The organism is Streptomyces sp. NPDC058195 (assembly GCF_042883525.1).
Taxonomy (GTDB): domain Bacteria; phylum Actinomycetota; class Actinomycetes; order Streptomycetales; family Streptomycetaceae; genus Streptomyces.
In genome coordinates this window covers 1-114,308 of the sequence record NZ_JBHVVM010000001.1, presented here as the reverse complement: position 1 = coordinate 114,308, position 114,308 = coordinate 1, and the positions used below count along the sequence as shown (strand labels likewise).

Sequence of the window (114,308 nt, the reverse complement as noted above, 5' to 3'; positions counted from 1 at the left end):
CTGACCGCGACGGCTTCCTGGGTGAGCAGGCGGACGAGGGGTTCGGTGCGGCCACTGGCCGCCGCGGCCAGGAACTCCTCGGCGATGCGCAGGGCGGCGGCTTCGCCGACCTCGGTGCGGGTGTTGCCGTCGGCGATGTGCTTCTTGGCCCGGTGGTAGATCTGCTGGCTCGCGGCCTCGGAGATGTCCAGGATCCTGGCGATCTCCCGGTGCGGGTGGCCGAACGCCTCCCGCAGCACGTACACCGCGCGCTCGTTGGGTGACAGGCGCTCCAGCAGGACGAGGACGGCGTACGACACGGACTCGCGCTGCTCGGCCGTTTCGGCCGGACCGAGCATCGGGTCTCCGGCGAGCAGCGGTTCGGGGAGCCACCTCCCCACGTACGTCTCGCGCCGGGCGCGTGCCGAAGTGAGCAGGTTGAGACACCAGTGGGTGAGGACCTTCGTCAGCCAGGCCTCAGGCACCTCGATCCGTCCGGCATCGGCCGCCTGCCAGCGCAGGAACGTCTCCTGCACGGCGTCCTCCGCCTCGCTCGCGGAGCCGAGCAGCCGGTAGGCGAGGGCCTCCAGGCGGGGCCTGGCCGCCTCGAACCGGTCCACGTCACTCACGGACAGCGCCATGCCCGCGAGCTTACGGGACAGCCCTTGGACGCCCCCGGAGCGGGACGGCGGGCGGGACGGGCACTCCCCGGCGAGGTGTGACGGGTACGCGGCAACGGCGCCACGGGCGGCGTGGACGACGGCGCGGGCCCGGGGACATGCGCCGTGAGCCCGGGGACATGCGCCGTGAGCCGGGGGCGCCGAATAATGCGTTGACGCTCCCGCGAGAGGTCCTGTTAGCTGAGCGGGTCGTTCTGGTTTGTTATGGGCACGTATGCCCTGGAATAGGGAGTTTGATGTCCCGGCCCGCGCCGAGTGCGCCTCGCCGCACCGCGTAACCGTCCGTCGTCTTCCGCCGCCGTTTTCTCCGGGCGGTCGCCGGGCGTTTCCTGTGGTGCCCCTGCCTGTCCGCCGCCCTACGGGGCTGTCGGGCTGCTCTCCGACGAGGCCATTCGGCCTGCTCTTGCTGTCTTGACCGACTTCCCAGCAAGGAGCACCGGGTGTCCAACCACACCACCAACCGCACCAGCACCTCCAGCCTCAGCACCTTCGCCTGCGCGTCGTGCGGGCTGACCGTGTCCGCGCAGGCCGCTGACGGGGCATCACGCAATCACTGCCCCTCCTGCCTGCACTCCCGGCACGTCCTCGACCACGTCGAGGGCGGACCGGCCGACTGCGGGGGCCGGATGTCCCCGATCGCCATCGCCGTGCTCCGCACCGGTGACTGGATGCTGATCCACCGCTGTGTCCGCTGCGACGAGCTCACCTCCAACCCGGTGTGCGTCGACGACAACCAGCTCATCCTGATGCGCATCGCGGTCCGCCCGCTGGCCCAACCGCCCTTTCCACTCGAAGCGTTCGGAACCCTCTGACCGCCCGGAAGGAAAGGAACACCGCCATGTCGCGCAACAACCGGAGCGGTCGCGGGCGGCGGCGCCCGCAGCGGTACAAGGACATCCTGCACAGCCAAGGCGGGCACCGGGCCAACGACTTCCGGTGCGTCTCCTGCCGGCTCGACGTGTCCCTGGACGCCCCTGGCACCACGCACCGCAACCACTGCCCCAACTGTCTGGCGAGCCTGCACGTCGACCGGAAGATTCCGGGCGACCGCGACGCGGACTGCCGTGGCCGGATGGAGGCCCTGGGCATGTCCGTCCGCGCCGACGGCGAGTGGACGGTCATCCACCAGTGCGTCTCCTGCGGCGAGCTCAGCGCCAACCGCATCGCAGGCGACGACAACCCGCTCACCCTGGTACGCCTCGCGCTCCGGCCCCTCGCCGCCTCCAGGACCGTCGGCCGCGCCCTGCGCGCTCTGTGACCCGCCCACGGCCCGGTGGGCGTGCGGACCCGGAACGGGCCGCGGTGCCGCCGGGAAGCGGTGCACGGGGTTGTGGGCCCGGCCGTCGAGGAGCGCGGGGGGCGGGGAAGGCGTCACCGGCGGGGCCAGGGCACAACGCGGTCTCAGGCCGCTGAACCGGGCCTGGAGCCGTTCGTTCTCGGACCGTTCGTTCTCGGACCGTTCGTTCTCGGGCCGTCGGACGGCTGGACCGTCGGACGGCCGACGCGTGGGGCGGGGCGCCGGTCGGCACCCCACCCCACGCGTCAGGTGTGGGTGAGGTGCCCGGTCGGCACCCCACCCCGTGCGTCAGGCGGGGGAACCAGCCCTGCGGCGGCGTACGAGGAACATCGCGCCCCCGCCCATCGCCATGGCCGCGCCGCTCGCGAGGGCGAGCTGCGGCATCGCGGAGGGCGAGCCCGTGGCGGCGAGACTGCCGCTCACCGCACGGGACGAGCCGCTCTGTGTCCTGACGTCCGAGCCCTTCGGCTTGGTGGCACCGGGCTTGGCGTCGTCGACCTTGCCGGGCTTGCTGCCCGCGGCGGCGATCAGGAACTCGTAGCCCTCAAGGTCCGGGTTTCCGCCGCAGGTGCCGTTGTCGTTGAAGTAGTCACCGGCGACGAAGGTGACGCCGTTGCCCGCGGGGGCCGAGGCGTCGATCGTGAGGCGCATCTTGATGTCGGCGTGGGCACCGGCCTTCAGCGGGCTGATGGCGTCCATGTAGTGCTCGTTGTCGACGGTCTTCCACTTCGAGGACGAGGGGGAGGACCACTGGAGGCGCACCAGTTTGTCGATGCTCTTGAGACCGCTCCGGTCGGTCGCGTGGACGTAGGCGAACGGAAGCACCTCGTCCATCGTCTTGTCGGTGCCGTTGGTCACCCGGAGCTTGAAGTCGACCTTCGTGCCGGCGACGACGGTGGACGGCAGGCCCGTGACGACCGTGGTGAGCTTGGCCTCCGGGACGCAGTCCTCACCGTCCTCGCCCTCCTCCTTCGCCTCGGCCAGCGCCTTGTCGGCGGCGGTCTTGTCGGCGAGGGCCGCCTTGGTGGCCTTCTGCGCCTGGTCGAGCTTCCGGGCGGCGGCGACCCGCTCGTCGTCCCGCGCGTCCAGGGCTTCCACCACCGCGGCATCGGCGGCGGCCTTGGTCTCCTTGGCGGTCTGGGCGTCGGCCTTCGCTTCGGTGAGCCCGGTCTCGGCGGCGGCCCGCTCCTCCTCGGTGGCCGTCTCGGGGAGGGCGTCGAGCACGGCCTGGGCGTCGATGACCGCCTGGTCGGCGGCCAGCTTCGCGGTGGCGGCCTCGGCCGCAGCGGTCTCGGCGGCCTTGGCGGCCACGGCCAGAGGACTGGTGTCGGACAGGAGGGCCTTCAGGGCCTCCCTGGCGGCACTCTCGGTCTTCACGGCGTCGTCGTACGTCGCCTTCGCGGCGGCGGCGGCCTTTTCCAGCTCCGCGATGGACGGCTTGTTCTGCTTTTTGTCCTGCGTCTGTGCCGCCGGCTTGCCGTCGGCGAACGCGGGGGTGACCGACAGCAGGAGCGCAGGCATGGTCACTGCGGCGGCAACGGCTGTGGCAAGGATCGGGCGAATCTTCACAAGGGCCCTTCGGCGTCCGGAAAGAAAGAAGGGGTCGCAGCGGGAGGGGGCACGCAGACGCGACTTGAGGGGATCGTATGGCCGTGCCAACGATCGGCCACTACGAGTTCTTCACCTATTCCTGCCGGTATCACAGAACCCTGACCGACAGAAAAGGCAAAAGGGCGCAGTTGTGTTCCTCGTCCGCACTTTCGCTGTGATCAATGCCATAGGTCCCTGGGTGCGGTGCTTCGTGCATCCCTGGCGCGGCCCGCCCCGCCGGAACGCCCGCCGCGGTCGCGGCAGCACCTGGCGTGCGCCGGTGGAGGAGAAGCCGACGAACGCCAGGTCCCGGGCACGCCCACGCCCAGTGGCCCTCCCCGGACGGACACGCGGCGGGCGACGGGCCCGGACGGATCACCTCGTCCGGGCCTGCGGTGCGACGACGAGGCCGGGTCAGAACAGGCCCTTGTACCCCTGCCAGCCGCTGGCGGCCTTCGTCCGGCCGCCGAAGGAGCCCTTGCCGTTGCCGTTGTTGCGCCAGACGGTGCCCGAGGTGTCGCGGGAGACGAGGTCGGCCCTGCCGTCGCCGGTGATGTCGCCGACGCCCACGACCACGTTGTACGACGAGCCCCAGTTGTCGAAGACCTTCACACGGCTCTTGAACGTGCCGGCCGCGGTCCCGTTGTAGCGCCACAGCTCGTTCGACTTGTCCTGCGCCAGCAGGTCGCCGTAGCCATCGCCGTTGAGGTCACCCGCGCCCACGATCTTCTTGTATCCCGTCCACTTGGACGCGATTTTCACCCTGGAGGAGAGCTTGCCCGTGCTCGTCGCCTTGTAGAGGTACACGTCGCCGGTCGAGGACTGGCGGGCGATCAGGTCGGCCCGGCCGTCACCGCTGATGTCCCCGGGCGAGGTCAGCACGTTGTACTGGTTCCAGCCCGTCCCCAGCGAGGTGTACGCGGTGGAGGGCGTCACCGCCGCCGTGCACGAGGGCCGGTAGGCGCGCAGCGTGCCGCTGCTGAAACGCACGAGCACGTCGTTGCACCGGTCACCGCTCAGGTCGCCGAAGGGCACCGCCTTCACCGTGGTCGGCCATGTGGAGCCGGTCCGCTTCCCGGTGAACGTCCCCTTCCCCGCCCCGTACTGGTACGTCAGCCCGCCCGAGCCGTTCAGGGTCAGCAGCTCGCCGAAGCCGTCCGATCCGACGAAGTCGCGGAGGGCCGCGGCGGCGCCGGTCACCTTGACCGTGCCCGTCCTCGTCAGCGCCGCCCCCTGGCCGTCCGCGGGGGCGGCGGTCATCTTCCAGGTGTAGGAGCCGTTGGGCACCAGCCGGCCGGAGCCGTCCTTGCCATTCCAGACCGGGGCCACCACACCGCGGGCCAGACCGCCCGAGAGCGTGCGCACCGCCGTACCGGCCCTGTTGCTGATCACGAGCTTCCAGGACGCCGCAGGCTTGTTCAGCCACCACTTCGGGCCCCACTGCGCGGCGCCGCCCTTGGCGTCGAACGAGGCGGCGACGGTGGCGTCGCGCTGGACGAGGGCGGAGACCGGGACATCGCTGGAGGTCAGACGGATGGAGTGGTCGGAGCGGAGCTGGGCGATCACGCCCGTGTACGGGTCGACGTCCCAGGCGTTCCCCTCGAACGTCCCGGCGGTGTGCGAGACGGGCGTCCCGTCGCGGACGTCGATCACCTTCAGCCGGCCGTCCTCGACCGTCGCGACGAAGCCGTCACCGAGCTGCGCCTGCTCCCAGCCGGAGCCGGAGACGAGGGTCAGATTCCGCTTGGTGACGGTGTCGTAGACGCCCTGGCCCTCCGAGTCGAGCACGCAGTTCCACAGCAGCCACCGGCCGACCGCCTGGAAGTCGTTCAGCAGGCAGCCGCGTCCGAACCACACCGGATCGCCCCGCTTGCCTGTCAGCAGGTCGACGGGGACCACGCTGTCCTTGCCCGACATCATCCACAGGGTGGTGCCCCACAGCGCCCGCACGGTGTCCGTCGTCGTGTACACCGTGCGCTTGGAGTCGAGGTCGACGATCCGGGTCTCCGCCGTGCCGGTGCTGTCGTGCGGCCCGGCCAGGGCGGCGAAGCGGCCGTTGGCGGCGCCCGCGGTCAGGTAGCTGCGGGAGCTGTCGATCCGGGTGCCGGGCAGCGACCGGGCGGAGTCCAGGAGCTGGGGCTGCTGGGCGGCGCTGGTGCCGGAACCGGAGATGACCGTCCGGCCGTCGCCGGTGTCGATGAGACGCGGGCGGCCCCCCGCGTAGTTCTCCGGCACGATACGGCCGCGGGTGGTGCGCGCTCCCGCCGTGGGGGAGTCGGCCACACCGGTCTCGCGGGTGTGGAGATACGTCCAGTCACCGACGGGATCCTGCTCCACGGTGGTCAGCCGTCCCTGGGCGAGCGTCAGCTGAGTGACCGTGCGGGCGGTCTGCCGGGGGTACGCGTCCGCGATCCGGCGCACGCCGACCCCGCCGCCCGCGGCGGCCTCGATGAGGGAGACGCCCCAGTGGTCCGGGTCGGCGCCGCCCGCGACCAGCAGCCCGCCGTCAGGAGTCGGCATGGCCTGCCGGGAGGTCCTGGCCAGCAGCGTCCGCGGCGCGGAGCCGTCGAGGGGCACGGCTTCCACCCGCGCGACCGCGCGGTCGTTGTCGTAGCGGCCCAGGGAGGAGTCGTAGCGGGACACGACGACGGTGTCCCCGACCAGGCCCAGTACCTGCGCGATGTCGCCGACCGGGACGGTCCGCACGGTGGCGGCCGGGTTCTGGCGGGACGCGACGTGCAGGGTGCCGTCGTAGAACCACACCAGGTGGGTGGCGCTGAGCGCGACCAGGTAGTACCACGACTGCACGGTGTACGGCAGAGCGGTGAAGCGTCCCCGCTCGACGTCGAGCCACCCGGTGACCTCGTCGTCGCCCTTCCGGTAGCGCACGATCTGCCCGCGGGCGTCGCCCAGCCCCGCGGCGGACCACAGGTGCACGCCGGAGGGAACGCCCTCCACCGTGCGGTCGGTGACGGAACCGTCGGCCCGGACATCCAGCAGATGCCACACGGAGTCGGTGCCCGGGGTTCCCGCCGTCGTGACGACCGTCGACCCGAGGGTGCTGAAGTACGCGTGCCCGTCGGGAAGCGCGACCGTGTCGACCTGACCGGAGGTCATGTTCCGCAACGTCACGGTCCGGGCGGAGCCGTCGTGGCGGGCGACGACGTCCGAGCCCGCACCGGCACTCGTGACGCCGTACGCGTCGGTGCCCGAGGCGTCGACGACCGTGTCGGCACCGTCGTACGTCGTCCACAGCTGGCCGCGGCCCTCCTCGTACCGGAGGAACCCCGAGGGCCCCGCGCTCAGCAGCCCCGTCCGGGGCGTCGCGGCCATGGCGGCCGGGACGACCACCTCTCCGGTGACCGTCTTCCCGTACGCGCTTCCGGCCGCGAGCGGGCCGAGCCCGAGGGCGAGCGTGACGGAGACAGTGGCGGCGGTGGCGCTTCGTACGAGCGTGCGTCTGCCCATGCAGGACCTCTCCGGGGCGGTAGGCGAAGGCGGGGGAGAGACTCGTGCGTGCGCCGCTGAACCGCAGGTCACGGACGCGCGGCAGCGATGACGGACAGCCCCCCAGGCAAGTGGGCGGACTATAGCAGTCCGCCGGTGCGCGACCCGCGGACCGGATGAGCGGCCGGTCGTGGAGCCCGCGCCCGTACCTCCCGCCCGGCAGCACTTCGCCCCGCCGGACAGATCTCCGGCGGGGCGAAATGATCAGGGCCCGAACGCGCCCGCGGCAACCCGGTCACGGTGCGGGGCCGCCATGGTCGGCGGCCCGCTCCAGAGAGTCCTGGTCACGCTGGCGGAGCGGGGAGGGTCAGGCGGGGTTGATGTTCTCCGCCTGGGGGCCCTTCTGGCCCTGCGTGACGTCGAACGTCACGGCCTGGCCCTCCTGGAGCTCGCGGAAGCCCGTCGAGTTGATCGCCGAGTAGTGGGCGAAGACGTCCGGGCCGCCACCGTCCTGAGCGATGAAGCCGAAGCCCTTCTCCGCGTTGAACCACTTCACAGTTCCCGTAGCCATGTCTCATGCCTTCCAGTCGATTGACGTCTTCCGCTCCATGCGGAAGACGGAGGTGATCCGCCCTGGTTCCTGCGGCACAGCACAGCAAAACGCCCACACCGATGGGGTGGGCGAGGGAACTTCCGAACCACGACACTTACCGGGACGCTACACGTCCGCACCCTCCGTCACCAGAGCAATCGCCTGTCTCTGTGGACGGTGCCCGCCGGTATCCGCCGTTGTCCGGTGGTGTCCGGCGGGCGCGCACCGCCTCATTTCCCGGTCGGAGGCTCTGCCGATCCGGCGGCGCGTCGGTACTCGGCGTTGATGCGTTGCGCCTCTTCGAGCTGGTCCTCCAGGACGACGATGCGGCAGGCGGCCTCGATGGGCGTGCCCTGGTCGACGAGTTCGCGGGCGCGGGCGGCGATGCGCAGCTGGTAGCGGGAGTAGCGGCGGTGGCCGCCCTCCGAGCGCAGGGGGGTGATCAGACGGGCCTCGCCGATGGCGCGGAGGAAGCCCTGGGTGGTGCCGAGCATCTCGGCGGCCCGGCCCATCGTGTAGGCGGGGTAGTCGTCGTCGTCAAGACGGCCGTACGAGTCGTCTGCTGTCACTTGCACCTCTCTTGTGGACCGCATGGAGGGGCCCTGGTGCCGTACGGCACCAGGGCCCCGAAGGAACTACTACACCACCTGCCGGTTTTGATACCGCACCGGCGTTCTGTGTCCGCGGAACCTGGCCCGACTGCTGGGAGTGCGGGGACCGAGGCTTCTGCCGGGCACCGGCGTCGCGCCCGCCCTGTGGGGGCTCGCGGGCACGTTCACCGACGACGCGCCGCGCAGCGACGCGCCACCACGCGAAAGGGCCCGGCCGGCGTGTGCCGGTCGGGCCCTCTTGGCTGTTCGGGTGTCAGCTCGCGCTTCCCATGAGCCAGACGGTCAGATGGTCAGATGGTCGGACGGCTCCGCGGCACCGAGCGTCGCGGAGGCGCGCTGGAGCGGGCTGAGCGCGCGGGTGGGCGCGGCGGCCTGGGGGAGGCCGTGGCAGGTGAACCCGAGCTTCGTCATGGCCCGGAGGACTTCGTCGGCGCTGAAGTCGCGGCGGTCCTGGCCGGTGACGACCTGGCCCACCTGCTTCACGGGGTAGACGCGGCGGCCGATGGTCACGGACTCACCGACGACCTCCTCGGGCTTGACGCCCTTCATGGAGTCCAGGACGCCGCTCTTGGTGAGCTCGAACGGGAAACGGGCGATAACACAGCGCACGATGCCTCACATGGGTCACAGGGAGTGGAGCAGGGGGATTGCTCCGCCGTGGCGGGACGGTTCAGAGGACCAGGGCGGGGACGCCCGGGGCGCTGTCCTGTTCGTTCACGGCGGACGGGGTGGCGAATCGGCGGTGGTGCGTGGCGTGCTCGGTCGGCATGACGGCGGGCGAGGTGTGCGGTCCGCGGTCGCCGGGGATGTCGCGCAGCTGGAGCCGGTCGGTGGAGGCGGGGCTGTCGCGGACGGTGGTGAGCTGGATCTGGGGGACCAGCCCGGTGTGCAGGCCGTCATTGTCGCAGATCCTCGGATGGCCGGTCCTGGGGCTGGCCATGCCGGACGGGGGCACCTCGGCGGTCATGCTGTGGCGGACCTGCGGCCCGGCCGTGTCCAGGGCGGCGGGCACCGCCCTGGACACGGCGGCGGGTTCCGCCGGGCGGGGCCGCGTCCGGACCGGCGTCACCGCGAGCCTCCCGCGCGGCCGGGACGGCTTCCGGACCACGCGGTGCTCAGGCCGCCGCGTCGTAGGCGGGCTGCCGACCGTTCATGCGCCGGGCAGCCGCGGCGGGGCTGCGCCGACCGCGGGAGGCCGTACCGCGCTTGCGTCGCTCGGGTTCCGGTGCGGTGATCGTCACGGGGATGCCGGAGGGGGTCCGGGCACCGGTGATCCGGCTGAGTGCTTCCTCGCCGGAACGGACCTGGGTCGTCCGGGGCACGATACCGGCGGCGGCCATGAGGCGCGTCATGTCGCGGCGCTGGTTGCTGGTGACCAGTGTGACGACCCTGCCGGACTCGCCGGCCCGCGCGGTACGGCCGCCGCGGTGGAGGTAGTCCTTGTGGTCGGTCGGCGGGTCCACGTTCACGACGAGATCGAGGTGGTCGACGTGAATGCCGCGCGCCGCCACGTTCGTCGCGACCAGGACGGTGACATGCCCGGACTTGAACTGGGCGAGGGTACGGGTGCGCTGCGGCTGCGACTTGCCGCCGTGCAGGGCGGCCGCACGGACACCGCTGGCGAGGAGGTCCTGGGTGAGGCGGTCCACGGCGTGCTTGGTGTCCAGGAACATGATCACCCGGCCGTCGCGCGCGGCGATCTCCGTCGTCAGCCGGTGCTTGTCGGCACCGTGCACGTGCAGGACGTGGTGCTCCATCGTGGTGACCGCACCCTTGGAGGGGTCCACGGAGTGGACGACGGGGTCGGTGAGGTAGCGACGGACCAGGAGGTCGACGTTACGGTCCAGGGTCGCGGAGAACAGCATGCGCTGGCCCTCGGGGCGGACCTGGTCCAGGAGCGCGGTGACCTGGGGCATGAAGCCCATGTCGGCCATCTGGTCGGCCTCGTCCAGGACCGTGATGGCGACCTGGTTCAGCCGGCAGTCACCGCGGTCGATGAGGTCCTTGAGACGGCCGGGGGTGGCCACGACGACTTCGGCGCCGCCCCGCAGCGCGTGCGCCTGCCGGCCGATCGACATCCCGCCGACGACGGTGGCCAGGCGCAGCCTCACGGCGCGGGCGTAAGGGGTGAGGGCATCGGTGACCTGCTGAGCGAGCTCCCGGGTGGGAACCAGGACCAGGGCCAACGGCTGACGGGGCTCGGCGCGCTGCCCGGCGGTGCGGGCCAGCAGGGCCAGGCCGAAGGCGAGCGTCTTGCCGGAGCCGGTCCGGCCGCGGCCCAGGACGTCACGGCCCGCCAGAGAGTTCGGCAGCGTCGCACCCTGGATCGGAAACGGCGTGGCCACGTCCTGCGCGGTGAGCGTGGCCAGCAGGCTCCCCGGCATGTCGAGGTCACTGAACACCTCGACCGCGGGCAGAGCCGGAGTGATCGTCTTCGGCAGGGCGAACTCTCCCTGTACCGCGACGGGCCGACGGCCGCCCGAGCGGCTCTGGCCCGTCGAGCGGCTCTGGCCCGTCGAGCGGCTGGGGGCGGACGGGCCGAAGCGAGTGCCCCGAACCGAATCGGCAGGGGAGCCGTACCCGCGGCCGCCGTCGCGGCGGGCGCGGGAGGAACGGCCGTTCGTGCGTGTGGGATTCATGCAGAACCTTCCTTGATACGGCACGTATCAAGGAATTCCGCAGCGTAAGAGCAGCGCGGGAATCACAGGCACGGACCGAATGGAATGCGAACGTGGCCACGGTGAATTCGTGTCGACGTAAGCGAAAAGGGGAGGGGTGGCGTGCGAAAGGGAATCCGGTGCTCCGCCGGGTGCGGCTCCGGGGACAGCCGCGGGTGCGGATCCGGGTGCGGATCCGGGGAGGCTGTGTTCCTCAATCTGTGTTCCAGCAGACAGAAAAGCTGCGGAAATGCGTGCAGCTGGGGCCCGCACCCCGAGGGATGCGGGCCCCAGCTACGACATGCGTGTCAGCGTCAGACGGTGACGATGTTCTCGGCCGTCGGGCCCTTCTGGCCCTGCGCGATATCGAAGCTGACCTTCTGGCCTTCCTGCAGCTCGCGGAAGCCCTGGGCGGCGATGTTCGAGAAGTGGGCGAACACGTCAGCGCCGCCACCGTCCTGCTCGATGAAGCCGAAACCCTTTTCAGCGTTGAACCACTTCACGGTGCCAGTAGCCATGTCATATCTCCTTTGGGCAGTACACCGGAATCCGTACCGTACGGAAACCGTGTCGCCGCGATGATGCCCGCCCGGAAAATGACCGGAAATACAAAACGCTTCCTACGGCATCGAGGCCGTCTGGAGGCGCTTGAAGTCTTTGGGTACCAAAACTGCAACTGGGTTCGACAGTAGCACGTCGCAGAGGCTTGTGCGTGCCACATATTTCTCCGTGAGCGCTGAGGTGAAAATTCTCCCGGCGAGGACCGTTAAATTCTGAGACGGCCAACACAGGTATTCACTCACCTCGAGTGCAGCGTTTTCGGGAGCGGGGAGGCCGATCGGCCGCGATGTCTGTCCGCGGCCCACCGGAACCTGCGGCCTGCGGCCCGGGGCGCCCTCCTCGCGGGCAGCTCGCAGGTGCCCCCTGGCCGCCAGTCCGCCGCCCCCTTCCGGGCAACCGCCCGTGCGGGAAGGCGAACGCGTGGGCCGAAGACGGCGGCGCGCCCAGGCCATCGGCGACGCACCCCCCGATCCAGGACAGACGGGAGCGAGATGGCCCCTCGCGGTCGGGCGCTGCCAGCGGGGGGAACGCCGGTTCCCGCTCCAGGGCCGCTCCCGCTCCAGGGCCGCAACGTCCTCGTCACCGCTGGGGCCGTCACCGGCGTCGGCGGCGAGACCGGGCGAGCGCCCGTCGCCGGAGCGACCGCCGCGTTCGGCCCTCTTGGCCCTCTCGGCCGTGAACGTCGCCCATGGTGCGTCGCGGGCGAGCCGCTGCGCCGGAGACCGCTGCCGACTTCCGCGATCGCGGACCTTCCACAGGGTGGTTCGCGATCGCCGGTATGTCACTGAGAGGGGAAAGCCTGCTTCATTTTGATTCGATCCGAGTTGTCACTCGGTGCTCATATTTCGACGTTTTGTCTGGATGTTGAGCGGAATGCTTCACATGTGCAATCTGCTCGTGTGGTCCGTCGAGGATTACGGGGAACCTCTCGGCTCGTTCGGCCGTCGCGTCGGATATCCGACGGACCTGGCCTCGGCGACTTGCGTCGCTGCCGCAAACGGCGCCGAAGTGAGGCGGTGCTTCTCGGGTGCCCCGCATTTCCCTATGGATGCCGCGTTCCTTCGGTGGCGCGAAGCCCTGCGTAATGGGAAGTGGGTGATCTTTTTCGTGGTAGGGTCTCAATGAATTCACAGGACGCCGCGATTAAAAGGGGAATGGCGTGAACACCGAGAAGGTTACGGCTCGACGTCTTACGGCCGAAGAGATTTCAGGCTTGGGCCCCCAGGACGGAATCTTCGTCTCGGCAGGGACGGATGGCCTTCCTCTCGACTGCTATGCCCCGGCTTTTCTCACGGAGCCGGGCAAGAATTTCGAGGGAGGGTCCTTCGCTGCGAGGACGGTTTTCGGTGAGGAGATTCACGTCCTCCCGGACAACGCTGAAGAGGCCGGGATCTGGATTGCTGACAAGAAGGGGGAGGAGATCGAGGTTCTCCGGAGCGCCGGCGTCCTCCTGAACCTTGCCCTCTTCGTGCCCAGCGGGAGCGAGGCGTCCCTGGACGCCCTCTACACCGCCGCGCGGGACGCGTTCGGTGCGGGAGTCGTCCAGCGCTGGAGCGAGGAAGTCGTCGCGGTGCCGGACGTCAAGGTCGACCTGTACGAGGAGCCGGCCCGGGCGCGGAAGAACACGAACGGCCAGAACCGTGACCGTCGCGCCCTGGACATCTACCCGACCCGAGTGCGGTTCCTGGAGCCCAGCGAGGGCTGGAAGTTCATTGTCGAACCGCACAAGGAGATCGTCGACGACACACCGACGATCTGACCTGATGACAGCCCGGAGGCCACGCCGGACGTACAGGCCCGCTCCCGGTGACGGATTCAAGAGGGCGTAGCGACCCGCTGGTCAAGCGCCCGCTGTCAGCAGCTCGATCAGACGCTCGGCCGGAATGTCCCGGCCGAGCGTTCTGCGTGGGGGCGTGAGCGGGACCAGTCCGGAAGTCATCGCCGCCCGGCGGAATCATCAGCTTTCAGCTATCAGCTATCAGCTATCGGGCCTGCGGCCTCGGACCCTCCCGTCCGCCGCCTTGGTGCGGACCCGTCCTCACCATCAGCGGCGCATGGCCGCCTCCCCGCTCGCTGGAGGAACACCGCGCCGGGTCGGCTGCGGCCTCCTCCCCGAATGGAGCGGGAACTCCGGCACGGCGCGGGCAGCCCCACGCCCAGGTCCGCCTCCAACGCCGGGAGCCGCTCCTCGCCCGTGACCGGACCGAGGCGAAAGCCGTGCCCGTGAGTGGGAAATCGAACCCGCGCCAGTGGCCTGGGCTACTGGCGGAAGACGGCCAGGGTCTGCGGATATGCGCGCCTCTCCTCATAGGCGATGACGTATCCCGGCTTAGCCGTGATCTGCCATCCGGCAAGAGGTCCTTCGGCGAGAGCCGAGAAAATTTCCCTCGCGGGAGTTCGGCTGGCGATTCGTAAATTCTCTACCGTTCCGTTCGGAGAGGTTTTCCCGTACCGGAACATGTAGGGCAGTGCATCCCGGATCGCTCGCAGGAACTGTGGGAGGGATTCCTCCACGATGTCGTACTGGATTGCCCAGTCGAGATCGATCGGGTACTGGAGATCGAAATGCCTGGATGTCAATTCAGTTCTATCGCGTTGGCGTCCGAGGTCCTTTGATCCGAAGCCGTTCTGGTTCCAGGGGTGATCATCGGCGTGGATGATCATGCGTTCGGGGGAAAGGTCGGCCAGTGACGCATCCATGGGGACGAAGCGATAAGCGACGTCGTGGACGGAGATGCCCTTTCGGCCGCTCAGTTTCCTGTGAGCCTGATGAATCCGGCTGCGCACACTACGTTCCGCCCGGCCTACGAAGACGGACCTGCCGTGGTGGAACAGTTCGTAGACGCCCGCGGAATCGGGCACTTCTGCCTCCGGGGCCAGCTCCAGAGGGCTGGTGTCTTTGAGGAGGAGGGCCTCTCTGAGCTGCTCCCTGACGGCCCGCACGACATCGACGCCGAAGGAGGGCGTTTCGGCTGTTGAGCGGGGCGCAGGTGTGAGCCATGGAGCCGAGGGCTCAGAGGCGGGAATCACCGGCACCGGCCGGGACCGGGCGGGGCGGCGAGAGTCCTGCCAAAGGCCGCGGACCAGGTTCACCTCCCTGGGAGGGGTGCTGCCTGCCAGGGGCGCCAGCACTCCGCAGAGGGCTTCCACCAGTGGCCAGGCGGGGAGATGCGGTGCGGAGAACGCCATGCGGACCCGCTCGTGGCTGGCGGTGAGGGGAAAGTCCCCGGCGCTGATCGCCTGTGCGATAGCGCGGCTGCTCGGGCAGCCGGCCCGGAGATGCAGGTCGTGCAGAGCCTCGTTCAGATCTTTATGAGGCCCTGGCGGAAGCTGAGGCTGATGGAAGACGCCCATCGTCAGAAGATGTCAAGGGCTGTCAAAAATTGTCTACCCCTCCAGGCTGCGGGCTTCCCTCCCGGATCGTGTCAAAGTTCGCCAGGCTCTGACAAGGCGTGTCTTCCTGACGGCGGGGCTGTGAAGACTGGACCAGGAGGCGCAACAACACGCCGGTGTACGGGAGGAGGAGCCATGGCATCACCACACGAGGTGCCCGCCGCGCCGCGGTGCGGCAGGACGGGCAAGGCCCGTCGCCTTTCGTGCTCGCAGCGGTCGGCGGTGTGTGCTCCGGGGCGGCCCGCGCGATCGTAGCCCGGCTCCTGCCCCGGTTCTCCTGCCGGGAACGACCGGTGGGAGCGCGAGTGACGCTCCGGGATTCAGGAGGTGAGCCGGGCCACTGCGGCGGCCTGTCACCGCTGTCTTCCCCTTGTCCGTCCTGCCTTCTTCTCGCCCGTGACCCTCGAAAGGATCGGTTCCATGCCCGAATCGGCAGCCCGTTCCGAACGTACGTGGCAGCTGTGGCTGGCGCTGTACGTCGCCTGCTCCATGGTGGTCGGCCTTGTTGTGAGCCTGTTGGTACTGCGCTCAGGCGTCGGCACCACTGATGTCGTGCTGGCAGGGGGAGGCGGCTTCGCGACTTCCTTCGCCCTGTGTCTCGCACTGCCCGCGGCCGTGCGGGAACTCAGACGACAGAGCTGAACCGGACCGGCCGTCCGCACGGCTGGGCCCGGCCGCCGGGGCACGCCCGGTCATCGGCCCAAGGGCGCCGCGTCCTGGGGAGCGACGAGAAGCCGGTGCCAGCGTACGAAGGCTCATCCGGGTACGTCCGTGGCCGTGTCCGTGGCGGCGCCGCCCCGCCGCGGCGGGGCGTCAGCTCTGTGCGGTGTCGTCGCCCGTCTGCCCTGCGCCCTCGGCCGCGTCGGCCTTCTCGCGCATCTTGCGCACCAGCTCCGCCTTGCGGTCGGCGGCACCCTGGCGGTCGAGGTTGCGGTGCGGGCCGTTGTTCTGCCGCTCGGCGCGGGACAGCCTCTTGCGCTGGCCGCCGCCCATGCCCACGGGGTTGTTGATGTTCTTGCTCACGGTCATGGGTTCTCCCGGAATGAGGTGAAGTGATCTGAGGATTCAACGGTGGGGGACGGGCGCGGCGACGCCGAAGGACGTCAGCAGGGGCCCGTCACGCTCTCACTCGTAAATCGGCGTCTGGAAGAACATGACAAGGACGTTACCCGGTTCCCTCCGCCGCGCGCCAAGTCCTTCGCCGCCCCGCGAGCGGGCGTGGCCCGCTGGAGGCCCGTGTGCCGCGCCGCCGCTCGTGGGCGGCCGGATGCGGCTTTCAGGCTGCCGCCACCGCGTCCGGCCTGCCGTCCTCCGCCTCGGTCCCGCCGCGTGACCGGGGACCGGCGTCCGGGGCCGGATCGGGTGCCAAGGGGGCGCTCGGCGCTGCGCGCGGCGGTACCGGGGCCGCCCCGGCGCGGGAGCGGCCCCGGTGCGCGTCAGGCGGCCTGCGCCAGAGCCTCCGTCTCTCCGCGCTCCAGCTGAGCGGTCAGCGCGGTGCGCGCGCGGGCCACCCGGGAGCGGACCGTGCCGACCGGGCAGTCCGCCGCACGGGCGGCCTCCGCGTAGGAGAGCCCGAGCAACTGGGTGAGGACGAACGCCTGTCGGCGGTCGTACGGGAGCGCGGCCAGGAGTTCCTGGAGGGCCACCCCGTCCTCGAAGCCGGGCAGCCCCGTCGGCTGGGCGCGCTCGACGGTCGTACGCCAGTCGTCGGTGTCCGCGAGCAGGGGCCGCGCGGCGGCCCTGCGGAAGTCATCGACGACGGCGCGGCGCGCGATGGTGAGGAGCCAGGTGCGTGCCGACGAGCGGCCCTCGAAGCGGTGCAGAGTGCGCAGCGCGCGCAGGAACGTGTCCTGCGCGAGGTCCTCGGCGGCCTGCGGGTCGGCGGACAGGTGGGCCACGTACCGCACGACATCGCGGTGCAGGGCCCGTACGAAGGCGTCGGCGGCCTCGCGGTCCCCGGCACCGGCGGCGAGCGCCCAGCCGGTCGCGGCGGCGTCCGCCTCGGTCCTGTCGCGTGGAACGGAGGCGCACTGTGACCCGCGCGGGGCGGGCGGCGTGGTGTTCATCGCCAGATGTGTCCTTCACGGATCGGTCCGGCACCCGGGCGTCCGGTGGCAGCGCGGGGCGCGTCAGGGCGACGGCGCGCGTCGTGGTGCGAGGGACGGATCCGGGTTTCCGGTGAATGGGGCACCCGGGCCCTTCGGGGCCGGGTGTGCCGGAGGACTCCCGCTGTGCGCGGGTACGGCGACGAGCCGGTCGGCGACCGGTCGTGCGCCGGAGGGTGGACGTCCTCCGGAATGCCTGCCGCGTTCTCAGAACGCGGCGAGCACCCCGGGCGGTCCGCGCCGGTCCCGTGTGCGGGCGCACCGCAGGCCCAGCGGCAGCCGGTCGCTCAGGCCCCGGCGGGGGCGCAGGCGGCGGCGCGGGGCTGGCAGCGGTGCGGTGAGGAGGGGGTGCAGCGCGGTGAGCAGCAGGCCCGCGACCGCGCGCAGGACCTGGAAGGCGGCGCGTTCGCCGCGGGCCAGCCAGATGCCGCAGACAAGGGCGGCGAGGACGTGCGCGGCGAGCATTCCCGTCGAGGACATCCCGGCCATGTCATGGCCCATGTGGCTCAGGGGAGCCATGTGACCCATCTGGGCCATCGAGTCCATGGGGCCCGCGGCGGAGGCGTGGTCCATGCCGGTCAGCGTGCCGGTCGCGGCCGTGTGGTCCATGCCGGCCATGGCGGGCATGCCGGCCATGTGATGCATGCCGGCCATGGGGTCCGTCGACGCCCCGGCCGCTCCGGCGGCGACCCCTGTGACCGGGGCCGCGACGGTTCCGAGGGCGGACTGGGCGGCGGCGAAGGCGTTGTGCAGCACGCCCTGGGTGACGACGGCGAGGCCCGTGACGAGCCAGGGGCCGCGCTCGCGGGCGGCGAACCACCAGCCGGGGACCGCGAGGGCGAGGAAACCGGTGGCGAGCACCCAGAAAGGGAGCGGGGCCTCGGACATGAGGACGTGTCCGGTCGCCGCGAGCGTGACGGAGACGGCGGCGAACATCGCCGCCCGCACCCCGCGTCCGACCGGTCCCGCTTCCATGAAGCCTCATCCTCCCATCGCGGGGGGCCGGGCGACACGGTGGGTCGTCCGGCATGCCGTCAATGCCGGAAACCTTCCCGTCGGGGCCGAGTTCCGGCATATGCGGGGGGAACAGCCGGTGGTGCGGGTCACGCCGTTAGGGCAGGCCGGGGCGGTCCGTCCGCGTACCCGGGCGGACCACCACCGCCCGGACCCTGAGCGGCTTCCCGTACGCGAAACGCAGCGTGAAGGAGATCTCGTCGCCGGGCCGCCACACGCCCTTCGGCCGTACGGTCACGTCGATCCCGTGCGGGGTCATCGTGAGTCCGTCCCCGGCCGGAACGTCGGCGGAGGCCACCGGCCGCCGGTAGGCGGCCCCGGAGGACGTCATGCGGTGTTCGCTCAGCGCGGGAGGCGCGGTCGTGCCGGACGAGGTGATCTCCACGAGCCGGTCGGCTGAGCCGCCGTCGTTGGTGAGGGTGAAGAAGGCGGCGGTCTCCTGGGCCGAGCCGAACGGCTGGAAGACGTACGCCTTCGTCACGGCCACGTGCGGCGGGCTTCCGGCACGTCCGCTCGCCGTCCAGGCGCCGAGGCCGGCGAGGGCGAGACCGCAGGCGAGGACGGGAATGCCCGCGGCGGCGAGCGGGGCGCGCAGGCGCGCGGAGGTGACGGGCATCAGAGCGCCGCCCCCGGTGAGCGGCGCCGCCGCGCGACGGCCGCCGCCGCCGTGGGCTGCCAGTGGCGCAGGCGCAGGCTGCCGAGGACGACGAGGACCGAGCTGAGGGACATCGCGGCGGCGGCGAGCATCGGGTTGAGCAGGCCCACCATGGCGAGCGGGAGGGTGACGACGTTGTAGCCGAAGGCCCACAGCAGGTTGCCGCGGATGGTGGCGAGGGTGCGGCGGGCGAGGCGTACGGCATCGGCGAGGGCTTCGATGTCGTCGCGTACGAGCGTGACATCGGCGGCGCCGATGGCGACGTCGGTGCCGGTGCCCATCGCGATGCCGAGGTCGGCCCCGGCGAGTGCCGCCGCGTCGTTGACACCGTCCCCGACGACCGCGACCCGCTTCCCCTCGGCGCGCAGCGCGCGGACGAGTTCCGCTTTGCGTTCGGGGGTGCAGCGGGAGTACGTCTCGTCGATGCCGAGCGTGGCGGCGACGGCCCGCGCCGGCTCCTCCCGGTCCCCGGTGGCGAGGACGGGGTGCACGCCGAGCCGGCGGAGCCGGTCCACGGCGTGGTAGCTGCCGGGACGTACGACGTCGCCGAGCGCGAGGACGGCTTCCGGCTGCCCGTCGATCCGTACCAGGACGGGGGTGTGGGCGGCTTCCAGGGCGGCGGCGAGTGCCATGTCCAGTTCCTCGGGCAGTTCGCCCCCGGGGGCGCCGACCTCGACGAGCTGGCCGTCCACGTGTCCGCGCACGCCGCTGCCGGGCGTGGCGGTGAACCCGCTGAGCGCGCCGGGCCGTACCGCGCCCTCGGGGAGGACGCGCTCGGCGTGACGGAGGAGCGCCCGGCCGAGCGGGTGCTCGGAGCCGCTCTCGACGGTTGCCGCGAGGCGCAGCACCTCCGGCGCGCCGGGGCCCTTCGCGCGCGCGGTGAGGGCGGTGACGGTGAGGTGTCCGGAGGTGAGCGTGCCGGTCTTGTCGAGGATGACGGTGTCGATCCGCCGGAGGGCTTCGAGGGCTTGCGGTCCTTTGACCAGCACGCCGAGCTGGGCGCCCCGGCCGGTGGCCGCCATGAGCGCGGTGGGGGTCGCGAGCCCGAGTGCGCAGGGGCAGGCGACGACGAGGACGGCGACGCACGCCGTGAAGGCGGGCTGCGGGTCCGCACCGGCGCCGAGCCAGAAGCCGAGCACGGTGACGGCAAGGGTGAGGACGACGGGCACGAAGACCCCGGCCACGGTGTCGGCGAGCCGCTGGGCCCGGGCCTTCCCGGCCTGGGCCTCGGTGACGAGGTCCGTGATGCGGGAGAGCTGGGTGTCGGCGCCGACGGCCGTCGCGCGGACGAGAAGCAGTCCGCCCGCGTTGACCGCGCCGCCCGTGACGGCGGAACCGGGCGCGACCTCCACCGGCCGCGTCTCTCCGGTCACGAGGGACATGTCCACGGCGGACGCGCCCTCCACGACCACGCCGTCCGTCGCGACCCGCTCCCCGGGCCGTACGAGGAAGTCCTGGCCCACCACGAGGCGTTCGGCCGGGATGGTGCGCTCCACGGTCCCGTCCCGCACCGTCACCTCCTTCACGCCGAGTTCGGCGAGTGCCCGCAGGGCGGCCGAGGTGCCGTGCCGGGCACGGGCCTCCAGATACCGGCCGAGGAGGACGAAGAGCGGGACGCCGACCGCCGCTTCGAGATAGACGTGCGCCATCCCGTCGGACGCGGAGGGCAGCAGGGTGAAGGGCATCCGCATGCCGGGGACACCGGCACCGCCGAGGAAGAGCGCGTACGAGGACCAGCCGAAGGAGGCGAGGACACCGAGCGAGACGAGCGTGTCCATCGTCGCCGCACCGTGCCGCAGCCCGCGCCAGGCCCGCTCGTGGAAGGGCCACGCGCTCCAGAGGGCGACGGGTGCGGTGAGCACGAAGCACAGCCACTGCCAGTTGCGGAACTGGAGTGAGGGCACCATCGACAGGACGAGGACCGGGACGGCGAGCAGCGCGGTCACCAGCAGCCGCTGCGGGACACCGGGGCCGGTCTCCTCGTCCTCGCGGTCCGTCCCGGACACGGCCGGTTCGGGGAGGCGGGCGGTGTACCCGCCCTTCTCGACGGCGGCGACGAGCGCGTCCGTACCGAGGCCCGCCGGGTGTTCGACGCGGGCCGTGCCGGTCGCGAGATTGACGGTGGCGCGTACGCCCTCCAGGGCGCCGAGCTTCTTCTCGACCCTGCGCACGCAGGCCGCGCACGTCATGCCGCCCACGACCAGATCGGTCGTGGTGAGGGAGCGCGGAACGCTCTCCCGGCGCATCAGTGGTCCATCCCGTTCATCCCGCCCGTGTCCCGGGTATCTCGCATGTCCTCCATGTCGTGCGAGCCGGGGGAGCCGTCCTGGTACGCATCCCCGCGCAGGCCGGGGGCGACCGGTCCGGCGAGGCTCCCGGCTCCGTACGACACGGCGAAGAGCGCGGCGAGCAGAAGGAGGAAACCCGCGAGCGCCGCGTACGGCACGGGGGTGGTACGCCGTCCGGCGGAAGGCGTCACCGAGTGGTCCATGAGAAGGCTCCGGCGAGAGTGAGGGTCGTACGGTCCAGGGGTCGGCCGGGCCGGGACGAGAGTTCCCTCACATGCGGGTGACCTGCCTCACATAACGGGCGCCTGTCACGCGCGCCTCAGGAACACCGTGGTCCGAGGCGCGTGCGGGTGCCGGGTCCGGGCGTGCCGTGACCGGGGCCGGTCGACGCCGACCTCACGGAGCCCGCCGTCGGTCCGCCCTGCGGAACACACCCCAGGGCGGACGACACACGATCAAGGCGGACGGCACACCGTCAGGGCGGACGTCACACGATCAAGGCGGACGGCACCGCCACGTGGAGCGCTCCATCAGGGCGGACATGACCGCCACGTGGAGCGCACGATCAAGACGGACATGACCGCCACGCGGATCACACCATCAAGGCGAACATCACCGCCATGCCCAGCGCCATCAGCCCGTGACAGCCCAGGTCCCACGCGGCGTGCACCGTGCTGGCCGAGGCAGTGCCGCTCGTCGTGCGGGGCACAGAGCGGCCGGTGTCGAAGCCCTTCGCGAGCCACCACAGCGCGAGCGCCAGCAGGATGAGGGCGAGCAGGGCGGCGCTCCAGCGGTCGCCGGTGGAGTCGAGCGTCATCGTCGCGGTCGCGCCCGGGGACGCCATGTCCATCCCGGGCATGTCGTGCGCGTGGCCCCCGCCCGTCGCCCCCACGGACATGGCCGAGGACATGGCGGCGACCATCCACGCCATCGCTCCGGTCATCACGGTGTGCGGCAGCGCGTTCGCGAGGGCGCGTCCCCGGGGCTCCGGGCCGCTTCGCGAGGCGAGCGGGACCAGCACGAACCAGGCCGCGGCGGCGGAGAAGAAGACCACCTGCGGCGTGCCGGGCAGGTCCATGCCCCAGGGCCAGGCCATCGCGAACATGGCGAGGGCCATGACCGCGTGCAGGCCGTGGGAGAGCCGCGCGGACCACCGTGGGGAGCGGGCCGCGAGGGCACGCCACAGCCCGTAGGCGGCGAGCGCGCAGAAGAGCAGTGTCAGAATCCAGCGCAGTCCGGTGGCGGCGATCATCGGGCCGTCTCCTTCGATGTCCCGGTGCGCGCTGGGGCGCACGTGTGTTCGCTTCCGCGTATCCGCGCGACCGCCAGGTCCCCGAGCAGGAAACAGACCAGGGGAAGCCCGAACAGCGGCAGGTAGTAGGCGAGGACGGCGGCCACGACGACGAGCGGCGCCATGACCCTGCCCGGCACCCGGCGCCAGGCCCCCCGCGCCGGGGGACGGCCGAGCCGCGCCCCGTCCGCCCGGGTGGGCCTGCGCAGCCACCACATGCGGTAGCCCCAGACGAGCATCCCGATGAGCGCGAGGGCGATGAGCGCGAGAACGATTTGGTTGGCGAGACCGAAGAGCAGGCCCATATGGGCGTCTACGCCCCAGCGGGTGAGCTTGGCGAGGACGGGGAAGTCGTCGAAGGCCAGCCTGTCCGTGATGGTGCCGGTGGCCGGGTCGATCGCGAGCGAGTCCTGCTGCTCCGGCCAGTGCCGGGTGTTCTCACGGACGACGTACGCGCTTGCGGTGTCCGCGGGCGGGGTGATGACGAGCTTGCCGCGCAGTCCCTCGGCACGGGCGACGCGGAGGGCTCCGTCGAGACCGATGTCCGGGGCGGCCGCCTTGGAGGAAGCACCCGGTTCCGCCTCCGCCGGGCTGCCGTCGCGCGTGCCGTGACCGAGGGCCGAGGAGACGGAGGGAGCCGAACCGCCCAGTGAGTCCTGGATCCTGCCGATGTTCGCGCCCGCGTGCGCCGACCAGGTCAGCCCGGTCGCCGAGAGCGCGAGGAAACCGGCCGACACCCACAGCCCGACCGCCCCGTGCCAGGACAGTGTGCGCCTGCGCCCCCGCGCGCCTCGGCGCGGTACGAACAGCCCGCGCAGCCGCTCACGGCCCCGCGGTGCCCCGAGCCACAGCGCGAGTCCGCCGAGCACCTCGACCCACAGCCAGCTCGCGGCGATCTCGCTGTAGTTGCGGCCGAAGTCGCCGAGGTTCAGGGTGCGGTGCAGGCCGTCGAACCAGGAACGCACGGGCAGCCACTCGCCGAACGTACGCAGCGTGCCCCGCACGTGAGCGTTGTACGGATCGACGAAGGCGGTCTGGGTGTAGCCCTCCGGCAACCCCTCGACGTCGAAGGTGACCCGGGTCGTGTCGCTGTCCCCGGCCCCCTTGGTGACGGAGACGAGCCGTCCGCCGGGTATCGCCTGGCGGGCGGCGTCCACCTGGGCGGTGAGCGGCTTCGGCGCACCGCGCGGGGTGACCTCCAGCTCGTGGCGGTAGACGACGGACTCGATCTGCGGGGTGGCCGTGTAGAGCAGCCCGGTGACGGCGGCGACGAGCAGGAACGGGCCGATGAGGATGCCCGCGTAGAAGTGCAGGCGGAGCAGAAGGGGGCGCAGCCCGTTCCACGCGCCCCCGCCGCTGCTCGACGCGGGCGTGGCGCACTCCTCGGCCGGGCGTTGCCGGGGTGGCGGGGACGCGGCAGGCGTGGTCTCGGTCATCGATTCTTCCTCGTACGTGGGCCGGTGGGGACGGTGACGTACAGGAGTCGGCGCGAGAGGCGCCCGAGTTCCCGCGGGTGAGGGGTGAGACGTGTCATGTCAGGGCCGACGCCGTCATGCGCCCGCCCGGTGCGCCTACGGCACGTCCCCCGCGACCGCCGGGACGTAAGGGGTGGGCCGAGTCGGCGTTGAGGCAGCCGCGCGCGTCCCCCGTGACCGCCGGGAACTTCCCCGCCCCCGCTGCCGACTCCTGCAACAGCGCCTCCGAGCGCCCCACTCGATCACCGAGGAGAAACCCCATGCCGACACCCAGGCCGGCGGCCTTCGCCCTCGCCGCCCTCCTGTGTCTCACCGTGGCCGGCTGCGCGGAACCGGGCAGTCGATCCGGCGCGGACGGCAGGCAGACGGACGCCGCCGGGAAGGCGCCCCCCGCCGCGCGGGGCGCGTACCCCGTCACGCTTGAGAACTGCGGGCTGAAGCAGAGGTTCGACAAGGCCCCCGACCGGGTCGTCGTGATGAACGGGGCGTCCGTCGCCGAGGTGTCCGCGCTGATCGCCCTCGGCCAGGAGGACCGGATCGTCTCCAACCAGCAGTCCTACGGCATGTCCGAGGTTCCCGGGCGGGCCGATCGGATAAGGGAACTGCCCACGGGCGGGGTGAAGCCGAACGACGTCATCGACATACCGCGCGAGGCCATGATCGGTCTGCGTCCCGACTTCGTCCTCTCCACCACGTCCTACGGTTTCGACGCGAAGAACGGCTTCGCCACCCGCGAGCAGCTCCAGGAGATCGGGGCGAACTCCTACATCTCGCCCGAGGGCTGTGGCCAGGACAACCTGAACATGACGATCGACGACAGCTACACGCTGCTGCGCGACATGGGCAAGGTCTTCGGCGTCGAGGACCGGGCCGAAAAGCTCGTCACGCGAGAACGGCAGCACATCGCCGCCGTGGCGGAGAAGGTCGGCGCCGCGAAGAGGCCCAAGGTCATGGTCGTCTTCTCCCACATGACCATGGGCAACAACGATTTCAGCGCCGTCGCCGCCCACGGCATCTACAACGACATCCTCGCGAAGGCCGGCGGCAGCAACGCCTTCGCGAGCGCGTCGAAGACCTCCTTCGCCGACCTCAGCAAGGAGGAGGTCGCCGCCACCGAAGTCGACGCCCTCGTGGTCGTCAGCTACAACGACCCGGACCCGACGGGATACGCGAAGAAGCTGCTCAAGGAGTTCCCCCAGTGGCCCGCAGCCGGGAAGAACACGTTCGTGGTGCTGTCCGACTCGATGTACCTCGGCCCCAGCAACGACCTGGCGGTCGAGAAGATCGCCAGGATGCTGCACCCCGAAGCCTTCTGAGGCGTGTGCCGCTAGGGGCCTGCGTCCTCGTCCTCGCCGTCGTGCTCCTGGTCTCGATGGTTCTCGCCGTAGGGATCGGCACGGTCAACGTGCCGGTCGCCGACGTGTGGAGGGTTCTCGTCCACCACGTCACCGGCGAGGGGCCCGTGGACGACGTAGCCCTCGACCAGATCGTCTGGCAGTTCCGTACCCCGCGTGTCGTCCTCGCCGCGGTGGCGGGGGCGGGACTCGCCGTCTCCGGCGCCGTCCTCCAGACCCTCGTCTCCAACCCGCTCGCCGACCCCACGGTCCTCGGGATCTCGCACGGGGCGTCGCTGGGCGCGGTCCTGGTGACGACGACCGGAGGGGCGGGACTCGGCGGACTCGGCGTCTCCGGGGCGGCGTTCGTGGGAGCACTCCTGGCAGGGGTGCTGGTCTTCGCCCTCGGGCAACGCCGGGGACGGCTCGCGCCCACCCGGCTCGTCCTCGCCGGGGTCGCGGTCGGCTATGTGCTGCTGTCGGCGGCGAGCTTCGTGCAGCTGAGGGCCACACCGACCGAGCTACGGGGTGTCATGTTCTGGATGCTGGGCAGTGTGTCCGGCGCCCGGTGGGGCCAACTGCCCGCCGTCACCGCCGTGGTGGCGACCGGGGTGACCCTGCTCGCCCTCTTCGGGCGGCGCCTGAACGCGCTGCTCGCCGGGGACGAGTCGGCGACCTCGCTCGGCGTGGACGTGCACCGCACCCGTGCGGTGCTGCTCGTGGTGAGCGCGCTCCTGACCGGGACCGTCATCGCCGTCGTGGGCGGAATCGGCTTCGTCGGCCTGATGATCCCGCACCTGGTACGTCTCGCCCTCGGCGCCGACCACCGCAGACTGCTCCCGCTGAGCGCCCTCCTCGGGGCGGTCCACCTCGTCCTGGTCGATCTGCTCTCCCGCACCGTCGACCGCCCCAACGAGCTGCCGCTGGGCATCCTCACCGCACTGCTCGGCGCACCGTTCTTCCTCTGGCTACTGCGCCGCGACAAGGGGCTCGACACCGTATGAGACTCACTGTGAACGGCCTCCACGTCACCCTCGACGGCGCGCCGGTCCTGCACGACGTGGGACTTGACGTGGAACCGGGCCAGATCGTGGGTCTCGTCGGCCCCAACGGCAGTGGCAAGTCCACCCTGCTGCGGTCCGTCTACCGTTCACGGCGGCCCGTGGCGGGGGTCGTCGAGGTGGGCGGCCGGGACCTGTGGCGGCTCTCCACGCGGGCCGCCGCCCGTTACGTCGCCGCCGTCCTCCAGGACGGGGCGGGCGCGGGCGGCCTCACCGTCGCCGAGACGGTGGCGCTCGGCCGCACCCCGCACCACGGAATGCTGGGACGTGACGGCGAGAGCGACCGGCACGCCGTCGCCGCGGCGATGGAGAACTGCGGCATCGCGTCGCTCGCCGGCCGCGGCCTCGCCTCCCTTTCCGGCGGCGAGCGCCAGCGGGTCCTGCTCGCCCGCGCCCTCGCTCAGACCCCGGAACTCCTTGTCCTGGACGAACTCACCAACCACCTCGACATCCGCGCCCGATTCGAACTCCTCGGCCTGATCCGCGAGACGGGCGTCACGACCCTCGCGGCGCTGCACGACCTCGACCTCGCCGCCCGGTTCTGCGACCGCCTCGTCGTCCTTCACCGCGGCCGTGCGGTCGCCGCGGGACCGGTCCTCGACGCCCTCACCCCTGGCCTGCTGCACGAGGTCTTCGGCGTCCGCGCCCGCGCCGAACGGCATCCGGACGGTGTCATCCGGGTCACGTACGCGGTGGACCCGCTGGCCTCGGCCTGACGGACGTGCCCCCGCCAGACTCCTGCTCCGGCACCGTTCGCCACCGGGCGGAGCGTCGAGGCAGGAGGCGCGGGGGCGCGTCGGCACCAGCACGTCCGTCCTGCGGCCGTACGCAGCGCACGCCCGAGCGCACGACCGAGCGCACCGGGCACGATGGTTCAGGCGGGTTCGTCTGCCAGCTCCGGGCAGTGCCTCCAGGACGGGCTTCTCACCGGGGCCGTGGCCCACGGTGAGGGTGCTGTCCTCCCCGCCTTCCCGGGGTGCGGATCACGCGCAGCGTGGCGACGGCGGCCCGGCCCGGGGCGCCGACGACCACCGTCCAGCTGGGAAGACTAATCCGCAGAATCCATGACGGCAGAGTATTCGGACGGCTCCTGTCACCCCTGGTCTCATCGCCCGATGAGCCTCTCGATTTCGAGACCACAAGAAGAGCGGCCCAGCGAACCAGTCGCCTGCTGCGGAATTCGTGGATTCCGGCTAATGGACCGTTCCAGGCCCTATGGTGACGGGCGGCGCGGAGGGATCACTCGCACCTGTCCGCCTCGCACAGCGATCCACGCCTCAAGTTCCGCGTCGGCCAGCTCTCGGGACGATTCGCCCCTGAAGACGGTGATCGGCCCGAAAACGGTGCCGGTCAGGCCGCGCACCACCGTGGTGTCGTCGACAGCGACCTTGAAGGTGTTCTGGAACAGCAAGGCGTCGGTCAGATCCGATCCCCTCATATCAACGCCGAAGAGAGAGGCGCCCATGATCCGCGTTCCTCTGAGGCTTGCTCCCGACGCATCGACTCTTTGCAACGAGGCATTGGTCATGTCGGCACCGTCGAGCCGCGCCGACCGTAGTACGGACCCGTCAAGATTCGCCCTGACAAGGTCGGCACCGGTGAGATCCGCGCCGGTGAGATCCGCTGACTGAAGGTCGGAGCGGTAGAAAGTCGCTCCCACGAGCCGTACGCCCGCCATGACCGCCTGGGTGAACCACGCCTTCGTGAAGTCGCCGCCCGAGAGATCGGCGCCCCGGAAGTCCTGCTCGACGCCGAAGAGGCTGTAGCCCTCCTCGGCAACCCATTCACGCAACTGACGTGTCGCTTCAGGGCCGGCCGGGAAAGCGGTTGGCTCCCATTCCTTACGGGTGCCAGATGGCATGATTTCCCCAACCGTGGTCTTTGAAGATGCTTTTCATGCTGTCGATTGCCACTTGATTCTCGTTCCGGAGGTCAGCAATGACTACGCGATGCTTTTCGGTAATCTGTCCCGTGAACATATTGATCCAGGTCTGGGTGTCTTTACTCGGTTTATGTGTGCTGGGGGATTGGTGGATTAGTGCATCCGGATTAAGTGCATTACCGAAAGGGGTCAGGGTGAATGGGTAGCCTTGATGCCGTGATACTTTCCGGTGGTCTCAGAATGGAACTCATCCGTATCTGCTTCCCTCGGGCGGCGGAGCCCTCTCGCCTCGTACCTCTCATTTTCCGGACGCTTGATTTTCGGTTTCTGGGTTGGGCGGTGGTGTCGGGCTGGTTCTGGGGTGTGCCGGTGGCGCTGCTGTCTGTGGGGTGTCGTGTTCTGGTGTGTTGGCGGCGTGGTTCCGGTGACTGGGTACTCGTCCTCGGTCCGGCGAGTCGGAGTGTGGTGCCAAACGTCTGAGGGCGAACCCTTGGCAACTGGTGGTGGTGCAAGGCTCGGGTCGGCCTACCCGGTAGCTTGCGCTTCTGCGGCCTCCGGCATGCCAGCCGTACGCTCTCGCCCTGATCAAAGGCCACCCCCAGGGGCGCGATGGTTCGTGCCAGCCAGTCGTCAGAGAAGGCTGCGCTGATCTACCAGCACTCAAATCTTGAACGACAGCAGGAAGCGGCGAGCGGGCTGGACGACCTCGTGCGCGCTGCCCGCGAGAAGGGCGACGAGAAGTCTTCTGGTGCGGATCTGGTGCGGGACGCTGAACTGGTCCAGACAACAAAGAAGCCCCCGGCCGCTGGCCTGGGGCCTTCTCATGAAGCGGGTGACGAGAATCGAACCCGCGCTCTGAGCGTGGGAAGCACGGGCGCTTGCGCGGTTGGAACGCCTCTGGCCTGCTATGCCTGGCTCGGAGCCATGAGGCTGGTGTGGTCTCAGTGCGCCCCGTGCCTGACCGCTGTTGTCCGCTCCGGAGGGCACGGATAGGGCACGGCAACTGAGGGTTGGCAGTCGCGAACTGCCTCCTTGCCGAGCGGTCGTCATCCGCGAGGCATCAGTCTTCGTGCGGATCCTCAAGCTCCTGAAGCCGTTCGCCGATGTCGTCGGCCCATGCCTGTGCCCACTGCCGCAACGCGATGATTGCTTGCTCGTCGAGCCCATACACGGCGAATTCCGTGTCGTCGATCCAGTCGGCTCCGCCCAGCCGTGCCTGAAGTTCGCTGAGGTCGAAAGTGTCGCGGGCGTGACGTCGTCCGAGCTCTTCGAGTTCGACGGGGCTCCAGCGGTTCGCGGCGGCCTGTACGTCGATCAGGTCCCTGGCGAGCCCACGGTCGGCCAGTGCGCGGACCTTGGTGCCGACGACATCTTCGAGGGACAGAACCAAGCCGTGCTCGGTGAGCACAGGAGGCCGCCACAGTGCCTCCTTGAGGATGTCGACCTCGCACTCTTCACGGCTGGCGGTATCAGTGACGATCAGGCGCGCGGACAGAGGGTCTGTCTCCAGGGCTCTTACGCGCCACCCGAGCTGCTCCAGTCCAGTGCGCACGGCAGTAGCGATGTCCTCCATGCGACCCGGGTTCTCGGTCGCGACATCAAGGTCCTGGCTGAGTCGGTCGACCAGGCCGTGTGCTTGTACCGCGTAGCCACCGGTGAGCGCCAGAGGGTAATCACCGCCCACAGCGAGCACGTCTGCAAGCAGGCGACGGTGCAGTTCAGTCAGGTTCACGCAGCGGCCTGAACGCTGTGAGCCAGCTCATCGAAGGAGCTCTCCCAGACCGCGCGGACATCACGGCTGACCAGTGTGCGCAGTGTGGGCCACAGGCTGACGAGAAGGTCGTGATTGAGGTACCGGACCAGGTCGTCGTGCTGCCCCTCGGCCAGGACGATGCGGTAGTAGCTCATCCGCAGCCGGGGCTGATCGAGGTCGAACGCAGTGAGCCCCGACCATGCCAGGTGGAGCGGCAGACTAACTGTGCCGTGCTCGGGGCCGACAAGGTCGGACAGCGCTGCGGGCAGACGCCGAGCAAACTTGGCACGGCGGAGATCAGAAAGACCGGGCGGTGTTGCCATAGCTCGATTATCCAGGAAGAGCCAGCGGCGGGCTCCGCGATCCGCGGACGTACGCTCCCGCGGGCAGGCAGAGGGGTCGACCGGCGCCGTTCCGCCAAGAGTGAAGCTGTCAAAGAGGAAGCCCCAGGCCGTCGGCCTGGGGCCTTTTCATGGAGCGGGTGACGAGAGTCGAACTCGCGCTCTGAGCTCGGGAATCAGCGGTGCTTGGCAGGCCAAAGTCGCTTTGACCTGCACTTTTCCCCTGGGCGGGATGGTTGGCTATGGCGCCTGGGAGTCGTACATGACCGCTGTTGTCCGCTCTGCTGGGCATGGATGGGGCACGGGTGGTGCCATTGCAGCGGAGCCTGCCAAGTTGCATGCTCCGGGTTGGTGGGTCAGAGAGGGACGATGCGGACCTGGCTACCGCAGAGCTCGGTCATGTCGTTGCTGCCGGACGTCAGCAGGGCGACCGGTCTTGATGCGCTCGCTCACGCGGCGTCCGCGTTCTTGGACCCAGTTGTATGGGCGTCAGCTTGGCGTGCCGCCGTCCACGTATCCGTTCCCAGGGCCTCGCCGGGCTGGTGGGCAGCAGAGCCGGGAAGTGGGGCGTCACTCCTGCGCGGGGCACGTCGGCACCAGCATGTCCGTCTTCCGGTCGGACACAGCGCGCGACCGAGCGCACCAGGCGTGACTGTTCAGGCGGGCGGTGCCCCTCGCAGATGGCGCAAGAGTTGCTCAAGTGCGTACCAGCTCTCGGCGGTCTCTCCGTCACCGAGTGGGTAGTAGAAGCCGGGCCGGGCGTTCGGGCCCAGTTGCACCGGGCGTTCCTTGAGCGGTGTCCTGCTCGCGGTGTCGCGTCCTGCCTCCCGGACCTCCGCAGGGCCCAGTACGAAGGCGCAGGGCAGCGGCGGGTGCTCGAAGTGGGGTGAGGTGCTCAGGTCCCGGCGTGCCGCGCGCAGTTGGCACAGCATGGTCTTCAGCCCGTGCCGGGTCACGAGTTCGTCGGCCAGCTCCGGCAGTGCCTCCAGGGTCGGCTTCTCACCGGGGCCGTAGCCGATGGTGAGGGTGATGTCCTCCTCCACGCCCTCCGGGGTACGGATCACGCGCAGGGTGGCGACGGCGGGCCGGTTTGGGGCGCCGACGACCACCGTCCAGGTGGGCCGTGGGGCACGTTCGTACGCCAGCTCGGTCAGCTGCCGCCTCGACCAGGCCAGACCGGCTGGCTCCGATGTCCCCCAGCTGGCCGGCGGGCCACCGGCCAGCGCCTGCCAGGCGGCTTCCAGCGCGCCGCCGAGAACGAGGTCCGCCCTGGGAAGGTGCAGGGTCCGGAAGGAAACGACGAGCTGACGCTCGCCGCTGGGCCGAACCTCTGCGAAGGCCTCTGCCACCGGAGTCTCGCCGCTTTCGTCCCGGGCCGGGGAGAAGGCGTCGTCCTGCCAGCGCAGTACCGCGCCGGTCAGCCCGTCGTAATAGCCGCACCGCTCGTCCTGGACCACCCAGCGCGAGGGTGTGGACTGCAGCAGCATGCGGGTGGGCAGGGAGAGACGGCAGTGCGGTGGGGTGACGATCTGCAGGCATCGGTCGCTGTCCACGGTGGCCCGCAGCGCCTCGGAAAGCCAGCTGGTCATGGGGACGACCGGTCGGTCCTGGAGAACAACGGCAGCCTTGTCGGTAAGCATGTCGACGGCCGGCTGGGCAGCAGCAGGGGTTGGTACGGCAGTGACGCCCGAAACATCGACCGGGCGGGCCGCACCGACGGTTCCGGGGGCATCCGGTGGCCAGACCCTGCCGCCCAGGAGCATGGTCAGCCGGGCTGCGAAGGCACCTGCGAGCTGTTCGGCCTGGGGGACGCCCGCGGCGGCGCGGGCCTCGACCCACCACGCCGGACCGTCGTCCAGCGGCCCGACGTCGGGCCCCAGCAACCGGGCCGCCTCACCCTGCACCTGGAGCAGCAGCGGCACCTCGATCGAGACGAGCGGACGCCCCTCGGCGTCACACAGCTGGACCACGGCACCCTCGCCTGTGGTCTCGACCTGCAGGTCTGGGCCGCCTGCGAGCAGGCCCGCCAGGACGCTCAGCGCGTCCGGCATGCGCTCGGTGAGCGCGATCACGTCCTTGGTCATGTGAGGTTTTCTCCGATCACGGGTGGTCGGCTGTCGTCTCGGAGCTGCCGTCCGCGGCGGCACGGATCACCGTCCCGTATTCCGCCGCTTGGCCCTCAGGTTGTCAGCACCACGCAAGCCGGCAACCGCTCGATCTCGGGCTCTCCGGGGGCGTTCACCAAGGCGATGAGGCCGGGGACGCGGGGCCGGTGTAACGGGGACTTCCGAGCGCGTCATGGGCCACGATGTTGATGTCGTCCGTCGGCCGACTGTCGAAATCCGTGCCGCACAATTCACGATGGCGGTGCATGGTACGGCTCGTGGCTCCTCCGAGTTCGTCGCACGACGAGCCGCCCGAAGAGCCGCTTGACTTCGAAACCAAAAGAACGAGCAATTCAGCGAAACCAGTCACCTGCTGTAGAATTCGTGGATTCCGGCTAGTGGACCGTGCCAGGCCCTATTGTGATGGGCGGCGCGGAGGAATCACTCGCACCTGTCCGCCGCGCGCACCGATCCACGCCTCGAGTTCTGCGTCGGCCAACTCTCGGGACGATTCGCCGCTGAAGACGGTGATCGGCCCGAAAACGGTGCCGGTCAGGCCGTGCACCACTGTAGCGTCGTCGACTTTGATCTCGAAGAAGTTCTCGTCAAGGACAGCATCAGTCAGGTCTGCTCCCCTCATATCGGTGTCGATCAGCGAAGCACCGAGAAACCGTGTCTTGCGGAAACTCGCTCCCGATGCGTCGACATCGCACAGCGAAGCCCGGACCATATCTGCCCCGTCGAGCCGCGCCGATCGGAGCACGGCCTCGTCCAGGTTCGCCCTGACGAGATCAGCTCCGGTCAGATCCGCTCCGGTCAGATCGGCCGACTGAAGGTCGGCCCGGTAGAAGGACGTGCCGACAAGCCGTACACCCACCAGGATTGCGTCGGTGAACCACGCATTCGAGAAGTCCCCGCCCGAGAGGTCGGCGCCCCGGAAGTCACGCTCCATGCCGTTGAGGTTGTGCTCCTCCGAGGCAAGCCATTCCTGCAGTTGCCGGGTGGCTTCCGGATCAGCGGGGAGCATGATCGGCTTCCAGTTCTTACGGGTACCAGATGACACGATCTCCCCAACCGCGGCTTTCAACAGCTGCCTTGACGCTGTCGATTGCCGCTTGATTTGCATTCCGGATGTCAATAATTACTATACGTCCACGCTTTTCGATCTGCTTCGTCAGCTGTTTGTTGACCCATGCCTCATTATTGGCCGGGTCGAACGCACCCTTGAACGGCTGGGACTTGTCGCGCACATTATTGAATGGAGGGTAGTCGGAGTGGACGCCCTTGATGTCATAGTACTCACCTGTGGTTTCGGAATAGAACTCGCCCTTATCGGCTAGCTCCGGACGGCGGATGTCCTCCGGGAGGCGTCCACTCTCCCGGAGGTCGAGACCGACCCGGGCCTCATCCATCGATTTGTCATCGATCTGATTTTTGTGATCCGGGTCGTGCTTCAGATGATCGAATTCCTCTGGAGCCCGCTTCTCCACGTCTTCTAGATGGCCCCAGTGCGCCGCCTTTTCCTCCGCCGTCAACTCCGGAATCGGCTCGTTCACACGATCGCCGGGCGTTGTGCCCGTCTCACCCGAAGTGTCTGACGTTCCTGTTCCCTTGTGCTCCTGCGTCTCCCCGCCGGGCGTGTGCTTCTCCGCCTGGCCATCGGCACCGTCACCGGATCCATGATCGGCGGAACCGGACGCAGGGTTGTCGCCGCCCGCGTCGCTGCTGTGGGCTCCGTCGCCGCCATGGGTGCTCTCCGAGTGGCCGCTCGCGCCCGTGCTCGGGGTTTCGCCATGACCACCGCCGGAAGGCGTGTACGAACCCGCGCCGCTGCCCGAACCGCCACTGGTTGGGCGGTCCGCGGCGTGGCCGCCCGTGGACGGCGTGTGGTGTGTGCCACCGCCACCCGTCAGGTGGGAACCACCGCCCGGGTGCGCCGAGCCGGTCGGGTGGCCCGCCGTGTTCTCCGCGCGGCTGGGTCCGCCCGCGCCCTCGAGCACCTTCTCCTCGCCGGGGGTGGTCTCGTGCGTGTTGGGCAGGTCGTCCTTGTGCGGCTCCCGGACGGGTTGCGTATCGGGAACGACGTTGCCGTGTTCGTCCCTGATGTACGCATCATCGCCGATGATGCGCTTGTTGCCCGCGTGGTCGACGTATTCATGGCCGGGGGGCGCGTCCACCCCACCTGTATGAGGCGGAGCCCCGGTGGGTGCGTTGCGGGCCATGTCGTCGATACCGGCCTGGCTGGCCTTCAGGCCCTCCATGAAGTCGCCGACCTTCAGCTTGGTGACACCCGCCGCCTTGCCGAGGTAACTCATCGGATCGACGAGTGCGCCCGCCTTGCCCAGCACGGTCGCGGCCTCCGCGCCTACACCCAGCTTTCCGGCCTTGCCGAGCTTGAGCAATGAGCCCGAACCGAGCGTCGCACCGTTGAAAAGCACGGCCCCGAACGCCCGCGAGGGATCCTTGTCCCACTCGTCCCACGCGACCAGCGACTTGCCGAAGTTGCGCAGAGCCGCCTTCTGCTTTTCCCGGTCACTGTGGTCGACCGGGCCGAACATCTTGTCCATCGCCCAGTCATACGGCGTGATGATGTAGGCGCTGATACCGCCGAAGACACTACCGACGCCCGACCAGGTCTTCTTGAAATTGTCCCAGTCGAACACGTTGACCATGCTGCCCAGGCCCTTGATCGTGCCCCAGACGCCGTCGACGAAGAACCCCTTCAGTCCACCGCCGACGTGGTCCTTCGTCCACTCCCACGCAGCCCGTAGGCCTGTGTACTCACGCTCGTCGGCCGTCCCCCAGGGTGTTTCCTTGGCGTCCTTGACGTCGCTTTCCTTGAAGCCGTACATGCCGGCCTTGTGTGACCCGTCATCAACAACGAAGCGCGTACCGTCCACCAATGAAGTGATCTTGTTGGCCGCATCACGCTCGACGCCCTGGAACGCCACCCATGTCGTGCCGACCTCACGGACAAGACGCGCGTTCTCGTCGATCTTGTCCTGGTCCTTCTGCCAGTCGTCGTCTTCCTTGTTCTCCGCGACGAATTTCTCCGCATCCTCGCGGAGATGCTTCATCTTGTTCACCAGCGGACGGGCGGTCGACGCGAACTCGGTCAACGCACCACTGACGGACTCCAGCTTTTTCGCGAACTCATCCGCCTTGTCCCGCACCGGGACGGTCGAATTGAGCAACTCCTCCTGCTCGGGAGCGTCATAGACCGCGTCCAGGGCTTGGAAAGCGTTGTGAGTGTCCTTGCCCGTACCGCGAATGCTGGAGGCAGTCGTCTTCAGTGAAGTCGCCTGCGTCTCCAAGGCCTCCAGATCGCCCGTGAAGGTCGGTATCTTCTCCAGGTCAATCACTTCTTGAGCCCCTTCAACTCTTCCGGAGTCGGAGCCTTGGAGTACTCCTTCTGCTTGTTCCTTGCCATCTCCAGATCGCCCTTGATGTACTCCTCAGTGGCCAGGCGTGCCCCGGTGATGGACTTCCCCGTCCGAACAGCAAGAAATTTCAATTCGCCGTTCGTATGGTCCTGGAACTCCTGCAACGCCTGAGCCACGGGGCCGAACGCGCCCCCCTTGGGAATTTCGGTCCCGCCCAGAACCATCGTTCCCGCACACGTCGCGGCGCCCAGCAAGCCCTCGCCGTACGACGTGAACTCTTCCTCGAACTCGCCGCCGACCTCGGCTGTTCTGCTGAGGACTCCACGAACGCCATCCGGCTTGATGTCCCACTTGGACACGGTTCCCCCGCTCCGTAATCGTCTCTCCAGTGCCCCGGCGCCCGCCGATGGCCTCGACGGCGGCCGTGGCCCTGACCGGCGCCTGGTGCGTCGTGCCGTCGTTGTACCCCAACGTCGAGCGCGCGATGATCAAGCAGGTCTCGGGCGCCATCTCGTGTCAGTCATCTGTCCGGCCAACACCGCTTGATCACACCGCACTTCACGAGCTGGACACCGTCGCTTCCCGGGGCCCGCCGTCGGATCACCACGGCCTGCACCGGTGTGTGTTGTCTATCAACAGCGCATTACCACTTGCAAAGCGGATAGAGGAACGTTCACATACCCTTTACCGTAGCAGTGGTATTCATCATGGAATCAGCCACCGCTGCAATGAAGTTGCGGCAAAGCCTGGCTCGGCCAGACAGATGAGCAGCCGCGCTCGGCAGGGACGATATGGCAGCTGACCTCGGCGGGAGTCGCCCCATGCACTTGGGCAGGTCCTGTTCCGCCATCTTGACAAGGCCCTGGGCTGGCGGCGGCTGATTGGCTGCTTCCGCGCCTGCGGGCCGATGCGCTCCGAAGGGAAGATGGCCTTGCGCCGGAGTCCGGCGCTCACGCCCCGCTCGCCGGACGGTTCGGCAAGGCTGCTCCGGGGCTGGTGGCGAGGGCGACACCAAGTCGACAGTGGATGTCCTCGCGATCCACTTTCCGGCCCATCCTCCGCACGGAGCTCAAAGCGGCTTTTCAGCCGATTCGTGGAGGGAGAGCCTGACGGGCTGGTGCTCGTGGTGGAGGAGGGAGCCCCGCTGCTCACAGGCCAGACCCTCTCCACTCGGTCTAGCGTCACACTGCCGATCAGTACTCGGACACGGATCGTCGACCAGCTCGTACGGGCTCGGCGCACAGCGGCGGACCACTGGGCATCTGGCACGGATATGGCACACGGGCCGTAAGAGGTCTAGACAACAAACAAGGCCCTGGTCGCTGACCAGGGCCTTCGTCATGGAGCGGGTGACGAGAATCGAACTCGCGCTCTGAGCTTGGGAATCACCGTCGCCCAGCTTGTTCAGCTGATGCCTGACCTGCGAAAACGGACCCTTATTGCGGTGCTTCTCTTGGTTCGGCGACACCGGTCCTGACCGCTGTTCGCCGACCTGAGGGGCACGACTGGGGCACGACCGGCTTCCTCGTAGGTGTGGCACTCTCTCGCCGCGTTCGGTGTTCGGTGATCAGTCGTCGGGCGGGTCTTCCGCTTCCTGGAGTCTCTCGGCGATGTCATCGGTCCACTCCTGCGCCCACTGGCGCAGCTCGATGGTCTGGTGGTTGTCGAGTCCGTACGCGGCGAATTCGGTGTCGTCGATCCAGTCCGCCCCGGCGAGCCGGGACTGTAGGTCGGAGAGCTCGAAGCTGTCACGGGCGTGACGGCGGCCGAGCTCTTCGAGCTCGATGCGGCTCCAGCGATCGGCTGCCGCGCGGACGTCGATCAAGTCACGCGCAAGCCCGCGGTCCGCCAACGCGCGGACCTTCGTGCCGACCACGTCTTCCAGCGAGAGCACCAGGCCATGCTCGGTCCTCACCGGTGGACGCCAGAGCGCCTCCTTGAGGACATCGACCTCGCACTCCTCGCTGGTGGCTTTGTCGGTGACGATCAGTCGTGCGGACAGTGGATCGGTCTCCAACTCCTCCACCTGCCAGCCGCGTTGTTCCAACCCCGCGCGCACGGCGGCGGCGATCTTCTCCATCGGCTCCGGGTTCTCGGTGGCGACGTCGAGATCCTGGCTGATCCGGTCGACCAGTCCGTGCGCTTGGACGGCATATCCACCCGTGAGTACCAGCGGGTAGTCGTCGCCCACGGCGAGGACATCCGCGAGGAGGCGCCGGTGCAGTTCCGTGAGATCCACGCAGCGGTCCGGGTCCGGGGAGCCAGCTCGGCGAAGGCGCTCTCCCAGACGTCACGGACGTCCCGGCTGATCAGTGTGCGCAGGACGGGCCACATGACGACGAGCAGTTCCCGGTTCAGGTAGTGGACCAGATCATCGTGCTGCCCCTCGGCCAGCACGATCCGATAGCAGCTCATCCGCAGTCGGGGCTGGTCGAGATCGAACCGGGACAGGCCGGACCACGCGAGGTGCAGCGGAAGGTCGACGTGACCGTGGGCGGGGCCGACGAGCTCCGAGAGCTCGGCAGGAAGCCGCCGGGCGAATCTGGTGCGGCGGAGTTCGGGGACGCTGGGCGTGGCTGCCATGCCTTGATTATCCCGCAGGAGGGGAGGCGGCCGGGCGATTCCGGTACAGGTAGCACCCGCCGTTGGCTGTCGCTTGCTGCCTCGTCTGTCATGCGTGTGGCAGGGCCGGAAGACCATCGGTTGTTGCCAGAGCGCGGTTCCCAGTGGGGGTGGCGGTGAAGTGGGAAGGCTTCAGAACGGGGCGTCGATGTCGGAGCCGCCCTCCCGTGACGTCTTTTTCTCAATACTCTTGATTTCGCGAAGTCAACCGAAACCCTGCCCGAGAATGGCATGATCTCGGCATGCTTGATCGGATGCGGTCCCGACTGGCCCAGCAGCGCAGGGAAGTTGCTCAGGGCGAGGACGTGAAGCTTGCCGAGAGCGTGGGGCTACTCTGGCCGGGGCGCTCGCTGCCGGCCGGAGTGCGTATCGCGCTTCGGGTAAACGGGCGAACAAATCGCCCAGCTTTCACAGCTAAATTGATCTACGGGTTCATTGTTGGCCTCTGGTGGCCACTGCCAATCGTCATGGCCCTGGATGACAGGCGTGGATCATTCTGGCACAGCATGACTCGGGTTCATGAAGCTGTGGTGACTGTCATAGAGGTATCGGCGGATCCAGAAACTATGGTCACCCGGCTTCTTAGAGTTCTCCTGGTATTGCCAATCCTATTGGCATACTATGCATCCGTCGCCCTTGGTCCCGTTGTGATTTCTCTTCGCGTAGCTCTGGGGTATCCGGGAATCAATTTCCCTGGCCGCAAGGTCGTCTTGCTGCAGCGCCGTTCTGCGGTCGTCTCTATTTGCTCCTCCGCAATTAATGGCCTGGCTGGGGTGCTCGGGAAGAGCGGTGAGCGGCGCGTGGTCCAGTTGCATGAGGCGGTAGAAAGGGTGGTGCGATTGCGTAAGGCCCTTCGATGGCTACCTCGCCTTGAAGCTGGTCCCAGAGCGGGGCGATGCAAGAGAAGGCGTCTCGTCAGCCAGCACGTTCAAAGGGTGTCGATCCTCCTGGAGCGACTAGAGGAGCGCGCCGGGGAGGCGAGCGACCGAGACGTCAAAGAACTGGGCGAGACGCTGCTCAAACTATCTGAGCGCTTGGCGGAGCGTCGATACAGGGTGCTCCTCGATGTCGATCAACTCGAAGGAGTGTCGCTCCCCGAGCGGGAACCGCTACGTCTGGCCCTGGGTGCCGTCCTCGCCCTGCTGATGTCGGGCGCATCCATCGCATTTCTGCAACTGCTCGGGCTCTCTGATGGTCTAGAGCCTGTGGCCATTGCGACCTCCGTGGTTGTCTCTGCGGTCATCGTTTTCCGAGGTAAGGCGATGAATAAGCTGGAGTCTCTAGGTATCCTTGGTGGAAGCTCTGAACGGTCTCGGTAATAAAAAAACAAAATTTGACGTCCCCTTTTGATCCTGGAAGTCCGGTGCGCGGCCTAGCTGAGCCCCTGGTCGTCTCAAAATGTCCGCCAGCGTCTAATCTGCTTGGAGCTCCAAAAGATTTCCTAGGCAAATGAATTGCCGAAATTTTGTAAATTATTTCGCATGGCGTAGCGGGCTCGATCCGCTGTCTCTGTAAGGCGGTGCTGGTTGCTGTAATGCGTCCGCCGGATGTGCTCACAAGGACTGTCTTCTGCATTCCCAGGAGTGATGTCTCCTCGGCGTTATCCGCGGTTCCGACTGCTCTGTAGCGGAGCTGACCGTGATGCCGAGCGCTAGCCACCGCGCCCCGGAAGCTGTGGCCACCACCCGACATTATGTTCCTGGCGAGGAAGCAGAAGGTCGTGTCGACCTGGCAGTGCTGGAACGTCCGCTCACTCCTCGCTCACGCACGGACGGTGCTGCGGCTTATCTTCGGCATCCGCCCCAGTGCGCCTCATCGGACGAACGCGGAGCTGATCCAGTTGTGGTTCGCATCGATCGGGGCCAGGGTTTCGGGTCCGGTGAACGGCGCCGATTCACGGCTCGGGTTCGTCGGGCGTATTTCGGTCGGTCCCGTCACCCAACCTCACCGATCGTCGTCGCTATAGCCGTCCCCCCAAGCGGGCACCGGGTGTAGGCGCTCCGTGCGAAGGCTTCTGGCACGGATCTGGCATGGGAGTCGTAGGGAGGTTTGGACAAGACAAATGCCCCGGGTCTTTGACCTGGGGCATTTCCGTAGAGCGGGTGACGAGAATCGAACTCGCGCTCTGAGCTTGGGAAGCTCATGTTCTACCATTAAACTACACCCGCAAAAGCAGCCCGCCCGATCGGCGGCTACCGTCCCATACTGTACCCCATGGCAGGTCCCCGGCGTTTGAGCCGTGGGGCCTTTCTGGTGAGGCGGATGGGTGGATGCGGGTGCCGGGGGCGGGAGTTGGGGCGTAGCGTGGGGGGTCGGAGTGCCGCGTGGAGCGGCGTCCCGTTCATCCCCTAATGTGGCGGTCTCGTCCACGGCTTGTTGGGGAAGGGACTTGATGGACTCCATGGAGCGCACCGTCGTCCGTTGTGCCGAAGGGCACGTTTTTGCTACCGCCACGTTCCCGATGCAGCAGCTCGGGGCCAGGCGGATCGGTCCGGGGCGGCTCATCCGCTGTCCGCGCTGTGCGCGGCTGCGGCATGCCGTGCCCGTGGTTTCCGGGCAGCGGTAGCGGGCGGCGGCAGGCGCGCGGGTGGACCTGATTGGGGTCGGCCCGCGCGTTCTGCGTATCCTCGGGACGTGCTTCTCTCAGATAAGGACATCCGGGCCGAGATCGACGCCGGACGTGTACGTATTGATCCGTTCGACGCGTCGATGGTGCAGCCCTCGAGCATTGATGTGCGGCTCGACCGCTTCTTCCGGGTGTTCGAGAACCACCGCTATCCGCATATCGACCCGGCCGTCGAGCAGGCCGATCTGACCCGCACGGTCGAGCCGGACGGGGACGAGGCCTTCATCCTGCACCCCGGTGAGTTCGTGCTGGCCTCGACGTACGAGGTCATTTCGCTGCCTGACGATCTCGCCTCGCGGCTGGAGGGGAAGAGTTCGCTGGGGCGGCTCGGGCTGGTGACGCATTCGACCGCCGGGTTCATCGACCCCGGTTTCTCCGGGCACGTGACGCTGGAGCTGTCGAATCTCGCGACGCTGCCGATAAAGCTGTGGCCGGGAATGAAGATCGGGCAGCTGTGCATGTTCCGGCTGAGTTCGCCGGCGGAGTTCCCGTACGGCTCGGAGCGGTACGGATCGCGGTACCAGGGCCAGCGTGGGCCCACCGCGTCGCGTTCTTTCATGAATTTCCATCGGACCCAGGTGTGATGCCCCATGAGCGGTGATGTGACGACTGACGTGCGCGAGAACCTGACGTACGAGGGGTTCGGCCACGCCGTGCGTGAGCTGGCGCAGGCTGTGGCGGACGACGGGTTCGAGCCCGATGTGGTGCTCAGCATCGCGCGCGGCGGGGTGTTCGTCGCCGGCGGGCTGGCTTACGCGCTGGACTGCAAGAACATTCATCTGGTGAACGTGGAGTTCTACACCGGGGTGGGCACCACCCTGGAAATGCCGGTCATGCTGGCACCCGTTCCGAACGCGATCGACTTCTCCGACAAGAAGGTCCTGATCGCCGACGACGTCGCCGACACCGGTAAGACGCTGAAGCTGGTGCATGATTTCTGCATCGATCATGTCGCCGAGGTGCGCAGCGCCGTCATCTACGAGAAGTCGCATTCGCTCGTGAAGTGCGAGTACGTGTGGAAGAAGACGGACAACTGGATCAACTTCCCGTGGAGCGTGGAGAAGCCCGTCGTGCGCCGCAGCGGGCAGGTCCTCGACGCCTGAGCGCGGCAGCGAAAACCCCCGGCACGCCGAGTGCCGGGGGTTTTCGCGTTCGTGGACGGGGCGAAGTCAGAGCGTGCCGAGCTTGATGATCGACAGCAATGCGATCAGCTGGATCGCGGAGGCGCCCAGTGCCTTCGGCCACGGCAGGTCGTGGGATTTGCTGACCATCGAGGTGAAGAGCGCGGCCGAGGCCAGCCAGGTGGCCCAGCCGAGAATCTGGACCAGGGAGTTCTCGCCGCCGAGGAAGAGCGCGAATATCAGGCGCGGCGCGTCCGTGATCGACATGATCAGCATCGACAGGCCCACGGTCGGCTGCCAGGAGCCGTCGCCGCCGAGCTGGCGGGCGAGCGTGTGGGTGACCGCGCCCAGGACCAGACCGCCGATGACGAAGCCGACGCCCGTGATGATCACGTAGGGCACCGCGGTGGAGATCGTCGCGTGGATCGCGTCGTCACGGGCCTGGTCGAAGCCGAAGAGCGCGAGCAGGCCGTACAGGAAGGTGACGATGAGCGCCGGGCCCCAGACGGGGTAGTCGCGCATCCGCCAGAAGGTCGGCCCCGGGCGGAGCACGATGCCGCTGAGCAGCTCCTTCCACGGCAGCCGGGGGCCCGTGGGCTGGGCAGGGGCCTGGCCGGCACGGTAGGTGTCGCCGGGGCCGTACGGGTCCTCGCCGATGCTGAATGCCTGGGTGTGGCCGGGGGAGTTCGCGTACGGGTCGCCCTGCTGGGGGGCGCCGTGGGGGTGCTGCGAATTCTGGGGGTGCTGGGGCTGCTGGGGCTGCTGATACGGGTCGCCGAAGTACTCCGGCTCGCCGTGCCCGCCGCCCGGCCCGTGCCCGCCGCCGCCCGGCCCGTGCCCGCCCGGCGCGTAGCCGCCCTGGCCGCCGTTGCCGTAGCCGCCGTTGTACGGCGGCGGGGCCGCGTTGCCTCCTGCCGGGGGCCATGACTGCTGACCGTACGGCGGTGGTGCCTGTGTGCCGTACGGCTGTTGCCGCGGTTGCTGTTGCGCTTGCTGCGGGGTGCGGTTGTCCCGGCCGCGTCCGATCCTGAATCCAGCCACGTCACCGAACGTACCTGGTACGGGCCGGTGCGGTCAGAGGGCCTGGGGCACCAGCCCCCCATTGCGGCCGAGCTGTGACATCCCTTAGGGGAACCCCGGGGTGTCCGCCCCCGGGTCCGTACGGCGCGCTCACGAGGGGCGGGAACGGCAGCAGCGGCCGGTCCCGCCCCCGAGGCGGATCCGGCCGCTGCTGACGCGCGGGCTGAACGGGCCGTTACTTCACCGGCTCCGGCTCCGGCGCGTCCTCCGTCTCGGCCTCCCCGGCGGGGTCGGCCGGGGTCTTGACCGAGTCCAGCAGCAGCTGCGAGACGTCGACGACCTGGATCGACTCCTTGGCCTTGCCGTCGTTCTTCTTGCCGTTCACGGAGTCCGTGAGCATGACCAGGCAGAACGGGCAGGCGGTGGAGACGATGTCCGGGTTCAGCGAGAGGGCCTCGTCGACGCGCTCGTTGTTGATGCGCTTGCCGATCCGCTCCTCCATCCACATCCGGGCTCCGCCGGCGCCGCAGCAGAAGCCGCGCTCCTTGTGGCGGTGCATCTCCTGCTGGCGCAGACCGGGGACCTTGTCCATGATCTCGCGCGGCGGGGTGTAGATCTTGTTGTGACGGCCCAGGTAGCACGGGTCGTGGTACGTGATCAGGCCCTCGACCGGGGTCACCGGGATCAGCTTGCCCTCGTCGATGAGGTGCTGGAGCAGCTGTGTGTGGTGGATGACCTCGTAATCGCCGCCGAGCTGCGGGTACTCGTTGGCGATGGTGTTGAAGCAGTGCGGGCAGGTCGCGACGATCTTCTTCGAAGCCTTCGGCTTCTTCGTCGACTCGTCCACGTTCCCGTCGTCGTCGAAGGACTCGCCGAACGCCATGTTCAGCATCGCCACGTTCTCCTGGCCGAGCTGCTGGAACAGCGGCTCGTTGCCCAGACGGCGGGCGGAGTCACCGGTGCACTTCTCGTCGCCGCCCATGATCGCGAAGTTGACGCCCGCGATGTGCAGCAGTTCCGCGAAGGCCTTGGTGGTCTTCTTCGCCCGGTCCTCCAGGGCGCCCGCGCAGCCGACCCAGTACAGGTAGTCGACCTCGGTGAGGTCCTCGACGTCCTTGCCGACGATCGGGACCTCGAAGTCGACCTCCTTGGTCCACTCGACGCGCTGCTTCTTGGCCAGACCCCAGGGGTTGCCCTTCTTCTCCAGGTTCTTGAGCATCGTGCCCGCCTCGGACGGGAACGCGGACTCGATCATCACCTGGTAGCGGCGCATGTCGACGATGTGGTCGATGTGCTCGATGTCGACCGGGCACTGCTCGACACAGGCACCGCAGGTGGTGCAGGACCACAGGACGTCCGGGTCGATGACCCCGTTCTCCTCGGCCGTGCCGATCAGCGGGCGCTCGGCCTCGGCGAGGGCCGCTGCCGGTACGTCCTTCAGCTGCTCCTCGGACGCCTTCTCCTCGCCCTCCATCGTCTTGCCGCCACCGGCCAGCAGGTACGGGGCCTTGGCGTGCGCGTGGTCGCGCAGCGACATGATGAGGAGCTTGGGGGAGAGCGGCTTGCCGGTGTTCCAGGCGGGGCACTGCGACTGGCAGCGGCCGCACTCGGTGCAGGTGGAGAAGTCGAGGATGCCCTTCCAGGAGAACTGCTCGACCTGGGAGACGCCGAAGACGGCGTCGTCGGCCGGGTCCTCCCAGTCGATCTCCTTGCCGCCCGACGTCATCGGCTGGAGCGCGCCGAGCGCGGTCGCGCCGTCCGCGTTCCGCTTGAACCAGATGTTCGGGAAGCCGAGGAAGCGGTGCCAGGCGACACCCATGTTGGTGTTGAGCGAGACGGTGATCATCCAGATCAGCGAGGTGCCGATCTTGACCATCGCGGTGAAGTAGATGAGGTTCTGCAGCGTGCCGGTCGCCAGCCCCTTGAAGGCGAGCACCAGCGGGTACGAGACGAAGTACGACGCCTCGTAGCCCTCCACGTGGTGGATCGCACCCTCCAGACCGCGCAGGGTCAGGATCGCGAGGCCGATGATGAGGATGACGTACTCGACGAAGTACGCCTGCCACGCCTTGGAGCCCGCGAAGCGGGACTTGCGGCCGGCCCGGGAGGGCAGGTTCAGCAGCCGGATGGCGATCAGCACGAGGATGCCGACCGTCGTCATCAGGCCGATGAACTCGGTGTACATCTCGAACGGGGCCCAGTCGCCGATGACCGGCAGGACCCAGTCGGCCTGGAAGAGCTGCCCGTACGCCTGGATCAGTGTCGGCGGCAGGGTCAGGAAGCCGATGGCGACGAACCAGTGCGCGAAGCCGACGATCCCCCACCGGTTCATCCGGGTGTGGCCGAGGAACTCCCTGACCAGGGTGATCGTGCGCTCTTTGGGTTGATCGGTGCGGCTGCCTGCCGGGACCGGTTGGCCGAGCGTGACGAACCGGTAGATCTGTGCGACGGCTCGGGCGATGAGCGCAACGCCGACGACAGTCAGCACCAGCGACACGATGATCGCGGCGAGTTGCATGTGAGGGCTCCTCGGGCCTGCGAGGGTGGACCCAGCGTCGATGAGCGAATACTGGGATAATCTGAGATTACTAAGCAGTAACTTAATCAGTCCGTGCTGACACTACCCACTTCTTCCGCCGCTCTGTAGCCGGACAGGCGGTGATCTGTGTCGCTCGCCCGCGCCCGGCGGCGCCGGGCGCACCCCCGGAGCGCCCCGCGCAGCCGCATGCGCGCGGCGCTCGCCAGGATGGCGAGGTCCATGCCCGCCCAGTGGTGCTCCGCGTAGTGCTGGTCCAGCAGGGCCGGCTCGTCCCACGGCATCCCGGAGTGCGAGCGGATCCGGGCCAGGCCGGTGAGGCCCGGCCGCAGTTCCTGCCGCCAGTGTCTCGCGGCGGGGAGGCCGCGGGGGTCGGCGGGGTCCGCCGGGCCGGGCGGCAGGGGCTCCGGGCCGACCAGTGAGAGGTCGCCCCGTACGACGTGCGGCAGCCGGGAGAGCACGTCCAGGCCCAGTCGGCGGGTGCGCAGCGAGCGCAGTACGAAGACCTCGCCGCCCAGGCCGACGCGGGGTCCGCGGTCCAGTACGCCGCCGGGGGGCCGCCGCGCCGCCAGGGTGAGGGCGCCGACGACGAGCAGCGGGGAGGACAGGGCCAGCAGGGCCGAGCCGAGGGTCACGTCCAGGACGCGCTTGGCGGAGGGGTGTGTCCATGGGCCCGCCCCTCCGCCGGGCGGGCGGGTCCGTGAGCCCTCCCCTCCGCCGGGCGGGCGCGTCCGTGAACCCTCCCCTCCGCCGGGCGGGCGCGTCCATGGGCCCGGTCCGGACCCGTGGGTCCGTCTCCTCGCCCCCGCGTCCGTCCTCTTCTTCTTTCTTTGCGTCTGTGTCTCCATCGGTCCGCCCGCCGGTTTTACGCGTATTGCGACATTTTGTGACAGAACAATCCCATGGGGCGATGATGGGAAGGGGCAGCGTTGCGGGGGTGAGGGGGGTGTTGCGCGCCGAGGGGGCGGATGGCGCGAGAGCTGTGCACGATAGTTGAGTCCACCCGACTCAGGTCTGTTGACAGTGGAGCGGGTGTCATGCATCCTTGAGTCAGTTCCGCTCAAGTAGGCAAGTTGGAGGAATCGAAATGGCACGTGCGGTCGGCATCGACCTGGGCACGACTAACTCCGTCGTCAGCGTTCTCGAAGGCGGCGAGCCCACCGTCATCACCAACGCAGAGGGCGCCAGGACCACGCCGTCCGTCGTCGCCTTCGCGAAGAACGGCGAGGTGCTGGTCGGCGAGGTCGCCAAGCGCCAGGCAGTGACGAACGTCGACAGGACGATCCGTTCCGTCAAGCGCCACATGGGCACTGACTGGAAGATCGACCTGGACGGCAAGAGCTTCAACCCGCAGCAGATGAGCGCCTTCATCCTGCAGAAGCTGAAGCGCGACGCCGAGGCGTACCTCGGGGAGAAGGTGACCGACGCGGTCATCACCGTCCCCGCGTACTTCAACGACTCGGAGCGTCAGGCCACGAAGGAGGCCGGCGAGATCGCGGGCCTGAACGTCCTGCGCATCGTCAACGAGCCGACCGCCGCCGCCCTGGCGTACGGACTCGACAAGGACGACCAGACGATCCTGGTCTTCGACCTCGGTGGCGGCACCTTCGACGTGTCGCTCCTGGAGATCGGTGACGGCGTCGTCGAGGTGAAGGCCACCAACGGTGACAACCACCTCGGTGGTGACGACTGGGACCAGCGCGTCGTCGACTACCTGGTGAAGCAGTTCGCCAACGGGCACGGCGTGGACCTGTCCAAGGACAAGATGGCTCTCCAGCGTCTCCGCGAGGCCGCGGAGAAGGCGAAGATCGAGCTCTCGTCCTCGACCGAGACCACGATCAACCTGCCCTACATCACGGCGTCCGCCGAGGGCCCGCTGCACCTGGACGAGAAGCTCACGCGCTCGCAGTTCCAGCAGCTGACCGCTGACCTCCTGGACCGCTGCAAGACGCCGTTCCACAACGTCATCAAGGACGCGGGCATCCAGCTCTCCGAGATCGACCACGTCGTTCTCGTCGGTGGCTCCACCCGTATGCCGGCCGTCGCCGAGCTCGTCAAGGAGATGACCGGTGGCCAGGAGGCCAACAAGGGTGTGAACCCGGACGAGGTCGTCGCCATCGGCGCCTCGCTCCAGGCCGGTGTCCTCAAGGGCGAGGTCAAGGACGTTCTGCTCCTCGACGTCACCCCGCTGTCCCTCGGTATCGAGACCAAGGGCGGCATCATGACCAAGCTCATCGAGCGCAACACCACGATCCCGACGAAGCGCTCCGAGATCTTCACGACGGCCGAGGACAACCAGCCGTCCGTGCAGATCCAGGTCTACCAGGGCGAGCGCGAGATCGCGGCGTACAACAAGAAGCTCGGCATGTTCGAGCTGACCGGTCTTCCGCCGGCCCCGCGCGGCGTCCCGCAGATCGAGGTCTCCTTCGACATCGACGCGAACGGCATCATGCACGTCGCCGCGAAGGACCTCGGCACGGGCAAGGAGCAGAAGATGACCGTCACCGGCGGCTCCTCGCTGCCGAAGGACGAGGTCAACCGGATGCGTGAGGAGGCCGAGCAGTACGCGGAGGAGGACCACCGCCGCCGCGAGGCCGCCGAGTCGCGCAACCAGGGCGAGCAGCTCGTCTACCAGACGGAGAAGTTCCTCAAGGACAACGAGGACAAGGTCCCCGGTGATGTGAAGACGGAGGTGGAGACCGCGCTCACCGAGCTGAAGGAGAAGCTCAAGGGCGAGGACAGCGCCGAGATCCGTACCGCCACCGAGAAGGTCGCGGCCGTCTCCCAGAAGCTCGGCCAGGCGATGTACGCCAACGCCCAGGGCGAGGGTGCCCCGCAGGGTGAAGGCGCCCAGCAGGCCAAGGCCGATGACGATGTCGTCGACGCCGAGATCGTGGACGACGAAAAGGACGCCAAGGGCGGTGCGGTGTGACCGAGGAGACTCCGGGCTTCGAGGAGAAGCCCGACGTCCCCTCCGGCGCCACCTCTGAAGGAGCCGAGCCGAAGGACGCCGCCCCCTCTTCGGAGGAGGGGGCGTCCCCGGCCGGGGACGGAGTGCAGACAGTCGGCCTGACGGCCCAGCTGGACCAGGTCCGCACCGCGCTCAACGAGCGCACGGGCGACCTCCAGCGGCTCCAGGCCGAGTACCAGAACTACCGCCGCCGCGTCGAGCGGGACCGGGCCACGGTCAAGGAGATCGCCGTGGCGGGCTTCCTGTCCGAGCTGCTTCCGGTGCTCGACGACGTCGGCCGCGCCCGGGACCACGGCGAGCTGGTGGGCGGGTTCAAGTCGGTGGCCGAGTCGCTGGAGACGGTCGTCGCCAAGCTGGGCCTGCAGCAGTTCGGCAAGGAGGGTGAGCCCTTCGACCCGACGATCCACGAGGCCCTGATGCACTCGTACGCGCCGGACGTCACGGAGACGACCTGCGTGGCGATCCTGCAGCCGGGGTATCGGATGGGCGAGCGCACCATCCGCCCCGCGCGGGTGGCGGTGGCCGAACCCCAGCCGGGGGCGACCCCGGCGGCCGCGAAGGAAGAGAAGGCAACCGACGAGGAGAGCGGTGGCACCGAGGAGGTCTGACACCCTGTCTGACCATCTCGCGGCCCGCCGCCCGGCCATGCGACCGGCCCACACGCCGGCCGCATGGCCGATCGTCCGGAAGGAGGGACGTCGATGAGCACGAAGGACTTCGTCGAGAAGGACTACTACAAGGTCCTCGGCGTCCCCAAGGACGCCACCGACGCCGAGATCAAGAAGGCGTACCGGAAGCTCGCCCGCGAGTTCCACCCGGACGCCAACAAGGGCGACGACAAGGCTGAGGAGCGCTTCAAGGAGATCTCCGAGGCGAACGACATTCTCGGCGACAGCAAGAAGCGCAAGGAGTACGACGAGGCGCGTGCCCTCTTCGGCAACGGCGGCTTCCGGGCCGGTCCCGGGGGCGCGGGAGGCAACTTCAACTTCGACCTGGGCGACCTCTTCGGAGGCGGTCAGGGCGGGGGCGGCCAGAGCGGTGCCGGCGGCTTCGGCGGCGGCGGCCTGGGCGATGTCTTCGGCGGCCTGTTCAACCGGGGAGGCGCGGGACCGCGGGTGCAGCCGCGCCGCGGCCAGGACATCGAGTCCGAGGTGACGCTCAGCTTCACCGAGGCGGTCGACGGGGCCACCGTCCCGTTGCGGATGTCCAGCCAGGCGCCCTGCAAGGCGTGTTCCGGCACCGGTGACAAGAACGGCACCCCCAGGGTCTGCCAGACCTGTCTCGGCACCGGCCAGGTCTCGCGCGGCTCCGGCGGCGGCTTCTCGCTCACCGATCCCTGTGTGGACTGCAAGGGCCGGGGCCTCATCGCCCAGGACCCGTGCGACGTCTGCAAGGGCTCCGGACGGGCCAAGTCCTCCCGGACCATGCAGGTCAGGATTCCGGCGGGCGTCTCGGACGGCCAGCGGATCCGGCTGCGCGGCAAGGGCGGTCCGGGCGAGCGCGGCGGTCCGGCCGGTGATCTGTACGTCGTGGTCCACGTCGACGCCCACCCGGTCTTCGGCCGCAAGGGCGACAACCTCACCGTCACCGTCCCCGTCGACTTCACGGAGGCGGCCCTCGGCGGCGAGGTGAAGGTGCCCACGCTCGGCGGTCCGCCGGTCACGCTGAAGCTGCCCGCGGGAACGCCCAACGGGCGCACGATGCGGGCCCGCGGCAAGGGCGCCGTACGCAAGGACGGCACCCGGGGCGACCTGCTGGTCACCGTGGAGGTGGCGGTACCCAAGGACCTCGGCGACGAGGCCCGGGACGCGCTGGAGGCATACCGTAAGGCGACCGCGGGTCACGACCCGCGGGCTGAACTGTTCCAGGCCGCGAAGGGAGCTTGAGGTGGACGGCCGACGACGCAATCCGTACGAACTGACCGATGAGACACCGGTGTACGTGATCTCGATCGCGGCCCAGCTCTCGGGGCTCCATCCGCAGACCCTGCGCCAGTACGACCGCCTCGGCCTGGTCTCTCCCGACCGCACGGCCGGGCGCGGCAGGCGCTACTCGGCCCGTGACATCGAACTGCTGCGCACGGTGCAGCAGCTGTCGCAGGACGAGGGGATCAACCTCGCCGGCATCAAGCGCATCATCGAGCTGGAGAACCAGGTCGCCGCACTCCAGCAGCGCGTCGCCGAGCTCTCGGCGGCCGTGGACGGCGCGGCGCAGGCGATGCAGCAGCGCGAGGCCCAGGTGCACGCCTCGTACCGGCGTGATCTGGTGCCCTATCAGGACGTGCAGCAGACCAGTGCGTTGGTGGTCTGGCGGCCCAAGCGGCCGAAGGGCTGAGACGGGGCCGCATACGGCCGAGGAGGGCCGGGAGCCGACCTGAGGGGCGGCTCCCGGCCCTTTGCCGTGTTCCGGGGCGGGGCCCTCCGGGAGCCGGTCGTGGCCAGCCCCGGGCGCCGGGCCCGCGAGCGGTGCGCGGCCAGGAGCCCTCGTCCGGCCAGGAGTCGCCGGGGGCCGGGAACCGTCGAGGGGCCAGGAGCCTTCGCGGCGTCCCGGGCCCCGCGGGGTCAGGAGTCCTCTTCGAGGATGCCGGAGCGGGCTATCAGGTAGCCGAGCTGGGCCCGGCTGCTGCTGCCGAGGGCGGCGGCGAGCTTGGCGACATGGGCGCGGCAGGTACGGACGTTCATACCGAGCCGACGGGCTATGGAGTCGTCCACATGCCCCTCCACCAGAAGCTGGGCGATGGACCGCTGGACCCCGCTGATGCCGAGCGAGGTCGGTTCGTACTTGACCTCTTCGCGCAATGGCGCCGCCCGGGTCCACAGCTGCTCGAACACGTTGGCCAGGTACTGCACGAGCCCGGGGTTGCGGAGTTCCAGGGCGATCTGGTCGTCGTCGCTGGCGGGAATGAACGCGACGGTCCGGTCGAACACGATGAGGCGGCCGATGAGTTCCTCCAGCGTGCGTATCTCCACGTTGTCGTCGGTCATGCGCTCCGCGTACGCGAGCGTGCTGGGGCTGTGGCGCACGGTGTGCTGATAGAGGGTGCGCATGCGGATGCCGCGGTGAACGACCGACAGGCCCCGTTCCAGCGACTTGCTGAGGCGATCCTCGCTCCGCCCGCCGCCGGGCTGGACGGTGAGCACTTCGGTACGGCACTCTGCGGTGGCGAGGTCCAGGGCCGCGTTGATCCGGTTCACGCCTTCCAGCACGGTGATGGCGTGGGTGGTGGGCGGCCCCACGGTACTGATGTCCATGAACGGCTCGAACGATTCCGTCAGCTCGACCGAGTGCCGTCGCCGCTCCAAGATCTCACGCTCTAGGGGATGCAGATGCTGCGCGAGGGCGGTGGACGGCGGAACGGGCCGGAGCCAGGCCGGGTCGTCCGGATCGGGATGAAGCAGCGCGAACTCCATCAGGCAAGGAGCCGGTTCCACTTCGACGCGGGCGATGCGTCCCAGCCGCAAAGCACTGGCGTAAAGGCGTGATCCCGCGTCGCACAGTTCGGTGATCCCGTGAGAATGTGTCGGCTTTGTGTCGCTTGTGGTCATATCGTCACCCCCCAGGTTCCTGAACATGCAGGAACATGATGCATCTCCGCAGTGGTGCTCGCGTGCCCAGGTGAGACATCGTCTTAGGTGCGGGGGAGAAGAATCCACAAGTGAGGACGAAGCCGACTATGTATAAGCGAATGCATCGCTCGGCGCTTGCCGTCTCGTTCGTCGCGGCCCTGGGCATCGGGCTGCTGGGCGGCAGCGACATTGGCTGGAGCGAGGACAGTGTCGCCGGTGGTGACATCGGGTGGACTGTCCAGGCCACCGACATCGGCTGGCTCTCGCCCGCCGCGTCGTCCGACATCGGCTGGGTCTCGCCCGCGACGTCGTCCGACATCGGCTGGGTCTCGCCCGCCGGCACCGGCTCCGTCACGGCCCGTACGGGCGCATGACCATCCCGCCGGACGACCGGACCTTCCGGCGGGAGATGGCCACGGCCTACCGATCAGGCTGGCACTTCATCGATCTCGTCACTGCCATCCCCCACTGTGGCGACTCGTTGATGGTCACTCTGTTCGGCGACCCGATTGTTGTCGCACGCGAAGAAGACGACGAAGTACGTGCCTACCGATGCCTCCGCAAGCCGCGTGGAGCTCCGCAGCCCGTCCGCTGCGCGATCCGGTACGACATGATCTTCGTAAACCTCGACCGGCGGGATCACCAGCTGTTCGAGCCAGAGACTATTTCCGCCACCCCCCGCAGTGCCTGAGCGATCCCCCGTCGTTCCATGTCGCTCAGTCACTCCCCCACACAACGGCGCCATCGTGACCTGAACACGGTGGCGCCGTTGTGCTTTTCCCGGACAGGTTCCGGCGCGGATTCCCGGACGCTTCTCCGGTGTGGATTCCGGGCCGGTCTCCGGGCGGCTCCCGGGCCGGTCTCCGGGCCGGTCAGGCCCTGCCGAGTGCCCGGTCCACGGCGATCTCTATGACGATCCGTTCCGGGTTCGGCCGCGGCGTACGCCCGTAGCGTTCCGTGTAGCGGCGCACCGCCTCGGCCACCGCCTCCGGCTCGGTACGCACCGTCGCCCGCCCCTCCAGCGTCGCCCAGTGGCGTCCGTCGATCTGGCAGACGGCGACCCGTGCCCCGTCGGGGCCCGCGGCCAGGACGTTGCGGGCCTTGCGGGTGTTCCTGCCGGTGATGATCCGCGCCAGTCGCGCGTCGGGGTCGTACGTCACGCCCACCGGCACCACGTGCGGAGTGCCGTCGGGGCGGGGCGTGGTCAGGGTGCACACGTGCCGCGCGCGCCAGAAGGCGAGGTACTCGGGGCCGGGGTTCGTCACGTCGACTGCCATGGTTCCAGACCCTATGGCCTCGTGCCCGGAGGGGCCGCGGGCCCCGGCTGCGGTGGCGGAGGGCCGGGGCGGCCGGTTCACTCGAAGCAGCGGATCCGCCCCGTGATCCACCCCGTACCGGCCGCGGAGCCGTCCCGGCAGAAAGTTGAGTGGAGAGGACTCAATACTTCCTTGAGTGGGATAGACTCAACTTTACGCACGTCGGTCGAGTCAGGAGGAGAGAGCGCACGTGGACGCCGAGCTGACCAACAAGAGCCGGGACGCCCTCAACGCGGCCACCAGCAGGGCCGTGAAGGACGGGCACCCCGACCTGACCCCCGGACATCTGCTGCTCGCGCTGCTCGAGGGGGAGGGGCGGCAGGCGAGCGCGAACATCATCGATCTGCTCGCCGCCGTGGACGCCGACCAGATCGCCGTACGGGCCGAGACCGAGCGGCTGCTGGGCTCGCTGCCCAGCGTCACGGGCTCGACCGTCGCCCCGCCGCAGCCCGACCGCGATCTGCTCGCCGTCGTCACGGACGCCGCGGAGCGGGCGCGGGACCTCGGCGACGACTACGTCTCCACCGAGCACCTGCTGATCGGCATCGCCGCCAAGGGTGGCCGCGCCGGTGAGGTCCTGGCAGGTCAGGGGGCTACTGCGAAGAAGCTGCTGAACGCGTTCGAGACGATCAGGGGAGGGCGACGGGTGACCACACCCGACCCGGAGGGACAGTACAAGGCACTGGAGAAGTTCGGCACGGACTTCACCGCGGCCGCGCGCGAGGGCAAGCTCGACCCGGTCATCGGGCGTGACCAGGAGATCCGCCGGGTCGTCCAGGTGCTGTCCCGCCGCACGAAGAACAACCCGGTGCTCATCGGCGAGCCCGGCGTCGGCAAGACCGCCGTCGTCGAGGGCCTCGCCCAGCGCATCGTCAAGGGCGACGTCCCCGAGTCCCTGCGCAACAAGCGGCTGGTCTCGCTCGACCTCGGCGCGATGGTCGCGGGCGCCAAGTACCGCGGCGAGTTCGAGGAGCGGCTGAAGACCGTCCTCTCCGAGATCAAGGAGAGCGACGGCCAGATCATCACCTTCATCGACGAGCTGCACACCGTCGTGGGCGCGGGCGCCGGTGGCGACTCCGCCATGGACGCGGGCAACATGCTCAAGCCGATGCTGGCCCGCGGTGAGCTGCGCATGGTCGGCGCGACGACGCTCGACGAGTACCGCGAGCGGATCGAGAAGGACCCGGCCCTCGAACGCCGCTTCCAGCAGGTGCTGGTGGCCGAGCCGAGCGTCGAGGACACCATCGCGATCCTGCGCGGGCTCAAGGGCCGCTACGAGGCCCACCACAAGGTCTCCATCGCGGACTCCGCGCTGGTGGCCGCCGCGACCCTCTCGGACCGCTACATCACCTCCCGCTTCCTCCCCGACAAGGCGATCGACCTGGTCGACGAGGCGGCGTCCCGGCTGCGGATGGAGATCGACTCCTCGCCGGTCGAGATCGATGAGCTCCAGCGTGCCGTCGACCGCCTGCACATGGAGGAGCTGGCGCTCAAGAACGAGACCGACCCCGCCTCCCGGGAGCGTCTGGACCGGCTGCGCCGCGACCTCGCCGACAAGGAGGAGGAGCTGCGCGGCCTCAACGCCCGCTGGGAGAAGGAGAAGCAGGGCCTCAACCGTGTCGGTGAGCTGAAGGAGCGCCTCGACGAACTGCGCGGCCAGGCCGAACGCGCCCAGCGCGACGGCGACTTCGACACCGCGTCCAAGTTGCTGTACGGGGAGATCCCGGGTGTGGAGCGGGAGCTGGCGGAGGCGTCCGAGGCGGAGCAGGAGGCCGCCAAGGACACGATGGTCAAGGACGAGGTCGGACCGGACGACATCGCCGACGTCGTCGGCTCCTGGACCGGCATTCCCGCCGGGCGGCTGCTGGAGGGCGAGACCCAGAAGCTGCTGCGCATGGAGGACGAGCTGGGCAAGCGCCTCATCGGCCAGGGCGAGGCCGTGCGCGCGGTGTCGGACGCGGTACGCCGCACCCGCGCGGGGATCGCCGACCCCGACCGGCCCACCGGCTCGTTCCTCTTCCTCGGACCGACCGGCGTCGGCAAGACCGAGCTGGCGAAGGCGCTCGCCGACTTTCTCTTCGACGACGAGCGGGCCATGGTCCGCATCGACATGAGTGAGTACAGCGAGAAGCACAGCGTGGCCCGGCTGGTCGGGGCCCCGCCCGGATACGTCGGCTACGAGGAGGGCGGCCAGCTCACCGAGGCGGTCCGCCGCCGCCCGTACAGCGTCGTGCTGCTGGACGAGGTGGAGAAGGCCCATCCCGAGGTCTTCGACATCCTGCTCCAGGTGCTCGACGACGGCCGTCTCACCGACGGCCAGGGGCGCACGGTCGACTTCCGCAACACCATCCTGATCCTGACGTCCAACCTCGGCAGCCAGTACCTGGTCGACCCGCTGACCAAGCCGGAGGAGAAGCGGGCCCAGGTCCTGGATGTCGTACGGGCCTCGTTCAAGCCGGAGTTCCTCAACCGGCTGGACGACCTGGTGGTCTTCTCGGCGCTCTCCGGTGACGAGCTGGCCCACATCGCGCGGCTCCAGATCGACCGGCTCGCGAAGCGGCTGGCCGACCGCCGCCTCACCCTCGACATCACGCCCGAGGCGCTGGCCTGGCTGGCCGAGGAGGGCAACGACCCGGCGTACGGCGCCCGGCCGCTGCGCCGCCTCATCCAGACGGCGATCGGTGACCGGCTGGCGAAGGAGATCCTCGCGGGCGAGGTCAGGGACGGGGACACCGTGCGCGTCGACCGCGTCGGCGACGGCCTGCTCGTCGGCCCGGCGGTCTAGGGTCTTTCGTTTGGATCAGGCTGGATCAGGGAGCGGGGGCTGGTGCGTGCAGCTGCAAGGCGGAGGAAGGAGCCGACGCGGAGCGTCGGTGACTGACGACAACGCGGCAGATGTGCGTGCCGGCCCCCGCGAGCCCGGCATGATCCAAACGAGAGGCCCTAAGGGCTGGCCCTTAGGCGCGTTCCACCCCCGGCCGCGTCCGGGGGCAGGCATCGCTGCGGAACGTGACATCCGAGGGCCGGGTGTCACGTTCCGTTCCGTGGGGGCCGGTGTGCTGCCGTGTTCGCGGACGCGGAGATTACGGTGATTTCGGGAGAACGGAAAAGGGTCCTCCGCGCCGAAGATGATCCATTCTTCAACATCGATATCGCGCCAAACGCTTCACTCCGCACCCAGGGGCGTGATCACCTTCCCCGGCTCCGCCCCGGACCGCATTCGCCACGTCTGACAAGGGACTTCAGGGCAGGAATCGAGGCCATCGGTCCCGGGGTGCACGAATAAACAGGACACCATGGCTCGCATGCCGTGACCTGCCCGCGGCAAGGATTAGAGGGCGAAATCGGCAGCCGGTAGCGTGCCCGCATGAACGAGCGGATAGGCGATGAGATAAACAAGGGGCCCAAGAAGCCCAGGTCTGACAATCTCTTTCGCCTTGGCGAATTCCGTACCCTTTGGGCTGCTTACGCTCAGTCGATCCTGGGCGACCAACTGGCCCGGGTGGCACTGTCGTTGCTCGTTTTCGAACGCACCGACTCGCCGGGGTGGACCGCGGCGACGTACGCCCTGACCACCTTGCCCGCTCTGCTGTCCGGGGTGCTGCTGTCGGGCCTGGCGGACCGGTTCCCCCGGCGTACGGTCATGGTCAGCTGCGACCTGGTGCGGATGGCGCTGGTCGGGCTGATGGCCCTGCCCGGGATGCCGCTGCCGCTGCTCGCCGGACTGCTGGTGCTGGCGCAGCTGGCCGAGGCCCCCTTCGGCGCCGCCCAGGGGGCGCTGCTGCCCACCGTGCTCGGCGTCGAGCGGTACGAGCGCGGCCAGCGGGTCATGCAGATCACCCACCAGGTCGGCCAGCTGGTCGGCTTCGCCGGGGGCGGGCTGCTGGCCGCGTGGCTGGGCAGCCACCGCTCACTGGCCGTGAACGCGGCGACCTTCCTGCTCTCGGCGGCCCTGGTCCGGTTCGGGGTGAAGGCCCGTCCGGTGGCGAGCGCCGCGGCCCGTACGGCGAAGCTCGGCGCCCAGGTCGGCGGCGCCGCCTCGCTGATCTGGTCGGACCGCAGGCTCCGCTCGCTGCTCGCGCTGGGCTGGCTCGCAGGCTTCATCGTCCTGCCGGAGGGGCTGGCCGCCCCGTTCGCGGACGAGGCCGGCGGCGGGGCCTCCTCGGTGGGGCTGCTGCTCGCCTCGCATCCGGCGGGCATGGTGCTGGGGGCGGCGCTGCTGGGGAGGTCCGGGGTCGGGGACGAGACCCGGCGCCGGCTGCTCGGCCCGCTGGCGATCGCCGCGAACCTGCCGCTGCTGGCCTACTGGCTCGATCCCAGCGTGGGCATGGCGATGTTCCTGCTGCTGGTCGCCGGAGTGTGCTCGGCGTACCAGATCACCGCCGGGGCGACCTTCGTCCTGCTGACCCCGGTCGACCGGCGCGGCCAGGCGCTGGGACTGGCCAGGTCGGGGGTGACCGCCATGCAGGGCATCGGCGTCGCCGCCGGGGGCGCGGTGACCGAGGTGACCGGCTCCTCGGCGAACACCATCGGGGCCTCCGGGCTCCTCGGGGTGGTCTGCGCGGTGCTGGCCGCCGCCGCCTGGACCCGGGCCCGGGGGGCCGGGGCGGAGATGATTCCCGGAAGGGCGTAAGGGCTGTCCCGTGATCCCTGGCGGGCGCGGGGCTCCGGGACGATTCCCCGGAGGGCGTAGACCCCCTGGCGGCGAAACGCGGCTAGGGTCGTCGGCAGGAAACCACGTGCGATCCACAGGAGTACCCAGCGATGTCTATCGACCCGTCCTCGATTCCGAGTTTCGGCGCCCAGCCCGAACCGCAGGCGGCAGGACCCGCGGGCCCTGTTTTCCCCGACCAGGACCTGGTCAAGCAGCTCCTCGAACAGATGGAGGTGAAGTACGGCGTCGACGGCGAGGGTGACCTCGCGGCGGTCTGGGAGGACTTCCGCGTGTACTTCATGTTCCGTGGCGAGGCCGAGCAGCAGGTCTTCGCGGTCCGCACGTTCTACGACCGCCCGCACGCCGCCGACCAGCGTCCGGTCCTCCTCGACGCGATCGACGACTGGAACCGCAACACCCTGTGGCCCAAGGTCTACACCCACACCCACGAGCCCGAGGAGGGCTCCGAGGAGACCGAGGTCTCGGTCCGCCTGATCGGTGAGGCGCAGATGCTCACCGGCACGGGCGTCAGCCTGGAGCACTTCGTCTCCTCGACGGCCAGCTGGATCGGCGCCTCGATCCAGTTCGACCGCTGGCTCCAGGAGCGCCTGGGCCTGACGCCCTCCGAGGCGAAGGCGGACGGCGAGGAGCAGGCGGACGGCGAGGAGAAGGCCACCGACGCCTGACCCGCCCCCCGAACGCACCCCGGCCCGGGGCGACGGTCCCCCGACCGCCGCCCCGGGCCGGTCCGCGTCATACGGGCGCCGGGAGCCGGATCACGGAACCAGCCGGCCCAGGCGGCCGACCGCCTCCCGGAGGACCTCGTCCTTCTTGCAGAAGGTGAAACGGACCTGGCCGCGGCCCGCCTCCGGGTCGTCGTAGAAGACCGAGCTGGGCACGGCGACCACCCCGCAGCGCTCGGGGAGCGTGCGGCAGAAGGCGAGGGCGTCCTTCTCGCCGAAGGGGGTGATGTCGGTGGTGACGAAGTACGTGCCCTGCGGCCGGTGGACCTCGAACCCGGCCGTGCGCAGGCCGTCGGCGAGCAGGTCGCGCTTGCGTCGCAGGTCGGCGCGGAAGCGGTCGAAGTACGAGTCCGGGAGGCGGAGCGCCTCGGCGATCGCGTACTGGAAGGGGCCCGCGCTGACGTAGGTCAGGTACTGCTTGGCGGTGCGGACGGCGGAGACGAGCGGGGCGGGTGCGGTGACCCAGCCGACCTTCCAGCCGGTGTACGAGAAGGTCTTGCCCGCGGAGGAGATCGAGACGGTGCGCTCGCGCATACCGGGCAGCGTGGCCGCCGGGATGTGCGCGCCCTCGAAGACCAGGTGCTCGTACACCTCGTCGGTGACGACCAGGAGGTCGTGTGCCACGGCCAGCTCGGCGATCGCGGTCAGCTCCGCGCGGGTGAGGACCGTGCCCGTCGGGTTGTGCGGGGTGTTCAGGAGCAGCAGACGGGTCCGCGGGGTGATCTTGGACCGCAGTTCGTCCAGGTCGGGGCGGAAGGAGGGGGCGCGCAGGGTGAGCGGTACGCGCTGCGCTCCGGCCATCGCGATGCAGGCGGCGTAGGAGTCGTAGAAGGGCTCGAAGGCGATCACCTCGTCGCCCGGCTCCAGCAGCGCGAGCATGGTCGCGGCGATCGCCTCCGTCGCGCCCGCGGTGACCAGGACCTCCGTGTCGGGGTCGACGGGCAGGCCGTAGAAACGCTGCTGGTGGCCGGCGATCGCGGTGCGCAGCTCGGGGATGCCGGGGCCGGGCGGGTACTGGTTCCCGCGCCCGTCGCGCAGGGCCCGGACCGCGGCCTCGCGGATCTCCTCGGGGCCGTCGGTGTCGGGGAAGCCCTGGCCGAGATTGATGGAACCGGTGTGTACGGCGAGCGCCGACATCTCCGCGAAGATCGTCGTGCCGAACCCGGCGAGGCGGCGGTTGAGCAACGGTCGTCCCTGTGTCATGGCTGTCATCCTGCGCGGAAGCTCTGGAGTTGCTCAAGTCTGCATTGGCCGTTCGTGGCGGGGGCATTTCCCTTCCACGCGCGAAGCGCGCGGAAGCGGGGGGAGCTCGCTTCGGGGGAACGGGAAGACGAGGGGGCCGTGACTGTGGCCATATCCGTGCTTGCAGTGGTGATCGCGACGGCGATCGTGGTGGCCGTGACCGGGCTGGTCGTGGTGCTGGTGACGAGGGCCCGGAGGCGGAGGGCGGCGCGCAACTGGAGTGTGCGCCGGGGCGCGGGCGGCGGCAGCGCTGCTGGAGCCAGCTGGTGGGCCGGGAACAACAACGCCGGGAGCAATAACGCCGGTGGCGGCGGTACGTCCTGCGGCACGGCGGGCGGTGACTACGGCGGCAGCTCCGGCGGTCACTCCGGCGGTCACTCCGGCGGGCATTCCGGCGGGCACTCGTGCGGCGGAGGGCACTCCTGTGGCGGAGGGTCCTCGTGCGGCGGCGGGGGCGGCTGCGGCGGCGGGAGCTGAGCGGGCGCACGGTGCGCGATCGGCAGGTGTCCGGCGGGTGAACTCCCGCCGGACACCTTTTTGTTGGGCGATTTCGCGGGTCGTCCGTGAACAGATGATCCGAGAGGCCCCCGAGGGGATGGAAACCCCGGCAAGTTGGGTAAAAACGCTGTGGATGCGAACTATTCGTGGTTCCCTCGGTTGAGAGAACTTTCAGCCCTAGGACCCTAGTTGGACCTGATCGGGCGCTACCCACCTCCCACGAGCGGCACGCCAGGGGGGCGTCCCCTGTCCATGCGTCCATGCTTTCTTGTGGAGCCGACCCATGCTCACGACCCTCCAGACTGCTTATTCAGACACCCGTGCTGCCGACCTCGCCTGGGCGCTGGGGCGCGAACCGCTCCCCGCGCTGGCCGTGCTCGACCTGGATCTCGCCGGTGCCGCACTGCAGATGCGCCTGCTCGGCGCCTCCCATCAGGTGCTCCTTGAGGAGGACCGCGGGACCTGCTCCGAAACCGTCGCCTGTATCCCCGGCAGCAGCACCCCGCTTCCGCTCGGTGTCTCCAAGCGGCTCGGGGGGTGGGAGTACGAGTTCGCGGCTCGTGTCGAGACGCTTTCGGCGGGCCAGTTCGCGGGGCGTGCGCAGGAGCTGCTCGCGTTGGTGGCCGACCATCCGCACGGTCTCGCCGGGACGTTTCCCGGCAGCCCGTACGCCTTCACCGCCATGCTCGCCCAGCGGACCGAGGGGCAGGTGCGGTGGCGCACCTGGCACGCGTACCCGCAGGAGGGGCAGTTGGTGGTGACGCGTACCCGGGTGGGGGTGCGGATGCCCGCGGCGGTCTCCTGACCCGCCCCCCGCGGCGACACCTGCTTGTCGGCCCGCCCTCGCGGCGACACCTGCCCGTCGGCCCGCCCCGCTCCGTCGGGCCCGCGCCGTCGGCCCGCCCCGCCCCGCTCCGCTCCTTCGCCCAACTCCGTTGTGAACACGCCATTTACATCCGTGTGGGTGACAGGCTGCCACAGATTCGTGACGTAGCGTTCGGGTCATGATCGACCAGCAGGTGTCGCTGCGAGGGGGCGCGGCGTGTCTTTCCGTACGACCGAGGACCGGTCGGTATCTCGTGCTCGCCGCGGTTTTCGTCTGTGCCGCCTGCGGGCTGGTGTACGAGCTCGAACTCGTGGCTCTCGCCTCCTACTTGATCGGTGATTCGGTCACCCAGGCGTCCGTCGTGCTCTCCGTGATGGTGTTCGCGATGGGGATCGGGTCGCTTCTCGCGAAACGTTTGCGCAGCCGGGCCGCGGAGGGGTTCGGGCTGATCGAGGCGGCCCTCGCGCTCGTCGGCGGCTCCTCGGCGCTGGTGCTGTACGCCTCGTTCGCCTGGGTCGGGGAGTCGCGCTACGCCCTGGTCGGGTTCTCGCTCACGATCGGCGTCCTGACCGGTGCGGAGATCCCGCTGCTGATGACGCTGATCCAGCGGGTGGACCGGCAGGACGCGGGCGGTACGGTGGCGGACCTCTTCGCCGCCGACTACGTGGGCGCGCTGGTCGGCGGGCTCGCGTTCCCGTTCCTGCTGCTGCCGATGCTCGGCCAGCTGACCGGCGCGCTGTTCACCGGCGCGGTCAACGCGGCGGCGGGCGGGGCGCTGGTGCTGTGCGTGTTCCGCCGCGACCTCACCCGGCGCTCCCGCCGACTGCTGATCCTGCTCAACGTGGCGGTGATCGTGGTGCTGGCCGTCGCCACCGCGCTGGTCGGCGACTTCGAGCGGGCGGCGCGGCGCGCGGTGTACGGGGACGGGGTGCGGGTCGCCGAGCAGACCGCGGTGCAGGAGGTGGTGCTGACGGGCTCGGACCGCGGCTCCCTGAATCTGTACCTGGACGGGCGGCTGCGGGTCAGCGCGAGCGACGAGTACCGCTACCACGAGTCGCTGGTGCACCCGGTGATGAACGGGCCGCACGCCCGGGTGCTGGTCCTGGGCGGCGGCGACGGCCTCGCCGCCCGCGAGGCGCTGCGGTACCGGGACGTACGCGAGGTCACCGTGGTCGAGCTGGACGCGGGCGTCACCCGGCTGGCCCGCGAGGACCGGGCGCTTTCGGAGCTGAACGGCCACGCGTACCGCGATCCGCGGGTCACGGTGGTCACCGCGGACGCCTTCACCTGGCTGCGGGCGCGGCACGGCCGCTACGACGTGATCGTCTCGGACCTGCCCGATCCGGGGATCTCCAACAGCACCAAGCTGTACTCGGCGGAGTTCTACGGCCTGGTCGCCGAGTCACTGGTGCCCGGTGGGCGGCTGGTGGTGCACGGTGGCCCGCCGCTGTCCCGGCCGCGGACGTACTGGACGGTCGAGGCGTCGATGCGGGCGGCGGGGCTGCGCACCCGTCCGTACTGGATGAGCGGCCCTCGCTCCGACTCCGTGGCCGGGCCGGACCGGGCCACGCACCGGCGTCGTGACGCGCGCGGCTGGGGCTTCGTCCTGGCCGGCCGGGGGGAACGGCCGGGGCTCGGGCTGGCGGCGGGGCCGCCGGTACCGCGGTCGATGACGGGGCGCACGCTGGTGGCAGCGGGACGGGAGGCGGACCGGGCCCGGCCGTCCGGCCTGCCGCCGTCGACGCTGGTGCACCCGCGGTACTGGGAGGAGCGCTGAGCGGTACGGGGCGGGCACCGGTACGGGCGGGGCGGGCACCGGCACGGGCGGGAGGGGCGGTCGTCCCGGGGCGGCTCGGTGAGGAACCGCTGACGTGGCGGCCGGGGCTGAGTAGGCTCGGTTTCCATGGAGCATGAGGTGTTCGTTCCGGTTCCGGTCCCGTCCCTCCGGCGGACGCTGGGTGACCCTGTCCGCGTCGCGCGCTGCGTGCCGGGGCTTCAGCAGGACGCCGACGCGTCCGCGGACCCGCTGTCCGGCCGGCTCAGGATCAGGGTGGACGGCCACACGATCACGTACCGGGGCGCGCTGCGGCTCGCCGACGGTGCGGAGGACGGGGCGGCGGACGGTGCGGCGGACGGTGCGGAAGGCGAGCCGGAGCCGGAGTCGGCGGTGGTGCTGGTGACCGGTGAGGGAACCGAGGCCCGGGGCGGCGGTTCGGCGCGGCTGCGGCTCACGGTCCGGCTGACCGGGCGGGACGGCGGCACGGCGATCGGCTTCGCGGGAACGGCGGACGGTGAGGGCCGGATCCTGGACCTGGACGCGGCGGCGGCGCTCGCGGCGGCCAGGCGGCTGCTGGACCGTTTCGCCCAGCAACTGGTGACGGAGACGCTGGCGGGCGGCGGTGATGCCGGGGCCGCGACCGGGACCGGGGCGGCCGAGCGGTCCGTGGGGGAGGCCGTGGAGCAGGCCATCGAGGAGGCGGCCGAGGAGGCCGATACGACCGGGGCGTCCCCGGCGGACGGGGCGGGGGACGACGACGCGGAACCGCTCGCGGACGGGCCCGGGAACCCGCCGGGCACCGGCTCGGTCTTCGACGCTCCCGTACCGCCGCCCTCGCTCGACCCGGTGCCCGATGTCGAGTTCACCGTTCCCGAGGAGCCACCGGCGGAGGCCGCGCACGCCCGGCGGACCATGATCGGCCGCAGCGCCGAGGAGGTCGACCACGCGCCGCCGCGCGGCCGGTACGCCCCCGTCCCCTCACCCGACTCGGCCAACGCGGGCGCCGCGCTCCGCTGGGTCGTCCCGGCCGCCGCGTTCGCGCTGGCGTCCGCGGTGGTGGTGACCAGGGCATTGAGGCGGCGGCGGTAGCGCTCGCGCCAGTAACCTCGTCGGGTGAGTAGCAGCGAGAAGCATGTCCGGCTGTCCGTCGGCGACGCAGAGTTGACCGTGAATCCCGCCAACGGCTGTCGCATCGACAGCCTGCGGATCGGTGGTACCGAACTGCTGAGGCAGGGGGAGACGTACGGCTGCTTCCCGATGGTGCCGTGGTGCGGGCGTACCGGGAACGGCCTGTTCCGCAACGGGGACGTCCCGCACCGGCTGCCGGTGAACGCCCCGCCGCACGCCATCCACGGCACCGGCCGTGACACCGCCTGGCGCACCGCCCGACTGGGCGAACGGGAGGCGTCGTTCTACTACGACCTCGCCGACCCCTGGCCGTACCCGGGCCGGGTGACCCAGACCTTCGAGCTGACCGAGGACTCGCTCACGCTCGCCTTCGGCATCGAGACGTACGGCGACTCCTTCCCGGCGCAGGCGGGCTGGCACCCGTGGTTCCTGCGCAGGCTCGGCGAGGACGGCGAGGACGTACAGCTGTCCTTCGATGCCGCCTGGCAGGAGGAGCGCGGCACGGACCATCTGCCGACCGGCCGTCGCGTCCCGCCGCTGGACGGCCCCTGGGACGACTGCTTCGGGATGCCGGACGGGGTGGACGTGACACTCACCTGGCCGGAGCGGCTGGAGCTGACCGTGAAGAGCCGGGCCGAGTGGGTCGTGATCTACGACGAGCAGGAGGCGGCGGTCTGCGTGGAGCCCCAGTCCGGCCCGCCGAACGGGCTGAACACCGCGCCCCGGTACGTGACCCCCATCGATCCGCTGGAGATCGCGACGACCTGGAGCTGGCGCCGGCTGTGACCGGCGGGGCGAGGGCCGGGAAGGCCCGGGAAGGCGGCCCGAAAGTCGAGGTCCGGTGTGCCGCTTAAGCTCGTAGCCATGACTGACGTACGTGCTGAGCTGCTCCAGCAGATCAAGGACAAGGCCGTGGTACACGGCAAGGTGACCCTCTCCTCGGGTCTTGAGGCCGACTGGTACATCGACCTGCGCCGCATCACGCTGGACGGCAAGGCCGCTCCGATGGTCGGTCAGGTGATGCTCGACGCCACCGCCGAGCTGGACTACGACTGTGTGGGCGGACTGACCCTGGGTGCCGACCCGGTCGCCACCTCCATGCTGCACGCCTCCGCCGCGCGCGGGCAGGAGCTGGACGCGTTCGTCGTCCGCAAGGCGCAGAAGGCGCACGGGATGCAGCGCCGCATCGAGGGCACGGAGGTGAAGGGCCGCCGTTGTCTGGTGGTCGAGGACACCTCGACCACCGGTGGTTCGCCGCTGACCGCCGTGGAGGCGGTCCGCGAGGCCGGTGGCGAGGTCGTGGCCGTCGCCGTGATCGTGGAACGCGGTGCGGCCCCGGCGATCACCGAGGCCGGTCTCCCGTACGTCCACGTCTACTCGGTCGCCGATCTCGACCTGGCCTGACCTGCGGTTTCTTTCGGGGGCGGGGTGTTTCACGTGAAACGCCCCGCCCCTTTCGCGTCTCCGCGTCCGGCCGTCGGAGTGCTCGGGGCATGGGCCGGGTGGAGCCCAAGCAAGAGTCTGGGAAGATGGGGACGACGATGACGTCGCCCCCAGGTCAGGGAACCAGCACGCACACCCGCATATCCCAAGGAGCGGTCAGATGCCCATCGCAACCCCCGAGGTCTACGCCGAGATGCTCGACCGGGCGAAGGCGGGGAAGTTCGCCTACCCGGCCATCAACGTGACGTCGACCCAGACCCTGCACGCGGCGCTGCGCGGCTTCGCCGAGGCGGAGAGCGACGGCATCGTCCAGATCTCCACCGGTGGGGCGGAGTTCCTGGGTGGCCAGCACAACAAGGACATGGTCACGGGCGCCGTCGCCCTGGCCGAGTTCGCGCACATCGTCGCCGCCAAGTACGACATCTCGGTCGCGCTGCACACCGACCACTGCCCCAAGGACAAGCTGGACGGCTATGTGCGTCCGCTGCTCGACATCTCCGCCGAGCGCGTCGCCCGGGGCGAGAACCCCCTGTTCCAGAGCCACATGTGGGACGGTTCGGCCGAGACCCTGACCGACAACCTGGCCATCGGCCAGGAGCTGCTGGCCAAGGCCGCCGCCGCCAGGATCATCCTTGAGGTCGAGATCACCCCGACCGGCGGCGAGGAGGACGGCGTCACGCACGAGATCAACGACGAGCTGTACACCACCGTCGACGACGCGCTGCGCACCGCCGAGGCGCTCGGTCTGGGCGAGAAGGGCCGCTACCTGCTGGCCGCCTCCTTCGGCAACGTCCACGGCGTCTACAAGCCGGGCAACGTCGTGCTCCGTCCCGAGCTGCTGAAGGACCTCCAGGAGGGCGTCGCCGCCAAGTACGGCAAGCCCGCCGGGAGCCAGCCCTTCGACTTCGTCTTCCACGGAGGCTCCGGCTCCACCGAGCAGGAGATCGCCACCGCGCTGGAGAACGGCGTCGTGAAGATGAACCTCGACACCGACACCCAGTACGCCTTCACCCGCCCGATCGTGGACCACGTGTTCCGCAACTACGACGGTGTGCTGAAGATCGACGGCGAGGTCGGCAACAAGAAGGTCTACGACCCGCGCAGCTGGGGCAAGTCCGCTGAGGCGGGCATGGCCAAGCGCGTCACGGAGGCCTGCGCCAACCTGCGTTCCACCGGCACCAAGCTGAAGTAGCGGCTGGTATGAGGTGAGGCTGTGGGCCCGGTACCCCGTGGGGTGCCGGGCCCACAGCATGTCCGCGTCCGTCCGTGCCCGGGTCCGGCCCGTCCGTGCCCGGCCCGTCCGTGCCCGGTCTGGCCGTGCCCGGTCCGGCCGTGCCCGTCTCCGTTCCTGTCCGACAGACACATACGTAAGGGGTCGCTGTGGGTTCCAGCGCACGCTATGACTTCGACACCGTCGTCGACCGCCGGGGCACCTGGTGCGTCCAGTGGGACGGGGTCGCGGACCGGTTCGGGGTGGACGGGCTGCTGCCGTTCACCATCTCCGACATGGACTTCGAGACCGCTCCGCAGGTGCTGAGCGCGCTGCGCTCCCGCCTCGACCACGGGGTGTTCGGCTACACGGACTGGCGGCAGGACGACTTCCGCTCGGCGATAGCCCACTGGTACGCGACCCGGTACGGCACGGACGTGGACACCGGGCAGCTGGTGTACGGGCCCTCGGTGCTCAGCCAGTTCTCGCAGCTGTTGCAGATGTGGACCGAGGAGGGGGAGGGGGTGGTCGTCCACACCCCCACGTACGACGGTTTCCGCAAGGCGATCACCGGGCTGCGGCGGGAGCTGCGCGGGGTGCCGGTGGGCGACGGGGATGCGCTGGAGCGCGAGCTGGCCCGCCCCGGCAGCAAGGTCCTGGTGCTGTGCTCGCCGCACAATCCGACCGGCCGGGTGTGGACGGAGGACGAGCTGCGCGGCTTCGCGTCGCTCGCCGCCCGGCACGGGGTCGCCGTGATCAGCGACGAGATACACGCGGACTTCGCGCACGCCGGACGGACCCACGTGCCGTGGACGCGGGTGGCGGGCGCCGCCCGCTGGGCGCTGATCACCTCCGCCTCGAAGGCGTTCAACTTTCCGGCGCTGACCGGCTCGTACGGGCTGATCGGCGACCCGGCGGACCGGGCGGAGTTCCTGCGCCGGATGGAGACCGCCGAGGGGCTGGCCTCCCCGTCGGTGCTGTCGCTGACCGCGCACATCGCCGCGTACCGGGAGTCGGCGGGATGGCTGGACGCGGTCCGGGAGTACGTCGCCGGGAACCTGGAGCTGGTGGCGCGGCGGCTGGGCGAGGAGCTTCCGGAGCTGGGCTGGCAGCCGCCGCAGGCCGGGTACCTGGCGTGGATCGACCTGCGCCCGGCGGGCGTCGAGGGCGACGCGGAGCTCCAGCGGGTGCTGATCGAGCGGGAGAAGGTCGCGGTGATGCCAGGCGGGGTGTACGGCGCGGAGGGCTTCGTACGGCTGAACGTGGGGTGCCCGCGCTCCAAGGCGGCCGCCGGGGTGGAAGCGCTGATCCGGGGCGTACGGGCGGTAACGGGGCGGGCTGCGTAAGACGGGCCGGGCCGGGGGCGGAGCGGCGGGGTGACGCCGGGGCGTAGCGGGCGGGGCCGCCCGCCGTGCCGTTCCGATGGCCCGCGTGGGGCGGAGCGGGGATGCTGCTCGTATGTCTGACGCAGCCGTGCCGGGGACCATCCGCGTCGCCTCCGCCACCGGGCGCCGGGTGGTCCTCACCACCGTCCTCGGCTCCAGCATGGTCATGCTGGACTCCACCGTCATCAACGTCGCCCTGCCCCGGATCGGCAAGGACCTCGGCACCGACCTGGCCGCCCTCCAGTGGACCGTCAACGCCTACATGCTCACCCTCGCCGGGCTGATCCTCCTCGGCGGCTCCCTGGGGGACCGGTACGGACGGCGGCGGGTCTTCGTCGTCGGCGTCGTCTGGTTCGCCGTCGCCTCCGCGCTGTGCGGCCTGGCACCGAACGCCGCCGTCCTGATCGCCGCCCGCGCCCTCCAGGGCATCGGCGGGGCGTTGCTCACCCCCGGTTCGCTGGCCCTGATCCAGGCGAGCTTCCACCCCGACGACCGGGCCCGCGCGGTCGGGCTGTGGTCGGGGCTCGGCGGGGTCGGGGCCGCCGTCGGGCCGTTCGTCGGCGGCTGGCTGGTCGACGGGCCGGGCTGGCGGTGGGTGTTCCTGCTCAACGTGCCGCTTGCCGCGCTCTGTGTGCCGGTGGCGCTGCGCCACGTACCGGAGTCGCGTGATCCGCGGGCGCGCGGGCGCTTCGACGTGCTGGGTGCCGTGCTCGCGGCGCTCGCCCTCGCGCTGGTGACCTACGCGCTGATCGAGGCGCCGGGGCAGGGGGCCTCCGCGGTGGTGATCGGCGCGGCCGTCTGCGGAATCCTGCTCGGAGCGGTCTTCGTGCAGGTGGAGCGCACCCGGGCGGAACCGATGCTGCCGCCCTCGGTCTTCGCGTCCCGGCAGTTCACCGCCGTCAACGTCATCACCCTCTGCGTGTACGCGGCACTCGGCGGCTACTTCTTCCTGGCCGCGATCCAGCTCCAGGTGGTGGCCGGGTACTCGGCGCTCGGCGCGGGCACGGCGCTGCTGCCGACGACCGTGCTGATGCTGCTCTTCTCGGCCGCCTCGGGTGAGCTCGGGCAGCGCATCGGCCCCCGCATCCCGCTGACCGCCGGGCCGCTGATCGCCGCTGCGGGCATGCTGCTGATGCTGCGGGTCGGGCCCGGTTCGGGTTCCGTCTCCGGTTACCTCACCGATGTCCTCCCGGCGGTCGCGGTGCTCGGCGTCGGGCTGGTGACCCTGGTCGCCCCGCTCACCGCGACCGTGCTGGCCTCTGTGGACACCGCACGGGCCGGTCTCGCCAGCGGCATCAACAACGCGGCCGCCCGCGCCGCCGGGCTGATCGCCGTGGCCGCGCTGCCGCTGCTCGCGGGCATGGGCCCGGAGGCGTACCGCAGCGCCGACGAGTTCGCCGCGACCTTCCGCCGGGCGATGCCGATGTGCGCCGGGCTGCTCGTCCTGGGGGCGGCGATCGCCTGGGCGACGGTGCGGACGCCCGCGGGCGCGCCCGAGGAGCAGGCGCGGCCCGAATGCGCGGTGCACTGCGGGATCGCCGCCCCTCCCCTGGAGCCCGCGCCCGAGGAGCCCGCGCCAGAGGAGCACGGGCGCGAGGGGCACGGGCCCGGGGAGCACGGGCGCGAGGACGGCCGGGGAGACGCGAGGAGGGCGGGGGGCGGTACGGGCTGACCGCCGCCGGGTACCCCGGCACGCATGTGCCAGGCACACTTGAACCCATGTCGATCCACGAGAACCTGCTCGGGGGCCCGCCCCCGACCCACCTGCCCGACGACCCGGAGCCGCGCGAACTGCTCGCGAACGGCACGGCCCCCGCCGATGTCGCCGCGAAGTACCCGACCTCCTCCCTGGCCTGGGCGCAGCTCGCGGACGAGGCGTTCGAGGGCGGCCGCACGGTCGAGTCGTACGCCTACGCCCGCACCGGCTACCACCGCGGGCTCGACGCGCTGCGCCGGGCCGGCTGGAAGGGCCACGGCCCGGTGCCGTTCGAGCACGAGCCGAACCGCGGTTTCCTGCGTGCCCTGCACGCCCTGGCGCGGGCCGCCCGCGAGATCGGCGAGACGGAGGAGTACGAGCGCTGCGCGACGTTCCTGCGCGACTCCTCGCCGACCGCCGCCGAAACCCTCGGCTGATCCCAGGAGCCGTGGCGTAACAGAACGGAACGTAATAATCCGGGCCTGAACGGGCCGGAACCGGCTGGACCGGTCCGGAACCGGCTGGACCGGAACAGGCCGGACCGGACTGGCACGGACCCTGCGGGCGGCGGTTGCCCACGGGGTCCGTGTTGTTCGTAGGATGCGAACAGGGGACCGGAGCTCCATCACCTCACGGAAGGGGCGGACCGCTACCCGGAAGCTTGTGTCGAGGAGACAGCGATGTCGACGATCCACCCCGACCCCGAAGCCACCGGTGCGGAGACCCCGCACCTCGACTTCGCGGGAACGACTCCGTACGAGGACTATGTCCAGGCGGATGTCCTGACCCACCTCCAGCACCCTCGCTCCGATGATCCGGGCGAGATGGTGTTCCTGGTCACGACCCAGGTCATGGAACTGTGGTTCACCGTCATAGTCCACGAGTGGGAGACCGCCGCGCACGCCCTGCGCGAGGACCGGCTGACCGTGGCGCGCGACGCGCTCAAGCGGTCGGTGCGGGAGCTGGAGGCGCTCAACGCCTCCTGGACCCCGCTGGCCCAGCTCACCCCCGCCCAGTTCAACTCCTACCGCGGCGCCCTCGGCGAGGGCTCCGGGTTCCAGTCGGCGATGTACCGGCGGATGGAGTTCCTGCTGGGCGACAAGTCCGCGTCGATGCTGGTGCCGCACCGCGGCGCCCCCCGGGTCCACGCCGAGCTGGAGAAGGCGCTGGCCGAGCCGGGGCTGTACGACGAGACGCTCGCCCTGCTCGCCCGGCGCGGCTTTTCCGTGCCGCAGGAGGTGCTCACCCGCGATCTGACCCGCAGGTACGAGCCGTCCTCCGAGGTCGAGGCCGTCTGGGCGGAGATCTACGCCGAGCCCGAACGCCACGAGGACCTGGTCCGCTTCGGCGAGGCCCTCACCGACGTCGGCGAGCTGGTGTGGCGCTGGCGCAACGACCACCTGGTCGCGACCCGGCGGGCGATGGGCTCGAAGACCGGTACGGGCGGTTCCGCCGGAGTCGCCTGGCTGGAGAAGCGGGCCGCGAAGAACGTCTTCCCCGAGCTGTGGACGGCGCGCAGCCATGTCTGACACCTCCGAGACCCTCGCCGCACGGGCCGCCGCGCTCGATGCCGCCGACCGGCTCGCCGGTGCGCGGAAGCTGTTCGTCCTCGACGACACCGTCTACCTCGATGGGAACTCGCTCGGCGCGCTGCCCGCGCACGTGGCCGACCGGGTGCGGGACGTCCTCACCCGGGAGTGGGGCGAGCTGCGCATCCGCTCCTGGAGCGAGAGCGGCTGGTGGACCGCGCCGGAGCGGATCGGCGACCGGATCGCCCCGCTCGTCGGTGCCGCCGCCGGGCAGATCGTCGTGGGTGACTCGACCAGCGTGAACGTCTTCAAGGCCGTCGTCGCGGCGACCCGGCTGGCGCCGGAGGGCCGCGACGAGATCCTGGTGGACGCGACGACGTTCCCGACGGACGGGTACATCGCCACGTCCGCGGCCCGGATGACCGGCCACCGGCTCATCCCGGTCGCCCCCGCCGACGTCCCCGGCGCGCTGGGCCCGCGTACCGCGGCCGTGCTGCTCAACCACGTCGACTACCGCACCGGCAGGCTCCACGACCTGCCCGCGCTGACCGCCGCGACCCACGCGGCGGGCGCGATCGCCGTCTGGGACCTGTGCCACAGCGCGGGCGCCCTGCCGGTCGGTCTGGACGCGCACGGAGTGGACCTGGCGGTCGGCTGCACGTACAAGTACCTGAACGGCGGGCCCGGTTCGCCCGCCTATCTGTACGTCGCCGAGCGTCATCAGGCGGTCTTCGACTCGCCGCTGCCGGGCTGGACCTCGCACGCCGACCCGTTCGGCATGACGGAGGCGTACGCCCCGGCCGACGGCGCCGTACGAGGCCGGGTCGGTACCCCGGACATCCTCTCCATGCTGGCGCTCGAAGCCTCGCTCGACGTGTGGGACGGGGTGTCGGTCGAGGACGTGCGGGCCAAGTCGCTGGCGCTGACGGACTTCTTCCTGGAGTGCGTCGCCGCGTACGTGCCCGAGGACCGGGTCGCCTCGGTGACCCCGGTCGCGCACGCGGAGCGCGGCAGCCAGGTCGCGCTGCGCTGCGCGGACGCGGAGCCGGTGATGGCCGAGCTGATCGCGAGGGGCGTCGTCGGGGATCTGCGCCGTCCTGACCTGCTGCGGTTCGGGTTCACCCCGCTGTACGTCGGGTTCGGGGACGTGGAACGGGCGGCGCGCGTGCTGGCGGAGGTGCTGGGCTAGACGCGCGGAGCCGCCGGCCCGGACGCTGCCCCGGGCCGGGTGCCCGGCGGGGTCGTGAGCGGGGACGGGAACCTTTCGTACTGGTACCGTCCCCGCAGATCAGGCCCGTTGGGCTCGGTTACCGGAGGGTTGGAGCAGCATGTCGGATTCCGCCGCGCGCGATCAGGACGCCGCCGAGACCGAGTCGGTCCTCTCGCACCCACCGGTCGGCCCCGATGCCTGTGCCGCCTACGGCAGCCACCCCGACCAGCTGATCGACTTCTACGCCCCCCGCGACGGGCGGACCGGGGCGCCGGTCGTGGTCGTGCTGCACGGCGGGGCGTGGCGGGCACCGTACGACCGCGGCCATGTGTCGCCGTTCGCGGACTTCCTGGCCCGGCGCGGGTTCGCCGTCGCGAGCGTCGAGTACCGGCGCGGCGGCGAGATCCCGCGGCAGCGGGGCGCGGAGCCGGTCGCGGGGCGCTGGCCGGAGACCCTCGACGATGTCGCCGCGGCGATGGACGCGCTGCCGTCGCTGCTGGCCCGGGAGCTTCCCGCGGCCGATGCCCGGCGGACCGTCGTCACCGGGCACTCGGCGGGCGGACACCTGGCGCTGTGGGCCGCCGCCCGGCATGTGCTGCCCGAGGGTTCGCCGTGGCGGCTGCCCGAACCGCCGCGACTGCGCGGGGCCGTGGCGCTCGCCCCGATCGCGGACTTCGCCACCGCCGCCGCGCTGGACGTGTGCTCCGGGGCGGTCGGCCAGTTCCTCGGCGGCCGGGCGGAGTCCGAGGAGCGGGCCCGCCACACCGATCCGGCCGTCCTGCTGCCCACCGGCATCGCGACCACCGTGGTGCAGGGCACCTCGGACATCGTTGTGCCACGGGCGGTCGCGGAGGCGTTCGTCGACGCGGCGGCGCGGGCGGGCGAGACGGTGGGGCTGACCCTGCTGCCCGGGGTCGGCCACTTCCCGCTGATCGACCCGGCGGCGGACGCCTGCGCGGTGGTGGCGGAGGAACTCGCCCAGCTCGCCTGGTGAGCGGGATACGGACGCGACCGCCCCGGCTCCGCCCCGGCTCCGCGCCGGAGTGGGCCGCGGTGGCACGGGAAGCACGTCGGTGGCAGGGCCGGTCCGGGGAAGTGCGTCGGTGGCAGAGGCTGCTGAGGGAGGTTCCGCGTCGGCGGTACGGGCGGTACGGAGGAGCGCGTAGTACTTGCGATGGACGGCCCGGAATCCGTATCACTGCTGACGACCGGGCCAGGGGCCGCCGCCTACCGTGGTGGCGTGACCGAGACCAAGAGCAGAAGCCCTGAGTACCGGATGGCCGCGGGGGCGATGGGAGGCCTCCGGGAGGCCCTCGTCCAGGACGCGTTCGCGTACCGTCCCATGGCCCCGCTGCGGGACGACGGGCGGGTGGTCCGCCATCTGCCCCGGCGGATACGGGCCCGCGCCGTGTGGATCCCGCACGCGCTGGTGGCACTGACCGCGTTCGTGGTCTTCCTGATGGGGATCTCCCGGTCGGACCACCCCCTCACCCAGCTGCTCACCCTGCTTCCGGTTATCAGCGTCGCGATGACGCTGACCAGGCCGGTTGGGGCGTTCTGGGTGTCGCTCGGCGCGACCCCGCTGACCGCGGTCTTCGGGAACGAGGGGTGGCCCTGGGGGCCGGTCACCTTCTTCGCGCACGTGGTCGTGCTGGTCGTCGTCGCGGCCCGGACCCGGCCGCGTACCGCGGCCTGGATGTGGGGCCAGACCGTGCTGCTCGGCACGTTCATGGAGAACATGGTCTGGCGGCCCGGCACCACCACCGTGGGCATGGGAGCGGTCTCGGCCTTCGCCCTGCTCGTGGTCGCCGTGGTGCAGATCCGCCAGGAAGCGGAGCGCGAGGTGACCGTGCAGCGCACCGTGACCGCCGTCGAACGCGACCGGCGCACCCTCCTGGAGGAGCGCACCACCATCGCCCGGGAGCTGCACGACGTGGTCGCCCACCACATGTCGGTCGTCGCGATCCAGGCCGAGGCCGCCCCGTACCGGGTGGAGAACCCGCCGCCCGAGCTGGAACAGGCCTTCGCCACGATCCGGGAGAACGCCGTCGCCGCCCTCACCGAGCTGCGCCGGGTCCTCGGCGTCGTACGGGCCGAGGACTACCAGGCCCCGGAGGCCCCGCAGCCCACCCTCGCCCAGCTCGACGGGCTCCTCGCCAATGTGCGCGAGGCGGGCCTGGAGTCGGAGAAGACGATCACCGGCGCGGTACGGGAACTGCCGCAGGGCGTCGAGCTGTCGGCGTACCGGATCATCCAGGAGGCCCTCAGCAACACGCTGCGGCACGCGCCGGGGGCCACCGCCCGGGTGGAGATCGGCTATGTGCTGGGCGGCGTCGGGCTGCGGATCGTCAACGGGCCGCCGACCGGCCCGGTGCAGCCCTCGCAGGGGGCCGGTCACGGGATCACGGGGATGCGGGAGCGGGTCGCGATGCTGAACGGGGAGATGACGGCCGGGGCGACCGGCGAGGGCGGTTACGAGATCGCCGCGTTCATCCCCGTCCAGGCCGTGCCCGGTCCCCGGGAACAGGAGCGGGAGCCGGAGCGGGAGCAGGACGGGGCGCGCACGCTGGTGCTCGACAAGCCGGACCGGGTGACGGAGCCCGGCGCGGCGACGGAACAGGCGGGCCGGGCATGAGCACCGCGGCCTCCTCCACCTCCACCTCCGCGGCCCCGCCGATCCGGGTGCTGATCGTGGACGACCAGATGATGGTCCGCGAGGGTTTCTCCGTGCTGCTCAACGCCATGCCGGGGATCGAGGTCGCCGGCGAGGCGGTCGACGGCCGGCAGGCCATCGCACAGGTCGCGGCGCTCCGCCCCGACGTGGTCCTGATGGACATCCGGATGCCGGAGCTGAACGGTATCGAGGCCACCCGCGAGATCGTCGCCGCCGACGCGGACGCCAAGGTCCTGGTGCTGACCACCTTCGACCTCGACGAGTACGTCTACCAGGCGCTGCGCGCCGGGGCGTCCGGCTTCCTCCTGAAGGACGCCTCCGCGCGCCAGCTCGCTGACGGGGTACGGGTGGTGGCGGCCGGGGAGGCGCTGCTCGCCCCGACCGTCACCAAGCGGCTGATCAACGAGTTCTCGAAGCTCGCGGAGGCCCCGCGTTCACCGGCGCTCGCCCGGGTCGGCGACCTCACGGAGCGCGAGACGGAGGTGCTGGTGCTCATCGCGCAGGGCCGGTCCAATGCCGAGATCGCCTCGCATCTGGTGGTCGCCGAGTCCACCATCAAGACGCATGTGAGCCGCATCCTGGTGAAGCTGGGGCTGCGCGACCGCACCCAGGCGGCCGTCTTCGCCTACGAGGCCCGGCTGGTCACCCCGTCCTGATCCGAACCGGGGCACCGGCCGGGGAGCCCGGGGCGGGTGGTCGGCCGTGGTGCGGTGCGGTTAGCGTCCGACCATGCACCCTTCTTCCCGTTCCGCGGCCGATGCCCCCTTCGATCCCTGGTCCCCGGCCTTCGTCGCCGACCCGTACCCCGCCTACGCCGCGCTGCGTGCCACCGGCCGGGTGCACCGCTTCGAGCCGACCGACCAGTGGCTCGTCCCGCACTACGCCGATGTGTCCGCGCTGCTGCGCGACCGTCGGCTGGGGCGCACGTATCTGCACCGCTTCACCCACGAGGAGTTCGGCCGCACCCCGCCGCCCGCCGCGCACGAGCCCTTCCACACCTTGAACGGGCAGGGGCTCCTCGATCTGGAGGCCCCCGACCACACCCGTATCCGGCGTCTGGTCTCCAAGGCGTTCACCCCGCGTACGGTCGAAGGGCTCGTCCCGACCGTACGGCGGCTGGCGGCCGAGCTGGTCGACTCCTTCGTCGAGGCGGGCGGCGGCGATCTGCTCACGGCCGTCGCCGAACCGCTGCCGGTGGCCGTCATCGCCGAGATGCTCGGCATCCCGGAGTCGGACCGGGGCCTGCTGCGGCCCTGGTCGGCGGCGATCGTCGGGATGTTCGAGCTGAACCCGTCCGAGGAGACCGCCCGCGCCGCCGTTCGCGCCTCGCTCGACTTCTCCGCGTACCTGCGCGAGCTGATCGCCCAGCGGCGCGAGAACCCCGGCCCGGACCTGATCTCCGCGCTCATCGCCGCGCACGACGAGGGCGAGCGGCTGACCGAGCAGGAGATGATCTCCACCTGTGTGCTGTTGCTGAACGCCGGGCACGAGGCGACCGTCAACACCACGGTGAACGGCTGGTGGACGCTGCTGCGCCATCCCGGGCAGCTGGCCGCCCTGCGCGCCGACCACGGGCTGCTGCCGACGGCGATCGAAGAACTGATGCGCTACGACACCCCCTTGCAGATGTTCGAACGCTGGGTGCTGGACGACATCGAGATCGACGGCACGGTCATTCCGCGCGGCTCGGAAGTGGCCCTGCTCTTCGGCTCGGCCAACCGCGACCCGGCCCGCTTCACCGACCCGGACACCCTGGACCTGGCCCGGCGGGACAACCCGCACATCACCTTCGGGGCGGGCATCCACTTCTGTCTGGGCGCCCCGCTGGCCCGGGTCGAGCTGGCCGCCTCCTTCGGTGAACTGCTGCGCCGCGCCCCGGGCCTGCGCCTGGCCGCCGAACCGGAGTGGAACCCGGGCTACGTGATCAGGGGCCCGAAGGAACTCCGCGTCGAACTCTGACGGGCGGGGCGCCGGGGGCAGTCCTCCGGCGCCCCCCGTTATGCCGCCTGCTGTCCGCCGCCGCTCCGGTCCCGCCCGCGGTCCTGCTGTCCGCCGTCTGCCGCCGCTCTGGTGCTGTTCCCCGTCTGCCGTCTGCCGTCTGCCGTCTGCCGCCTGCCGCCTGCCGCTGCTCCGGCGCCGCCCGCGCCCTCAACACCCCGGGCCGCAAGCCAGGGGCGGGCCCTCCAGTACGTCGAAGGCCACCCCGAAACCGGCGAGGGCCCCGAGCGCCGCCGCCGCCCCGAGCGCCCGCCGCCACTTCCGCCCCGCGAGGGCGACGAGGGTGAGCCCGGCCGCGATGCCGCCGAGCGTCATGACCGGCAGCCCGAGCCACAGCACGTTCCACTCCTTCGCGCCCTCGAAACCGCTGATGAGACCATGCCTTCCGTACGGCGTCCAGGCCAGCATCCCGGCGATCCCGCCCGCGGCGACGACCAGGCATCCGGCGGCCCCGCGGAGCGCTTCCCTTCGGTTCTCCATGAACGGGGTGACGCAGCGGCACCCCGGCGGGGTTGCACCCGCCGGGCCTCCGCCCCGTCCTCTCGCCATGTGAGCCGTCGGCCCGGCTCAGCTCAGCACATCGCGTCTGCGCAGGGCCGCCGCCCCGGCCCCGGTCAGGACCACCGCGACGGCGGTCAGCGCCAGCACCGGACCCCACGCCATTCCCGCCCCGCCCGGCAGCCTCGGCAGATGCGTGAACGGGGACAGGTCCAGCACCAGCCGCGGTAGGTCGAGGGCGGGCCCGAGCCACCCCAGCGCCAGGCAGACCCCGGCGACACCCCAGGCCGCCACCGCCGCCTTCGGGACCACCCCGTACAGCAGCACCGTCATCCCGCCCAGCAGCCAGACCGCCGGAAGCTGCACCAGCGCGGCACCCAGCACCGCCGGGAGGCCGCGGCCGTAGCCCGCCGCGAGGCCGAGCCCACCGGCCGTCATCAGCAGGGCCGCGCCGCCGAAGGCGATGACCAGGTGACCGGCCGCCCAGCCGATCCGGCTGACCCCGCCCGCCAGCACCGGCTCGGCGCGACCGGCGGTCTCCTCGCCGTGCAGTCGCAGCACCGACGCGACGATGTACAGCGACGCGACCATCCCGAGCATCGAGACCATCGCGGCGAGGAACGCGTCGGTCAGGCCGGACTGCCCGCCCATCCGCTCGATGATCTCCCTGGTCTGCTCGCTGTCGCCGACGAGATCGGCCGCTCCGTCGGCCAGCCCGCCGAACGCGGCCCCGACCACGGCGAAGCAGAGCGTCCACCCGGTCAGCGCCCCGCGCTGGAGCCGCAGCGCGAGGCCGGACGCCGTACGGATCCGCCCGCGTGCCGGTCCCGGTCTCGTCGCCAGGAAGCTCATGCCGACGTCCCGCCGCCCGGCCAGGGCGTAGGCGAGCGCGGCCTGGGCGGCGACCGCCGCCGCGAGCAGGAGCAGCACCCACCCGCGCTCATCCCCGTACGCCCGGACGTTCTCCGCCCAGCCGACGGGGGAGAGCCAGGTCAGCACGGACGAGCCGTCGTCCGCCGCCGAGTCGCCCGCCGCCTTCAGGACGAACGCGGCACCGATCACCGCGGCCGTCAGCCCCTTGGCCAGTCGCGCGCTCTCGGTGAGCTGAGCGGCGATCGCCGCCGTGCAGGCGAACAGCGCACCGGTCCCGGCGACCGCCAGCGCGAGGGCCACCGCTCCGGCCCCGCCCGCCCCGGAGCCCGCCAGACCCGCCGCGATCACCAGCGCCAGTGCCGCGTTGGCGATCAGCGCGGTGAGCAGCGCGGCGGTCAGTGGGGCGCGGCGTCCCACCATCGCGGCGGAGAGCATCTCCTGACGGCCGGTCTCCTCTTCCTCCCGGGTGTGCCGGATGACGATGATCAGGCTCATCACGGCTGCCAGCACCGCCCCGAGCGAGGCCATCCGCCAGCTCACGAGGCCGCCGACCGAGTCGTCGAAGACCGGTCCGTACATCGCCCGGAGCGAGCTGTTCGCGTTCATCGACGCGGCGAGGTCGGCGCGCTGCGCCGCGGTGCCGTACAGCGAGGCGAGCGACCCGGCGACGGAGGAGAAGGAGCCGCCGAGCGCCAGCACCCAGACCGGCAGCATGATCCGGTCACGCCGCAGAGCGAGCCGCAGCAGCGCTCCCGTCCCGGCGAACCGGCCGGTCCCGGCACCGCTCCGGCGCCCGCTCCGGCGCCCCGTTCCGGCCGGGGCGGTCGTGGCCACGGTGGTCATCGCGCGCTCACTCCCTCGGGGGCTTCCGTCGCGTAGTGGCGCAGGAACAGCTGCTCCAGGGTGGGCGGGGTGCTCGTCAGCGTCCGGACGCCGGAGGCGGTGAGCGCGCGCAGTACGGCGTCCAGCTTGTCCGTGTCGACCTGGAGGGTGACCCGGAGGCCCTGGACGTCGAGGCCGTGGACCCCGGGCAGCCGACCCAGCCCGTCGGGCGCACCGTCCAGCTCGGCGGTGATGCTCGTCCGGGTGAGGTGGCGCAGGTCGGCCAGCGAGCCGGTCTCCACGGTCCGTCCCTGGCGGATGATGCTGACCCGGTCGCACAGCGTCTCGATCTCGCTGAGGATGTGGCTGGAGAGCAGCACCGTGCGCCCGCGCGCCCGTTCCTGGGCGACGCATTCCTGGAAGACCCCCTCCATCAGCGGATCGAGCCCGCTGGTCGGTTCGTCCAGGATCAGCAGGTCCACGTCGGAGGCGAAGGCGGCGACCAGGGCGACCTTCTGCCGGTTCCCCTTGGAGTACGTGCGCCCCTTCTTGGTGGGGTCCAGCTCGAAGCGGTCGATCAGCTCGGCCCGTCGTGCCGCGTCCAGCCCGCCGCGCAGGCTGCCGTACAGGTCGATCACCTCGCCGCCGGAGAGGTTGCGCCACAGCGTGACGTCTCCCGGGACGTACGCCACTTTGCGGTGGAGCTCCACCGCGTCCTGCCATGGGTCGCGGCCGAGCAGCTGGGCGGCGCCGGAATCGGCCCGGAGCAGACCCAGCAGTACCCGGATGGTGGTGGACTTCCCCGAGCCGTTCGGCCCGAGGAAGCCGTGGACCTCGCCGGACTCGACGGTGAGGTCGAGGCCGTCCAGCGCATGTGTCCGGCCGAACGACTTGTGCAGTCCGGCCACGGTGATCGCCCTAGTCATGTTTCTGAACGTACGCTACTTTCACAATTTTGTGAAGTTAAGGAAGCGTATAAAGTTGACGTCACGGCGGGAGCCGGAAGAGCAGGGGAGACGATCGGGCCATGACCAGCGAGACCGAACAGACCACGCGCCCCGGACAGGCCACGGAACGGGAAACGGACCAGGCCACGGAACGCGAGACCGGACAGGCCGCGGAGCGCGGGGCGGACCGGGCCGCGGAGCGCGAAACCGGGCGGGACGCGGAGGCCGTGTCGCGGTTCGTCGAGCGGTTCGCGGCCGAGATGACCGAGGCGGGGATGCAGCGGATGGCGTCCCGGGTCTTCGCCGCGCTGCTCGCGGACGACGACGGCTCCATGACCTCCGCCGAACTGGCCCTCGCGCTGCAGATCAGCCCCGCCGCCGTGTCCGGCGCGGTCACCTACCTCACGCAGGTCAGCATGGTCGGCCGCGAGCGCGAGCCGGGTTCGCGCCGCGACCGGTACCGCCTGCACGACGAGGTCTGGTACACCACCTTCGCCCACCGGGACCGGGTGCTGACCCGCTGGGAGAACGCGCTCAGGGACGGTGTCCGCGTCCTGGGCGAGGACACCCCGGCCGGCTCCCGGCTCGCCGAGACCGTGGCGTTCTTCGAGTTCCTCCAGGCGGAGCTGGGCGGAGTGATGGACCGCTGGCGCGAGCACCGCAAGACGCTCGGCTTCCCGCCCTACGAGGGACACGCCAACGCCTGAGGCGTCAGCGCGCCCGGCCGCGCCGCCCGGCCGCGCCCTACCCCGTACCGGCCGGCAGCATCAGCCCCCAGGCCCCCTCCCGCACCGTCCAGGTGCGCGTCCGGACCGGGCCGCCGACCTGTATGTCCGCCCGGTAGCGGAAGTCGGCGCCCGAGACCGTCACGGCCTTCGCCTCCGTCGTCTCCGGAGCGGCCGACGGCGGCCGGATCACCACCTCCGCGAGCCCCCCGCCGCCCCGCGACGTCACGGTCACCGATTCGACCGGCCGGTCCAGGCCGTTCAGCAGGGCCCCGTCCGCCTCGACCCGCAGCCGGTGCACGGGCGGCGGGGCGGCGGGCGCCGCCGGGGCCGGGCGCACCAGCGTGCGGACCAGGTTGCGGCAGGAGTCCCACACGGCGGTGACCCCGGTGTGCGCGGACGCGGCACCCGGCAGCATGTGCGGCGCCGGGATGCGCAGCGCGTCCAGCACCACCCCGTCGCTGTCGTCCACCAGCAGGTCCAGCCGCCGCACGGCCCCGTCCAGCGCGGTGCGCGCCGCCGCCACCGCGCTCCTGGGCACCCCGAGCGCGTGGGCCAGCTCCAGCGTGCCCGCGTGGCCCACCGGAACCAGCGCGAGCGCGCGGCCGGCCGGTTCCCGCTCCCGGTGCAGCTGGGCCACGGCCCGCCGCAGCGCGCGGTCGTCGCCGACCACCACCGGCCGCCGACCACCCCGACGGGCGAGCGCGCGGGCAAATTCCTCGGGCCCGTCGGGCAGGCAGATCTTGGCGTGCGAACCGGCGCTCAGGACGTCCTTCGCGATACGTACGGACTCGCCGTCGGTCCGGCGGGCGACCGGGTCGATGACCACCAGCAGCTGGTGCGCACCGTCGCCGGGGGGCTGGGCAGCCGACACCTCGGTCCTTCCTCGGGTAGCATCTTGGTGCAAGAGCCCCTTGCGCTATTGCGCCAGGGGCTTCGTCTATTCCGGGGCAACCGGTTCGACGGTTCAGGCCGTGTCGTACATCGTCGTACGGCATGTACGACGTTCACGTAACGCCCCCTGACCTTGGACATGCCCCGCCCGGAAGGGGTGTACGCCTGTGCCCGCACTTGTGCTGCTCGGTGCTCAGTGGGGTGACGAGGGCAAGGGAAAGGCCACCGACCTCCTCGGTGGATCCGTGGACTACGTGGTGCGCTACCAGGGCGGCAACAACGCCGGCCATACGGTGGTCGTGGGTGACCAGAAGTACGCACTGCATCTCCTCCCCTCCGGAATCCTTTCACCGGGTTGTACCCCGGTCATCGGAAACGGTGTCGTTGTCGACCCGGCCGTCCTGCTCTCCGAGCTGAGTGGGCTGAACGATCGAGGCGTGGACACGTCCAAGCTTCTGATCAGCGGCAACGCCCATTTGATCACTCCGTACAACGTCACCGTCGACAAGGTGACGGAACGGTTCCTCGGTAAGCGGAAGATCGGTACGACCGGCCGCGGCATCGGCCCGACGTACGCCGACAAGATCAACCGCGTGGGCATCCGTGTCCAGGACCTGTACGACGAGTCGATCCTGGAGCAGAAGGTCGAGGCGGCTCTGGAGCAGAAGAACCAGATGCTCGCCAAGGTCTTCAACCGGCGCGCGATCGAGTCCGGCAAGATCGTCGAGGAGATGCTCCAGTACGCGGAGCAGATCAAGCCCTACGTCGCCGACACGACGCTGATCCTGAACGACGCCATCGACGCCGGAAAGGTCGTCCTCTTCGAGGGTGGCCAGGGCACGCTCCTCGACGTCGACCACGGCACGTACCCCTTCGTCACCTCCTCGAACCCGACCGCGGGCGGCGCCTGCACCGGTGCCGGGGTCGGCCCGACGAAGATCAGCCGGGTCATCGGCATCCTCAAGGCGTACACCACCCGCGTCGGCGCCGGTCCGTTCCCCACGGAGCTGCACGACGAGGACGGCGAGGCGCTGCGCCGGATCGGCGGCGAGCGCGGTGTCACCACCGGCCGTGACCGTCGCTGCGGCTGGTTCGACGCGGTCATCGCGCGGTACGCGACCCGGGTCAACGGCCTCACCGACTTCTTCCTCACCAAGCTGGACGTGCTGACCGGCTGGGAGCAGATCCCGGTCTGCGTGGCGTACGAGATCGACGGCAAGCGCGTCGAGGAGCTCCCCTACAGCCAGACGGACTTCCACCACGCGAAGCCCGTCTACGAGATGCTGCCGGGCTGGTCCGAGGACATCACGAAGGCCAAGACCTTCGGCGACCTGCCGAAGAACGCCCAGGCGTACGTGAAGGCGCTGGAGGAGATGTCCGGCGCACCGATCTCCGCGATCGGTGTCGGCCCCGGCCGCACCGAGACCATCGAGATCAACTCCTTCCTCTAGGAGATCCCTCCTGGAGGTCCCTCCAAGAGGTCCCTCCAGGAGAGGGAAAGAGGGCCGGGGCGAGCAGTCGCCCCGGCCCTCTTTCCGCTGGTGCCACGGCAGGGGCCACGTGGACCGAGCTGCGCACCACCACGGTCCGGTGCGACGGTGGCGGCGCCGTGCACGTGAAGCCCGGCCACCGGGGCGAGCGGCAGTCGCGGTGACGCACGGCAGGACCGGGGCGCCCGCGGTGCGCGTGAACGCCATCCGGGCTTCCCTCCGGAGCGCGCGAGCCCCCATGGTCTAGACCTTGACAGGTCCAGACCAGCAGGGCTTGAGTGGCGGGACGTCCCGACGGCCCGCTGAGGTGCTCGGCGTGCCCCGCCGAAGGAGTGAGCAGCGCTGAAACGCCTAAAGAGCCTCCTGACCGTGCTGAGTTCCGTCCTCGCCGCCGCGGCATGCTTCCCCGTCACCGCTTCCGCCGCCGAGTCCACCGCTTCCGCCACCGGGCCAGCCGCGCGGTGCGCGCCGCTGTGGAGCTCCTCGACCGCCTACACGCAGGGCGGAACGGTCTCGCACCACGGCCGCAACTGGACCGCCCAGTGGTGGACGCGGAACGAGAACCCGGGCGCCACGAGCGTCTGGGCCGACCAGGGAGCCTGCGTCGGCGGGGTCTCGGACTTCGTCGTCAGCGAGGCACAGTTCGACGCGGTCTTCCCGGACCGCAACCCGTTCTACACGTACCAGGGCCTGATCGACGCCCTGCACTCCTACCCGCGCTTCGCCAACACCGGCACCCCCGCCACCCGTGCCCAGGAGGCCGCGGCCTTCCTCACGCACGCGGACTTCGAGTCGGTCGGACTCCGGTACGTGAAGGAGATCAACGAGGACAACTACGGCCGCAAGTGCGACTACAGCCAGCCCTACGGGTGCCCGGCCGGGCAGAAGGCGTACTACGGCCGGGGCCCGATCATGTTCAGCTGGAACTTCAACTACAAGGCCGCGGGCGACGCCCTGGGCCTCGACCTCCTGAACAACCCCTGGCTGGTCGAGCAGGACCCGTCCGTCGCCTGGCAGACCGCGCTCTGGTACTGGAACACCCAGAACGGCCCCGGCACGATGACCTCGCACGAGGCGATGGTCGGCGGCGCCGGATTCGGCGAGACGATCCGTTCGCTCAACGGTGCCCTGGAGTGCGACGGCGGTAACCCCGCCTCGGTCGCCGCCCGGGTCGCCGCGTACGAGCGGATCACCGGTGTGCTCGGTACGGCACCGGGCTCCCGGCTGGGCTGCTGACGGCCCGGTCCGCCGACGGCCGGTCCGCCGGACGGCTCATGGCTGACGCTGACGGCTGACGTCCCGCATGCTGGACGGGCCCGGAGGTTTTACCTTCGGGCCCGTCCGCGGCGCGCCACTCGATCCGGATGAACTTCCTCCGGAATCAGCCCTGTTGAGAGCGGTTCCGGCGGTGCGGACGTGCCGTCGGCCCGCTCGCGCGCACTCCTTCACGAACAGTTTCCCTCATGGTCCAGACCTTGACAGGTCCAGACCAGCGGCGCTTCAGTGACCGTCAACCCCCCTGGCGGTGCACCGTCCGGTTCGCTGCGCCGCACCGAAGGAGTGATCGCATGATCAGACGCATCGTGGGCCTGCTGGCCGCGCTCGGCGCGGTCGTCGCACTGGTCGTCGCGCTTCCCGCGACCACTGCCGCGGCGGCCGACTGCGCGGCCCCCTGGAGCTCCTCCTCCGTCTACACCGGCGGCATGTCGGCCTCCCACAACGGACACAACTGGTCCGCCAAGTGGTGGACCCAGAACGAGACTCCCGGAAGCTCCGACGTCTGGGCGGACCAGGGAAGCTGCGGCGGTGGCGGCGGCACGGACCCGGGCAGCCCGTCCGGCTTCGTCGTCAGCGAGGCGCAGTTCAACCAGATGTTCCCGAGCCGGAATTCGTTCTACACGTACAGCGGGCTGACCGCGGCCCTGAGCGCCTACCCGGCCTTCGCGAACACCGGCAGCGACACCGTCAAGCGCCAGGAGGCGGCGGCGTTCCTCGCCAACGTCAGCCATGAGACGGGCGGCCTGGTGTACGTGGTGGAGCAGAACACGTCCAACTACCCGCACTACTGCGACGCTTCCCAGCCCTACGGCTGCCCGGCCGGGCAGGCCGCGTACTACGGCCGGGGGCCGATCCAGCTCAGCTGGAACTTCAACTACAAGGCGGCCGGTGACGCGCTCGGCATCGACCTGCTGGGCAACCCGTACCTGGTCGAGCAGAACGCCTCGATCGCCTGGCAGACCGGCCTTTGGTACTGGAACACCCAGAACGGCCCCGGCACCATGACCGCCCATCAGGCCATGGTGAACGGCGCCGGGTTCGGCGAGACCATCCGTTCCATCAACGGCACCCTGGAGTGCAACGGCGGCAACCCCGCCCAGGTCCAGAGCCGTATCGACCGCTACAAGGCGTTCGCGGCGATCCTCGGCACCACGCCCGGCTCCAACCTGAGCTGCTGACCGCACCGCTGACGTACTCATGACCCCACCCGACGGGGCGTGTCCGGCTCCGGCCGGGCGCGCCCCTTCTCGGTTCAGGCGGCGGCTGAGGACCCGGCCCTCAGGAAAGGTCTTCCGCGTCCAGGGACCGGAAGGCGAGCCAGAGGTCGTACCGGGCGCTGGGCGCCTGGAGCAGCGAGCGGCCCAGGACGGATTCGAGCCGGGTGAGGCGCTTGCGTATCCCCGGTACGGAGATGCCCAGGGCCTCGGCGGCCGGGGCGAGCTGGGCCCCGCAGCCCAGCCAGACCCGGAGGGTGCCGAGCGGGTCGGCGCTGTTCCGGGGGGCCTGGGACGCGGTGAGCGGGTGCAGTTGCTGGGCCGCCCATTCCCGTACGGCTCGGGCGCGCAGGAGGTCGTCGAGGCCGGGGGGCGGTTCGGCCGGCTGCTCGGACCGGTGGGGGCCGCGCGGCACGGTGGGGGTGGCGCGGATACGGAGGGCCAGGTCGAGGACGGCCTGGTCGCCGACCTGGTTCAGGTCGAGGCCGAGGAGCTCGCCGATCAGACGGAGCCGGGCGGCCAGGGTGTTGCGGTGGATCTTCAGGTGCAGGGTCGCGTGCGAGGAGAAGGCGAGCCAGGAGGCCAGCGTCGCCGAGAGTTCCTGGCTGCCCGGGTCCTGGCCGCGCCGGGGCAGATAGCTCAGCAGCGGGTGCAGCAGATGGTCCGCCCACCGCGCCCCGGCCGCCCCGGCCGCCACCGCCGGGTCGGGCGCACAGCCGAACCGGGCATGCCGCTCCGGAAGCGTGCGGGCCACGGCCAGCGCGTGGAAGGCCTGGCGGTACCCGGTCGCGGTGTCGGGCAGCGGCAGGTCCGCGCTCGCGCCCACGACGCATTCGGGCACCACCTCGGCGACCCGCAGGCCCAGCCGCTGCTCGTCCGTGCCTGTGCCTGTGCCCCTGCCTGTGCCTGTGCCCCTGCCTGTGCCCGTGTCCGGGCCGGTGCTCGTGTCCGTGCTCGTGCCCGTGTCCGCGTCGGCCGGGACGATCAGGATCAGATGGCGGGCGTAGACCGGGCAGCGCACGATCCAGGACCGGCCGCCGGACAGCTCCGTACAGATCCGCGCCACCTCGTCCCGGCGGCCGCTCGCGCATTCCACGACGTACACCCGGACCGGGTCCGGCAGCGTGGGCCGAAGGGCGCCCGCCACCTGGTGCGCTATGGACAACTGGCCCGTCATGAGCAGGTGCAGCACCGCCTCCCGGCTGCGGGACTCCGCGAGGTCGACGCGGCGCCGCTTGCGTTCCACGGACTCCGCCGTCCAGCACAGGGCGAGCGGCATCGCCGCGTCGGAGAGCAGATGGGCGAGCCCGTGCGGCAGCGGGCTCGGCGCGACCACCGCGAGGATCGGCGCGGCGGAGCCCGGCGGGCCCTCCAGCGGGAACAGCAGCGCGGTGTGCCGCTCACGGTCGAAGGAGAAGGCGCGCGCGTCCAGCCCGGAGATGTCCTTGGCGTACGCGCCCGCCAGCGCGGCGGCCTCGGCGCCCGTGCCGTCCGCGCCGCGGTTCTCGCAGTGCAGCACGGTCCCGTCCCCGTCGAGCAGACCGGCCCAGCCCGCCGCCCGGCCGGACAGCCAGCGCAGGAGCTCCCGCGTGCCGCCTGACCGGGCCAGCCGGTACATCCGCATGACGTCATCGGCCCGTTCCCGCGCGCGCACACATCCTCCATCCACCCGAAGCGATCGGCCGGGACTGGCCCGCAGTTAAGCGGAACAGGCGCTGCCGGTTATTTGATTGTGCGGGCTGATACCCGTAGCGGTCCACACCGTGCGAACTGAAGCTTCCGGCTACGTACCCGACGACCTAGAGTCCGAACACGGTTGCGGCACGCCCCTCGGGGGAGGGGCAGGGGGACGGCGGCAGCGGCTCACGGGGGTGGCCGCTGTCGTCGGCCGCAGCCGTTTCCCCCTTCTTCCGTTCCGTTGTCAGTGCCGCCTTCTAGGGTCGGCGCCATGGAATTCCGCGTAGCAGGCGCTGTCTTGACCGATGCCGTGGCCTGGGCCGCCCGGGTGCTTCCCGCACGTTCACCCGTTCCCGTGCTGGGCGGGCTGCTGCTGGAGGCGGCCGACGGCCGGCTGCGTATCTCCGGTCTCGATTACGAGGCGTCCGCCCGCATCGAGGTGGAGGCGGAGACGGTCAGGCCCGGCCGGGTTCTGGTGATGGGCCGCCGCCTGTTCGACGTCTGCAAGGTGCTGCCCGAGCGGGTGGTGGAGTGCGCGGTGGAGGGTTCGCGGTTCTCGCTGACCGGCGATGGTGTGCGCTTCGGCCTCTCGGTGCTGCCGTTCGACGACTATCCGGCCCTGCCCGCGCTGCCGGAGGTGCTCGGTGAGGTCGACGCGGCGGAGTTCGCGGCGGCCGTCTCCCAGGTGGTCGTGGCGGCGGGCCGGGACGACACGCTGCCGACGCTGACGGGTGTCCGGCTCGTGCTGGACGGGGAAGCGATGACGCTCGCCGCCACGGACCGCTACCGGTTCGTGGTGCGCACGTTCGCCTGGAAGCCCGGCCGGGACGGGGTCTCGGCCGATGTCGTGGTCCCGGCCCGCCGGCTCACCGAGATCGCCCGTTCCCTCGGGCCGGGCGGCCTGGTCCGGCTCGCGCTGGACGGCGGTTCGGCCGGTTTCGAGCAGGCCGGTACGCGGACGACGGTGCGCCTGTTCGACGGGCGGCTGCCGCGCCACGAGAAGCTGTTCACGATGACGGGTGCGGTCACCGCGGAGACGGAGCGGGTGCCGCTGTTCGCGGCCGTCAAGCGGGTCGCCGTGGTCGCGGAGGGCGGCAGCCCGCTCCACCTCACGTTCTCCGGTGACTCGGTGCTGCTCCAGGCGGGCTACGAGGACGACGTGGCCTCCCAGCGCCTGCCCGCCGAGTGGGGCGGTGACGACGAGATGACCGTCGCGTTCAACCCGGGCTATCTGATGGACGCGCTGGGCTCGTTCGACACCCCGGTGGTCCGGTTCGAGCTGATGGGCCCCGGCCAGCGCGCGATGGTCACCGGCCGCACCCCGGACCAGGGCACCCCGGACCGGGAGGCGTCCCACCGGGACGCGGCGCACCGGCACCTGCTGATGTCGGCCAGGCCGCTGCTCTGAGCCGGACCGGAACGCGCGTGCGGGGCCGGGCGGTGATCCGCCCGGCCCCGCACGCGGAACGAGTGGCTACTTCGTGAAGTAGAAGTACTGCCAGGCGCCGTGCGTGGTGGAGTTCACCGTGTCGCCCGAGCTGCCGTTGACGTAGGAGGCCCGCACCCGCATCCGGTACCCCGTGTCGTGGGGGCCCTGGAGCGTGATGATGGTCTTCCCGCCCGTGCCGAGCTTGAAGTAGTCCGAGCCCGCGTCGTACCACTTGCCCTGGTAGTTCAGCTGCAGCGACAGCTTGTGGGCGCGGTTCTTGTAGTACGTCATCGACGTCGTGAAGACCGGGTTGGTCTTCTTGTGGAAGTACTTGTACGACGTCGTGCCGATCTTCGCCGTCTTGTACTGCTTGGAGATGGAGGTCGAGACCTTCACCTTCGCGTACGCGGTCGAACTGACCGTCTTGCCCGCGTACCGGCCGTCACCCTTGAAGACCGCGGTGACGGTGGTGTCCCGGGTCATGTCGACGACGGTCGACAGGTTGCCCTTGGAGTTGACCTTGCCGCTCTTCGCCAGCTTCTTCGGCTTGTCCGCGCCGAACGGGTCCACCCACAGCTCGACCGTGCGGTTCTTGTACGTCTTGCCGAGGTGCGCGGTGAACGTCACGTCGGCACCGTACGAGTACAGCGCCTTGTTGCGGTTCAGCGTCAGCGAGGGGACCGTCCGGGGGACGGCGACCTTGGCGGAGCCGGAGCCCGCGGAGTGGGCCGCGTCGCCCGCGTACGTCACCTTGTACGTGACCTGGCCGCCCGCGGTCGGGGTGTCGGTGAACGAGAAGCTGCCGTCCGGCTTCAGCGTCACCGCGGGCAGTGCCTTGCCCTTGGGCGACTCGATGTCGGTGCGCGTGACCGTGGCCTTCGTGCCCGCCGGGAAGGCGCCCGCCGAGCTCACCTTGCCGGTGACGGTCAGCTTCTTGTTCAGCGGCGACTTGGCCGGAGCCTTGACGGTGACCGTCGTCGGGGACTTCAGCGCCTCGGTGAGCACCCGCAGCGAGCGGACGCCCGCGCTGTTCGCGGTGACCGCGAACAGCCGGCTGCTGTCCGGTGCCCAGGCGAGCCCGGCCGGGACCAGCGTGTCCGAACCGCTGGAGTTCCCGGTGTTGGGGAAGTCGTACGTCCGGACCGGCTTGGCGGCGTCCTGCTTGTAGATGTACACGTCCGGCTCGTACCAGCCGTCGATGCCCGCGGCGACCGTGCCGTCCGGCGCGATGTCCACGGCGTTGGGGTACGCGTTCGACGGGTACGAGGTCCCCGGCGTCAGGTCCGAGGTCTTGTACGCCTGGTGCTTGTACGGGTACCCGCTGGCGACGACGACCTGCGAGCCGTCCGGGGTGAGCGCCAGGTCGCGCAGGTTTCCGCCGTCGGTGTGGACCTGCGCGGTGCGTGTGGCGGTGCCCGAGGCGACGTCGTACACGGCCAGCTGGGCGGGGCTCTGCCCCTCGATCCCGGCGGCCAGCGTGCCCGGAGCGCCCGGTGTCGACGCCAGGACCGGGGCCGCGTACCAGGTGCGGTCCGGGTCCTGGTCCAGGGTGACGACGGGCGCCTCGCCGGACAGGTCGAGCGAGCCGATGTTGCCCTCGGACGCCGCCCCGTACCCGAACCAGAGCTTGCCGCCCGCCAGCGCCGGGTGGGCGGGCTTGGTGTTCGCGCCGGTCGCGTACCGGGCGGACTCCACCAGCGCGGCGGTGTCGATCGCCGCGATCGCGTCGGCGCCGGGCACACCGGCGTACAACGTGCCGGAGTCGGCGGAGAGTTCGAGTCCGTTCACGCCGGGCAGGGACGGGATGGTGCCGACGACGTTGCCGCTGTAGTCGGTGACGAGGACCTTGCCCGTGACCGGGTCACTGATGAAGACCCGGTGGTGCACCCCGTCCGCGACGACATCGCCGACCGAGGCGGCGGGAATGACCCTGCTGGAGTCGGCGGCGGCCGGATTCGCCGCCCCGCCGACCAGAACCACTGAGCTGAAGAGAACCGCGAGCGTGGTCGCGGTCGAGATTCTGCGCGTACGCAAAATGAATTACCCCCACGGTAAGAGGGGCCGAGGCATCCGGAGACGAGAGAAGGGATGCGGCCCCACACGCAGGGTAGGGCATGCGCGTCCACAGGTCGCACACATTTGCGGGGCCGGGATCCGGTCGGCCGGCCCCGGCCCGTGAACCGTCCGGCCCGCCGGGGTGACGCGGCCGCCGCCGTCGGCCGCGCCGTACGGGGGCGGGTACCGGCGCGGCCGACGCGCTCCCGGTCTGAGCCGCGAAGTCCGTTCCGCTACTCGCCCTTGGTGTACGTGAGCTGTTCGCCGCTGCCGTCGTTCTCGCGGCGCAGGGTGCCGTCCGGGAGCAGGGTGAGCGTGGTGGAGCCGCCCGGGGTGCAGGACGTCATCGGCCGGCCGGCCGTGACCTCGGACGGGCCGATCCTGACCGGGCCGCCCTGTGAAGGAGCCGTGGAGAGGCTCGCCCGGAAGACGCAGTGGTACGAGCCGCCGGTGTCGAGCGGGCCCTCGGCGGTGAGGGTGAGGACCTTCTCGCCGACCGCGCCCTGCTGGATGACGAGTTTCCGGGTGGAGCGGCCGGCCGCGTTGTCGATGGTGCCGGACCAGGTGCCGAGGTAGCCGGAGGGGAGGGGGCCGTCGCCGTTCTTCCCGGCGGAGCCGGGGTCCGGTGAGGACGGGCCGCCGCCCCTGCCGCCCGTGTCCGAGGAGGAGGGCGGGGCGCCGGTGGGACCGGGGTGGAGGCCGGGCGGCTCCTCGTTCATGAGCGCGTAGACCGAGCCGCCCGCGCCGATCGCCACGAGCACGGCGACCGCGACGAGCGCGACGGTCGCGCCCCTGCCCCGGCGGACCGGTTCGGATCCGGGGTGGGGCGCGGCGGCGCAGGTGGGGCCGAAGGACGGCGCGGGGCCGAAACCGGCGGGCGGGTACGGGGCCTGCTGGTGCTGCGGCGGGTAGCCGTACCCGGTGGGCGGCAGCGGAGGGCCGAAGCCCTCGGCGGGGTGCGGCTGGGCGGGCGGCGGGAAGCCGTAGCCAGGGGCGGGGGCCTGCTGCGGGAAGCCGTGGCCGTAGCCCGGGGCCGGGGTCTCCCGCGGGTGCTCCTGGGGCTGCTCGCCCGGGTGGCCCGACAGGTCCTGCGGGCCCTCGGCCCCCGTGAGGTCCTCGGGGTCCTCCGGGTCCTCGGAATCCAGCAACTCGACGGCATGGCGGCCCAGTTGGGCGATCAGGGCGCCGGGCAGCCAGGGCTCGGGGGAGTCGGTGCCGGACAGCCGGTCCAGGATCGCGTCCGTCGTCGGACGGGCGGCCGGGTCCTTGTGCAGGCAGTCCCGGACCAGGCCGACGAGGCCCGCCGGCACGCCGGTCAGGTCCGGGTCCTCCTGCGCGATCCGGAACATCTGCGCGTGCACCCGGCTGTCGGCCGTACCGAACGGGAGACGGCCGGTGGAGGCGTACGCCAGCACCGTGCCGAGACAGAACACGTCGCACGCCGGGGTCACCCGCTCGCCGCGCACCTGCTCGGGCGCCATGAACCCGGGGGAGCCGACCAGGGCGCCGGTGCGGGTGACCCCGCCGTCGGTGGCGGTGTCGAAGGCGCGGGCTATGCCGAAGTCGATGACGCGCGGCCCGTCGATCGTCAGCAGGATGTTGGAGGGCTTGAGGTCGCGGTGGATGAGCCCGGCCGCGTGAATGGCCCGGAGGGCGTGGGCGAGCCCGGACCCCAGGATGTGGACCGAGCGTTCCGGCAGCGGACCGTACGCGCCGGAGGGGCCGCCCGGGACGCGCGCGCGGCCGGTCACGGTGGCGTGCAGCGAGGGCCCGGCGACGTACCCCGTGGCGACCCACGGCACGGCGGCCTCCGTATCGGCGTCCAGCACCGGGGCGGTCCACACGGAACCGACCTGGCGGGCGGCCCGCACCTCCTGGCGGAAGCGGTCGCGGAACTCCTGCTTCTCGGCCAGCTCCCCGCGTACCAGCTTGAGCGCGACGGTCCGGCCCCGCTCGGACCGGGCCAGATAGACCTGGCCCATCCCCCCGTCGCCGAGCCGGCCCAGCAGCCGGTACGCGCCGATGGTGCGCGGATCTTGCGGTGTCAGGCTCTGCATTGACGCTGACACGTCCTTCCCCCAGGAATCGGCCCTCTGCCCGGCCGGGCCCGGCGTGGCCCGCCCGATGCCCGCTCGATCATAGGGATGCACGCGGGGCACGGCCGGAGCGGTTGCGGTCCGGGAAGCACCCGACGCGCCTCCGGCGACCCGACACCCTGCACAGCGGAACGCCCCACGCCATACAACGTGGTGATGTCGGGACGCTCCCGGCACGGCCTACGCTCGCCGCATGACCCCTCATGCCGACCCCGCCGCCGGTGCGGCCGTCAAGGCCGCCGACCGCGCGCACGTGTTCCACTCCTGGTCCGCCCAGGGCCTGATCGACCCGCTCGCCGTCGCCGGCGCCGAGGGGGCGTACTTCTGGGACTACGAAGGCAACCGCTACCTCGACTTCACCAGCGGTCTCGTCTACACCAACATCGGTTACCAGCACCCCACCGTCGTCGCCGCGATCCAGGAACAGGCGGGCAAGCTCGCCACCTTCGCCCCCGCGTTCGCGATCGAGGCGCGCTCCGAGGCCGCGCGCCTCATCGCCGAGCGCACCCCCGGTGACCTGGACAAGATCTTCTTCACCAACGGCGGCGCCGAGGCCGTCGAGAACGCCGTCCGGATGGCCCGGCTGCACACCGGCCGCACGAAGGTGCTCGCCGCGTACCGCTCGTACCACGGCGCCACCTCCACCGCGATCAACCTGACCGGTGACCCGCGTCGTTGGCCGTCCGACAACGGCTCGGCGGGCGTCGTCCACTTCTGGGCGCCGTTCCTCTACCGCTCGCCGTTCTACGCCGAGACCGAGGCCGAGGAGTGCGCCCGCGCCCTCCAGCACCTGGAGGACACCCTCGCCTACGAGGGCGCCGCCAACGTCGCCGCGGTCATCCTGGAGACCATCCCCGGCACCGCGGGCATCATGACGCCGCCGCCCGGCTACCTCGCGGGCGTCCGGGAGATCTGCGACCGGTACGGCATCGTCTTCATCCTCGACGAGGTCATGGCCGGGTTCGGCCGCACCGGCAAGTGGTTCGCCTCCGAGCACTTCGACGTGGTGCCCGACCTGATCACCTTCGCCAAGGGCGTCAACTCCGGTTACGTACCGCTCGGCGGCGTCGCGATCTCCGCCGAGATCGCCGCGACCTTCGACACCCGCCCCTACCCGGGCGGACTGACGTACTCCGGTCACCCGCTGGCCTGCGCCGCCGCCGTCGCCACCATCCGGGTGATGGAGGACGAGAAGGTCGTCGAGAACGCCGCCCGCATCGGCGAGACGGTCCTCGGCCCCGGCCTGCGCGAACTCGCCGAGCGCCACCCGTCGGTCGGCGAGGTCCGCGGCCTCGGCGCGTTCTGGGCGCTGGACCTGGTCCGCGACAAGGAGACCCACGAACCGCTGGTCCCGTACAACGCGACGGGCGAGGCCAACGCGCCGATGGCGGCCTTCGGCGCGGCGGCCAAGAAGAACGGCCTGTGGCCCTTCATCAACATGAACCGCACCCATGCCGTACCCGCCTGCAACATCACCGAGGCCGAGGCGAAGGAGGGCCTCGCGGCCCTCGACGCGGCGCTCTCGGTGGCCGACGAGCACACTGCGTGACACGATGGCGTCCCTCCCCTCATCCCTCTCCCGCCCCTTCTGCCCGGATACGGGCAGCGCAGTCCTGGATTAAGGTGACCGCAGGCAAGAAGGACGGGGAGGGGCGCCATGGGCGCGAACGGAGCTGTGACCCGCAGCACGCTGCGGCAGCAGATCGCGGACGCGCTGCGTGACGAGGTGCTCGCCGGACGGCTCCAGCCGGGGCGGGAATTCACGGTCAAGCAGATCGCCGAGCAGTACGGGGTGTCCGCGACCCCCGTGCGCGAGGCGCTCTTCGACCTCGCCGCCCAGGGACTGCTGGAGACGGACCAGCACCGGGGCTTTCGGGTGCGGGAGTTCACCGTCGCCGACTACCGGTCCCTGGTCGAGGCCCGGAGCCTGGTCATCGACGGGGTGGTCCGCAGCGTCTACTTCGGCGCCGGGCTCCCGTCCGCGCCCCCGGTGGAGTACCCGGACTGCCTGGTCTCCGTGCGCCGCCGGGCCCAGGAGGCCGCACGGGCGGCCCGGGGCGGCGACCTGGACATCCTGATCGGCTACGACCTGCGGTTCTGGCGTGAGCTGGGCGCGTTCGTGGGCAACGCGTACATCAACGAGTTCCTGCACCGACTCCGCGTGCAGACCTGGGTGTTCGCGGTGCCGTACCTGCGCCACGACACCGGCGGCCGGGACGCGCTCTGGCACGGTCACGAGGACCTGGTCGCGGCGATCATGCTCGGTGACCCCGGCGCGGTGCGCGCGGTGCTGGACGGTTACCAGAACCACGCGCTGGGCTGGGCGGACCGGCTCGCGGCGGAAGGGCCGTAGGGCCACTGTGCGCGGCGCGCGCACCGCATTACGCTGTCCCGACCATCCCGAACATTCCGATGCGCACCCGTGGGAGAGCGAGACCTCGTGGCCTGTGACCTGTGGCTGGTCCCCCTCGTCGATGTGCTGTGCCACAGCCCCGACAACCCGTTCGCCGAAGAGATCGCCGTCTACGACAAGGCGTTGGGCGAGGCCGGACTCCCGTCCGTCCCGGTGTACGCCTACATGCCGGGCCTGACCGGAGACGTCGCCCCCGTCGCGGGCTTCGACTACGACGCGCTGCACTTCCTGCGCCGCGCCTTCCTCCTCCAGGTCAGCGGCCTCGCCGTCACCCCGGTCGGCGAACTGGGCAGTGACTACGAGCAGTTGCTGGAGATGTTCGAGGAGTCGGCCCGTCAGTCCCACCTGGTCTGGCACTACGACCACGCCGGGGCGTACGTCCCGGTGGACTTCGCCGCCCCGCTCACCGCCGACGAGCTGCTGGAGGGCGGCGGCCCGCTCGGCTCCTCGCACGGGCTGCTGCGGGAGCTGGAGTACGTCGCCCCGTCCCTCGGCATCGACCCGGCGAACCCGCCGGCCGCCCCGCTGCCGCCCGCCGCGCCGACCTCCCTGGAGGAGCCGGCCGCGCCGGTGCCGTACGACGACAGCCCGTTCGCCCGCGAGCGGCACGTCTGGCTGGGACTGCACGCGGCGGCGACCCGGAGCCTGGCCCAGGGGTCGATGATCGTCTTCGGCTAGGACGTGTGGCGGAAGCGGCGCCGTCCGCCCGACGGGCGGACGGGACGTTCGGTACACGCCCCAGGGGTGCCGGGCACCGCGACGCCGCAGGCACGGGTTCAGGCCCCTGAGGGCCTTGTGTGCTCCGGCCCGGAGTCAGCGGGGGGACTCCGGGGGGCGCTGGCGCGGCATGTTCGGCCGGGCCAGCGTCTGCAACGGGAACCGCCCCGGCAGCACCCCCGGGTCCGGCCGCGCGGTGCTCCCGGCGTTCGACGACAGGGCCTGCATCCCCATGGGCGCGGGCCCGGCGCGGAACTCCACCATCCAGTCCGCCGTCTCCGTGCGCACCAGCTCCGTGATGTCCTCCGAGAACCGCCGCAGCACCCCCAGGCACCGCTCGGCCGCCTCGCTGGCCGTCCCCTCGGCCGGCCCCAGCATCTCCCGTACGCACTCCGAAGCCCAGTCGAACTGGAGCACCTGGAGCCGTCGTTGCACGGCCTGGGCGGTGGCGAGATTCCTCATCCAGCCCGAGGTGAGGCCGAAGTACCGGTCGCAGGCCATGCACGCCGCGGCCAGCAGCAACGACAGGTAGCCCCAGCCCGCCGCCCCGCGCAGCGCCCCGGTCAGGTCGAGCAGCGGCAGCGCGGCGCCCGCGACCGCCCCGAGCGCGGTGCCCATCCGCAGGGTCCTGGCCGCACGGCGCTTGCGTACCCGGTCGCCCAGATACCACTCGGCGGTGCGCAGCGCGTCCGCCTCGACCCAGCGGTACACCTCGTCGAGGCGGTCGGAGGGCTCGCCCCAGTCGCCGGGCGGAAACGGCGCGGCGGTCAGATCGCGGCCCCGGCCCCGCTGCCCCCGGTCCTGTCCCGTGCGGTCCTGTTCCGTCCGGCCCCGCTCGCCCCGGCCCCGTTCCCGCCCCTGTCCGCCCCGGCCTGGTGAGCCGGAGCCCGGGTCGGGCTCGTTGCGGGGCGGCCCCTCGGGCTGCATCTCCGGCTGGCTCACCGGGTACTCCTCTGCGTAGCGACGCCTGACGTGGCGATGGGCGAGACGGCGGGGTGCTCACTGCTCTCCGGCGTGGCCGACAGTACCGTTCGAGTAACTTTGCGTGACGACGGATACGCCCGGGTGTCCTGATGTGTGTGCCCTTCCTACCGCCGAATGGTGGGCCATGGGGTAGATAACGCGTTATTCCCGGTTGTGCGGGGCCTGTGATCAGGTATATGAGCGGGGCAAGGGCTGCCTGAATCTCACTCGAAAGAGTTGCGCGTGAGTGAGTGGGGCGCGTTGTCCGGGGAGCACGTAGGCTCGGCATACCGAAACTTTTTGTCGTCGAATTGCCAGGAGTGACCGTGATTCCCGGTGGCGGGCAGCCCAATATGCAGCAGCTGCTGCAGCAGGCCCAGAAGATGCAGCAGGACCTCGCCGCGGCCCAGGAGGAGCTGGCCAGGACCGAGGTCGACGGCCAGGCGGGCGGCGGTCTCGTGAAGGCCACCGTCACCGGCTCCGGGGAGCTCCGCAACCTGGTGATCGACCCGAAGGCGGTCGACCCCGAGGACACCGAGACGCTCGCGGACCTCGTCGTCGCCGCGGTCCAGGCGGCGAACGAGAACGCGCAGGCGCTCCAGCAGCAGAAGCTGGGCCCGCTGGCCCAGGGCCTGGGCGGCATGCCCGGTCTCCCCTTCTGATCCCGGACACCCTGGTCCCGACAGCAGCACACCGCAGGTAGGAAAGGAAGGCGTTCCCGTTGTACGAAGGCGTGGTTCAGGACCTCATCGACGAGCTGGGCAGGCTGCCCGGTGTCGGTCCCAAGAGCGCGCAGCGGATCGCCTTCCACATCCTCCAGGCCGAGCCGACCGATGTGCGCCGGCTCGCCCACGCGCTGCTGGAGGTCAAGGACAAGGTGCGGTTCTGCTCGGTCTGCGGCAACGTCGCGCAGCAGGAGCAGTGCAACATCTGCCGGGACGCGCGCCGCGACCTCTCGGTGATCTGCGTGGTCGAGGAGCCCAAGGACGTCGTCGCGATCGAGCGGACCCGCGAGTTCCGCGGCCGTTATCACGTGCTGGGCGGTGCGATCAGCCCGATCGAGGGCGTCGGCCCGGACGATCTGCGCATCCGCGAGCTGCTGGCCCGCCTCGCCGACGGGGCGGTCACGGAGCTGATCCTGGCCACCGATCCCAACCTGGAGGGCGAGGCGACCGCGACGTACCTCGCCCGGATGATCAAGCCCATGGGGCTGCGGGTCACCAGGCTGGCCAGCGGTCTGCCGGTCGGCGGCGACCTGGAGTACGCGGACGAGGTGACTCTGGGCCGCGCCTTCGAGGGGAGGCGCCTGCTCGATGTCTGACGTCGCCGGGGTGTCCGGTGCCGTGCCCGTCCCCGTGTCCGGGTCCGGGTCCGTCGCCGGGGCCGTTGCGTCCTTCAGTGTTCTTCCGGCGGCCGTTCACACGATCGGTCCCGCGACTCACAGCAGCTTTACGTTCAGCGACGCTATGTTCTACTCACCGTTTGTGACCGTGCCCCGCGGGAGGTCCCCTCGATGTCCGACGCCACGCTGAACTCCGTCACGCAGGACCCGGACGACTTCGCCGTCCAGATCGCCGACCAGATCAAGACGTTCATCGTCGCGGTCACGGAGGTGTCCAAGGTCGAGGAGCCCGAGGAAGCCGTCCCCGTACTGCTGCTCCAGGTCTCCCAGCTGCTGCTCGCGGGCGGCAGGCTCGGCGCGTACGAGGACATCGTCCCCGACGAGCGCTACGAACCGGACCTGGGCGCGGAGCCGGACGCGGACGGGCTGCGCGAGCGGTTCGCCGCCCTGCTGGAGCCGATCGACGTCTACTCCGAGGTCTTCGACCCGTACGAGCCCCGCAAGGCCCCGGTCCCGGCCCGGATCTCGGACGACCTCGCCGACCTGGTCACCGACCTGCGCCATGGCCTGGCCCACTACGAGGAGGACCGCACCACCGAGGCCCTGTGGTGGTGGCAGTTCTCCTACTTCTCCAACTGGGGCGCCACCGCCTCCGCCACGCTGCGCGCCCTCCAGTCCCTGATCGCCCACATCCGCCTCAACCAGCCCCTCCAGGAGCTGGACGGCCTGGACACCGACTCCGAGACCATCGACGACGTGCTGGCCGAGGAGGCGGGCCGTGTCATGGCCGAGGAGATCGCGGGCCCGCTGGGGCTGCGCCCGGTGCAGTAGCGGCAGCGCCGTGGCGGACGGGCGCCCCGACGACACGCCGATGATCACGTGTTGAGCAGGACATCTCACCATGTGGTATCGCCGGGGCGTTTCCGGGTCGCTCGTTAGACTGGGGCGACCGCAGTAATGGACTGAGCGAGGAGCGCACGTGGGCCTTGTCGTGCAGAAGTACGGAGGCTCCTCCGTAGCCGATGCCGAGGGCATCAAGCGCGTCGCCAAGCGAATCGTCGATGCCAAGAAGAACGGCAACCAGGTGGTTGTCGTGGTGTCCGCGATGGGCGACACGACGGACGAGTTGATCGATCTCGCCGAGCAGGTTTCCCCGATCCCTGCCGGGCGTGAGTTCGACATGCTGCTGACCGCCGGGGAGCGGATCTCCATGGCCCTGCTGGCGATGGCGATCAAAAACCTGGGCCACGAGGCCCAGTCGTTCACGGGCAGCCAGGCAGGCGTCATCACCGACTCGGTCCACAACAAGGCGCGCATCATCGATGTGACGCCGGGCCGTATCCGTACGGCGCTCGACGAGGGGAACATCGCGATCGTCGCGGGGTTCCAGGGCGTGTCCCAGGACAAGAAGGACATCACCACCCTCGGGCGCGGCGGGTCCGACACCACCGCCGTCGCCCTCGCGGCAGCGCTGGACGCCGAGGTCTGCGAGATCTACACCGATGTGGACGGCGTCTTCACCGCCGACCCGCGGGTCGTGAAGAAGGCCCGGAAGATCGACTGGATCTCCTTCGAGGACATGCTGGAGCTGGCCGCGTCCGGTTCCAAGGTGCTGCTGCACCGGTGCGTGGAGTACGCACGCCGCTACAACATCCCGATCCACGTCCGCTCGTCCTTCTCCGGACTGCGCGGCACCTGGGTCAGCAACGAGCCGCAAGGGGACCAGAAGGTGGAGCACGCGATCATCTCCGGAGTCGCCCATGACGTCTCCGAGGCCAAGATCACCGTCGTCGGGGTACCGGACAAGCCGGGCGAGGCCGCGGCGATCTTCCGCACCATCGCGAACGCGGAGGTCAACATCGACATGGTGGTGCAGAACGTCTCCGCCGCGGCGACGGGTCTGACCGACATCTCGTTCACCCTGCCCAAGGCCGAGGGCCGCAAGGCCATCGACGCCCTGGAGCGCAACCGCGGCACCATCGGTTTCGAGTCCCTGCGCTACGACGACCAGATCGCGAAGATCTCGCTGGTCGGCGCGGGTATGAAGACCAACCCGGGGGTCACCGCGGGCTTCTTCGAGGCGCTGTCGGACGCCGGGGTCAACATCGAGCTGATCTCGACCTCCGAGATCCGTATCTCGGTCGTCACCCGTGCCGACGACGTCAACGAGGCCGTGCGCGCCGTGCACACCGCCTTCGGGCTGGACAGCGACTCCGACGAAGCCGTCGTCTACGGAGGCACCGGCCGATGACCGCCCGCCGCCCCTCGCTCGCGGTCGTCGGCGCGACCGGGGCGATCGGCGGCGTCATGCTCCAGATCCTTTCGCAGCACGCGGACGTCTGGGGCGAAGTGAGGCTGGTCGCCTCGTCGCGTTCGGCCGGTCGCAAACTGGTCGTGCGCGGCGAGGAGAGCGAGGTCCTCGAACTCACCGAGGACGTCTTCGACGGCGTGGACGTGGCGCTGTTCCTGGTGCCCGACGAGGTCTCCGCGCGGTGGGCGCCGATCGCCGCCACCAAGGGCGCGGTCGTCGTGGACGACTCCGCCGCGTTCCGGCTGGATCCCGACGTTCCCCTGGTCGTCCCCGAGATCAACCCGCACGCTGTGCGGATCAGGCCACGCGGCATCGTCGCGAGCCCGAACTGCACCACGCTCGCGCTGATCGTCGCGGTCGGCGCGCTGCACGCCGAGTTCGGGGTGCGGGAGCTGGTCGTCTCCTCGTACCAGGCGGTGAGCGGGGCCGGCCGGGACGGCGTCGCGGCGCTGCGTGAACAGCTGTCGCTCGTCGCGGGTACGGAGCTGGGCACGACGCCGGGTGACGTGCGCCGGGTCCTGGGCGACGCGGAGACCGGGCCCTTCGCCGCGCCCGTCGCGCTCAACGTGGTGCCCTGGGCCGGGACGGAAGCCGGGGACGGCTGGTCCTCGGAGGAGCTCGCGATCCGTGAGGAGTGCCGCAAGGTCCTCGACCTGCCGGGCCTGCGGATCGCGGCGACCTGTGTGTACGTACCCGTCGTCGCGACGCACTCGATGTCCGTGCACGCCCGGTTCGAGAACGAGATCGCGGTCGACCGGGCGCACGAGATCCTGGCGACGGCGCCGGGCGTGGTGCTGTACGACAATCCGGCGACGGGCGACTTCCCGACCCCGTCCGACGTCGTCGGCACCGACCCGACCTGGGTCGGAAGAGTGCGCAGGTCACTGGATGATCCGCGAGGTCTGGAGCTGTTCGTGTGCGGCGACAACCTCCGCAAGGGGGCGGCTTTGAACGTGGCCCAGATCGCCGAATCGGTGGCCGCGGAATTTCCCCGGTCCTGATCGAACCGCTTTTGTATGGTCTGTGAACACTCTGTGAGTAAGTTGAAACTCTCAACCTCTTGAGCTCGGGTGTCGCGGTATCCGACGATGACTTTCGGCCTGCTGCAACCACTGGCCCGGGAAGGTGCGTCTCTGTCGTCACCTCTGGCGCGGCGGGGCGCACATTCGGGGCATCCGGGGTCTTCGGGGAAGAGCAGGTACGTATGAGGGCATGTCGCACAGCGGCGAACGCGGTGCCGCGCGCGTACAACCCTGACGGGGGGAAATGTGTCCAACTGGCGTGGCAGAGGTTCTCGATATCACAGTGGTGGGCCCGTTGCGCGGCGCTTCAGTGCGTCCGCTCCGGCGGCCCCGCGCGCCCGGCGGCATGCCGGTGATCGCGCCCATGCCCGCGGCCCGCTCCACCCGGCTCCCCTCACAGCGCGAGGGTGCTGAGGAGGGCGTGGCTGCCGGAACCACGGTCGACCATCTCACCGAGACCTACAGAGCCCACTACCGGTCGCTGCTGGGCCTCGCCGCCCTGCTCCTGGACGACACGGCCTCCTGCGAGGACGTGGTGCAGGAGGCGTTCATCCGGGTGCACTCGGCGCGCAACCGGGTGCGCGACCCGGAGAAGACGCTCGCGTACCTGCGCCAGACCGTCGTCAACCTCTCGCGCTCCGCGCTGCGCCGCCGCATCCTTGGGCTGAAGCTGCTCTCCAAGCCCATGCCGGACATGGCGAGCGCGGAGGAGGGCGCGTACGACCAGTTGGAGCGGGACGCGCTGATCAAGGCGATGCGGGGGCTGCAACGACGCCAGCGGGAGGTGCTGGTGCTGCGATACTTCGCGGACATGACGGAGGTTCAGGTGGCCGAGACGCTGGGGATATCCCTGGGCTCGGTCAAGGCCTACGGCTCCCGCGGGATCGCCGCGCTGCGTGTCGTGATGGAGGCGCAGGGATGAGCCGCCGCGCATCCGGGAACGGCCCCGGCCACGAGCAGGAACGCGAGAGCGGCCCCGACCACGAGATCGGACGCGAGCACGGGCCGGGGAACGGACCCGAGGCGGGCCGCCCCGCCGACTCCGGCGTGACCGCCGGGCCGGACGCGGCAGCTGAGCCCGGTGTGGCTGCCGGGCCGGACGCGGCAGCTGGGCCTGGTGTAACTGCCGGGCCGGAAGCGACAGCTGAGTCCGGTGTGACTGCTGAACGCGAAGTTCTGAGTGACCTGAGTGACCTGGGTGACCTGAGCGATCCGCGGGATCTGAGGGACCTGCGCGACCTGCGGAAGGTACGGGACCTGCGCGGGCTCTTCGGACCGGGCCCGGACGGCGACCCGGAGGCCGAGAACGGGGGCGCGGACCTCGACGAGGTCGCGCTGCGCCGCATGCTGCACGGCGCGGTCAAGGACCTCAAGCCCGTCGACGGCACGCTCGACCACCTCAAGCGCGCGGTTCCCGCCCGGCGGGCCAAGCGGCGGCAGGCCGTCGTCGGCATGGCCGCGGCGGCGCTGCTCATCGGCACCGCGGTTCCCGCCCTCGTTCACGTCGCGAACTCGGACGGGGCCAACGCCGCCAACCCCGCGATAGCCGGGCACGGTGAACAGGCGCAGGGCGGCAACGGCGCCGACGACGGTGCCGGGTCCGACGGCCGGCACACCAACGGCAGCACCGACGGGCAGGGCGACGGAGACCCGGACCGGCCCGCGAGCAGCAGCGACCCGGCAGACAACGGCGGCCCGGACGGTGACGGGGGAGCGTCCGGCGGCGCCGCCGACCCGAGCGGCCCCTTGGCGGACTCCCTGCCGAACTGCGATCCGGGGCAGCTCGGTGTGCTCTCGGCCGAGACCGGCGCGGCCGGGGCCGACGGCACGGTCTACGGCACCTTCAGGATCTCCAATGTCTCCGGCACGGAGTGCTCGGTGAGCACCGGCGGCAGCGTGGGTTTCCAGGCGATCGGCGCGGCCGACCCGAACAGGATCGCGGTCGTCCAGCACACCGCGGGGGACGCGGCGTCCGGGCTGCCCGACCCCTCGCAGGAGCAGCGGGCGGTGCTGCTGAAGCCGTCGATGTCGTACGAGGTGAAGTTCGCCTGGGTGCCGAAGGAAAGCTGTCCGGCCACCGGAAGCTCACCGAGCCCGACACCGACCGAGGACGCGGGCGGGGCGAGCGGTGCCGCGGCCGGTGCGGGCGGCGGCGACGGGAACTCGGCCTCCGCCCAGCTGGGCAGCGAGGACGGCGGTGGCAGCGGTACGCAGGACGGCAGTGTCGCCGTGACGCACACTCCGGAGGCCGGGGCGCCGGTCGCGCAGGCGAAGATCCCCAACGCGTGCTCCGGCACGATCTACCGGACCGGGGTGCTGGCTCCGGCATCCTGACCACGTACGCGGCGCACGCACCGCGTACGTGCCCTCAGACCGCCCCGGACGAGGTCCCCGCGGCTTCGGTGCCCCTGGCCTTCCCGGTGCCCTCGGCTTCGCCGGTCTCTTCGGCGTTCCCGGCTTCCGGCCCTGGCCCCGCTGCCGGTTCCGCTGCCGCGACCAGACCCAGTTGCTCGTCGCGCGCCGCTTCGGCCTCGCGGCGGACCAGCCGGAACCACATGAAGAGCACGAACCCGGCGAAGACGAACCACTCGCCGGTGTAGCCGAGGTTCTGGAACGCCTTCAGGTCGAGCCCGGTGCCCTGTGCGGCCGCCGCCGGTACGGGGCGCAGCGCCCCGGCCTTCTCCGCCGCTCCGGTCCCCGGGCCCCCCGTGTCCTGGACCGTCACCCACGCGTCGTAGACGTCGTACGGGACGAGGTTGACCAGGGACGCGGCACTGATGATGCCCAGCTGGCCGTCGGGCAGCCCGCCCCTCGCGCTGACCCCCTGGGTGCTCGCGGTCTCGGACGCCTGGAGGTCGCCGGTCACCGTGACCGTGCCGGTCGGCGCGGTGGGCACGGTGGTCCGGCCGGGCTCGCCCGGCAGCCAGCCGCGCACCACCGGCAACGCCTTGCCGTTGTCCGTGCGGAGCATGTTCAGGACGTAGAAGCCGGCCTTCTCGTCCAGCTTCCGTCCGGGCACCAGGAACTGGTCGGCATAGCGGCCGGTGGCGGTGGCGGGACGGCCGGAGGTCACCGTGCTCACGGGCAGCAGCTCGTCGAGCGGCTTGACGGGTCGCGTGCCCGGGGCGGGCTGCTTCTTGGCCGCTTCGTGCGTCTGCACGCGGTCCTCGAAGCGGCCGAGCTGCCAGGTGCCCATGAACACGCAGAACGGGATGGCCAGCACGACGAAGAGGTTGATCCCCCACCATCGCGGGGTCAGCAGGAACCGGTACACCCCTCCACGGTACGGTCCCCGCTCCGCCCGCCCGGAGCGGGGTGCCGCCCGCGCGTCCCCACGGCCGTGCGCCCGGCCCCGCGCACCCGGCGTCCGGTCCCTACGCGCCGGACAGGTCCGCCGCTCCGCCCAGGTGGCGCAGGGCGAATTCCAGCTCCAGGCGGACCTGTTTGATCCGCTCCTCCACGACGAGCGAACCGTGCCCCGCGTCGTACCGGTACACCTCGTGCACGGCGTCCCGTCCCTTCAACCGGTCCACGTAGTTCTCGATCTGGCGGATCGGGCAGCGCGGGTCGTTCACGCCCGCCGAGATGTAGACCGGCGCCCGGACCGCGTCGACGTACGTCAGCGGGGACGAGGCCTCGAAGCGCTCGGGCACCTCCTCCGGCGTACCCCCCAGCAGTGTGCGGTCCATCGCCTTCAGATCCTCCATCTCGTCGTGGTACGCCGTGACGTAGTCGGCGACCGGGACCGCCGCCAGGCCGACGGCCCAGTGCTCCGGCTGTGTACCGAGACCGAGCAGGGTCAGATAGCCGCCCCAGGAGCCGCCGGACAGCACCAGCCGCGCCGGGTCCGCGAGGCCGGATTCCACCGCCCACTCCCGGACCGCGGCCACGTCCTCCAGCTCGATCAGACCGATCCGGTGCTTCAGCGCGTCCGTCCAGGCGCGGCCGTACCCGGTCGAGCCGCGGTAGTTGACCCGGATCACCGCGTAGCCGTGGTCGACCCAGGCGGCGGGGCCGGAGGCGAAGGCGTCACTGTCGTGCCAGGTCGGGCCGCCGTGCAGCTCGAACACGGTGGGGAAGGGCCCCTGGGCCGGGGCGGCGGGCCGCTGCACGAGCGCGTGGATCCGGCCGCCGGGCCCGTCCACCCACACGTCCTCCACCGGCACCGACTCCGGAGCCTTCGGGCCGGGCGGATCGAGCACCACCGCCCCCGAGGTGGACCGGATGACCGGCGGCTGCGCGGCCGACGACCACAGGTACTCCACCGTGCCGTCCGGCCGGGCCGTGGCTCCCGACACCGAACCGGGGGGCGTTTCGACCCGGACGGGGCCGCCGTCCGCCCCCGGCTCGTACCGCCACAGGTCGCTGCGGGCCTCGAAGGCGTGCACGACCAGCAGCGCGGACGCGTCCGGATACCACTCGGCGACCACGTCACCGGGCAGGCCGACCGAGAGCTCCGTCTCCTCGCCCGTCGTCGGATCCCAGATCATCGGCTCCCAGCGGCCCCGGCGCTGGTGCCCGACCAGCAGCCGGGTGTCCCCGGCCACGGGCGCGAAGCCCAGCACGTTCAGGCCCAGCTCCTTCGTACCGCCCTCGGTGTCGTCCAGCTCGGCGACCGTCGTCCCGTCCAGCCGGACCACCCGCAGCGCGGAGTGCATCGCGTCGCCGTGCTCGGTGTGCTCCAGGGCGATCAGCGTCCCGTCATGGCTGAGGTCGCCGACGCCCGCCGACTCGCGGTGACGGTAGATCTCCACCGGCGGCTCCCCGGGCCGCACCACATGGACCGTCGTCCCGTCCTCGTCGGTCGAGCGGCCGATCACCGTCGTGCCGTCCCGGCCGATGGCGAGACCGGCCGGATACGCGGGACCGAGACCGGGCGTCGCCGGCTCGCCGACCGGGGCACCGGCCCCTTCGCCGCCGTGGAACGGCCGGCGCATCCACACCCCGAACTCGTCCCCGTCAGTGTCCTCGAACCACCAGATCGACTCCCCGTCCGGCGTCAGTGCCCCGTCCGTCGTGCCGTTGGGCCGGTCGGTCACCTGGCGCTGCTCGCCGGTGGCGCGGTCCCACGCGTACAGCTCGTACGTGCCCGTCGCGTTGGACACGAACAGCGCGCGGTCGGGGGCGTCCTCCGCCCAGTCGGGCAACGACACCCGCGGTGCCCGGAAGCGCTGCTCCCACGTCGGCGCGGAAGCGGCGGCCGGGGCGGAGCCGTTGGCCGGGGTGGGGCCGTCGGCAGGGGCGGAAGCGGGGGTCGTCGAGCCAGTGGTCTCAGTCATGCCCCCATTCTGCGCGGGAACGCCGACAATTCGTTCGCCTCGCCCCCAGCCTGTGGATAACCTCCGGGCATGCATCTACCGACGCCTGCCGACTGGCACGAGGCGAACCGCGCGCACTGGGACGAACGAGTCCCCATCCACGCCGGGAGCGAGTTCTACGATCTCGCCTCCTTCCGCGCGGGCAAGGAGGCCCTGCGCGATTTCGAGCTCGCCGAGGTGGGTGACGTCACCGGCAGATCGCTGCTGCACCTCCAGTGCCACATCGGGGTCGACACCCTCTCCTGGGCCCGGCACGGCGCCGCTCAGGTCGTCGGCCTGGACTTCTCCGAACCGGCCGTCGAGACGGCGCGCTCCCTCGCCCGCGAGCTGGGGTTCTCCCAGGACCGGGCGGCCTTCGTCGCGGCCGACGTCCACGACGCCGCGCAGGCCGTCCCCGACTCCTCGTACGACATCGTCTACACCGGCATCGGCGCGTTGAACTGGCTGCCCGACATCGGCCGCTGGGCCGAGACCGCCGCCTCGCTCGTGGCGCCGGGCGGCTTCCTCTACCTCGCCGAGTTCCACCCGATGACGGACAGTCTGGACGACGAGACCGGGACGAAGGTCGCGTACGACTACTTCAGCCGTGACGCCTGGGTGGACGAGACGCCGGGCACGTACGCCGACTTCGACGCGCCCACCGTCCACAACCGCAGCGTCGAGTGGACGCACCCCATCGGCGAGGTGGTCTCGGCGCTGGCCGCGACCGGGCTCCGGATCGAGTTCCTGCACGAGCACGACGCCTCGCTCTTCGCCCGCTTCCCCACGCTGGAGCGGCAGGACGACGGCTTCTACCGCTTCCCCGCCGACCGACCGCGCATCCCGCTGATGTACTCCATCAAGGCCTCCCGGGCCGCCGGTTCCTGAACGCGGGCCGACTGTCAGTGCCGGGGTCCACACTCGGAACCATGACGACGACTGCCGATCTGCGCGCCGCGGTGGAGACGTACTGGAGCGCGGCCGAAGCCCGCGACTGGGAGGCCCTCGCCGCCACACTGGCGGACGACGTGCTGTACGAGCTGCCGCAGGCCCGCGAGCGGGTGCGCGGGAAGGAGCGGTATCTCCGGTTCAGCCAGGCGTTCCCAGGGGCCTGGAGCGTGCGCGTCGAACGTGTGGTGGCCGACGCCGGGACGCGACGGGCCGCCGTCCGCACCCGCTTCATCATGAACGCGGCAGGCTCCGGGGCGCCCGGACGGCCCGAGGCGCCCAGGAGATCCGCGGCGGGTTCCGGGGCGTGCGAGACGCCCGGGGAACTGCTGACGCTGCACTTCTTCGCGTTCGACGAGGCAGGGCGGATCACCGGGATCACCGACTTCCGGTCCGGGCCGTACGAGCCCCCGGCAGGCCGGGAGCACCTGGCCGAGCGGTGCTGAGTCCGTGCCCGCCCCGCCGCCCGGTGAACAGCGGTGCGGCGGGCCTCAGGGGTGAGCCCCCGAGTCCCGCCGCACCGCTGCGCCTCTTTCGTCCGCGTCCTACGCGGCCGAGCGGAGGGCCGGCAGGTAACCGCCCGACTGACCGGCGGCCTTGGGGTGGTACGAGTTGTAGACCGGCAGCGTCACGCTGTTGAGCCATGCGTCGCCGGAGCACAGTTCGTGGCCGGTGAATTCGTCGACCACGCTGGAGAAGGTGAACCCGGCGTTGGCGGCCTGCTTGGCGATGACCCCGTTCAGGACGTCCGACGCGTTGTTGATGGCCGACCGTTCCTTCTCGGTCAGGCCCGCGATGCAGCTGCCGCTCAGCTGGTAGAAGCGGGGGTAGCCCAGCACCACCACCTGGGCCTGCGGCGCGCGCGAGCGGATCGATCCGTAGAGCGAACTGAGTCCGGAAGGAAGCGAGTTCTGCATCTGGGAGACGGCCGTGGAGACGCTGCTGAGACAGGCGGCCTCGCCGGACAGCACACAGTCCTGCATGACACTGGCGAAGCCGACGTCGTTGCCGCCCGCGGTGACGCTGACCAGTCCGGTGGACGAGCTGAGCGACCCCAGCTGGGTCGAGGCCACCGAGCTGGTCGTGGCACCCGAACAGGCCACGAAGGCGAAGGAGGAGGGCGAGTTGGCGGCGGCCCAGAGGTAGGGGTAGGCCTTGGTGCTGCGGCGGCAGTCACCGCTGTCCGACAGGTAGCTTCCGGCGCCTACGCCGGAGGAGTACGAGTCGCCGAGGGCGACATAGCCGCCAGCGGCCGAGGCGGTCGCCGAAGCGGGCTGGGCAACGCCCAGAGCGGCTGCGGCGGCGAGAACCAGAGTGGATGCGGACGCCCAGAATCTCCGTACTGACATGGCTGTCAGCCCTCCGAAATGTGGGGGGTGGGTGGGGGGTTGATTGAGCGCCACGTTTCTAGCAGCTATCAGTACCGGCCGGTAATAGCTGCGAAAGAACTAGTCTGATATGCCCGAATGATCGTTCGAGTGTCATAGCTCCGCGCGTAGATAAACCCCCGTCCGAGCCTCGGACGGGGGTGGTGCGGTGGTGCGCGGGTCTAGGGGTTCACCACGCAGAACCGCCCTCCGCGGCGGCACCCGGAGGGGGTGCCGCCGCGGAGGGCGGTTGTTGTGACGGGTTGGCGGACGGGAGGGTCAGTTGTGGCCGAACCTCCGCTGCTTCCGGTGGGAGACCTGCTCCGAGATCGCGTGCACCGTCTCCTGTGCGGATGTGGGCCGCGGCTGCTCCTTCGTCTCCTTCGACTCCGGAGCGGCGCTGCGTTCGTGGCCGCCGGTGCGGGCACCGCGATTCTGTCGAGTCTGCTTCTTGCCCACGATCGTGCCTCCTGTTGCGGCTTTCGGACGATGGGCCATGACCAGACTCGCACGCGGTGACGAAAGGTGCATTCCGGGTGGTATTCGCCGAGTGCGACTCCTTCCGGATCACGCCTCCGGGCGGCGGATCAGCGCCTGGGCCAGCACCAGCACGCTCAGCCCGAACATCAGCACCCCCAGCGGTACGTGGACCGAGGGCACATCCGCGATACCCAGCACCACCTGCACCGACGCGAGGACGAGGAAGCCGGACGCGTACAGGATCGAGCGGGGCGAACCGCCGCCCGGCCGCCAGGCGAGGACGGCCGCGAGCACGTAGAGCATCGACGCCCCGTACATCACCCGCGCGCCGACGTCGTGCAGCGTCCCGCCGTAGGACGTGGACAGCAGCAGCCCGGCCGTGACCGCCTGGAAGAAGACCGTCAGGGTCTGCAGGGCTGTCGCGACCCGCACGAACGTGACCCGGCCGCCCGCCGCCGCGTCCGTGCCCGCTTCCGCCGTACCCGGTACTGCCGTCGTCCGTATGGTCATGGCACGTTCCCCTCTTCTGCCTCGCGGCGGTGGGTCAGTAATCTCTCGGTGATTCGACGAAGCAGCCCCACGAAATGTGAGGCGGCGACGGGGGGCGGTCATGGTCATGAGCACATCGTTGGACCCGGACCCGGGGGCGATGGACGCCGAGCGGCGCCGGCTGATCAACCTGGCCTACCGGCTCCTCGGCTCACTGGCCGAGGCGGAGGACGCCGTACAGGAGACCTACGCCCGCTGGTACGCCATGCCGCCGCGGCGACGGGAAGCCGTCGAATCGCCCGCCGCCTGGCTGACGACGGTGGCGGGCCGCGTCTGCCTGGACGTGCTCGGCTCGGCGCGGGTCCGGCGCGAGGCATACGTCGGCGCGTGGATCCCCGACCCGCTGCCCGACCGCACGGAATGGTCCCGCGGACGGCCGGTGGGCGGGGGTTCTGAGGCGGCCGACCCCGCCGACCAGGTCACCCTGGACGAATCGGTGGACATGGCCTTCCTCGTCGTACTGGAGTCGATGACACCCGCCGAGCGCGTGGCGTTCGTCCTGCACGACGTCTTCCGGTACAGCTTCACGGAGATCGCCGGGATCGTGGACCGCACGCCCGCGGCCTGCCGGCAGCTGGCCTCGTCAGCACGCCGCCGGGCGGGGGCCGGGCAGCCGCGGCCCGCGGCCGTTCCGGCGGCGGGCCAGGCCGGACTGGTACGGGACTTCAAGGAGGCGTGGGAGGCCAAGGACATCAGGGCGCTGGTCGGGCTGCTCGACCCCGACGCCGAGCTGACCGCCGACGGTGGCGGTCTGGTCAGCACCGTTCTCCGGCCGGTCGCGGGCAGTGAGCGCATCGCCCAGTACCTGATCCACATCGCCGACAGGGCCCCGGGGCTGAGGCTGCTGGAACGGTCGGTCAACGGCCGTCCCGGCCTGGTCGCCCAGCACACCGGCGTCACCGTGACCGTTGCGGCATTCCACCTCAGCGGCGACCGCATCACCCGCATCTGGGCCATCCGCAACCCGGAGAAGCTAGGCCCCTGGACGGAGCCCGCTTCGGGCTGAACGCCGCGCCGGGCGTCAGCGGCCGGCTTGCCCGCAGGTCACCGGATTCCGGGGCGACTCCCTGAAGACCGCCCAGGTCTTCGGGGTCTCGGAGACCCAGACCGCCACCAGCTCCGGGTACGTGTCCGCCCAGTGGCTGTACCTCCACAAGGCCATGTTCTCGGCCGAGGGCGAGATCTCCCTCATGGCGTCGTTGAGATGCCGGTGGTCCAGGGTGTCGTCGAGCCACGGTCCGAACGCGTCGAGGTCACCGTGGTCGCGGACGAACCCGGCCTCGGTGAGGTCCTCGGGGCGGGCCGACAACTCCATCACGACGACGTAGTGGTGGCCGCGCAGGCGGGCGCACTTGTGCCAGGACGGCAGCTTTTCCCGAACGTGGCTGGCGGAGAAGTGGAATTCCTTGCTGATGATCAGCATTCCGGCCGTGCCGAACCCCGGGCGTCCGAGCGGCGTTCCGTTCGCACGAGGCATGTGCGACATATGGGGCATGGCGGGCGCGCCGGACGAACGCACCGAGCAGCGAGGTCTTCCCCCTCCCGGACACGCCCCCGGCCAGCAGCGCGCCCCCGCGCCCCTGGCTGGGGGGCCACACCAGGGAATGAGCTCTGTCATGGGTTCGACACGATCGACGCATACGGTCTGCGCGCCGGTCCCCGTTACGTTCTTCCGCTCACGGCCAGTCGGCGACATCCGTCACTCGTTGCACTCAGTCGCCCACAGCAGAACACCCATGGCCAGGGCGGCGAGCATGTGATCACGCCATCCCGGCGCGGACCTGGCCCTCCGCTCCCGGAAAACGCTGAGGGCCTGATTCGATTTCTCGAATCAGGCCCTCAGCGTCTTTATTCTGTCGGGGTGGCGGGATTTGAACCCACGACCTCTTCGTCCCGAACGAAGCGCGCTGCCAAGCTGCGCTACACCCCGATCGTCGCTGGTCTCCCGGCGACATCGATTACTTTAGCCCACCCGCGCCCACAGACGAAATCCGGTTTCTGCGGGGCCGGGCGGGGAAAGGGGCGGGTGGCTCAGTCCTGGGCCGTCAGGGTCAGGAGCGTCGCCTCCGGGGGGCAGGCGAAACGGACCGGGGTGTACCGGTTGGTGCCGCAGCCCGCGGAGACGTGGAGGTAGGCGCGGCGGCCGTCGACGGAGTGGGTGGAGAGGCCCTTGACCCGGTCCGTGTCCAGGTCGCAGTTGGTGACCAGAGCTCCGTAGAACGGGATGCAGAGCTGGCCGCCGTGGGTGTGGCCGGCCAGGATCAGCGGGTAGCCGTCCATGGTGAAGGCGTCCAGGGAGCGCAGGTACGGGGCGTGGACGACGCCGATGGAGAGGTCGGCGCCGGTTTCCGGGCCGCCCGCCACCTCCGCGTATCGGTCGCGCTTGATGTGCGGGTCGTCCAGGCCGGTGAAGGCGAGCTCCATGCCGTCGATCTTGAGGCGGCCGCGGGTGTTGGACAGGCCCAGCCAGCCCGCCTCGTCGAAGGCGTCGCGCATCGGCTCCCACGGGTTGTGGACGACGCCGACCGCGGGCGCGTTCCCGTTGAGACCGTGCTTGCCGCGGGCCTTCTCCACCAGGTAGCGGGCGGGGTTGCGGAGCTTGGGGCCGTAGTAGTCGTTGGAGCCGAAGACGTACACCCCCGGGAACTCCATCAGCGGGCCGAGCGCGTCGAGCAGCTCGGGCACGGCTTCGGGGTCGGAGAGGTTGTCGCCGGTGTTCACGACGAAGTCCGGACGCAGGCCTGCCAGCGACTGCAGCCAGGCGCGCTTCTTGCGCTGACCGCTCACCATGTGGATGTCGGAGACCTGGAGCACGCGCAACGGGCGGGCCCCGTGCGGCAGTACGGGGATGGTGACCCGTCGCAGACGGAACGAGCGTGCCTCGAATCCGGCGGCGTAGGCGAGACCGGCCGCGCCGATCGCCGCGCCGACTGCCGTGACTTTCAGGGGGACTCCGTAGCGTGCGCGCATGCGCCCATCGTCGCAGACACCATGCTGCCAGCGGAAAACGTGCGGGCGCGGGCTGCCCCGTACCTGTCACAATCAGCACATGACCACGCTCAAGTCGCAGCTCAAGGAAGACCTCACTACGGCCATGAAGGCGCGGGACGAGCTGACCTCGTCCACGCTCCGGCTGACCCTCACGGCCATCACGAAGGAGGAGGTCAGCGGCACGACGGCCCGCGAGCTCTCCGACGATGAGGTGCAGAAGGTGATCGCCAAGGAGGCGAAGAAGCGCCGCGAGGCGGCCGAGGCCTTCGCGCAGGGCGGCCGGGCCGAGCAGGCCGAGCGGGAGAAGGCGGAGGGCGCGATCCTCGATGCCTACCTGCCGAAGCAGCTGAGCGACGACGAGCTGGGAGCGGTCGTGGCGGCTGCCGTCGAGGAGGCCAGGGCCGCCGGGGCGGAGGGGCCGCGTGCGATGGGCGCCGTCATGAAGATCGTGAACCCGAAGGTGGCCGGGCGCGCGGACGGCGGCCGGGTGGCCGCCTCGGTGAAGAAGCTCCTCGCGGGCTGACCGGCCGAACGGGCTGAACCGAGCGGAGACGGGGGTGGGGCCGATCGCGCGGGCGAAAACCCCCGCCCCCCCCCCCCCCCCCTGAGTGAAGGCCCCGGGCCC

Annotated in this window: 101 protein-coding genes, 2 tRNA genes and 1 pseudogene (1 of these 104 running past the window's edge); 53 read left to right on the top strand and 51 right to left on the bottom strand. The window is 70.6% G+C overall.

The genetic code is table 11. From position 1 onward, the window contains the following. Positions 1-620, bottom strand: the 5' portion of a protein-coding gene (gene sigJ / locus ACFVWY_RS00520) for an RNA polymerase sigma factor SigJ (protein ID WP_389865613.1). The gene continues 325 nt to the left of window position 1, outside the view; the window shows 620 of its 945 coding nt (coding positions 1-620); the start codon lies at positions 618-620; its stop codon lies off the left edge, out of view. 479 nt (positions 621-1,099) lie between these two features. On the opposite strand from sigJ (ACFVWY_RS00520), the gene ACFVWY_RS00515 reads away from it, so the two are divergent. Continuing rightward, a complete protein-coding gene (locus tag ACFVWY_RS00515) occupies positions 1,100-1,471 on the top strand; it encodes an RNHCP domain-containing protein (RefSeq protein ID WP_389865610.1) in 372 nt (123 codons plus the stop codon). 26 nt (positions 1,472-1,497) lie between these two features. Beyond that, on the top strand, positions 1,498-1,917 hold the full coding sequence (locus tag ACFVWY_RS00510; protein ID WP_389865607.1) for an RNHCP domain-containing protein: 420 nt from the start codon (positions 1,498-1,500) through the stop codon (positions 1,915-1,917). 327 nt (positions 1,918-2,244) lie between these two features. Here the strand turns inward: ACFVWY_RS00510 and ACFVWY_RS00505 are convergent, their stop codons facing one another. The 8 genes from ACFVWY_RS00505 to ACFVWY_RS00470 all read right to left on the bottom strand — a co-directional run bounded on the left by ACFVWY_RS00505 (position 2,245) and on the right by ACFVWY_RS00470 (position 11,371). Further along, positions 2,245-3,525, bottom strand: a complete 1,281-nt coding sequence (locus tag ACFVWY_RS00505) for a peptidase (protein ID WP_389865605.1) — start codon at positions 3,523-3,525, stop codon at positions 2,245-2,247. Between the two features lie 435 nt (positions 3,526-3,960). After that, positions 3,961-7,014, bottom strand: coding sequence for an FG-GAP-like repeat-containing protein (locus tag ACFVWY_RS00500; RefSeq protein WP_389865603.1), 3,054 nt, complete (start codon positions 7,012-7,014; stop codon positions 3,961-3,963). 346 nt (positions 7,015-7,360) lie between these two features. After that, positions 7,361-7,564: a cold-shock protein gene (locus tag ACFVWY_RS00495; RefSeq protein ID WP_123545149.1), complete on the bottom strand. Its 204-nt coding sequence runs from the start codon at positions 7,562-7,564 to the stop codon at positions 7,361-7,363. Positions 7,565-7,815: 251 nt separating this feature from the next. Further along, complete coding sequence (locus ACFVWY_RS00490) at positions 7,816-8,154, bottom strand: MerR family transcriptional regulator (protein WP_389865600.1); 339 nt, start codon at positions 8,152-8,154, stop codon at positions 7,816-7,818. Between the two features lie 324 nt (positions 8,155-8,478). Beyond that, positions 8,479-8,805 (bottom strand): SCO5918 family protein, encoded by a 327-nt coding sequence (locus ACFVWY_RS00485; RefSeq protein ID WP_389865597.1) that lies wholly within the window; start codon positions 8,803-8,805, stop codon positions 8,479-8,481. 61 nt (positions 8,806-8,866) lie between these two features. Then, positions 8,867-9,220, bottom strand: a complete 354-nt coding sequence (locus tag ACFVWY_RS00480; RefSeq protein WP_389865594.1) for a CBS domain-containing protein — start codon at positions 9,218-9,220, stop codon at positions 8,867-8,869. A 91-nt stretch (positions 9,221-9,311) separates the two neighbouring features. After that, positions 9,312-10,835, bottom strand: coding sequence for a DEAD/DEAH box helicase (locus tag ACFVWY_RS00475; RefSeq protein WP_389865592.1), 1,524 nt, complete (start codon positions 10,833-10,835; stop codon positions 9,312-9,314). A 332-nt stretch (positions 10,836-11,167) separates the two neighbouring features. Beyond that, positions 11,168-11,371, bottom strand: a complete 204-nt coding sequence (locus ACFVWY_RS00470; protein WP_389865589.1) for a cold-shock protein — start codon at positions 11,369-11,371, stop codon at positions 11,168-11,170. A 1,202-nt stretch (positions 11,372-12,573) separates the two neighbouring features. Here ACFVWY_RS00470 and ACFVWY_RS00465 point away from each other — a divergent pair. Continuing rightward, positions 12,574-13,173: a hypothetical protein gene (locus ACFVWY_RS00465; RefSeq protein WP_389865586.1), complete on the top strand. Its 600-nt coding sequence runs from the start codon at positions 12,574-12,576 to the stop codon at positions 13,171-13,173. Positions 13,174-13,673: 500 nt separating this feature from the next. On the opposite strand, the gene ACFVWY_RS00460 is transcribed toward ACFVWY_RS00465, so the two are convergent. Further along, complete coding sequence (locus tag ACFVWY_RS00460) at positions 13,674-14,768, bottom strand: hypothetical protein (RefSeq protein ID WP_389865584.1); 1,095 nt, start codon at positions 14,766-14,768, stop codon at positions 13,674-13,676. 459 nt (positions 14,769-15,227) lie between these two features. On the opposite strand from ACFVWY_RS00460, the gene ACFVWY_RS00455 reads away from it, so the two are divergent. Beyond that, positions 15,228-15,449 (top strand): hypothetical protein, encoded by a 222-nt coding sequence (locus tag ACFVWY_RS00455; RefSeq protein ID WP_389865582.1) that lies wholly within the window; start codon positions 15,228-15,230, stop codon positions 15,447-15,449. Positions 15,450-15,620: 171 nt separating this feature from the next. Here the strand turns inward: ACFVWY_RS00455 and ACFVWY_RS00450 are convergent, their stop codons facing one another. The 8 genes from ACFVWY_RS00450 to ACFVWY_RS00415 form a co-directional block, all read right to left on the bottom strand. Beyond that, on the bottom strand, positions 15,621-15,836 hold the full coding sequence (locus tag ACFVWY_RS00450; RefSeq protein WP_389865580.1) for a DUF6243 family protein: 216 nt from the start codon (positions 15,834-15,836) through the stop codon (positions 15,621-15,623). 407 nt (positions 15,837-16,243) lie between these two features. Continuing rightward, a complete protein-coding gene (locus ACFVWY_RS00445; RefSeq protein WP_389865578.1) occupies positions 16,244-16,873 on the bottom strand; it encodes a sigma-70 family RNA polymerase sigma factor in 630 nt (209 codons plus the stop codon). 246 nt (positions 16,874-17,119) lie between these two features. Next, positions 17,120-17,887 (bottom strand): hypothetical protein, encoded by a 768-nt coding sequence (locus tag ACFVWY_RS00440; protein ID WP_389865576.1) that lies wholly within the window; start codon positions 17,885-17,887, stop codon positions 17,120-17,122. A 136-nt stretch (positions 17,888-18,023) separates the two neighbouring features. Then, complete coding sequence (locus ACFVWY_RS00435) at positions 18,024-18,542, bottom strand: copper chaperone PCu(A)C (RefSeq protein ID WP_389865574.1); 519 nt, start codon at positions 18,540-18,542, stop codon at positions 18,024-18,026. Further along, entirely contained in the window at positions 18,542-20,827 is a 2,286-nt protein-coding gene (locus tag ACFVWY_RS00430) for a heavy metal translocating P-type ATPase (protein WP_389865573.1), read from the bottom strand. The genes ACFVWY_RS00435 and ACFVWY_RS00430 overlap by 1 nt, the downstream gene beginning before the upstream one ends. Then, positions 20,827-21,072: a hypothetical protein gene (locus ACFVWY_RS00425; RefSeq protein WP_389865571.1), complete on the bottom strand. Its 246-nt coding sequence runs from the start codon at positions 21,070-21,072 to the stop codon at positions 20,827-20,829. Before ACFVWY_RS00425 ends, ACFVWY_RS00430 begins: the two co-directional genes overlap by 1 nt. A gap of 389 nt (positions 21,073-21,461) precedes the next feature. Beyond that, positions 21,462-22,121, bottom strand: a complete 660-nt coding sequence (locus ACFVWY_RS00420; RefSeq protein ID WP_389865569.1) for a DUF5134 domain-containing protein — start codon at positions 22,119-22,121, stop codon at positions 21,462-21,464. Then, complete coding sequence (locus ACFVWY_RS00415) at positions 22,118-23,596, bottom strand: PepSY-associated TM helix domain-containing protein (RefSeq protein WP_389865566.1); 1,479 nt, start codon at positions 23,594-23,596, stop codon at positions 22,118-22,120. The genes ACFVWY_RS00420 and ACFVWY_RS00415 overlap by 4 nt, the downstream gene beginning before the upstream one ends. 299 nt (positions 23,597-23,895) lie before the next feature. Between ACFVWY_RS00415 and ACFVWY_RS00410 the strand changes: the two genes are divergently transcribed. Genes ACFVWY_RS00410 through ACFVWY_RS00400 form a run of 3 tightly spaced genes read left to right on the top strand, consistent with a single transcriptional unit; the run spans position 23,896 to position 26,746 of the window. After that, on the top strand, positions 23,896-24,951 hold the full coding sequence (locus ACFVWY_RS00410) for an ABC transporter substrate-binding protein (RefSeq protein ID WP_389865564.1): 1,056 nt from the start codon (positions 23,896-23,898) through the stop codon (positions 24,949-24,951). Between the two features lie 56 nt (positions 24,952-25,007). Further along, the gene (locus ACFVWY_RS00405) at positions 25,008-25,973 is read left to right on the top strand and encodes a FecCD family ABC transporter permease (protein WP_389866296.1); all 966 of its coding nucleotides are present in this window, start codon (positions 25,008-25,010) and stop codon (positions 25,971-25,973) included. After that, complete coding sequence (locus ACFVWY_RS00400; protein WP_389865563.1) at positions 25,970-26,746, top strand: ABC transporter ATP-binding protein; 777 nt, start codon at positions 25,970-25,972, stop codon at positions 26,744-26,746. Before ACFVWY_RS00405 ends, ACFVWY_RS00400 begins: the two co-directional genes overlap by 4 nt. A gap of 497 nt (positions 26,747-27,243) precedes the next feature. Here ACFVWY_RS00400 and ACFVWY_RS00395 read toward each other — a convergent pair whose 3' ends face one another. The 10 genes and pseudogenes from ACFVWY_RS00395 to ACFVWY_RS00350 all read right to left on the bottom strand — a co-directional run. Then, positions 27,244-27,891, bottom strand: coding sequence for a pentapeptide repeat-containing protein (locus tag ACFVWY_RS00395; protein WP_389865559.1), 648 nt, complete (start codon positions 27,889-27,891; stop codon positions 27,244-27,246). Between the two features lie 681 nt (positions 27,892-28,572). Beyond that, positions 28,573-28,737 (bottom strand): hypothetical protein, encoded by a 165-nt coding sequence (locus ACFVWY_RS00390; protein WP_389865556.1) that lies wholly within the window; start codon positions 28,735-28,737, stop codon positions 28,573-28,575. Between the two features lie 235 nt (positions 28,738-28,972). After that, positions 28,973-29,644, bottom strand: a complete 672-nt coding sequence (locus ACFVWY_RS00385; RefSeq protein ID WP_389865553.1) for a nucleotidyl transferase AbiEii/AbiGii toxin family protein — start codon at positions 29,642-29,644, stop codon at positions 28,973-28,975. Continuing rightward, entirely contained in the window at positions 29,641-29,988 is a 348-nt protein-coding gene (locus ACFVWY_RS00380; protein WP_389865550.1) for a transcriptional regulator, read from the bottom strand. The genes ACFVWY_RS00385 and ACFVWY_RS00380 overlap by 4 nt, the downstream gene beginning before the upstream one ends. A 674-nt stretch (positions 29,989-30,662) precedes the next feature. Then, positions 30,663-32,090, bottom strand: coding sequence for a DUF6177 family protein (locus tag ACFVWY_RS00375; RefSeq protein WP_389865547.1), 1,428 nt, complete (start codon positions 32,088-32,090; stop codon positions 30,663-30,665). A 436-nt stretch (positions 32,091-32,526) separates the two neighbouring features. After that, entirely contained in the window at positions 32,527-33,174 is a 648-nt protein-coding gene (locus tag ACFVWY_RS00370; RefSeq protein WP_389865545.1) for a pentapeptide repeat-containing protein, read from the bottom strand. Beyond that, the gene (locus ACFVWY_RS00365; protein ID WP_389865542.1) at positions 33,155-35,473 is read right to left on the bottom strand and encodes a hypothetical protein; all 2,319 of its coding nucleotides are present in this window, start codon (positions 35,471-35,473) and stop codon (positions 33,155-33,157) included. Before ACFVWY_RS00365 ends, ACFVWY_RS00370 begins: the two co-directional genes overlap by 20 nt. Further along, positions 35,470-35,853, bottom strand: coding sequence for a DUF6507 family protein (locus ACFVWY_RS00360; RefSeq protein ID WP_124719654.1), 384 nt, complete (start codon positions 35,851-35,853; stop codon positions 35,470-35,472). Before ACFVWY_RS00360 ends, ACFVWY_RS00365 begins: the two co-directional genes overlap by 4 nt. A 1,208-nt stretch (positions 35,854-37,061) precedes the next feature. Next, positions 37,062-37,733, bottom strand: a complete 672-nt coding sequence (locus ACFVWY_RS00355) for a nucleotidyl transferase AbiEii/AbiGii toxin family protein (protein WP_389865539.1) — start codon at positions 37,731-37,733, stop codon at positions 37,062-37,064. Continuing rightward, positions 37,733-38,077 (bottom strand): annotated as a pseudogene (locus ACFVWY_RS00350) (transcriptional regulator); the annotation flags it as partial. The gene ACFVWY_RS00355 and the pseudogene ACFVWY_RS00350, both read right to left, overlap by 1 nt. Before the next feature lie 974 nt (positions 38,078-39,051). On the opposite strand from ACFVWY_RS00350, the gene ACFVWY_RS00345 reads away from it, so the two are divergent. Beyond that, positions 39,052-39,435 carry a hypothetical protein gene (locus ACFVWY_RS00345; RefSeq protein ID WP_389865535.1) on the top strand — a complete coding sequence of 128 codons (384 nt, stop codon included), beginning with the start codon at positions 39,052-39,054 and terminating at the stop codon, positions 39,433-39,435. Between the two features lie 778 nt (positions 39,436-40,213). On the opposite strand, the gene ACFVWY_RS00340 is transcribed toward ACFVWY_RS00345, so the two are convergent. Beyond that, a tRNA-Gly gene (locus ACFVWY_RS00340) sits at positions 40,214-40,284 on the bottom strand. Positions 40,285-40,750: 466 nt separating this feature from the next. Between ACFVWY_RS00340 and dcd the strand changes: the two genes are divergently transcribed. Both dcd and ACFVWY_RS00330 read left to right on the top strand, forming a co-directional pair. Further along, positions 40,751-41,326 carry a dCTP deaminase gene (gene dcd / locus ACFVWY_RS00335; RefSeq protein ID WP_389865532.1) on the top strand — a complete coding sequence of 192 codons (576 nt, stop codon included), beginning with the start codon at positions 40,751-40,753 and terminating at the stop codon, positions 41,324-41,326. Positions 41,327-41,344: 18 nt separating this feature from the next. Beyond that, on the top strand, positions 41,345-41,845 hold the full coding sequence (locus tag ACFVWY_RS00330; RefSeq protein ID WP_389866295.1) for a phosphoribosyltransferase: 501 nt from the start codon (positions 41,345-41,347) through the stop codon (positions 41,843-41,845). A 66-nt stretch (positions 41,846-41,911) separates the two neighbouring features. On the opposite strand, the gene ACFVWY_RS00325 is transcribed toward ACFVWY_RS00330, so the two are convergent. From ACFVWY_RS00325 to ACFVWY_RS00315, 3 genes are all read right to left on the bottom strand, one after another. Beyond that, positions 41,912-42,904: a Yip1 family protein gene (locus ACFVWY_RS00325; protein ID WP_389865530.1), complete on the bottom strand. Its 993-nt coding sequence runs from the start codon at positions 42,902-42,904 to the stop codon at positions 41,912-41,914. A 214-nt stretch (positions 42,905-43,118) separates the two neighbouring features. Next, entirely contained in the window at positions 43,119-45,401 is a 2,283-nt protein-coding gene (locus tag ACFVWY_RS00320) for a (Fe-S)-binding protein (RefSeq protein WP_389865527.1), read from the bottom strand. An 86-nt stretch (positions 45,402-45,487) separates the two neighbouring features. Continuing rightward, positions 45,488-46,054, bottom strand: a complete 567-nt coding sequence (locus ACFVWY_RS00315) for a sugar transferase (protein ID WP_389865525.1) — start codon at positions 46,052-46,054, stop codon at positions 45,488-45,490. Between the two features lie 452 nt (positions 46,055-46,506). Between ACFVWY_RS00315 and dnaK the strand changes: the two genes are divergently transcribed. The 4 genes from dnaK to ACFVWY_RS00295 all read left to right on the top strand — a co-directional run bounded on the left by dnaK (position 46,507) and on the right by ACFVWY_RS00295 (position 50,724). Continuing rightward, positions 46,507-48,351, top strand: a complete 1,845-nt coding sequence (gene dnaK / locus ACFVWY_RS00310; RefSeq protein WP_389865522.1) for a molecular chaperone DnaK — start codon at positions 46,507-46,509, stop codon at positions 48,349-48,351. Further along, entirely contained in the window at positions 48,348-48,998 is a 651-nt protein-coding gene (grpE, locus tag ACFVWY_RS00305) for a nucleotide exchange factor GrpE (RefSeq protein ID WP_389865519.1), read from the top strand. Before dnaK ends, grpE begins: the two co-directional genes overlap by 4 nt. A gap of 93 nt (positions 48,999-49,091) precedes the next feature. Then, on the top strand, positions 49,092-50,276 hold the full coding sequence (gene dnaJ / locus ACFVWY_RS00300; RefSeq protein ID WP_389865516.1) for a molecular chaperone DnaJ: 1,185 nt from the start codon (positions 49,092-49,094) through the stop codon (positions 50,274-50,276). Between the two features lies 1 nt (position 50,277). Further along, the gene (locus ACFVWY_RS00295) at positions 50,278-50,724 is read left to right on the top strand and encodes a heat shock protein transcriptional repressor HspR (protein WP_352275737.1); all 447 of its coding nucleotides are present in this window, start codon (positions 50,278-50,280) and stop codon (positions 50,722-50,724) included. A 227-nt stretch (positions 50,725-50,951) separates the two neighbouring features. On the opposite strand, the gene ACFVWY_RS00290 is transcribed toward ACFVWY_RS00295, so the two are convergent. Next, positions 50,952-51,935 carry a helix-turn-helix transcriptional regulator gene (locus ACFVWY_RS00290; RefSeq protein ID WP_389865514.1) on the bottom strand — a complete coding sequence of 328 codons (984 nt, stop codon included), beginning with the start codon at positions 51,933-51,935 and terminating at the stop codon, positions 50,952-50,954. Positions 51,936-52,075: 140 nt separating this feature from the next. On the opposite strand from ACFVWY_RS00290, the gene ACFVWY_RS00285 reads away from it, so the two are divergent. Beyond that, entirely contained in the window at positions 52,076-52,330 is a 255-nt protein-coding gene (locus ACFVWY_RS00285) for a 5'-nucleotidase (protein ID WP_389865512.1), read from the top strand. Next, a complete protein-coding gene (locus ACFVWY_RS00280) occupies positions 52,327-52,647 on the top strand; it encodes a (2Fe-2S)-binding protein (protein ID WP_072487853.1) in 321 nt (106 codons plus the stop codon). Before ACFVWY_RS00285 ends, ACFVWY_RS00280 begins: the two co-directional genes overlap by 4 nt. A gap of 181 nt (positions 52,648-52,828) precedes the next feature. Here ACFVWY_RS00280 and ACFVWY_RS00275 read toward each other — a convergent pair whose 3' ends face one another. Beyond that, on the bottom strand, positions 52,829-53,233 hold the full coding sequence (locus ACFVWY_RS00275; protein WP_389865510.1) for a pyridoxamine 5'-phosphate oxidase family protein: 405 nt from the start codon (positions 53,231-53,233) through the stop codon (positions 52,829-52,831). Between the two features lie 229 nt (positions 53,234-53,462). On the opposite strand from ACFVWY_RS00275, the gene clpB reads away from it, so the two are divergent. The 3 genes from clpB to ACFVWY_RS00260 all read left to right on the top strand — a co-directional run bounded on the left by clpB (position 53,463) and on the right by ACFVWY_RS00260 (position 58,612). Beyond that, the gene (clpB, locus tag ACFVWY_RS00270) at positions 53,463-56,057 is read left to right on the top strand and encodes an ATP-dependent chaperone ClpB (protein WP_389865507.1); all 2,595 of its coding nucleotides are present in this window, start codon (positions 53,463-53,465) and stop codon (positions 56,055-56,057) included. A 582-nt stretch (positions 56,058-56,639) separates the two neighbouring features. Continuing rightward, positions 56,640-57,905 (top strand): MFS transporter, encoded by a 1,266-nt coding sequence (locus ACFVWY_RS00265; protein WP_389865505.1) that lies wholly within the window; start codon positions 56,640-56,642, stop codon positions 57,903-57,905. Positions 57,906-58,036: 131 nt separating this feature from the next. Then, entirely contained in the window at positions 58,037-58,612 is a 576-nt protein-coding gene (locus tag ACFVWY_RS00260; RefSeq protein WP_389865503.1) for a YbjN domain-containing protein, read from the top strand. A gap of 90 nt (positions 58,613-58,702) precedes the next feature. Here the strand turns inward: ACFVWY_RS00260 and ACFVWY_RS00255 are convergent, their stop codons facing one another. Then, positions 58,703-59,872 (bottom strand): pyridoxal phosphate-dependent aminotransferase, encoded by a 1,170-nt coding sequence (locus tag ACFVWY_RS00255; protein ID WP_389865502.1) that lies wholly within the window; start codon positions 59,870-59,872, stop codon positions 58,703-58,705. Positions 59,873-60,692: 820 nt separating this feature from the next. Here ACFVWY_RS00255 and ACFVWY_RS00250 point away from each other — a divergent pair. The 15 genes from ACFVWY_RS00250 to ACFVWY_RS00180 all read left to right on the top strand — a co-directional run bounded on the left by ACFVWY_RS00250 (position 60,693) and on the right by ACFVWY_RS00180 (position 77,246). Next, positions 60,693-61,214 carry a DUF2617 family protein gene (locus tag ACFVWY_RS00250; RefSeq protein ID WP_389865499.1) on the top strand — a complete coding sequence of 174 codons (522 nt, stop codon included), beginning with the start codon at positions 60,693-60,695 and terminating at the stop codon, positions 61,212-61,214. Positions 61,215-61,413: 199 nt separating this feature from the next. Beyond that, positions 61,414-63,012 carry a polyamine aminopropyltransferase gene (locus tag ACFVWY_RS00245; RefSeq protein ID WP_389865496.1) on the top strand — a complete coding sequence of 533 codons (1,599 nt, stop codon included), beginning with the start codon at positions 61,414-61,416 and terminating at the stop codon, positions 63,010-63,012. A 126-nt stretch (positions 63,013-63,138) separates the two neighbouring features. Next, a complete protein-coding gene (locus ACFVWY_RS00240) occupies positions 63,139-64,101 on the top strand; it encodes a carbon monoxide dehydrogenase (protein WP_389865494.1) in 963 nt (320 codons plus the stop codon). A 24-nt stretch (positions 64,102-64,125) separates the two neighbouring features. Next, positions 64,126-64,926, top strand: coding sequence for an aldose 1-epimerase (locus ACFVWY_RS00235; RefSeq protein WP_389865491.1), 801 nt, complete (start codon positions 64,126-64,128; stop codon positions 64,924-64,926). A 78-nt stretch (positions 64,927-65,004) separates the two neighbouring features. Beyond that, positions 65,005-65,544 (top strand): orotate phosphoribosyltransferase, encoded by a 540-nt coding sequence (pyrE, locus tag ACFVWY_RS00230; RefSeq protein WP_389865489.1) that lies wholly within the window; start codon positions 65,005-65,007, stop codon positions 65,542-65,544. 199 nt (positions 65,545-65,743) lie between these two features. Continuing rightward, entirely contained in the window at positions 65,744-66,775 is a 1,032-nt protein-coding gene (gene fbaA, locus ACFVWY_RS00225; protein ID WP_389865487.1) for a class II fructose-bisphosphate aldolase, read from the top strand. 188 nt (positions 66,776-66,963) lie between these two features. Continuing rightward, entirely contained in the window at positions 66,964-68,139 is a 1,176-nt protein-coding gene (locus tag ACFVWY_RS00220) for a MalY/PatB family protein (RefSeq protein ID WP_389865485.1), read from the top strand. Between the two features lie 112 nt (positions 68,140-68,251). Then, a complete protein-coding gene (locus ACFVWY_RS00215) occupies positions 68,252-69,850 on the top strand; it encodes an MFS transporter (RefSeq protein WP_389865483.1) in 1,599 nt (532 codons plus the stop codon). 47 nt (positions 69,851-69,897) lie between these two features. Then, entirely contained in the window at positions 69,898-70,311 is a 414-nt protein-coding gene (locus ACFVWY_RS00210; RefSeq protein ID WP_389865481.1) for a DUF3151 domain-containing protein, read from the top strand. Positions 70,312-70,554: 243 nt separating this feature from the next. Then, positions 70,555-71,403: a tryptophan 2,3-dioxygenase family protein gene (locus tag ACFVWY_RS00205; RefSeq protein ID WP_389865478.1), complete on the top strand. Its 849-nt coding sequence runs from the start codon at positions 70,555-70,557 to the stop codon at positions 71,401-71,403. Continuing rightward, positions 71,396-72,592, top strand: a complete 1,197-nt coding sequence (kynU, locus tag ACFVWY_RS00200) for a kynureninase (protein ID WP_389865475.1) — start codon at positions 71,396-71,398, stop codon at positions 72,590-72,592. The genes ACFVWY_RS00205 and kynU overlap by 8 nt, the downstream gene beginning before the upstream one ends. A 139-nt stretch (positions 72,593-72,731) precedes the next feature. Beyond that, positions 72,732-73,607 (top strand): alpha/beta hydrolase family protein, encoded by an 876-nt coding sequence (locus ACFVWY_RS00195; RefSeq protein ID WP_389865474.1) that lies wholly within the window; start codon positions 72,732-72,734, stop codon positions 73,605-73,607. 297 nt (positions 73,608-73,904) lie between these two features. Continuing rightward, complete coding sequence (locus tag ACFVWY_RS00190) at positions 73,905-75,248, top strand: sensor histidine kinase (protein ID WP_389866293.1); 1,344 nt, start codon at positions 73,905-73,907, stop codon at positions 75,246-75,248. Next, complete coding sequence (locus ACFVWY_RS00185) at positions 75,245-75,943, top strand: response regulator (protein WP_389865471.1); 699 nt, start codon at positions 75,245-75,247, stop codon at positions 75,941-75,943. The genes ACFVWY_RS00190 and ACFVWY_RS00185 overlap by 4 nt, the downstream gene beginning before the upstream one ends. A gap of 73 nt (positions 75,944-76,016) precedes the next feature. Beyond that, positions 76,017-77,246: a cytochrome P450 gene (locus ACFVWY_RS00180; RefSeq protein WP_389865469.1), complete on the top strand. Its 1,230-nt coding sequence runs from the start codon at positions 76,017-76,019 to the stop codon at positions 77,244-77,246. A gap of 189 nt (positions 77,247-77,435) precedes the next feature. On the opposite strand, the gene ACFVWY_RS00175 is transcribed toward ACFVWY_RS00180, so the two are convergent. The 3 genes from ACFVWY_RS00175 to ACFVWY_RS00165 form a co-directional block, all read right to left on the bottom strand. Beyond that, the gene (locus ACFVWY_RS00175) at positions 77,436-77,765 is read right to left on the bottom strand and encodes a hypothetical protein (protein WP_389865467.1); all 330 of its coding nucleotides are present in this window, start codon (positions 77,763-77,765) and stop codon (positions 77,436-77,438) included. 87 nt (positions 77,766-77,852) lie between these two features. Continuing rightward, the gene (locus ACFVWY_RS00170) at positions 77,853-79,499 is read right to left on the bottom strand and encodes an ABC transporter permease (protein WP_389865465.1); all 1,647 of its coding nucleotides are present in this window, start codon (positions 79,497-79,499) and stop codon (positions 77,853-77,855) included. Continuing rightward, the gene (locus ACFVWY_RS00165; protein WP_389865462.1) at positions 79,496-80,404 is read right to left on the bottom strand and encodes an ATP-binding cassette domain-containing protein; all 909 of its coding nucleotides are present in this window, start codon (positions 80,402-80,404) and stop codon (positions 79,496-79,498) included. Before ACFVWY_RS00165 ends, ACFVWY_RS00170 begins: the two co-directional genes overlap by 4 nt. Positions 80,405-80,505: 101 nt before the next feature. Between ACFVWY_RS00165 and ACFVWY_RS00160 the strand changes: the two genes are divergently transcribed. Beyond that, positions 80,506-81,132 carry a GbsR/MarR family transcriptional regulator gene (locus ACFVWY_RS00160; RefSeq protein ID WP_389865460.1) on the top strand — a complete coding sequence of 209 codons (627 nt, stop codon included), beginning with the start codon at positions 80,506-80,508 and terminating at the stop codon, positions 81,130-81,132. A gap of 37 nt (positions 81,133-81,169) precedes the next feature. On the opposite strand, the gene ACFVWY_RS00155 is transcribed toward ACFVWY_RS00160, so the two are convergent. After that, entirely contained in the window at positions 81,170-82,024 is an 855-nt protein-coding gene (locus ACFVWY_RS00155) for a diacylglycerol kinase (protein ID WP_389865459.1), read from the bottom strand. Positions 82,025-82,211: 187 nt separating this feature from the next. Between ACFVWY_RS00155 and ACFVWY_RS00150 the strand changes: the two genes are divergently transcribed. The 3 genes from ACFVWY_RS00150 (at position 82,212) to ACFVWY_RS00140 (ending at position 85,990) form a co-directional block, all read left to right on the top strand. Further along, the gene (locus tag ACFVWY_RS00150; RefSeq protein ID WP_389865457.1) at positions 82,212-83,495 is read left to right on the top strand and encodes an adenylosuccinate synthase; all 1,284 of its coding nucleotides are present in this window, start codon (positions 82,212-82,214) and stop codon (positions 83,493-83,495) included. A 408-nt stretch (positions 83,496-83,903) separates the two neighbouring features. After that, positions 83,904-84,770: a glycoside hydrolase family 19 protein gene (locus ACFVWY_RS00145; RefSeq protein ID WP_389865454.1), complete on the top strand. Its 867-nt coding sequence runs from the start codon at positions 83,904-83,906 to the stop codon at positions 84,768-84,770. 332 nt (positions 84,771-85,102) lie between these two features. Next, a complete protein-coding gene (locus tag ACFVWY_RS00140; RefSeq protein WP_389865451.1) occupies positions 85,103-85,990 on the top strand; it encodes a glycoside hydrolase family 19 protein in 888 nt (295 codons plus the stop codon). Positions 85,991-86,090: 100 nt separating this feature from the next. On the opposite strand, the gene ACFVWY_RS00135 is transcribed toward ACFVWY_RS00140, so the two are convergent. Continuing rightward, on the bottom strand, positions 86,091-87,644 hold the full coding sequence (locus ACFVWY_RS00135; protein ID WP_389866290.1) for a helix-turn-helix domain-containing protein: 1,554 nt from the start codon (positions 87,642-87,644) through the stop codon (positions 86,091-86,093). A gap of 330 nt (positions 87,645-87,974) precedes the next feature. On the opposite strand from ACFVWY_RS00135, the gene dnaN reads away from it, so the two are divergent. Then, positions 87,975-89,111 carry a DNA polymerase III subunit beta gene (dnaN, locus tag ACFVWY_RS00130; protein WP_389865448.1) on the top strand — a complete coding sequence of 379 codons (1,137 nt, stop codon included), beginning with the start codon at positions 87,975-87,977 and terminating at the stop codon, positions 89,109-89,111. Positions 89,112-89,177: 66 nt separating this feature from the next. On the opposite strand, the gene ACFVWY_RS00125 is transcribed toward dnaN, so the two are convergent. Further along, positions 89,178-91,166 (bottom strand): Ig-like domain repeat protein, encoded by a 1,989-nt coding sequence (locus ACFVWY_RS00125; protein WP_389865445.1) that lies wholly within the window; start codon positions 91,164-91,166, stop codon positions 89,178-89,180. 254 nt (positions 91,167-91,420) lie between these two features. Continuing rightward, on the bottom strand, positions 91,421-93,244 hold the full coding sequence (locus ACFVWY_RS00120) for a protein kinase (RefSeq protein ID WP_389865442.1): 1,824 nt from the start codon (positions 93,242-93,244) through the stop codon (positions 91,421-91,423). A gap of 232 nt (positions 93,245-93,476) precedes the next feature. Between ACFVWY_RS00120 and ACFVWY_RS00115 the strand changes: the two genes are divergently transcribed. From ACFVWY_RS00115 to ACFVWY_RS00105, 3 genes are all read left to right on the top strand, one after another. Then, a complete protein-coding gene (locus ACFVWY_RS00115; RefSeq protein WP_389865439.1) occupies positions 93,477-94,832 on the top strand; it encodes an aspartate aminotransferase family protein in 1,356 nt (451 codons plus the stop codon). Positions 94,833-94,940: 108 nt separating this feature from the next. After that, positions 94,941-95,636, top strand: a complete 696-nt coding sequence (locus ACFVWY_RS00110) for a GntR family transcriptional regulator (protein ID WP_389865437.1) — start codon at positions 94,941-94,943, stop codon at positions 95,634-95,636. A gap of 87 nt (positions 95,637-95,723) precedes the next feature. Next, the gene (locus tag ACFVWY_RS00105; protein ID WP_389866289.1) at positions 95,724-96,374 is read left to right on the top strand and encodes a hypothetical protein; all 651 of its coding nucleotides are present in this window, start codon (positions 95,724-95,726) and stop codon (positions 96,372-96,374) included. 135 nt (positions 96,375-96,509) lie between these two features. Here the strand turns inward: ACFVWY_RS00105 and ACFVWY_RS00100 are convergent, their stop codons facing one another. Next, entirely contained in the window at positions 96,510-97,355 is an 846-nt protein-coding gene (locus ACFVWY_RS00100; RefSeq protein WP_389865434.1) for an SLATT domain-containing protein, read from the bottom strand. A 347-nt stretch (positions 97,356-97,702) separates the two neighbouring features. Between ACFVWY_RS00100 and ACFVWY_RS00095 the strand changes: the two genes are divergently transcribed. The 7 genes from ACFVWY_RS00095 (at position 97,703) to ACFVWY_RS00065 (ending at position 104,385) form a co-directional block, all read left to right on the top strand. Next, positions 97,703-98,038, top strand: coding sequence for a YbaB/EbfC family nucleoid-associated protein (locus tag ACFVWY_RS00095; protein WP_352275815.1), 336 nt, complete (start codon positions 97,703-97,705; stop codon positions 98,036-98,038). Between the two features lie 59 nt (positions 98,039-98,097). Next, positions 98,098-98,697, top strand: coding sequence for a recombination mediator RecR (gene recR, locus ACFVWY_RS00090; protein WP_389865431.1), 600 nt, complete (start codon positions 98,098-98,100; stop codon positions 98,695-98,697). Between the two features lie 192 nt (positions 98,698-98,889). Continuing rightward, positions 98,890-99,549, top strand: a complete 660-nt coding sequence (locus tag ACFVWY_RS00085; protein ID WP_389865430.1) for a DUF5063 domain-containing protein — start codon at positions 98,890-98,892, stop codon at positions 99,547-99,549. A gap of 148 nt (positions 99,550-99,697) precedes the next feature. Further along, positions 99,698-100,969 (top strand): aspartate kinase, encoded by a 1,272-nt coding sequence (locus ACFVWY_RS00080; protein ID WP_389865427.1) that lies wholly within the window; start codon positions 99,698-99,700, stop codon positions 100,967-100,969. Next, on the top strand, positions 100,966-102,030 hold the full coding sequence (locus ACFVWY_RS00075; protein WP_389865425.1) for an aspartate-semialdehyde dehydrogenase: 1,065 nt from the start codon (positions 100,966-100,968) through the stop codon (positions 102,028-102,030). Before ACFVWY_RS00080 ends, ACFVWY_RS00075 begins: the two co-directional genes overlap by 4 nt. Positions 102,031-102,397: 367 nt before the next feature. After that, positions 102,398-102,973: a SigE family RNA polymerase sigma factor gene (locus ACFVWY_RS00070; RefSeq protein WP_389865423.1), complete on the top strand. Its 576-nt coding sequence runs from the start codon at positions 102,398-102,400 to the stop codon at positions 102,971-102,973. Next, positions 102,970-104,385 (top strand): hypothetical protein, encoded by a 1,416-nt coding sequence (locus ACFVWY_RS00065; RefSeq protein WP_389865420.1) that lies wholly within the window; start codon positions 102,970-102,972, stop codon positions 104,383-104,385. Before ACFVWY_RS00070 ends, ACFVWY_RS00065 begins: the two co-directional genes overlap by 4 nt. 34 nt (positions 104,386-104,419) lie before the next feature. Here the strand turns inward: ACFVWY_RS00065 and ACFVWY_RS00060 are convergent, their stop codons facing one another. Together ACFVWY_RS00060 and ACFVWY_RS00055 are read right to left on the bottom strand one after the other, a co-directional pair. Next, positions 104,420-105,325, bottom strand: coding sequence for an SURF1 family protein (locus ACFVWY_RS00060; protein WP_389865419.1), 906 nt, complete (start codon positions 105,323-105,325; stop codon positions 104,420-104,422). 100 nt (positions 105,326-105,425) lie between these two features. After that, entirely contained in the window at positions 105,426-107,330 is a 1,905-nt protein-coding gene (locus tag ACFVWY_RS00055) for a S9 family peptidase (RefSeq protein ID WP_389865417.1), read from the bottom strand. 69 nt (positions 107,331-107,399) lie between these two features. Here ACFVWY_RS00055 and ACFVWY_RS00050 point away from each other — a divergent pair, with 69 nt between their 5' ends. Continuing rightward, positions 107,400-108,236: a class I SAM-dependent methyltransferase gene (locus ACFVWY_RS00050; protein WP_389865415.1), complete on the top strand. Its 837-nt coding sequence runs from the start codon at positions 107,400-107,402 to the stop codon at positions 108,234-108,236. 41 nt (positions 108,237-108,277) lie between these two features. Further along, on the top strand, positions 108,278-108,742 hold the full coding sequence (locus ACFVWY_RS00045) for a nuclear transport factor 2 family protein (protein WP_389865413.1): 465 nt from the start codon (positions 108,278-108,280) through the stop codon (positions 108,740-108,742). A gap of 99 nt (positions 108,743-108,841) precedes the next feature. Here ACFVWY_RS00045 and ACFVWY_RS00040 read toward each other — a convergent pair whose 3' ends face one another. The 3 genes from ACFVWY_RS00040 to ACFVWY_RS00030 form a co-directional block, all read right to left on the bottom strand. Continuing rightward, on the bottom strand, positions 108,842-109,645 hold the full coding sequence (locus ACFVWY_RS00040; RefSeq protein ID WP_389865410.1) for an SGNH/GDSL hydrolase family protein: 804 nt from the start codon (positions 109,643-109,645) through the stop codon (positions 108,842-108,844). 297 nt (positions 109,646-109,942) lie between these two features. After that, positions 109,943-110,122 (bottom strand): hypothetical protein, encoded by a 180-nt coding sequence (locus tag ACFVWY_RS00035; protein WP_389865408.1) that lies wholly within the window; start codon positions 110,120-110,122, stop codon positions 109,943-109,945. 108 nt (positions 110,123-110,230) lie between these two features. After that, positions 110,231-110,653 (bottom strand): hypothetical protein, encoded by a 423-nt coding sequence (locus ACFVWY_RS00030; RefSeq protein WP_389865406.1) that lies wholly within the window; start codon positions 110,651-110,653, stop codon positions 110,231-110,233. 106 nt (positions 110,654-110,759) lie between these two features. Here ACFVWY_RS00030 and sigJ (ACFVWY_RS00025) point away from each other — a divergent pair, with 106 nt between their 5' ends. Further along, positions 110,760-111,698 (top strand): RNA polymerase sigma factor SigJ, encoded by a 939-nt coding sequence (gene sigJ / locus ACFVWY_RS00025; RefSeq protein ID WP_389865403.1) that lies wholly within the window; start codon positions 110,760-110,762, stop codon positions 111,696-111,698. A 15-nt stretch (positions 111,699-111,713) separates the two neighbouring features. Here the strand turns inward: sigJ (ACFVWY_RS00025) and ACFVWY_RS00020 are convergent, their stop codons facing one another. The 3 genes from ACFVWY_RS00020 to ACFVWY_RS00010 form a co-directional block, all read right to left on the bottom strand. Next, complete coding sequence (locus ACFVWY_RS00020; RefSeq protein WP_389866286.1) at positions 111,714-112,115, bottom strand: 6-pyruvoyl tetrahydropterin synthase family protein; 402 nt, start codon at positions 112,113-112,115, stop codon at positions 111,714-111,716. 433 nt (positions 112,116-112,548) lie between these two features. Continuing rightward, positions 112,549-112,622, bottom strand: a tRNA-Pro gene (locus ACFVWY_RS00015). Positions 112,623-112,723: 101 nt separating this feature from the next. Next, on the bottom strand, positions 112,724-113,662 hold the full coding sequence (locus ACFVWY_RS00010) for a metallophosphoesterase (RefSeq protein WP_366299032.1): 939 nt from the start codon (positions 113,660-113,662) through the stop codon (positions 112,724-112,726). Positions 113,663-113,741: 79 nt separating this feature from the next. Between ACFVWY_RS00010 and ACFVWY_RS00005 the strand changes: the two genes are divergently transcribed. Next, a complete protein-coding gene (locus ACFVWY_RS00005) occupies positions 113,742-114,206 on the top strand; it encodes a GatB/YqeY domain-containing protein (protein ID WP_389865400.1) in 465 nt (154 codons plus the stop codon). The last annotated feature ends 102 nt before the right edge of the window (positions 114,207-114,308 follow it).

Bases quoted from the DNA above. Each gene is read 5' to 3' on its own strand.
- ACFVWY_RS00510 (WP_389865607.1), top strand. From the start codon at position 1,498: ATGTCGCGCAACAACCGGAGCGGTCGCGGGCGGCGGCGCCCGCAGCGG.
- ACFVWY_RS00500 (WP_389865603.1), bottom strand. From the start codon at position 7,014: ATGGGCAGACGCACGCTCGTACGAAGCGCCACCGCCGCCACTGTCTCC.
- ACFVWY_RS00495 (WP_123545149.1), bottom strand. From the start codon at position 7,564: ATGGCTACGGGAACTGTGAAGTGGTTCAACGCGGAGAAGGGCTTCGGC.
- ACFVWY_RS00475 (WP_389865592.1), bottom strand. From the start codon at position 10,835: ATGAATCCCACACGCACGAACGGCCGTTCCTCCCGCGCCCGCCGCGAC.
- ACFVWY_RS00470 (WP_389865589.1), bottom strand. From the start codon at position 11,371: ATGGCTACTGGCACCGTGAAGTGGTTCAACGCTGAAAAGGGTTTCGGC.
- ACFVWY_RS00460 (WP_389865584.1), bottom strand. From the start codon at position 14,768: ATGGGCGTCTTCCATCAGCCTCAGCTTCCGCCAGGGCCTCATAAAGAT.
- ACFVWY_RS00455 (WP_389865582.1), top strand. From the start codon at position 15,228: ATGCCCGAATCGGCAGCCCGTTCCGAACGTACGTGGCAGCTGTGGCTG.
- ACFVWY_RS00450 (WP_389865580.1), bottom strand. From the start codon at position 15,836: ATGACCGTGAGCAAGAACATCAACAACCCCGTGGGCATGGGCGGCGGC.
- ACFVWY_RS00445 (WP_389865578.1), bottom strand. From the start codon at position 16,873: ATGAACACCACGCCGCCCGCCCCGCGCGGGTCACAGTGCGCCTCCGTT.
- ACFVWY_RS00440 (WP_389865576.1), bottom strand. From the start codon at position 17,887: ATGGAAGCGGGACCGGTCGGACGCGGGGTGCGGGCGGCGATGTTCGCC.
- ACFVWY_RS00435 (WP_389865574.1), bottom strand. From the start codon at position 18,542: ATGCCCGTCACCTCCGCGCGCCTGCGCGCCCCGCTCGCCGCCGCGGGC.
- ACFVWY_RS00430 (WP_389865573.1), bottom strand. From the start codon at position 20,827: ATGCGCCGGGAGAGCGTTCCGCGCTCCCTCACCACGACCGATCTGGTC.
- ACFVWY_RS00425 (WP_389865571.1), bottom strand. From the start codon at position 21,072: ATGGACCACTCGGTGACGCCTTCCGCCGGACGGCGTACCACCCCCGTG.
- ACFVWY_RS00420 (WP_389865569.1), bottom strand. From the start codon at position 22,121: ATGATCGCCGCCACCGGACTGCGCTGGATTCTGACACTGCTCTTCTGC.
- ACFVWY_RS00415 (WP_389865566.1), bottom strand. From the start codon at position 23,596: ATGACCGAGACCACGCCTGCCGCGTCCCCGCCACCCCGGCAACGCCCG.
- ACFVWY_RS00410 (WP_389865564.1), top strand. From the start codon at position 23,896: ATGCCGACACCCAGGCCGGCGGCCTTCGCCCTCGCCGCCCTCCTGTGT.
- ACFVWY_RS00405 (WP_389866296.1), top strand. From the start codon at position 25,008: ATGGTTCTCGCCGTAGGGATCGGCACGGTCAACGTGCCGGTCGCCGAC.
- ACFVWY_RS00400 (WP_389865563.1), top strand. From the start codon at position 25,970: ATGAGACTCACTGTGAACGGCCTCCACGTCACCCTCGACGGCGCGCCG.
- ACFVWY_RS00395 (WP_389865559.1), bottom strand. From the start codon at position 27,891: ATGCCATCTGGCACCCGTAAGGAATGGGAGCCAACCGCTTTCCCGGCC.
- ACFVWY_RS00390 (WP_389865556.1), bottom strand. From the start codon at position 28,737: ATGAGAAGGCCCCAGGCCAGCGGCCGGGGGCTTCTTTGTTGTCTGGAC.
- ACFVWY_RS00380 (WP_389865550.1), bottom strand. From the start codon at position 29,988: ATGGCAACACCGCCCGGTCTTTCTGATCTCCGCCGTGCCAAGTTTGCT.
- ACFVWY_RS00375 (WP_389865547.1), bottom strand. From the start codon at position 32,090: ATGACCAAGGACGTGATCGCGCTCACCGAGCGCATGCCGGACGCGCTG.
- ACFVWY_RS00320 (WP_389865527.1), bottom strand. From the start codon at position 45,401: ATGCAACTCGCCGCGATCATCGTGTCGCTGGTGCTGACTGTCGTCGGC.
- dnaK (WP_389865522.1), top strand. From the start codon at position 46,507: ATGGCACGTGCGGTCGGCATCGACCTGGGCACGACTAACTCCGTCGTC.
- dnaJ (WP_389865516.1), top strand. From the start codon at position 49,092: ATGAGCACGAAGGACTTCGTCGAGAAGGACTACTACAAGGTCCTCGGC.
- ACFVWY_RS00290 (WP_389865514.1), bottom strand. From the start codon at position 51,935: ATGACCACAAGCGACACAAAGCCGACACATTCTCACGGGATCACCGAA.
- ACFVWY_RS00285 (WP_389865512.1), top strand. From the start codon at position 52,076: ATGCATCGCTCGGCGCTTGCCGTCTCGTTCGTCGCGGCCCTGGGCATC.
- ACFVWY_RS00280 (WP_072487853.1), top strand. From the start codon at position 52,327: ATGACCATCCCGCCGGACGACCGGACCTTCCGGCGGGAGATGGCCACG.
- ACFVWY_RS00275 (WP_389865510.1), bottom strand. From the start codon at position 53,233: ATGGCAGTCGACGTGACGAACCCCGGCCCCGAGTACCTCGCCTTCTGG.
- ACFVWY_RS00265 (WP_389865505.1), top strand. From the start codon at position 56,640: ATGAACGAGCGGATAGGCGATGAGATAAACAAGGGGCCCAAGAAGCCC.
- ACFVWY_RS00260 (WP_389865503.1), top strand. From the start codon at position 58,037: ATGTCTATCGACCCGTCCTCGATTCCGAGTTTCGGCGCCCAGCCCGAA.
- ACFVWY_RS00255 (WP_389865502.1), bottom strand. From the start codon at position 59,872: ATGACACAGGGACGACCGTTGCTCAACCGCCGCCTCGCCGGGTTCGGC.
- ACFVWY_RS00250 (WP_389865499.1), top strand. From the start codon at position 60,693: ATGCTCACGACCCTCCAGACTGCTTATTCAGACACCCGTGCTGCCGAC.
- ACFVWY_RS00245 (WP_389865496.1), top strand. From the start codon at position 61,414: ATGATCGACCAGCAGGTGTCGCTGCGAGGGGGCGCGGCGTGTCTTTCC.
- ACFVWY_RS00240 (WP_389865494.1), top strand. From the start codon at position 63,139: ATGGAGCATGAGGTGTTCGTTCCGGTTCCGGTCCCGTCCCTCCGGCGG.
- pyrE (WP_389865489.1), top strand. From the start codon at position 65,005: ATGACTGACGTACGTGCTGAGCTGCTCCAGCAGATCAAGGACAAGGCC.
- fbaA (WP_389865487.1), top strand. From the start codon at position 65,744: ATGCCCATCGCAACCCCCGAGGTCTACGCCGAGATGCTCGACCGGGCG.
- ACFVWY_RS00215 (WP_389865483.1), top strand. From the start codon at position 68,252: ATGTCTGACGCAGCCGTGCCGGGGACCATCCGCGTCGCCTCCGCCACC.
- ACFVWY_RS00210 (WP_389865481.1), top strand. From the start codon at position 69,898: ATGTCGATCCACGAGAACCTGCTCGGGGGCCCGCCCCCGACCCACCTG.
- ACFVWY_RS00205 (WP_389865478.1), top strand. From the start codon at position 70,555: ATGTCGACGATCCACCCCGACCCCGAAGCCACCGGTGCGGAGACCCCG.
- kynU (WP_389865475.1), top strand. From the start codon at position 71,396: ATGTCTGACACCTCCGAGACCCTCGCCGCACGGGCCGCCGCGCTCGAT.
- ACFVWY_RS00195 (WP_389865474.1), top strand. From the start codon at position 72,732: ATGTCGGATTCCGCCGCGCGCGATCAGGACGCCGCCGAGACCGAGTCG.
- ACFVWY_RS00190 (WP_389866293.1), top strand. From the start codon at position 73,905: ATGGGAGGCCTCCGGGAGGCCCTCGTCCAGGACGCGTTCGCGTACCGT.
- ACFVWY_RS00185 (WP_389865471.1), top strand. From the start codon at position 75,245: ATGAGCACCGCGGCCTCCTCCACCTCCACCTCCGCGGCCCCGCCGATC.
- ACFVWY_RS00180 (WP_389865469.1), top strand. From the start codon at position 76,017: ATGCACCCTTCTTCCCGTTCCGCGGCCGATGCCCCCTTCGATCCCTGG.
- ACFVWY_RS00175 (WP_389865467.1), bottom strand. From the start codon at position 77,765: ATGGAGAACCGAAGGGAAGCGCTCCGCGGGGCCGCCGGATGCCTGGTC.
- ACFVWY_RS00170 (WP_389865465.1), bottom strand. From the start codon at position 79,499: ATGACCACCGTGGCCACGACCGCCCCGGCCGGAACGGGGCGCCGGAGC.
- ACFVWY_RS00165 (WP_389865462.1), bottom strand. From the start codon at position 80,404: ATGACTAGGGCGATCACCGTGGCCGGACTGCACAAGTCGTTCGGCCGG.
- ACFVWY_RS00160 (WP_389865460.1), top strand. From the start codon at position 80,506: ATGACCAGCGAGACCGAACAGACCACGCGCCCCGGACAGGCCACGGAA.
- ACFVWY_RS00140 (WP_389865451.1), top strand. From the start codon at position 85,103: ATGATCAGACGCATCGTGGGCCTGCTGGCCGCGCTCGGCGCGGTCGTC.
- ACFVWY_RS00135 (WP_389866290.1), bottom strand. From the start codon at position 87,644: ATGTACCGGCTGGCCCGGTCAGGCGGCACGCGGGAGCTCCTGCGCTGG.
- dnaN (WP_389865448.1), top strand. From the start codon at position 87,975: ATGGAATTCCGCGTAGCAGGCGCTGTCTTGACCGATGCCGTGGCCTGG.
- ACFVWY_RS00120 (WP_389865442.1), bottom strand. From the start codon at position 93,244: ATGCAGAGCCTGACACCGCAAGATCCGCGCACCATCGGCGCGTACCGG.
- ACFVWY_RS00115 (WP_389865439.1), top strand. From the start codon at position 93,477: ATGACCCCTCATGCCGACCCCGCCGCCGGTGCGGCCGTCAAGGCCGCC.
- ACFVWY_RS00110 (WP_389865437.1), top strand. From the start codon at position 94,941: ATGGGCGCGAACGGAGCTGTGACCCGCAGCACGCTGCGGCAGCAGATC.
- ACFVWY_RS00085 (WP_389865430.1), top strand. From the start codon at position 98,890: ATGTCCGACGCCACGCTGAACTCCGTCACGCAGGACCCGGACGACTTC.
- ACFVWY_RS00075 (WP_389865425.1), top strand. From the start codon at position 100,966: ATGACCGCCCGCCGCCCCTCGCTCGCGGTCGTCGGCGCGACCGGGGCG.
- ACFVWY_RS00070 (WP_389865423.1), top strand. From the start codon at position 102,398: ATGCCGGTGATCGCGCCCATGCCCGCGGCCCGCTCCACCCGGCTCCCC.
- ACFVWY_RS00065 (WP_389865420.1), top strand. From the start codon at position 102,970: ATGAGCCGCCGCGCATCCGGGAACGGCCCCGGCCACGAGCAGGAACGC.
- ACFVWY_RS00055 (WP_389865417.1), bottom strand. From the start codon at position 107,330: ATGACTGAGACCACTGGCTCGACGACCCCCGCTTCCGCCCCTGCCGAC.
- ACFVWY_RS00050 (WP_389865415.1), top strand. From the start codon at position 107,400: ATGCATCTACCGACGCCTGCCGACTGGCACGAGGCGAACCGCGCGCAC.
- ACFVWY_RS00045 (WP_389865413.1), top strand. From the start codon at position 108,278: ATGACGACGACTGCCGATCTGCGCGCCGCGGTGGAGACGTACTGGAGC.
- ACFVWY_RS00040 (WP_389865410.1), bottom strand. From the start codon at position 109,645: ATGTCAGTACGGAGATTCTGGGCGTCCGCATCCACTCTGGTTCTCGCC.
- ACFVWY_RS00030 (WP_389865406.1), bottom strand. From the start codon at position 110,653: ATGACCATACGGACGACGGCAGTACCGGGTACGGCGGAAGCGGGCACG.
- sigJ (WP_389865403.1), top strand. From the start codon at position 110,760: ATGAGCACATCGTTGGACCCGGACCCGGGGGCGATGGACGCCGAGCGG.
- ACFVWY_RS00020 (WP_389866286.1), bottom strand. From the start codon at position 112,115: ATGCTGATCATCAGCAAGGAATTCCACTTCTCCGCCAGCCACGTTCGG.
- ACFVWY_RS00010 (WP_366299032.1), bottom strand. From the start codon at position 113,662: ATGCGCGCACGCTACGGAGTCCCCCTGAAAGTCACGGCAGTCGGCGCG.
- ACFVWY_RS00005 (WP_389865400.1), top strand. From the start codon at position 113,742: ATGACCACGCTCAAGTCGCAGCTCAAGGAAGACCTCACTACGGCCATG.